This is a genomic window from Thermostichus sp. OS-CIW-30 (genome assembly GCF_054060215.1).
On the sequence record NZ_JBSSCZ010000009.1, the window covers coordinates 1 to 109,201 of the forward strand.

The 109,201-nt window shown below is 58.6% G+C and carries 96 protein-coding genes, 1 tRNA gene and 1 pseudogene; 36 read left to right on the forward strand and 62 right to left on the reverse strand.

What is annotated here, in order from left to right; genetic code table 11:
- The first annotated feature begins 271 nt into the window (after nucleotides 1-271).
- Complete coding sequence (locus tag ACVWZF_RS05125) at nucleotides 272-1,570, forward strand: efflux RND transporter periplasmic adaptor subunit (RefSeq protein ID WP_457411025.1); 1,299 nt, start codon at nucleotides 272-274, stop codon at nucleotides 1,568-1,570.
- Between the two features lie 63 nt (nucleotides 1,571-1,633).
- On the forward strand, nucleotides 1,634-4,843 hold the full coding sequence (locus ACVWZF_RS05130) for an efflux RND transporter permease subunit (protein WP_457411027.1): 3,210 nt from the start codon (nucleotides 1,634-1,636) through the stop codon (nucleotides 4,841-4,843).
- A 63-nt stretch (nucleotides 4,844-4,906) separates the two neighbouring features.
- On the opposite strand, the gene ACVWZF_RS05135 is transcribed toward ACVWZF_RS05130, so the two are convergent.
- The 4 genes from ACVWZF_RS05135 to ACVWZF_RS05150 form a co-directional block, all read right to left on the reverse strand.
- On the reverse strand, nucleotides 4,907-5,164 hold the full coding sequence (locus ACVWZF_RS05135; protein WP_011432361.1) for a DUF2949 domain-containing protein: 258 nt from the start codon (nucleotides 5,162-5,164) through the stop codon (nucleotides 4,907-4,909).
- 193 nt (nucleotides 5,165-5,357) lie between these two features.
- Nucleotides 5,358-6,152, reverse strand: coding sequence for a hypothetical protein (locus ACVWZF_RS05140; RefSeq protein WP_011432362.1), 795 nt, complete (start codon nucleotides 6,150-6,152; stop codon nucleotides 5,358-5,360).
- A gap of 128 nt (nucleotides 6,153-6,280) precedes the next feature.
- Nucleotides 6,281-7,024 carry a low-complexity tail membrane protein gene (locus ACVWZF_RS05145; RefSeq protein ID WP_011432363.1) on the reverse strand — a complete coding sequence of 248 codons (744 nt, stop codon included), beginning with the start codon at nucleotides 7,022-7,024 and terminating at the stop codon, nucleotides 6,281-6,283.
- A gap of 34 nt (nucleotides 7,025-7,058) precedes the next feature.
- Nucleotides 7,059-7,283, reverse strand: a complete 225-nt coding sequence (locus ACVWZF_RS05150; RefSeq protein WP_011432364.1) for an NAD(P)H dehydrogenase subunit NdhS — start codon at nucleotides 7,281-7,283, stop codon at nucleotides 7,059-7,061.
- A 214-nt stretch (nucleotides 7,284-7,497) separates the two neighbouring features.
- On the opposite strand from ACVWZF_RS05150, the gene ACVWZF_RS05155 reads away from it, so the two are divergent.
- Nucleotides 7,498-8,085, forward strand: a complete 588-nt coding sequence (locus ACVWZF_RS05155) for an FHA domain-containing protein (RefSeq protein WP_011432365.1) — start codon at nucleotides 7,498-7,500, stop codon at nucleotides 8,083-8,085.
- 1 nt (nucleotide 8,086) lies between these two features.
- Here the strand turns inward: ACVWZF_RS05155 and ACVWZF_RS05160 are convergent, their stop codons facing one another.
- Both ACVWZF_RS05160 and pth read right to left on the reverse strand, forming a co-directional pair.
- Nucleotides 8,087-9,574 (reverse strand): cation:proton antiporter, encoded by a 1,488-nt coding sequence (locus ACVWZF_RS05160; protein ID WP_011432366.1) that lies wholly within the window; start codon nucleotides 9,572-9,574, stop codon nucleotides 8,087-8,089.
- Nucleotides 9,575-9,864: 290 nt separating this feature from the next.
- Nucleotides 9,865-10,539: an aminoacyl-tRNA hydrolase gene (pth, locus tag ACVWZF_RS05165; protein WP_011432367.1), complete on the reverse strand. Its 675-nt coding sequence runs from the start codon at nucleotides 10,537-10,539 to the stop codon at nucleotides 9,865-9,867.
- A 187-nt stretch (nucleotides 10,540-10,726) separates the two neighbouring features.
- Between pth and ACVWZF_RS05170 the strand changes: the two genes are divergently transcribed.
- Together ACVWZF_RS05170 and ACVWZF_RS05175 are read left to right on the forward strand one after the other, a co-directional pair.
- Nucleotides 10,727-11,944 (forward strand): HD domain-containing phosphohydrolase, encoded by a 1,218-nt coding sequence (locus tag ACVWZF_RS05170; RefSeq protein WP_457411030.1) that lies wholly within the window; start codon nucleotides 10,727-10,729, stop codon nucleotides 11,942-11,944.
- A 282-nt stretch (nucleotides 11,945-12,226) separates the two neighbouring features.
- Nucleotides 12,227-13,348, forward strand: a complete 1,122-nt coding sequence (locus ACVWZF_RS05175) for a methyl-accepting chemotaxis protein (protein WP_457411031.1) — start codon at nucleotides 12,227-12,229, stop codon at nucleotides 13,346-13,348.
- Between the two features lie 60 nt (nucleotides 13,349-13,408).
- Here ACVWZF_RS05175 and ACVWZF_RS05180 read toward each other — a convergent pair whose 3' ends face one another.
- Nucleotides 13,409-13,810: a DUF4359 domain-containing protein gene (locus tag ACVWZF_RS05180; RefSeq protein ID WP_414406723.1), complete on the reverse strand. Its 402-nt coding sequence runs from the start codon at nucleotides 13,808-13,810 to the stop codon at nucleotides 13,409-13,411.
- A gap of 245 nt (nucleotides 13,811-14,055) precedes the next feature.
- Here ACVWZF_RS05180 and prfB point away from each other — a divergent pair.
- A protein-coding gene (gene prfB / locus ACVWZF_RS05185; protein WP_414413379.1) for a peptide chain release factor 2 occupies nucleotides 14,056-15,187 on the forward strand; the annotation gives its coding sequence in 2 pieces (ribosomal slippage) (nucleotides 14,056-14,127 and nucleotides 14,129-15,187; 1,131 coding nt in all).
- Here the strand turns inward: prfB and ACVWZF_RS05190 are convergent.
- Nucleotides 15,184-16,248, reverse strand: a complete 1,065-nt coding sequence (locus ACVWZF_RS05190; RefSeq protein WP_457411032.1) for an o-succinylbenzoate synthase — start codon at nucleotides 16,246-16,248, stop codon at nucleotides 15,184-15,186. The genes prfB and ACVWZF_RS05190 overlap by 4 nt on opposite strands.
- Before the next feature lie 196 nt (nucleotides 16,249-16,444).
- Here ACVWZF_RS05190 and ACVWZF_RS05195 point away from each other — a divergent pair, with 196 nt between their 5' ends.
- Complete coding sequence (locus ACVWZF_RS05195; protein WP_457411059.1) at nucleotides 16,445-17,638, forward strand: RNA-guided endonuclease InsQ/TnpB family protein; 1,194 nt, start codon at nucleotides 16,445-16,447, stop codon at nucleotides 17,636-17,638.
- 270 nt (nucleotides 17,639-17,908) lie between these two features.
- On the opposite strand, the gene ACVWZF_RS05200 is transcribed toward ACVWZF_RS05195, so the two are convergent.
- The 3 genes from ACVWZF_RS05200 to ACVWZF_RS05210 form a co-directional block, all read right to left on the reverse strand.
- On the reverse strand, nucleotides 17,909-19,198 hold the full coding sequence (locus tag ACVWZF_RS05200; protein ID WP_457411033.1) for a M16 family metallopeptidase: 1,290 nt from the start codon (nucleotides 19,196-19,198) through the stop codon (nucleotides 17,909-17,911).
- Between the two features lie 60 nt (nucleotides 19,199-19,258).
- Nucleotides 19,259-20,563, reverse strand: a complete 1,305-nt coding sequence (locus ACVWZF_RS05205; RefSeq protein WP_457411035.1) for a M16 family metallopeptidase — start codon at nucleotides 20,561-20,563, stop codon at nucleotides 19,259-19,261.
- A gap of 170 nt (nucleotides 20,564-20,733) precedes the next feature.
- On the reverse strand, nucleotides 20,734-21,948 hold the full coding sequence (locus ACVWZF_RS05210; RefSeq protein ID WP_457411037.1) for a site-2 protease family protein: 1,215 nt from the start codon (nucleotides 21,946-21,948) through the stop codon (nucleotides 20,734-20,736).
- A 322-nt stretch (nucleotides 21,949-22,270) separates the two neighbouring features.
- Here ACVWZF_RS05210 and nrdJ point away from each other — a divergent pair, with 322 nt between their 5' ends.
- Both nrdJ and pheS read left to right on the forward strand, forming a co-directional pair.
- On the forward strand, nucleotides 22,271-25,726 hold the full coding sequence (gene nrdJ, locus ACVWZF_RS05215; protein WP_457411039.1) for a ribonucleoside-triphosphate reductase, adenosylcobalamin-dependent: 3,456 nt from the start codon (nucleotides 22,271-22,273) through the stop codon (nucleotides 25,724-25,726).
- 133 nt (nucleotides 25,727-25,859) lie between these two features.
- Entirely contained in the window at nucleotides 25,860-26,861 is a 1,002-nt protein-coding gene (pheS, locus tag ACVWZF_RS05220; RefSeq protein WP_011432376.1) for a phenylalanine--tRNA ligase subunit alpha, read from the forward strand.
- 67 nt (nucleotides 26,862-26,928) lie between these two features.
- Here pheS and ACVWZF_RS05225 read toward each other — a convergent pair whose 3' ends face one another.
- From ACVWZF_RS05225 to ACVWZF_RS05285, 13 genes are all read right to left on the reverse strand, one after another.
- The gene (locus tag ACVWZF_RS05225; protein ID WP_011432377.1) at nucleotides 26,929-27,225 is read right to left on the reverse strand and encodes a PipX family protein; all 297 of its coding nucleotides are present in this window, start codon (nucleotides 27,223-27,225) and stop codon (nucleotides 26,929-26,931) included.
- Nucleotides 27,226-27,416: 191 nt separating this feature from the next.
- Nucleotides 27,417-27,992: a TIGR04376 family protein gene (locus ACVWZF_RS05230; protein WP_457411041.1), complete on the reverse strand. Its 576-nt coding sequence runs from the start codon at nucleotides 27,990-27,992 to the stop codon at nucleotides 27,417-27,419.
- 191 nt (nucleotides 27,993-28,183) lie between these two features.
- The gene (locus ACVWZF_RS05235; protein ID WP_011432379.1) at nucleotides 28,184-28,939 is read right to left on the reverse strand and encodes an ABC transporter ATP-binding protein; all 756 of its coding nucleotides are present in this window, start codon (nucleotides 28,937-28,939) and stop codon (nucleotides 28,184-28,186) included.
- 54 nt (nucleotides 28,940-28,993) lie between these two features.
- On the reverse strand, nucleotides 28,994-30,781 hold the full coding sequence (locus ACVWZF_RS05240) for an MBL fold metallo-hydrolase (RefSeq protein ID WP_457411042.1): 1,788 nt from the start codon (nucleotides 30,779-30,781) through the stop codon (nucleotides 28,994-28,996).
- A gap of 256 nt (nucleotides 30,782-31,037) precedes the next feature.
- On the reverse strand, nucleotides 31,038-32,510 hold the full coding sequence (locus ACVWZF_RS05245) for a cellulose synthase (RefSeq protein ID WP_457411044.1): 1,473 nt from the start codon (nucleotides 32,508-32,510) through the stop codon (nucleotides 31,038-31,040).
- A gap of 244 nt (nucleotides 32,511-32,754) precedes the next feature.
- Entirely contained in the window at nucleotides 32,755-33,024 is a 270-nt protein-coding gene (rpmA, locus tag ACVWZF_RS05250; RefSeq protein ID WP_011432382.1) for a 50S ribosomal protein L27, read from the reverse strand.
- A gap of 76 nt (nucleotides 33,025-33,100) precedes the next feature.
- A complete protein-coding gene (gene rplU / locus ACVWZF_RS05255) occupies nucleotides 33,101-33,526 on the reverse strand; it encodes a 50S ribosomal protein L21 (RefSeq protein ID WP_011432383.1) in 426 nt (141 codons plus the stop codon).
- A 285-nt stretch (nucleotides 33,527-33,811) separates the two neighbouring features.
- The gene (locus ACVWZF_RS05260) at nucleotides 33,812-34,561 is read right to left on the reverse strand and encodes a PRC-barrel domain-containing protein (protein WP_457394746.1); all 750 of its coding nucleotides are present in this window, start codon (nucleotides 34,559-34,561) and stop codon (nucleotides 33,812-33,814) included.
- Nucleotides 34,562-34,606: 45 nt separating this feature from the next.
- Nucleotides 34,607-34,888 (reverse strand): chaperone modulator CbpM, encoded by a 282-nt coding sequence (locus ACVWZF_RS05265; protein ID WP_011432385.1) that lies wholly within the window; start codon nucleotides 34,886-34,888, stop codon nucleotides 34,607-34,609.
- Nucleotides 34,885-35,820: a DnaJ C-terminal domain-containing protein gene (locus ACVWZF_RS05270; RefSeq protein ID WP_011432386.1), complete on the reverse strand. Its 936-nt coding sequence runs from the start codon at nucleotides 35,818-35,820 to the stop codon at nucleotides 34,885-34,887. Before ACVWZF_RS05270 ends, ACVWZF_RS05265 begins: the two co-directional genes overlap by 4 nt.
- A 153-nt stretch (nucleotides 35,821-35,973) precedes the next feature.
- Nucleotides 35,974-36,735, reverse strand: a complete 762-nt coding sequence (locus ACVWZF_RS05275; RefSeq protein ID WP_457411046.1) for a ChaB family protein — start codon at nucleotides 36,733-36,735, stop codon at nucleotides 35,974-35,976.
- A 258-nt stretch (nucleotides 36,736-36,993) separates the two neighbouring features.
- On the reverse strand, nucleotides 36,994-37,848 hold the full coding sequence (locus ACVWZF_RS05280; protein ID WP_457394695.1) for a M28 family peptidase: 855 nt from the start codon (nucleotides 37,846-37,848) through the stop codon (nucleotides 36,994-36,996).
- Nucleotides 37,848-38,627, reverse strand: coding sequence for an HAD family hydrolase (locus ACVWZF_RS05285; protein ID WP_457394692.1), 780 nt, complete (start codon nucleotides 38,625-38,627; stop codon nucleotides 37,848-37,850). The genes ACVWZF_RS05280 and ACVWZF_RS05285 overlap by 1 nt, the downstream gene beginning before the upstream one ends.
- Nucleotides 38,628-38,752: 125 nt before the next feature.
- On the opposite strand from ACVWZF_RS05285, the gene lpdA reads away from it, so the two are divergent.
- The 5 genes from lpdA (at nucleotide 38,753) to ACVWZF_RS05310 (ending at nucleotide 43,418) form a co-directional block, all read left to right on the forward strand.
- Nucleotides 38,753-40,135, forward strand: a complete 1,383-nt coding sequence (gene lpdA / locus ACVWZF_RS05290; protein WP_011432390.1) for a dihydrolipoyl dehydrogenase — start codon at nucleotides 38,753-38,755, stop codon at nucleotides 40,133-40,135.
- Between the two features lie 81 nt (nucleotides 40,136-40,216).
- Nucleotides 40,217-41,512 carry a class I SAM-dependent methyltransferase gene (locus ACVWZF_RS05295; protein WP_457411048.1) on the forward strand — a complete coding sequence of 432 codons (1,296 nt, stop codon included), beginning with the start codon at nucleotides 40,217-40,219 and terminating at the stop codon, nucleotides 41,510-41,512.
- 233 nt (nucleotides 41,513-41,745) lie between these two features.
- Nucleotides 41,746-41,883, forward strand: a complete 138-nt coding sequence (locus ACVWZF_RS05300) for a hypothetical protein (protein WP_011432392.1) — start codon at nucleotides 41,746-41,748, stop codon at nucleotides 41,881-41,883.
- Nucleotides 41,884-41,968: 85 nt separating this feature from the next.
- The gene (gene mutY, locus ACVWZF_RS05305) at nucleotides 41,969-43,042 is read left to right on the forward strand and encodes an A/G-specific adenine glycosylase (protein WP_457411061.1); all 1,074 of its coding nucleotides are present in this window, start codon (nucleotides 41,969-41,971) and stop codon (nucleotides 43,040-43,042) included.
- A 100-nt stretch (nucleotides 43,043-43,142) separates the two neighbouring features.
- Nucleotides 43,143-43,418, forward strand: a complete 276-nt coding sequence (locus ACVWZF_RS05310; RefSeq protein ID WP_011432394.1) for a hypothetical protein — start codon at nucleotides 43,143-43,145, stop codon at nucleotides 43,416-43,418.
- Nucleotides 43,419-43,481: 63 nt separating this feature from the next.
- Here ACVWZF_RS05310 and ACVWZF_RS05315 read toward each other — a convergent pair whose 3' ends face one another.
- The gene (locus ACVWZF_RS05315; RefSeq protein WP_011432395.1) at nucleotides 43,482-43,814 is read right to left on the reverse strand and encodes a ribbon-helix-helix domain-containing protein; all 333 of its coding nucleotides are present in this window, start codon (nucleotides 43,812-43,814) and stop codon (nucleotides 43,482-43,484) included.
- A gap of 153 nt (nucleotides 43,815-43,967) precedes the next feature.
- On the opposite strand from ACVWZF_RS05315, the gene rnc reads away from it, so the two are divergent.
- The gene (gene rnc, locus ACVWZF_RS05320; RefSeq protein ID WP_011432396.1) at nucleotides 43,968-44,690 is read left to right on the forward strand and encodes a ribonuclease III; all 723 of its coding nucleotides are present in this window, start codon (nucleotides 43,968-43,970) and stop codon (nucleotides 44,688-44,690) included.
- Nucleotides 44,687-44,914 (forward strand): hypothetical protein, encoded by a 228-nt coding sequence (locus ACVWZF_RS05325; protein ID WP_457394684.1) that lies wholly within the window; start codon nucleotides 44,687-44,689, stop codon nucleotides 44,912-44,914. Before rnc ends, ACVWZF_RS05325 begins: the two co-directional genes overlap by 4 nt.
- A 72-nt stretch (nucleotides 44,915-44,986) precedes the next feature.
- On the opposite strand, the gene ACVWZF_RS05330 is transcribed toward ACVWZF_RS05325, so the two are convergent.
- The 3 genes from ACVWZF_RS05330 to ACVWZF_RS05340 all read right to left on the reverse strand — a co-directional run bounded on the left by ACVWZF_RS05330 (nucleotide 44,987) and on the right by ACVWZF_RS05340 (nucleotide 48,704).
- Nucleotides 44,987-46,240, reverse strand: coding sequence for an AI-2E family transporter (locus ACVWZF_RS05330; RefSeq protein ID WP_457411049.1), 1,254 nt, complete (start codon nucleotides 46,238-46,240; stop codon nucleotides 44,987-44,989).
- Nucleotides 46,241-46,398: 158 nt separating this feature from the next.
- Nucleotides 46,399-47,511 (reverse strand): hypothetical protein, encoded by a 1,113-nt coding sequence (locus tag ACVWZF_RS05335; protein ID WP_457411051.1) that lies wholly within the window; start codon nucleotides 47,509-47,511, stop codon nucleotides 46,399-46,401.
- Between the two features lie 119 nt (nucleotides 47,512-47,630).
- Nucleotides 47,631-48,704: an OmpA family protein gene (locus ACVWZF_RS05340; RefSeq protein ID WP_011432400.1), complete on the reverse strand. Its 1,074-nt coding sequence runs from the start codon at nucleotides 48,702-48,704 to the stop codon at nucleotides 47,631-47,633.
- A 349-nt stretch (nucleotides 48,705-49,053) separates the two neighbouring features.
- Here ACVWZF_RS05340 and ACVWZF_RS05345 point away from each other — a divergent pair, with 349 nt between their 5' ends.
- Entirely contained in the window at nucleotides 49,054-49,584 is a 531-nt protein-coding gene (locus tag ACVWZF_RS05345; RefSeq protein ID WP_011432401.1) for a hypothetical protein, read from the forward strand.
- 103 nt (nucleotides 49,585-49,687) lie between these two features.
- On the opposite strand, the gene ACVWZF_RS05350 is transcribed toward ACVWZF_RS05345, so the two are convergent.
- From ACVWZF_RS05350 to ACVWZF_RS05375, 6 genes are all read right to left on the reverse strand, one after another.
- Nucleotides 49,688-49,891 (reverse strand): hypothetical protein, encoded by a 204-nt coding sequence (locus ACVWZF_RS05350; RefSeq protein WP_041436260.1) that lies wholly within the window; start codon nucleotides 49,889-49,891, stop codon nucleotides 49,688-49,690.
- Nucleotides 49,892-50,069: 178 nt separating this feature from the next.
- Complete coding sequence (locus ACVWZF_RS05355; protein WP_011432403.1) at nucleotides 50,070-51,473, reverse strand: 1-acyl-sn-glycerol-3-phosphate acyltransferase; 1,404 nt, start codon at nucleotides 51,471-51,473, stop codon at nucleotides 50,070-50,072.
- 139 nt (nucleotides 51,474-51,612) lie between these two features.
- Entirely contained in the window at nucleotides 51,613-52,065 is a 453-nt protein-coding gene (locus tag ACVWZF_RS05360) for an AbrB family transcriptional regulator (RefSeq protein ID WP_011432404.1), read from the reverse strand.
- 565 nt (nucleotides 52,066-52,630) lie between these two features.
- A complete protein-coding gene (locus ACVWZF_RS05365) occupies nucleotides 52,631-55,396 on the reverse strand; it encodes a cation-transporting P-type ATPase (protein WP_011432406.1) in 2,766 nt (921 codons plus the stop codon).
- A gap of 349 nt (nucleotides 55,397-55,745) precedes the next feature.
- Nucleotides 55,746-56,240: a GNAT family N-acetyltransferase gene (locus ACVWZF_RS05370; protein WP_041436262.1), complete on the reverse strand. Its 495-nt coding sequence runs from the start codon at nucleotides 56,238-56,240 to the stop codon at nucleotides 55,746-55,748.
- A gap of 68 nt (nucleotides 56,241-56,308) precedes the next feature.
- Nucleotides 56,309-56,593 carry a DUF6464 family protein gene (locus tag ACVWZF_RS05375; protein WP_457406829.1) on the reverse strand — a complete coding sequence of 95 codons (285 nt, stop codon included), beginning with the start codon at nucleotides 56,591-56,593 and terminating at the stop codon, nucleotides 56,309-56,311.
- Nucleotides 56,594-56,775: 182 nt separating this feature from the next.
- Here ACVWZF_RS05375 and ACVWZF_RS05380 point away from each other — a divergent pair, with 182 nt between their 5' ends.
- Nucleotides 56,776-57,858: an Mrp/NBP35 family ATP-binding protein gene (locus ACVWZF_RS05380; protein ID WP_011432409.1), complete on the forward strand. Its 1,083-nt coding sequence runs from the start codon at nucleotides 56,776-56,778 to the stop codon at nucleotides 57,856-57,858.
- Here ACVWZF_RS05380 and ACVWZF_RS05385 read toward each other — a convergent pair.
- From ACVWZF_RS05385 to ACVWZF_RS05400, 4 genes are all read right to left on the reverse strand, one after another.
- Nucleotides 57,855-58,223 carry a hypothetical protein gene (locus ACVWZF_RS05385; RefSeq protein ID WP_011432410.1) on the reverse strand — a complete coding sequence of 123 codons (369 nt, stop codon included), beginning with the start codon at nucleotides 58,221-58,223 and terminating at the stop codon, nucleotides 57,855-57,857. The two genes, ACVWZF_RS05380 and ACVWZF_RS05385, sit on opposite strands and share 4 nt — an antisense overlap.
- A gap of 85 nt (nucleotides 58,224-58,308) precedes the next feature.
- Nucleotides 58,309-60,240 (reverse strand): BamA/TamA family outer membrane protein, encoded by a 1,932-nt coding sequence (locus ACVWZF_RS05390; RefSeq protein ID WP_148202693.1) that lies wholly within the window; start codon nucleotides 60,238-60,240, stop codon nucleotides 58,309-58,311.
- Between the two features lie 187 nt (nucleotides 60,241-60,427).
- Entirely contained in the window at nucleotides 60,428-60,772 is a 345-nt protein-coding gene (locus ACVWZF_RS05395; RefSeq protein WP_011432412.1) for a hypothetical protein, read from the reverse strand.
- Nucleotides 60,773-61,282: 510 nt separating this feature from the next.
- Nucleotides 61,283-62,536 (reverse strand): ABC transporter substrate-binding protein, encoded by a 1,254-nt coding sequence (locus ACVWZF_RS05400; RefSeq protein ID WP_011432413.1) that lies wholly within the window; start codon nucleotides 62,534-62,536, stop codon nucleotides 61,283-61,285.
- Between the two features lie 319 nt (nucleotides 62,537-62,855).
- On the opposite strand from ACVWZF_RS05400, the gene ACVWZF_RS05405 reads away from it, so the two are divergent.
- Together ACVWZF_RS05405 and ACVWZF_RS05410 are read left to right on the forward strand one after the other, a co-directional pair.
- Nucleotides 62,856-63,674 carry an ABC transporter ATP-binding protein gene (locus tag ACVWZF_RS05405; protein WP_011432415.1) on the forward strand — a complete coding sequence of 273 codons (819 nt, stop codon included), beginning with the start codon at nucleotides 62,856-62,858 and terminating at the stop codon, nucleotides 63,672-63,674.
- On the forward strand, nucleotides 63,671-64,378 hold the full coding sequence (locus ACVWZF_RS05410) for an ABC transporter ATP-binding protein (RefSeq protein WP_011432416.1): 708 nt from the start codon (nucleotides 63,671-63,673) through the stop codon (nucleotides 64,376-64,378). The genes ACVWZF_RS05405 and ACVWZF_RS05410 overlap by 4 nt, the downstream gene beginning before the upstream one ends.
- A 45-nt stretch (nucleotides 64,379-64,423) precedes the next feature.
- Here the strand turns inward: ACVWZF_RS05410 and recN are convergent, their stop codons facing one another.
- The 4 genes from recN to ACVWZF_RS05430 all read right to left on the reverse strand — a co-directional run bounded on the left by recN (nucleotide 64,424) and on the right by ACVWZF_RS05430 (nucleotide 70,461).
- Nucleotides 64,424-66,130 (reverse strand): DNA repair protein RecN, encoded by a 1,707-nt coding sequence (gene recN, locus ACVWZF_RS05415; protein ID WP_011432417.1) that lies wholly within the window; start codon nucleotides 66,128-66,130, stop codon nucleotides 64,424-64,426.
- A 195-nt stretch (nucleotides 66,131-66,325) separates the two neighbouring features.
- The gene (locus ACVWZF_RS05420) at nucleotides 66,326-67,360 is read right to left on the reverse strand and encodes a M14 family metallopeptidase (RefSeq protein ID WP_457394662.1); all 1,035 of its coding nucleotides are present in this window, start codon (nucleotides 67,358-67,360) and stop codon (nucleotides 66,326-66,328) included.
- Nucleotides 67,361-67,567: 207 nt separating this feature from the next.
- Nucleotides 67,568-69,037 carry a glutamate-cysteine ligase family protein gene (locus ACVWZF_RS05425; RefSeq protein ID WP_457394659.1) on the reverse strand — a complete coding sequence of 490 codons (1,470 nt, stop codon included), beginning with the start codon at nucleotides 69,035-69,037 and terminating at the stop codon, nucleotides 67,568-67,570.
- Nucleotides 69,038-69,108: 71 nt separating this feature from the next.
- A complete protein-coding gene (locus ACVWZF_RS05430; protein ID WP_011432420.1) occupies nucleotides 69,109-70,461 on the reverse strand; it encodes a TldD/PmbA family protein in 1,353 nt (450 codons plus the stop codon).
- A gap of 221 nt (nucleotides 70,462-70,682) precedes the next feature.
- Between ACVWZF_RS05430 and ACVWZF_RS05435 the strand changes: the two are divergent.
- Both ACVWZF_RS05435 and ACVWZF_RS05440 read left to right on the forward strand, forming a co-directional pair.
- Nucleotides 70,683-70,866 (forward strand): annotated as a pseudogene (locus tag ACVWZF_RS05435) (hypothetical protein); the annotation flags it as partial.
- A gap of 199 nt (nucleotides 70,867-71,065) precedes the next feature.
- Nucleotides 71,066-72,376: a UbiH/UbiF/VisC/COQ6 family ubiquinone biosynthesis hydroxylase gene (locus ACVWZF_RS05440; RefSeq protein ID WP_041436266.1), complete on the forward strand. Its 1,311-nt coding sequence runs from the start codon at nucleotides 71,066-71,068 to the stop codon at nucleotides 72,374-72,376.
- Nucleotides 72,377-72,456: 80 nt separating this feature from the next.
- On the opposite strand, the gene ACVWZF_RS05445 is transcribed toward ACVWZF_RS05440, so the two are convergent.
- On the reverse strand, nucleotides 72,457-72,891 hold the full coding sequence (locus ACVWZF_RS05445) for a hypothetical protein (protein WP_148202694.1): 435 nt from the start codon (nucleotides 72,889-72,891) through the stop codon (nucleotides 72,457-72,459).
- A 110-nt stretch (nucleotides 72,892-73,001) separates the two neighbouring features.
- Here ACVWZF_RS05445 and ACVWZF_RS05450 point away from each other — a divergent pair, with 110 nt between their 5' ends.
- From ACVWZF_RS05450 to ACVWZF_RS05460, 3 genes are all read left to right on the forward strand, one after another.
- Entirely contained in the window at nucleotides 73,002-73,295 is a 294-nt protein-coding gene (locus ACVWZF_RS05450) for a TIGR02450 family Trp-rich protein (RefSeq protein WP_011432423.1), read from the forward strand.
- Between the two features lie 351 nt (nucleotides 73,296-73,646).
- A complete protein-coding gene (gene ispF, locus ACVWZF_RS05455) occupies nucleotides 73,647-74,120 on the forward strand; it encodes a 2-C-methyl-D-erythritol 2,4-cyclodiphosphate synthase (RefSeq protein WP_011429179.1) in 474 nt (157 codons plus the stop codon).
- Nucleotides 74,121-74,302: 182 nt separating this feature from the next.
- The gene (locus ACVWZF_RS05460; RefSeq protein WP_011432424.1) at nucleotides 74,303-76,069 is read left to right on the forward strand and encodes an ABC transporter substrate-binding protein; all 1,767 of its coding nucleotides are present in this window, start codon (nucleotides 74,303-74,305) and stop codon (nucleotides 76,067-76,069) included.
- Nucleotides 76,070-76,213: 144 nt separating this feature from the next.
- Here ACVWZF_RS05460 and ACVWZF_RS05465 read toward each other — a convergent pair whose 3' ends face one another.
- A complete protein-coding gene (locus ACVWZF_RS05465) occupies nucleotides 76,214-78,379 on the reverse strand; it encodes an amylo-alpha-1,6-glucosidase (RefSeq protein WP_011432425.1) in 2,166 nt (721 codons plus the stop codon).
- A 131-nt stretch (nucleotides 78,380-78,510) separates the two neighbouring features.
- Nucleotides 78,511-79,581: a glycosyltransferase family 4 protein gene (locus ACVWZF_RS05470; RefSeq protein WP_011432426.1), complete on the reverse strand. Its 1,071-nt coding sequence runs from the start codon at nucleotides 79,579-79,581 to the stop codon at nucleotides 78,511-78,513.
- 256 nt (nucleotides 79,582-79,837) lie between these two features.
- On the opposite strand from ACVWZF_RS05470, the gene ACVWZF_RS05475 reads away from it, so the two are divergent.
- Nucleotides 79,838-80,533, forward strand: coding sequence for a hypothetical protein (locus tag ACVWZF_RS05475; protein WP_041436270.1), 696 nt, complete (start codon nucleotides 79,838-79,840; stop codon nucleotides 80,531-80,533).
- A 141-nt stretch (nucleotides 80,534-80,674) separates the two neighbouring features.
- Here ACVWZF_RS05475 and ACVWZF_RS05480 read toward each other — a convergent pair whose 3' ends face one another.
- The 7 genes from ACVWZF_RS05480 to ACVWZF_RS05510 form a co-directional block, all read right to left on the reverse strand.
- Complete coding sequence (locus ACVWZF_RS05480) at nucleotides 80,675-81,976, reverse strand: class I SAM-dependent methyltransferase (protein WP_011432428.1); 1,302 nt, start codon at nucleotides 81,974-81,976, stop codon at nucleotides 80,675-80,677.
- A 30-nt stretch (nucleotides 81,977-82,006) separates the two neighbouring features.
- Nucleotides 82,007-83,119, reverse strand: a complete 1,113-nt coding sequence (locus ACVWZF_RS05485) for a glycosyl transferase (RefSeq protein ID WP_457411052.1) — start codon at nucleotides 83,117-83,119, stop codon at nucleotides 82,007-82,009.
- A gap of 82 nt (nucleotides 83,120-83,201) precedes the next feature.
- Nucleotides 83,202-84,101, reverse strand: coding sequence for a DMT family transporter (locus ACVWZF_RS05490; RefSeq protein WP_011432430.1), 900 nt, complete (start codon nucleotides 84,099-84,101; stop codon nucleotides 83,202-83,204).
- Nucleotides 84,101-84,466 carry a hypothetical protein gene (locus ACVWZF_RS05495; protein ID WP_011432431.1) on the reverse strand — a complete coding sequence of 122 codons (366 nt, stop codon included), beginning with the start codon at nucleotides 84,464-84,466 and terminating at the stop codon, nucleotides 84,101-84,103. Before ACVWZF_RS05495 ends, ACVWZF_RS05490 begins: the two co-directional genes overlap by 1 nt.
- A gap of 59 nt (nucleotides 84,467-84,525) precedes the next feature.
- Nucleotides 84,526-84,807 carry a hypothetical protein gene (locus ACVWZF_RS05500; protein ID WP_011432432.1) on the reverse strand — a complete coding sequence of 94 codons (282 nt, stop codon included), beginning with the start codon at nucleotides 84,805-84,807 and terminating at the stop codon, nucleotides 84,526-84,528.
- Nucleotides 84,808-84,921: 114 nt separating this feature from the next.
- Nucleotides 84,922-85,998, reverse strand: a complete 1,077-nt coding sequence (locus ACVWZF_RS05505) for a leishmanolysin-related zinc metalloendopeptidase (protein WP_457411053.1) — start codon at nucleotides 85,996-85,998, stop codon at nucleotides 84,922-84,924.
- A 151-nt stretch (nucleotides 85,999-86,149) separates the two neighbouring features.
- Nucleotides 86,150-86,620, reverse strand: coding sequence for a hypothetical protein (locus ACVWZF_RS05510; RefSeq protein WP_011432434.1), 471 nt, complete (start codon nucleotides 86,618-86,620; stop codon nucleotides 86,150-86,152).
- Nucleotides 86,621-87,203: 583 nt separating this feature from the next.
- Between ACVWZF_RS05510 and ACVWZF_RS05515 the strand changes: the two genes are divergently transcribed.
- The 6 genes from ACVWZF_RS05515 (at nucleotide 87,204) to ACVWZF_RS05540 (ending at nucleotide 94,088) form a co-directional block, all read left to right on the forward strand.
- Nucleotides 87,204-88,172 carry an isopenicillin N synthase family dioxygenase gene (locus tag ACVWZF_RS05515; RefSeq protein WP_011432435.1) on the forward strand — a complete coding sequence of 323 codons (969 nt, stop codon included), beginning with the start codon at nucleotides 87,204-87,206 and terminating at the stop codon, nucleotides 88,170-88,172.
- A gap of 18 nt (nucleotides 88,173-88,190) precedes the next feature.
- Entirely contained in the window at nucleotides 88,191-88,865 is a 675-nt protein-coding gene (locus ACVWZF_RS05520; protein ID WP_011432436.1) for a cysteine hydrolase family protein, read from the forward strand.
- Between the two features lie 34 nt (nucleotides 88,866-88,899).
- Complete coding sequence (locus ACVWZF_RS05525; RefSeq protein ID WP_011432437.1) at nucleotides 88,900-91,107, forward strand: phosphoketolase family protein; 2,208 nt, start codon at nucleotides 88,900-88,902, stop codon at nucleotides 91,105-91,107.
- 56 nt (nucleotides 91,108-91,163) lie between these two features.
- Nucleotides 91,164-92,513 carry an AAA family ATPase gene (locus ACVWZF_RS05530; protein ID WP_011432438.1) on the forward strand — a complete coding sequence of 450 codons (1,350 nt, stop codon included), beginning with the start codon at nucleotides 91,164-91,166 and terminating at the stop codon, nucleotides 92,511-92,513.
- Complete coding sequence (locus ACVWZF_RS05535) at nucleotides 92,506-93,156, forward strand: ParB N-terminal domain-containing protein (RefSeq protein WP_041436276.1); 651 nt, start codon at nucleotides 92,506-92,508, stop codon at nucleotides 93,154-93,156. The genes ACVWZF_RS05530 and ACVWZF_RS05535 overlap by 8 nt, the downstream gene beginning before the upstream one ends.
- A gap of 488 nt (nucleotides 93,157-93,644) precedes the next feature.
- Nucleotides 93,645-94,088: a DUF29 domain-containing protein gene (locus ACVWZF_RS05540; RefSeq protein ID WP_011432439.1), complete on the forward strand. Its 444-nt coding sequence runs from the start codon at nucleotides 93,645-93,647 to the stop codon at nucleotides 94,086-94,088.
- 120 nt (nucleotides 94,089-94,208) lie between these two features.
- Here the strand turns inward: ACVWZF_RS05540 and ACVWZF_RS05545 are convergent, their stop codons facing one another.
- From ACVWZF_RS05545 to petP, 5 genes are all read right to left on the reverse strand, one after another.
- A complete protein-coding gene (locus tag ACVWZF_RS05545) occupies nucleotides 94,209-95,138 on the reverse strand; it encodes a restriction endonuclease (RefSeq protein ID WP_011432440.1) in 930 nt (309 codons plus the stop codon).
- Between the two features lie 137 nt (nucleotides 95,139-95,275).
- Nucleotides 95,276-95,347: transfer RNA gene (locus tag ACVWZF_RS05550), tRNA-Met, on the reverse strand.
- A 99-nt stretch (nucleotides 95,348-95,446) separates the two neighbouring features.
- Entirely contained in the window at nucleotides 95,447-96,907 is a 1,461-nt protein-coding gene (locus ACVWZF_RS05555; protein ID WP_011432441.1) for a DASH family cryptochrome, read from the reverse strand.
- Between the two features lie 12 nt (nucleotides 96,908-96,919).
- On the reverse strand, nucleotides 96,920-97,249 hold the full coding sequence (locus ACVWZF_RS05560; protein ID WP_238376891.1) for an HU family DNA-binding protein: 330 nt from the start codon (nucleotides 97,247-97,249) through the stop codon (nucleotides 96,920-96,922).
- A gap of 37 nt (nucleotides 97,250-97,286) precedes the next feature.
- The gene (petP, locus tag ACVWZF_RS05565; protein ID WP_041436278.1) at nucleotides 97,287-97,484 is read right to left on the reverse strand and encodes a cytochrome b6f subunit PetP; all 198 of its coding nucleotides are present in this window, start codon (nucleotides 97,482-97,484) and stop codon (nucleotides 97,287-97,289) included.
- A 141-nt stretch (nucleotides 97,485-97,625) separates the two neighbouring features.
- On the opposite strand from petP, the gene ACVWZF_RS05570 reads away from it, so the two are divergent.
- Nucleotides 97,626-98,069: an ATP-binding protein gene (locus ACVWZF_RS05570; RefSeq protein WP_011432443.1), complete on the forward strand. Its 444-nt coding sequence runs from the start codon at nucleotides 97,626-97,628 to the stop codon at nucleotides 98,067-98,069.
- Nucleotides 98,070-98,072: 3 nt separating this feature from the next.
- Here ACVWZF_RS05570 and ACVWZF_RS05575 read toward each other — a convergent pair whose 3' ends face one another.
- Nucleotides 98,073-99,905, reverse strand: a complete 1,833-nt coding sequence (locus ACVWZF_RS05575) for a DUF3352 domain-containing protein (RefSeq protein WP_011432444.1) — start codon at nucleotides 99,903-99,905, stop codon at nucleotides 98,073-98,075.
- Between the two features lie 298 nt (nucleotides 99,906-100,203).
- Here ACVWZF_RS05575 and uvrB point away from each other — a divergent pair, with 298 nt between their 5' ends.
- From uvrB to ACVWZF_RS05590, 3 genes are all read left to right on the forward strand, one after another.
- Nucleotides 100,204-102,291, forward strand: coding sequence for an excinuclease ABC subunit UvrB (uvrB, locus tag ACVWZF_RS05580; protein WP_457411054.1), 2,088 nt, complete (start codon nucleotides 100,204-100,206; stop codon nucleotides 102,289-102,291).
- A gap of 108 nt (nucleotides 102,292-102,399) precedes the next feature.
- Complete coding sequence (locus tag ACVWZF_RS05585; protein ID WP_457411055.1) at nucleotides 102,400-104,235, forward strand: mechanosensitive ion channel family protein; 1,836 nt, start codon at nucleotides 102,400-102,402, stop codon at nucleotides 104,233-104,235.
- Nucleotides 104,236-104,268: 33 nt separating this feature from the next.
- Entirely contained in the window at nucleotides 104,269-104,859 is a 591-nt protein-coding gene (locus tag ACVWZF_RS05590) for a DUF721 domain-containing protein (protein ID WP_457411056.1), read from the forward strand.
- 163 nt (nucleotides 104,860-105,022) lie between these two features.
- Here ACVWZF_RS05590 and pxcA read toward each other — a convergent pair whose 3' ends face one another.
- The 4 genes from pxcA to ACVWZF_RS05610 all read right to left on the reverse strand — a co-directional run bounded on the left by pxcA (nucleotide 105,023) and on the right by ACVWZF_RS05610 (nucleotide 108,823).
- Nucleotides 105,023-106,405: a proton extrusion protein PcxA gene (pxcA, locus tag ACVWZF_RS05595; RefSeq protein WP_457411057.1), complete on the reverse strand. Its 1,383-nt coding sequence runs from the start codon at nucleotides 106,403-106,405 to the stop codon at nucleotides 105,023-105,025.
- 180 nt (nucleotides 106,406-106,585) lie between these two features.
- The gene (locus ACVWZF_RS05600) at nucleotides 106,586-107,989 is read right to left on the reverse strand and encodes a glycosyltransferase (protein ID WP_011432449.1); all 1,404 of its coding nucleotides are present in this window, start codon (nucleotides 107,987-107,989) and stop codon (nucleotides 106,586-106,588) included.
- Nucleotides 107,990-108,245: 256 nt separating this feature from the next.
- Complete coding sequence (locus ACVWZF_RS05605; protein WP_011432450.1) at nucleotides 108,246-108,362, reverse strand: photosystem II reaction center X protein; 117 nt, start codon at nucleotides 108,360-108,362, stop codon at nucleotides 108,246-108,248.
- Nucleotides 108,363-108,466: 104 nt separating this feature from the next.
- Nucleotides 108,467-108,823, reverse strand: coding sequence for a ferredoxin-thioredoxin reductase catalytic domain-containing protein (locus tag ACVWZF_RS05610; protein WP_011432451.1), 357 nt, complete (start codon nucleotides 108,821-108,823; stop codon nucleotides 108,467-108,469).
- Nucleotides 108,824-109,201: the final 378 nt, after the last annotated feature.

Genomic DNA, 109,201 nt, shown 5'->3' on the forward strand with positions numbered 1-109,201 from the left:
GGGGGTTGTAGACCCAGACAAGTGGCGTGGGGCAGGAATGCCCGACCGCGAGGTAAGGACTCCGTCCTGCTGACGGGAAGGGTGGCCCGCGCTCTATCCACAGGACGAGCGCCGGGAGGATGTCACGCATCCACCCTAGCTCTGGATTGGGAAGGATGGCCAGCGCTTTTGCACAGGCGCAGCAGGGCACAGTCTCAGTACCCTGGTTGATTGAGTCAATGCAGAGGTGGGATCCCTCTGTTGGGATAGCCGTTAGGGAGGCAGGTTCACGATGCAACTGCGAACAGCTCTGCCGCTGTTGTGCCTTTCTCTCTTGGTAGCTGCTTGCCGGCCCGGCGGGCCACCTCGCAGCATGGGGGGTGAAGGGGGCGGAGAAGGCCAACCCACACCAGTGGCTGTCGGCAGGGTAGAGGAACAGCAAATCGAAGAGACTTCAGAGTTCATGGCCAGCCTCGGATCCCAGCAGGTGGCCAGTATCCGCCCTCAGGTCAGTGGACAGGTGACCCAGGTGTTCGTGCAGCTGGGATCCCAGGTGGCTGCCGGAGCCCCTCTCTTTGAGATCGACAGCCGGCAGCAACAGGCGGCGGTGGCCGGCCAAACGGCGGGGATTGCCGCAGCCCAAGCCAACCTGGAGAGCGGCCGGGCCGTGCTCAGCCAGTTGCGGGCGGATCGGATGCGGCTGGAGGCAGCAGCGGAGTTTGCCCGGGAGCAGCACGAGCGCAACCTGCGCCTCTTGGCCGAGGGGGCCATCAGCCAGGCGCAAGCGGATCAATCCAGCCGCGACCTGCGCCAGGCGGAGGCGGCTTTGGCGGCGCAACAGGAGCAGATCCGCGCTCAGGAGGCCGCGATCTTGCGGGCAGAGCGGGAGGTGCAGCGAGCCCAGGCCGAGGCGGAGCGGCAACAGGTGCAACTGCAGTTTTTCCAGGTTACAGCTCCCTTTGCCGGCATTGTGGGGGATGTTTTGGTGCGGCAAGGGGACTACGTGACGCCTCAGACGGTTTTGACCACCTTGACCCAAACCCAGGCGCTGGAGCTCAACCTCAACATCCCGTTGCAGCGGGCCCCCCAGCTGCGCATTGGCACGCCGGTGCAGATCCTGGATAGCCGCGGCGAGGTGATCGGCAGCAGCCAAATCTCTTTCATTGCTCCCGAAGCCAACGCCGCCACGCAATCGGTGCTGGCCAAGGCTCTTCTGGAGAACCCTGCCGGCCAGTTGCGCTCGGCCCAGTTTGTGCGGACTCGGGTCATCTGGGAGGAGCGGCCGGCCTTGCTGGTGCCGGTGACGGCGGTGGCCCGCTTGGGGGCGCAAACCTTTGTCTACACGGTGCAGACAACGGAGCCGCCAGCAGAGGGCATGCCCCCGGGGGCGGTGGCGGTGCAAAGGCCGGTGCAGCTGGGATCCATCTACGGAAACAGCTATGAGGTGCTGGAGGGTTTGGAGGCCAATGAGCCAATTGTGCTGAGCGGCCTGCAGAAAATCCGCGATGGCGCCCCGATTGTCGATGAGGTGCTTTTTCAGCAGAGGATGCAGCCACAAGGGAGAGGGAGACCTCCTGGATCCCCGCCCTAGGTCCTCTCTCTCCGGCGGTTTCCCAACTCAGCTATCCCCTTTCACTCCTCACTGCGCTGGACTATGTTTGTTGACTTTTTCATTCGCCGCCCTGTTTTTGCCAGCGTCTGCTCCATCCTGATCGTGCTGGTGGGGGCGGTGAGCATTCCCCTACTGCCGGTGGACTACTACCCACAGGTGGCGCCGCCAGCGGTGAGGGTGACTGCTGTTTATCCTGGGGCCGACGCCGAGACGGTGGAGACGGCGGTAACCAATGTGCTGGAGCAGGAGATCAACGGCGTCGAGGGTATACGGTCTATCGCCTCGGTGAGCAGCAGCAACGGCACCAGCCAGATCACCGTTACCTTCAGCCCGGATCGGGATCTGGACACGGCGGCTGTGGATGTGCAGAACCGGGTGGCGCGGGCCCAGGGCCGGCTGCCGGCGGAGGTGATCCAAAACGGCATCAGCGTGGAAAAGGCCGGCGACAGCGCCTTTGTGCTGGTGTTGGCGCTGCGCTCAGAGGCGGGGGAATACGACGAGCTGTTTTTGAGCAACTACGCGGAGCTGTTTGTGCGGGATGCTTTGCGGCGCATCCGCGGCGTCAGCGATGTCATCATTTTCGGGGAGCGCACCTATGCCATGCGCATCTGGCTGGATCCGACGCGGCTGGCCAGCTATGGTCTGACAGCTCTGGATGTGGTAAACGCAGTGCGCCAGCAGAATATCCAGGTGCCCGCCGGCCAAATTGGCGGCCAGCCCAGCCCCCCGGATCAGGAGTTTCAGATCAGCGTCCAGGCCACGGGGCGGCTGTCGCAGCCGGAGGAGTTCGCCCAGATCGTTCTCAAGGCCAACGCCGATGGCAGCTTGGTGCGCATTGCCGATGTGGGCCGGGTAGAGCTGGGGGCCCAAAGCTACGATACGTTCTTCCGCATCGGGGGGCAGGAGGCGGTGGGGATCGCCATCACCCAACAACCGGATGCCAACGCCCTAGAGGTGTCGCGGCAGGTGCGGCAGACGTTGGCGCAGCTGGCGGAGAGTTTTCCGCCCGGCTTGATCTACGAGATCCCTTTCGACGCCACCCTGTTCATTACCGAGTCGGTGCAGGAGGTGATTTTCACTCTGTTGCAGGCGATTGGCCTGGTGGTGTTGGTACTGTTCATCTTTTTGCAAGATTGGCGCGTCACCCTCATTCCCACCGTTACAATTCCGGTGGCGCTGCTGGGGACCTTCGCCTTTGTGCGCCTGTTTGGCTTTTCCATCAACACTTTGACTCTGTTCGGCCTCACCCTGGCCACTGGCTTGGTGGTGGACGACACCATTGTGGTGGTGGAGAATATCTCCCGCTACATCCGCGACCGCGGCATGCGGCCTCTGCAGGGGGCCTCGGCGGGGATGAACGAGGTGTTGGGGGCGGTGATCGCCACGACGCTGGTGCTGCTGGGGCTATTTGTGCCTGTTGCTTTCTTTCCTGGCACCAGCGGTCGCATCTACCAGCAGTTTGCCGTCACCATTGCCGTGTCGGTTTCGCTGTCCACGTTTAATGCCATTACCTTGGCTCCGGCTTTGTCGGCGCTGCTAATTCGCCCCCGCTCAGAGCAGATGTTTTGGCTGCTGCGCTGGTTTGACCGCGCCGTGGAAGGGATCCGAGCGGCCTACTGCCGCCTGCTGGAGCTGGTGGTGAAGCTGCGGCTGTTGGTGGTGACGGGGTTTATTGCCTGTTTGGGCCTCACCTACTGGCTGTTCCAAATTGTGCCGACGGGGTTTGTGCCGGATGAGGATCAGGGCTTTTTCATCACCATTGTCCAGGGGCCGCCGGGGGTTTCCCTCAACTATACCGACAGGGTGATCCGGCAGGCCGCCGCTATTTTGGAGGGGATCCCTGAGATCGAAAATCGGGTGATCGTGGGGGGGTTCAGCTTTACCGGGCCCTCGCCGGGGAATGGGCTGATCTTTGCCACCCTCAAGCCCTGGGAAGAGCGGCGGCAACCGGAGCAATCGGCGCAAGCGATTGTCAACCGGCTATTTGGGCCTTTTTTGGGCGGGATCAGCCGCGCATTGGTGATCCCGATCCTGCCGCCGGCCATTCCCAATTTGGGGGTTGCGGGCGGGTTTACTTTCCAGCTTCAGGATCGGGGGGTGAACGATTTCAACCTCTTGGAGCAGACGGCCAACACCCTGTTTTTTGTGGGCAACTCGCCGCCCCCGCCGGGCCAACCCCCCTTGGGCTTGCAGATTAACCCGCCCACCTTCAACGCCAATTCGCCGCAGCTAGAAGTACAGGTGGATCGGGAGATGGCCCAGTTGTTGGGGATCCCTCTGTTGGATGTCTTCGGCACGCTGCAGACGCTGCTGGGGGGCACCTACGTCAATGATTTCGACCTGTTCAACCGCAACTACCGGGTCTATGTGCAGGCGGATCAAGCATTCCGAGGTAACCCGGAAAGCATCGGCCAGTTCTACGTGCGGGGTGGGCAGGGGCAGCTCTTGCCGTTGAGCACCCTGGTTCAGGTGGAGGAGACCACCAGCCCGGCCATCATCAACCACTTCAACCTCTTCCGCTCGGTGGAAATTCAGGGCAGCGCCCTGCCGGGCTTTAGCTCAGGGCAAGCGATTCGGGCTATGGAAACTCTAGCCGCCCAGTTGTTGCCGCAGGGGTTTGGCTTCGAGTGGTCGGGCCTGTCGCTGGAAGAAATCGAGTCGGGAGGACAGGCGCCGCTGATCTTTGCTTTGGGCTCGGTGTTCGTCTTCCTGGTGCTGGCGGCGCAATTTGAGAGCTATGTGGATCCCTTGATCATTTTGTTGGCGGTGCCGCTGGCGGTTCTTGGGGCTCTTTTGGCGCAACTGCTGCGGGGCTTGACCAACGACGTCTTCTGCCAAGTCGGGTTGGTGATGTTGATCGGGCTGGCCAGCAAAAACTCCATCTTGATTGTGGAGTTTGCCAACCAGTTGGTTGCCCAAGGGATCCCCCTGGTTAAGGCTGCAGTGCAGGCGGCAGAGACCCGCTTCCGCGCGATTCTCATGACGGCCTTGAGCACCATACTTGGCATTTTCCCGCTGGCAGTGGCCAGCGGGGCCGGGGCCGCCAGCCGTCAGTCTCTGGGCACGGCGGTGATCGGCGGCATGTTCGTCTCGACAATGCTCAGTTTGCTGGTGGTGCCGGTGCTCTATGTCGTGATCAAGGGGATCCAGGTGCGAATTTTGGGGGGATCCCCTTCGCCTGTGGATCTGGCGCATCTGCCCCCACCGGAGGATCCCAAGGATCTGCTGCCTGGTGGCGACAGCGTTGGGTAGCAAGAGGGATCTGCTTGCTTCTTCTCTTCTGGCGGAAAAGCGAGTGGGGGAAGGGGGCACCTTTCATCCACCGCAGGCCCTGTCCTCGAGCAGTTCGGACTCGGCTTCGCTGGGCATTTTTTCCCAGAACTGAGCCAGGTGTTGCAGGCCCACAAAGCCCAACTGCCAGAGGATCAAGGCTAGAGGGCCGTGCTGCTGCCGTTGGATCTTCAGGGCCAGAGCCAGTTGTTTGGGCTTGAGGAGCTGTTGCTGCTCAGCAAACTGGCAGAACTGTCGATCCCATTGGCTAAGGGCTTGTAAATCCGGCAGGGTCGGTTCCATAGGTTTGGCCAGGCAGGAAAGGATTGAATGTCGAGGATCGGGATCCTCGTACTGATTCTGGGGATCTTCTTGCGGATCCCTTGCAACAGGTTTCTTCCAGGGTATGTGACCACCCAGGCCCTCCCAAGGCCGGTTAGGGCAGAGAGGACTGAGCTTTGTCGCAAAGCTGGCTTATAGATCCTGGCAGGACGGTCTATCCCCAGGGGTCGTCGTCGAAGGGACTATCTGACCAATAGCCACTCTGCTGGGATGGGGGGGGCTGTTGGGGAAGGGGCGGCGTGTAAGCAGGAGGCGGTGTTGGGATGGGGGTGGGTTTTTCCAGATCCTCAAGTCGAGGCAGGTCGGCGGGCTTGGGCTCGACACCAAGGCTTCTCAGCTTGGCTTGCGTTTCTTGCACTTGCGCATTGAGCTCTTCCAGGTAGGCGCGGTAGTGGTTGGCAGCTTCCAGGTACTGCTTGGCTTTCTTTTCGTTTTCCTGGACGACCGCCTCCAGTTCTTTGGTGCGAACGGTGTAATCGGCCTCTTGATTGGTGAGGTTTTCGATAGCTTGATTGAGTACAGCCCGCCGGCGCTCCAGTTGGGCTACGATTTCCGACAACTGTCGTTCTCGCTCGCTGAGGCTGCGTTCGCGGTTTTGGGTTTGTTCCAGTTGAAAGCTAGCCTGGCTTAACTGCTCTCGCAAATACATCACCTGGGGCTCTGTCTCGTTGCGTTCCTGCTGCAACTCAAAGACCCGGGCTTCCAAGTGATCTTTTTCCTGCTGCAACACTTCCCGCTCGTTCAAAAGACGGGTGTAGAGCTGGTTGAGAAAGTCCACCTCCATCACCACTTGGCTAAGCTGAGTGGCGTATTCCCCAACCAAAGCCAACTCCCGAGCGAGGTTTTGGGTTTCACTGGTGGCTTGATCGGTGAAAAACTGGGGAAGTTGGGTGGTTTCTCTGAGGCGTTGGGTAAATTGCTTGAAGCGGAAAGAAAAGTTGCTCGCCATTGCCGGTGCGGTAGCCTCGAAGATCAGGGGAATGCCGATGGTTGGATTTCACAGGGCTTGGATTGCTTCCAATCTACTTGGATTGCTTCCAATCTAACATTGAGCTACAGCTTTTGCGGAAGCTTGCCTTAGGTGGGATCGGGGGGAGTTTCAGGGGCCGGCATGGCAACTTCCCCAGAGGGATCCCGCTTCTCGGATTCCGGCTGGGGGTTTTCTGTCGCTCTGTTTTTAACCTTGTCTTTTTGGTCTTTCGAGGTGCCTTCTGAATCTTGGCCGGAGATGCGGCGCAACAGCCGTTGCAGGAGTGGGCTGCGGCGATTGCCGATGACGGAGAAGCGGCTTTCAATCTCCTCGACGGGGACGGGATCCATTTGGGCCAGCTCCGGCTCGCTGAGGAGGAGTACCCGTATCGTTGCAATGGGGATCTGCAAGAATAGGTTGGATCCCCAAAACCCAAAGGCAGCTATGGCTAGGCCTGCCAGACGGGTGCCGTTGCCAGGGGTGAGCGGGGCAAAGAGGGGGGCAAAGTCGTAGAGGCGCTCACCGACTTCCAGCATCAGGATTGCCGCCAACAGCGTCAAAATCTTATGTTCGGGGCTGAGGAAGGCGGCCAAGATGCGGCGCTGCTCGAGGGTGAGTTCTTCTGGGGGGACAGAAGCCACCCACACGCTAAAGATGTCAAACGGTTTGCGCCACTGCATAGCAAAGACCGGCCCAATGCCCACCACGGCCACCCAAGCCTGCTCCGCCCCCACCGGCAGGAGGGGATCCCCTGTGGCCAGCCCGATCAGGGTCAGCCCCACCCACAAGGGGAAGAGGAGGATGCCGGCGGCATGGATCCAGAGGAAAGGTTCCTGCCAATGGCTGCGCATGGGGAGATGCCAAAAGGGACAGGGGAGAGCAGGGCTAGGGGCGGGATTTGTCCACCACTTCCAATTCTGTGAGGCGGAAGGTGACTAATTTGTCCCAGTTGCCGCCTTCAAAGAGGACAGCGGCATGGTTGTCGGTAACCCGCTGTACCTGGCCCTCAAAGCAGTAGTAGGTGTCGTTGGGGTTGATGACCCGCACGGCAACGCCGGGGTAGATCGGGGGAAGGGCTTCGAGGAGGGTTGGGGTTGGAGTCGTGTTCACGTTTCAGCTATCCTCTTTTTTTGCAGAAGCTCTGCCTTACTATTATGGGGGAAAGCCCCTCTCTTGCCGAGTCTCCCCCTCGTTGAGCTTCTTCCCACAGCGGTTCGCCGAGGGTTGGGCAATGGCTGAGGTGTGGCTTCCAGCCCGCTAACACGAAAGGGGCCTGCACTGCAACTTCGACGGTCAACCCAGCTCCCCCTCAAGGCCCCAGACCATGGCTACCGGCGCACAGTCTTCCCCCTCCCAACTCTGGCATGTGTTGGTGATCGATGATGAGCAGGGACGGCGGGCTGTGGCCCTCAGTGCTGCCACCTATTCCATCGGCAGGGATCCCAGCAATGCGATTGTCATCGATTCGGCGGCGGTTTCCCGGCAACACGCGCTGCTGCTGCGGCTACCCCACAAAGATGGCCAATATACCTACCGGCTGCTGGACGGCAATATCGAGGGCAAGCGCAGCACCAACGGCGTCTCGGTGAATGGGCAGAGATGTTTGAGCTGGGATCTCAAGGATGGGGATCAGATCCTGTTGGGGAATCAGGTGCGGATGCAGTACTGCATTCGCCAGTTGTCAGACGAAGATTTTCAGCGGTATCTCCAGTCTGTAAGCTTTCGCAGCGTGAAGGCGGAGGTGGTGGATCGACGCTCCACAACCATGCAGCGGTTTGATCCGCCCTCGATGCAGGCAATTTTGCCCCAAGAGGAGACGACGGAGAGAATTGACGTGAAGCCTCAACGCCGCAATCCGCTGCGGCTGCTGTTCCAGACCCTCTGGGGGCGTTTGAGGGGGAAGCTGAGATAACTTAACCCTCGGGGATGCCCACCCGTTCTGAGTCTGGGAGCGATGACGCGGTCTCGTCGGTGCTGTCTTTGCGGTCTTGCTCTGACGCTTCTGCCTGCAAGTCCAGGAGGGAGGGGGAGTTGGCTTCCCCAATCAACACTCCCCGCAGCCAGAGGGGAGCGACAAAGGTGGTGGCAATCACCATGACGATGATGCTGACATCGAGGGCATCGGAGAGAACCCCACTGGCGGCCCCCACACCGGCAAACACCAGGCCCACCTCACCCCGGGGAATCATGCCCACCCCGATGGCGTAGCGGTTGATGCCCGGCTTGCCAAAGGCCCCCAAGCCCGCTGCTAGCTTGCCCACAATGGCAACTCCGATCAAGAAGACGGCAATGATCAGCCCCTCTCGGTTGACGGGGAGGGTGGGGTTGAGTACGGCAAGGTTGGTTTTGGCCCCGACGCAGACGAAGAAGATGGGCACCAGTAGGTCGGAAATGGGCTTGATCTGTTCTTCCAGCTCTTGCCGTTTCTCGGTTTCGGCCAAGATCAGGCCAGCGGCAAAAGCGCCCAAAATCGCTTCTAGATGAATGATTTGCCCTACATAAGCCAGCAGAAAGGCCAGCACAAGGGCGGGCAGAAGGGGGTTACCTCGGGTCTTCAGGCTGTTGAGAAGGGCAACAAAGTAGGGGCTGAGAAGGCGCCCCAAAACAATGGAGCCGACCAAGAAGACGATGGCACTGAGGATGATGATGCCGATATCGGAAAGGTTGACTTCTCCGTTTTTGGCCAAGCCCGCCACCACGGCCAAGATGATGATGCCCAACACGTCATCCAAGACGGCGGCACCAATGATCACTTGCCCCTCTGGGGAGGTGAGTTTTTGCAGCTCGGCCAAGACGCGGGCGGTGATGCCGATGCTGGTTGCTGTGAGGGCAGCGCCGGCAAATATGGCGGGGATAACGGGCACATGAAACAGGTAGAGCAAGCCCAGGGTTCCGGCCAGGAAAGGCACAGCGACCCCGATGACGGCTACGGCTGCGGCTTGAGGGCCGACCCGCAACAGCTCGGCCAGATCCGACTCGAGGCCGATTTCAAACAAAAGGACGATCACCCCGATCTCGGAGAGGATGTCGATGATCTGGCTTTGGGAGGAGAACACCTGTACCAGGGATCCCTCGTCGAGTCCGGCAGTGGCTTGCAGAAATTGCATCAGTGCTGAGGATTGAGCCAAGGTGTGCAGCTCTTGGCCGGAAACTTGTCCTTCTGGGAAGACAAGCAACCCCAGAGCGGAGGTTCCCACCGTAACGCCCCCCAGCAATTCTCCCAGCACCGGCGGAAAGCCGAGGCGAACGGCGATTTCTCCGGCAATACGGCTGGCCAGATAGATGACCACCAGAGCCATCAGCACCGCCGCCAAGATCAGGGGTAAAAGATTGGCAGCCCCTTCCGGTTCAAGGGGGGCAGCGGCTTCAACAGCAAGCAACACTGAATCTAGGTTGTTCAACAGCAAGATCTCACCCTCAAATGATGAACAGCTTTTTGTCTCGGGCCGGCCCTGGTGGGAACGCTGCCGTTCCCATTCCTTTCGCCCTTCTGCTGGAAGACTGTTACAGAAGCTAACCTCCCTTGGGAACTGTTGGCAACGCCCAGGTAGGCACTCTTATACTCCAGATAATTTGATTTATCTGGAGTATTGTCTCCACAGACGTTCCCATGAGCAGGACGAAGCCCTTATCACCCCGCTCCTGGAAAATCCCTCAGAGCCAACAACCCAGGTGGACGACGAGCTGCTCCTCAGGAGGAAGCCTCGCCATGGCCCGGTGCAGGGTTGGATCCATCCAAATCGGACGATGGCCCAGACAGATCCAGAGGATTAAAGCGGTTCATGGCTGTCCTCAGTCCCTCTTGCCAGCAGCACTCCACGGCCTCTACCGCCACATCCAACACCCGCTCCAGCACCTCTTGTTCTGCAGGGGCGAATCCACCCAACACATGCCCGACTACATCTTGGCTGCCCTTGGGTTTGCCCACCCCCAAACGCAGCCGTGGAAACGCCTCGCTCCCCAAGTGCTGAATGATGGACTTCATGCCGTTGTGCCCACCGGCAGAACCGGATCCCCGCAGGCGCAGACGACCCAGCGGCAGATCCATATCGTCGTACACCACCAGCACAGAGGCGAGATCTAACTTGTACCAATCCAGCACCGCCCGCACCGATTGGCCGGAACGGTTCATGTAGGTTTCCGGCTTGAGCAAGCGTCGCTTTCCTCCCAGGGCAAACCCTTCTCCGTAGCTACCTTGGAATCGCTTCTCCAAAACCAACGGGATCCCCCAGCGCTGCGCCAGCCGATCCACCACCATAAAGCCGCAATTGTGGCGAGTATTGGCGTATTGAGGGCCGGGATTGCCCAAGCCCACAACAAGCTGCAGGGAAATCTCATCTACCTCCTTGGGCTTGACCTGGGTCACAACGTTTCTCGCCTCCTCGAGCTAAAGTAAGGCATCGCTGCTTTGAGTGGTGTTGGCGTGTTTTCGGGCTGCTGATCGCCCCGGAGGTTCGGATACCCAGCCGGCGGCAGGAGAACTCTTGGGGGCGAATGACTCCGCCATTGTTTATTGTGAACGCTTAATGTGAACGCTTCTGACCAACCCTGCTATGAGCCTGCCCACCCCCTTCGGTCTTCACCCCAGCACAACCGAATTCGAGGCCTCGGATGCCCTGCGCCTCAGCCAGCGTCTGATTCAAGTGGGGATCGCCCTCTCCTCAGAAACAGATCTGGGGCGGCTGCTGGAGTTGATCGTTGCTCAAGCCCGAGAACTGACCCACTGTGATGGGGCCAGCCTCTTTGTCCGAGAGGGAGAAGAATTGCGGTTTTTCGTGGTCAACCGCCATGAGGAGCTGCGGGATCTGCGCCTGCCCCTCAGCCCTTCCAGCATTGTGGGCTATGTGGTGCTCACCGGGGAGAGCCTGAATCTGCCAGATGTCTACCACCTGCCCGCCGATCAGCCCTATGCTTTTAACCCACAGGTGGATCGGCAAACCGGCTATCGCACCCGCTCCTTGCTCACTGTGCCCATGCGGGATCCCTCAGGAAAGATCCTCGGCGCCCTACAACTGTTGAACCGCCTAAAGCCGGATCACCCCACCCCCCTAGCTCCTGACCAAGTGGCCGAGTGGAGCCAACCTTTTTCTGAGCTGGAAGTTAGCGTGGCAGAAGCCCTAGCCTCCCAGGCGGCGGTTGCCTATCAAAACGTCCAATTGCGGGAAGAACTCAAATCTGCCCACTTCGAGACCATCTTCTGTCTGTCTGTGGCCGCAGAATACCGAGATCAAGATACCTCTTTTCACCTGAAGCGGATGAGCAACTACTCCCGCATCATCGCCAAACAGTTGGGCCTCTCCAGCCATGAGCAAGAGCTGATCTTCTACGCCAGTCCCATGCACGATGTGGGCAAAATCGGGATCCCGGATGCCATCTTGCAAAAGCCGGGGCGTCTGACCCCAGAAGAGCGGCAGATCATGAACCGCCACCCTGAGATTGGTTATGAGATCCTCAGCAAGTCCGACTCCGAGCTGATGAAAAAGAGCGCCATCATCGCTCTGACCCACCACGAGAAGTTCGACGGCAGTGGGTATCCGCGCGGCCTCAAAGGAGAAGGGATCCCTCTAGAAGGGCGGATTGTGGCCTTAGCCGATGTATTCGATGCCTTGGCCAGCCGTCGCCCCTACAAAGAAGCCTGGGCTTTGAATGAGGTCTTTCAGTTTGTAGAAGACAACAGCGGCAGCCATTTCGACCCGCAAGTGGTGGCCGCCTTTAACCGAGGACGCAGCGAAATTCTGGAAATCTACCACCGCTATCAAGAAACCCGCTAAATCCAGCTCCAAATCAATCAGGGATCCAAGATACCAACCCAGAACATTCAGCTCCAAAGGGATCCGTCCCAGCAAACCGCAAAGAAGGGATCCCAGGCCATCCTTCCCGCACAATTCTGCAAAATCCTATGGGCAGGAGATGGGATCCCAGGGCAAACTGAAGGTGGTCGATTTTCTGCAGGAATCACCCCATCAAAGGCCGATTTAGGGCCGACTTTTTGTGTTAATCTACACATTAGCATCCAACCCATCTGTACCCAACGTGTGCCGACGATCCCTGTGATGGCTACCCTGACAAATCCACCCACTCCTACCCTATCGATCAACACCAAGCTGCGCGATTTGGCCTTGGTGGAGTTTCAGGTGAGCGAGTCCACCCCTTGTGAGAACGTGGTGCGCCGCCTAGAAGATGACAGCAGCCTTTCAGGAGTCATCGTGCTGGACGAGCGGTCACAGGTGCGGGGAATGTTGACCCGCCGCGCCATTCTGGAGTGGATGCTTAGCAAGCCCTACGGCCTGGATGTGTTTTTGAAGCGGCCCATCAGCTCCATGGTAGAGTTCCATAGCCGGGATTTTCTCTTGCTCCCCGGCGACTGCGATGTCATCCAAGCAGCCGACCGAGCCTTCCGACGGCCCGAAGAGACCATCTATGACCCCGTGGTGGTTCAACTGGGATCCCAGGACTACCGCCTTCTCGATGTGCCGGTGTTGTTGGTGGCCCAGGCCCAGGTGCATCTGGCCACCCAGCGCAAGCTACAGGAGCAGCAGGAAGAGATGATAAGGATCTTGGCAGAGCTGGAGCAGGAAAAAAACCGCAGCCTCCAGTATGCCCGGGATCTGGAGCGGCAAAAAGCCGAGATCCTCAACCAAAACCTGGCCTTAGATATGGAACGCCGGCGGGCCCAACAGCGCTCTGAGGAGTTGGCTCGCCTCAACGCCCGCATCATTGAAATCAGTTCTGTGCTCTCTGAGAGAGGCAAATCCACCTTTGCCGCCACCTTTGCTGGGGTAGAAGCGGTGCGCACCCTCTTCCAGGAAATTGCCGACAACAACCAGGAGCTATCCCGCGAACTCAAGGAGATCAACACCATCGTGGATTTGATCGTAGAGGTGGCAGGATACATTCGCCTGCTCTCTTTCAATGCGGCTGTAGAGGCCAACCGCAGCGGTGGTGCCGGTGGCTTTGGAGCCATTGCCCAGGAGATCCGCAAATTGGCCGGGCGAACCACTGAGGCCAGCAACCGTATTCGCAGCTTGGCAGAGCGTATCCAGCGCCAGAGCCAATCCACACTGCAATCGGCCCAAAGCAGTGCTGAGGTGGTGCAATCCCTTTACCAGCAGGCCCAGTCGGCTCAGTTGGCCCTAGAGGAGCTGCAAACCCTGTTGGAACAGGCCCAGATCTAGCCTCCCTTTTGGGTTTGAGATTCTTTTGGATCTGTCTGATCCCTAAGGTTGCCATGGTGGCTAGGGGTCAACTTTCCCCTCTCGAATCTCATAAGTATAAAATTGCCCAGCCACGGCAAGGGTTTCAAAGTGGTAGGTGGGCAAGGAGATCCCCAGTGGGCCAAAGTTGAGCAACGACAAATCGGTGGTGTAGAGGCTGAAAAGGATAAAATTCTGCCGGCGGGTTTGGCGCATGAACAGAGCTTCTAGTTCGGGCTGGAGCTCTCGGACAAGGGCATGACATTCCTCAATCAAAGTGACCAAGAAAGACGGGATCTGAGCGCAGTATTCTCGCGTAGCGTAGGCGGCCAGTTGTTGCCCTGCATGAGTTCTGTACTCTTCTAAGGTGGGATTGGTGATGGCCAAAGCAGCCACTCCTCCCGCCAAAACCAGCCCGGAAAGCAAGGAAAAGACCTTCAGCATCGCAGCCTCCGAAACCGAATTCTTTATTCTGCTATAGGCTTGAGCCACCTCAACAGGGATCTTTCGGCAGAAGCCAAAGGACTCCGTCCTGCCTCTGGCGGGGTTGTTGCTATGGACAAGGGATCGCAATGCTGTTGCAATGGGAACGGCCAGGAACTGCCCCACAGAAGGGCTCCATCCCTTGATTGAGTTGCCGGCCCACAGGTTAGGATGGGATCCGACGCGCAAACAGCTTGCTGCTCTCTATGGAACTTGCCGATCTAAGACGCACCCTAGAATCGCTCACCTTGCGCCTGAGCAACGCTCAGGACTATCTTTGACCTGCCCCACTTGGAGCAACAGATTGCCATCCTAGAGCAAGAAGCCTCGCAGCCGCAGTTTTGGAATGATGTAGAGGCAGCCCGCCGCCACCTGCAAAAGCTCAACAGCCTCAAGGCCTCCTGGGATCAGGTGCACCGCTGGAAGGAGCGCCTGGAAGATGCCGTCAGCGCCCTCGAGCTGCTCCAAGAAGAGCCCGATCCAGAACTCCTAGCCGAGACAGCAGGATCCCTGGCAGTGGTGGAGCGGGAGTTGGGCCAGTGGGAGCTACAGCAACTGCTCTCCGGCCCCTACGACAAAAACGGTGCCATCCTCACCATCACCGCCGGCGCAGGGGGAACCGACGCCCAGGACTGGGCGGAAATGCTCCTGAAAATGTACACCCGCTGGGCCGAAAACCAGGGCTACAAGGTCAGCCTCTCGGAATACTCCGAAGGCGCCGAAGCCGGTATCAAGTCCGCCACCCTGCTGATCGAAGGCCCCTACGCCTATGGGTATCTTTCTGCCGAGAAGGGCAACCACCGCATGGAGCGCATCAGCCCCTTCAACGCCAACGGCAAACGGCAAACCAGCTTTGCTGGCGTAGAGGTGATGCCGATTCTGGAAGAGGAAAGCGAGTATGAGCTGAAGATGGAAGATCTGGAGTTCGAGACCTCCCGCTCAGGTGGGGCAGGTGGCCAAAACGTGAACAAAGTGGAAACAGCGGTGCGGGTGATCCACAAGCCCACCGGCATTGCCGTGCGCTGCACCGAGGAGCGCTCCCAACTGCAAAACAAAGAGCGAGCCATCCAGATCTTGAAGGCCAAGCTGATCGAGATGGAAGAGGAAAAACGCAGACAAAAGCTGGCCGAGATCCGCGGCGAGATGGTGACTCAGGGCTTTGGGGGGCGTATTCGCACCTACACCTTCGATCCTTACAAGTTGATCAAGGATCACCGCACCAACGCCGAAACCTACAATGTCGAGGCCTTTATGAACGGCGAGCCGGAGGAGCTGATGCATTTTATCCAGGCCTATCTGCGGCAGGAATACGCCAAACAACAGGCCGCCGCAGTCTAGGGCCGGCTGTAGCGCTCCCACACCGCCTGCATGAGGGCAGCCCGCTCCTGGGCTGAGAGCTGGGTCAAGGTCAGGGGATCCCCTTCCTGGAAAAACTCCCCTACCCCCCATCCCACAGCTCTGGGGCAAGCCGTCTTCTCCTGCAGGGATCCCGCCCAAGCCAACCCGTGCCAGGCGCCGATGGGAGTCTCCAGCGCCGAAGAAAAGACCAGATCCAGGCCGGGATGGCGGCTGAGATACTCTCGCAGCGCAATGCAGGAGCCCACCAGAGACGGCTTCACCACCAGGATCCCTTTCCATCCTGACCGATGGATCGCTTGCAACTGCTCCAGGCAGGCCACCGATTCATCCAAAGCAACGGGGGTTTGGTACTGGCGGCTGAGCTCCACCAAATGGGCGTGCTGATCCGGCGGCAGAGGCTGCTCCAAAAACTCGATCTTGACCGGCGAGGCCTGGTTGAGCCGATCACAAACCATCAGCCACCGGTGGGCCTCCGCAAGCGTTAACCCCCCATTGGCATCCAAACGCAGATGGGATCCTGGTGGCAACCGCTCCAGCCATTGCTCCAGCTTCTCCAACTCCTGCTGCATGGGATCCCTCCCCACCTTGAGCTTGTACACCGACCGCGTGAGTGGGACGGAGTCCTTGTAGGAGTCCTTGTAAGATTCCGGCGGCAGGGTCTCCCCCAAAAGTTCACAGAAAGAGAGTAGAGAGAGATCCTTGTTCAACCAATCGGGATCCCGACAGGCCAGCCAAGCGCATTCAAACCCAAACCGGCAGGTTGGCAGTGCTTCTGGGATCCCCAAAATATACGCCTCCGACAAAAGAGGGGGCAGCTGCCGACAAAACGCCAGAGCCTGCTCTAAGGTCTCGCTGCCAAACCAAGGGATGGGAGCAATTTCCCCATATCCCTGACAGCCTGTCTCCCGATCTGTAAGTCGGATCAGGATCCCTTCGCGCACGGACCACAGTCCGTGGTGGGTACGCAGGGGCCGCCGAAAGGGACGCCAGTAGGGGCAAAACGCAAAGGAAAACCGCTTTTCCAGCCGCCCAAGCGGCACGGATCCCTCTTTTTGGGTATCCCCTGCAGATGATCTGCTGTGCCTACCAGCCACAAAAAGCTCAAGCAAGATAAAGAAAGGAAAAACGCCAGTTTTCTCAGAGGGCTGCTATTCAGCTTACTAGCGCAGGAGCCCCGCACTGTACCCGTAGGGTCAGTGTCGGGAGGAATGCGCTTTGATGAAGTACAATGAACTTATGAGCCAAATCCTGACCATCTCCTGCAAGCTCAAGGTGTCCCAGTCGCAAGCCGCTAAATTGGACGCGACGATGGATGCCTTTGTGCAGGCACTGAACTGGGTCAACCAGAACACGCCGGAGAAGATCGTCAATGCGGTCAAACTGCAATCCCTTTGCTACTACGAGATTCGCGCCCGATTCGGCTTGTCTAGCAACTTGGCCCAACAGGTCTGCAGACGGGTGGCCGGCGCCCGCAAAGTGGCGAGACAGCGCAACCGTCCAGTTAAAGAGTTCAAGCGTGGGTTCGTTACCTACGACGCACGTATCTTTTCATTCCGCGAGAAAGACTGGACGGTGTCGCTGACCACGGTTGAAGGGAGAGAACGCTTTGAGCTAGCCATTGGTAACTACCAGAGGGGAATGCTGGCCGGCTCTAACCCCAAATCGGCCACCCTAGTCCAGCGGAAGGATGGCTCCTACTACATCCAGATTTGCGTAGAGGAAAAGCCACCCAAGCAACAAGATACCGACAAGGTGATCGGGGTGGACTTGGGGAGGACAGATATTGCCCATACGTCAGAGGGGGATAACTGGAATGGACAGCAGTTGAGCAGAGTCCGAGAGCGCTACTCCCGGTTGAGGGCGGTACTCCAACGCAAAGCCAGTAAGGGCACCCGCAGTTCGCGGCGCAGATGCAGAGAACTGTTGCAACGGCTGTCTGGCAAGGAGAGACGCTTTCAAGTGTGGGTCAATCATCGCATCTCCAAAGTTATTGTCTCCAGGGCAAAAGCTACCAACAGCGCTCTTGCTCTGGAAGACCTGACAGGGATCCGGGAAAGGGTCAATCAACAGCCACGCAGCAAAGCCGAGCGGCGTAGGACCAACAGTTGGGCGTTCTACCAACTACGTCAGTTTCTGGAATACAAGGCGAGGGTTGCAGGGGTTTCTCTGGTTCTTGTGCCGCCTGCTTACACGTCGCAGACCTGTCACCGGTGCTTACACATCCACCCTGAGCAGGGCAAGTCCTACCGCAGTGGCAAGTCGTTCAAGTGTGGGCACTGTGGATGGGAAGGGGATGCGGATTTGAATGGTGCGAATGTGATTGCGCTCTTGGGGGCTGCTGTAAACCAGCCTAGAGGTTCGGGCTTGTTTTGTTCTCTGGTAAAGCAGAACAGGCCCAGGGCTACTGAAAGCCCGCTCCGTACCGCTTAGCGGTCGGAGTCGGGTAGTTTACAAACGATCCCCATCGTTTTCTTGGACATCTCGAGATTGACCCACAATCGTGACCTCAATCCAGAGTTATGGTTACTTCAGGCCAGGGTGAGACACATGGGCTCCTAAAAAAAGCTTTCCGGCACTGCGCATTCAACATTTTCAACATTTTTTATTTAGGTGTTTTATTGAGGTGTGGGCGCAATGTCCCCGTTTGAATCGAAATGGCCATGTTTGCCAGATCTTAGTTTTCCTCATGGTTTGCTCAGCTTAAAACACCAGCTCAACCTCTGCCAAGGCAGCTTCCGGCCCCACCAGAGCAATGGCCGGGGGGGCCAGGTAGGTCTTTGCGGCTTGGTGGAGCTGCTCTGGGGTGAGCTGCCTGACCCCCTGCAAATACTGCCGGTCAAACTCCATGCCCAAGCCCAAAATCTCGTACCAGCCCGCCAGTTGAGCCACCTGGGCATTGGTTTGTTTGCTGAGGGCATACTGGCCCAGAAGTTTGCGCTGCGCCATTTCCACCTCCGCCGGATCGAGGGGATTGGCCTGCAGACGGTGGATTTCTGCTTGTAGGCGTTCCAGAGCCACCTGGGTGTTCTCTGCTGCAGTGCCCATGTAAACCCCAAAAGGGGCGGGATCCCGACGGGTGGCAAAAAAAGCCGAGACCTCATAGGCCAGGCCACAGCGCTCCCGCAGTTCCACGAACAGACGGCTGGACAGACCGCTCCCCAAGTAGGTGGCCAACAGTTTCAGGGCCGGATAATCCGCAGAAGCAGCAGGGGATCCGCGAAACCCGATCAAGATCGTCGTCTGCTGAGTGGGCTGGGGCAACCTCAGCAGTTGGGGATCCCTCAGAGGGGGCAGGGGAACATCCCGATCCTCTGGAGAGGGGCCGGGAACAACCCAGTCTCCCAAAGCCGCTTCCACCTGGGCAGCCATCTGCTCCGGCGGCTCTGGGCCGATCACCACCATCACCATTCCATTGGGACGACAGTAGGCCGCGTGATAGGCCACCAAATCCTCGCGGGTCAGGGATCCCACCGTTTCCAGCCGTCCCAACCCCGGCAGAGCGTAGGGATTATCCCCATAGAGGGCTTGTTGCACCTGCTCGAAAGCCAAGCTGAAGGGCCGTTCCTGTTGGGCGCGGATGGCCTGCAGCATCAACGCCTGCTCTCGCGCCACCTCCTCTTCAGGAAAACTGGGATCCCGCAGCGTCTCCGCAAGCAAATCCAGCAACTCCGGGAAATCGGCAGCCACACAGCGCAGGCTCACCTCGAAATAGTCGGCAGAACTGTCCACCGATAGCGAGGCTCCCAGCGATTCCACCGCAGCAGCAATGGCCTGGGAGTTGCGCCGATGCGTGCCTTTGGTGAGGACAGCCGCCATCAAGTGGCTCACCCCCGCCTGTTGCGGCCGCTCTGCCCGGCTACCACCGCGGAAAAAACAGTGGGCAGCCAAGATCTCCACCGTTGGGTTCTGGCCCAGCAACAGCGTGATGCCATTGGCCAAAAGGACGCGCTGTAAACGGCCACGTTGGGTGGCAAGCAGAGCAGAGTTCATGCAGGCAAGGGATCCCGTCCAAAATCCGAAAGTCAAGAGTCCAGAGCGTCGAGGCAGCGCTCACCGACAGGCCAGTTGCAGCTCCGAGGCCATTGCTGGATCGAGGGCAGTCGGCTTGAGAACGGTGACCACATAGGCCTCCGGAGACAAGTACTGCTGGGCCAATTCCCGGATCTGAGCCGGGGTAAAAGATTGCAACAGCTCCAGGTACTCTTGAATGCGCTGCACCCCGCCCAGTGTCTCGTAGTAGCCATAGATGCCCGCCAATTGACTGGGGGACTCGGCGGAGAACAGGAACTCATGGGTGAGCATACGCCGGGTGCGATCCAACTCCGCTTGGCCAATGCCATCCTGCTGCAGCTTTTCGATCTCGTGCAGGATCGTCGCCTCCACCCGCGCCACATCCTTCGGCTCCAGCTGAGCGCCGATACAAAACAGCCCCCCCTCCTTCAACACCAGCGAAGAACAGCCAATGGCCCTCACCCAGCCCCGCTGTTCCCGCAGCAGATGCACCAGCCGCGAAGTACGGCCATCTCCCAGCAGAGAAGCCAACATCTCCAGGCCACAGGCTTGCTGCCAATCGTCAATGCCAACGGTAGGCCAGGCCAATTTCAGACGGGCTTGCTCCAAGCGGGCATGGTCGCTCTCCCGGCGCAGGATCCCTTGGGGACGAGGCTGGGGCGGAATGGGGGGGCTGACCGGTGCTGGCCCAGCAGCAGAGCTGCCAAACTGCTCCTCCACCAAGGCCAACGCCCGCTCGGGATCGATGCCACCCGTCACCACCACCGTCATGGATTCAGGCCGATACCAAGCGCGGTGGTAAGCGCGCATCACCTCAGGGGTCAGTTGCATCAAGCTTTCCGGTGTGCCCAACACCGGTCGTCCATAGGGATGCTCCCCATAGGCGGTCTGCATCAAAAGCTGATAGGCCGTGTAATCAGGGTTGTCGGCGGCGCGGCGAATTTCCTCCAGAACCACCTGCCGCTCCCGCTCAAACTCCAGATCTGGGATCCCGGCCCGCAAAACCACCTCTGCCAGGTAGGGCAGGGTATCCGCCAGGTCGGCAGCAGCCACCGTAATGTAGTAATGGGTGTAGTCTTGGCCGGTGGCAGCATTGGTAACTCCTCCCCGTCCTTCGACGGCCCAATCCAGCTCACCAGGAGCCAGCCGCTCGCTGCCCTTAAACACCATGTGTTCCAGAAAATGGGATAGGCCCAGCCACTCCGGCGGCTCATGGCGTCCGCCTGTCCGTACCCAGACGTCAACGGTTACAGAATCGGCAATGGGGATGGGATGAAGGATAACGCCTAACCCGTTGCTCAGTCGGTGGGTGTAGGCGGGCAAAAGACGAGGAGAGCGGTTCAAAATTCTTAACTGATGGAGAACAGTCTTAATTGTAGATGGAGAGGGGCTCCGGGAAATAGTATCTGAGACTACTTTTCTCGGCCTTCTCTCCCCACCTTGCAGATCCCAACCCCTTTTGTGGTAGAGGGAGAACCTAGGTACCTTGGGCTGCTCCCTGTCCAGACATCCCCCTAAGGCTCATTGCGCAGATCCGGGGATCCCTGCCAAGCCAGACTGGGGGATCCCTCTCCGGCCAGATTGTCCTCCACCTGAAATCCAGGGGGCCATTCTTCGCTATCGCGCACCCGCTGCACCACCTCTTGGGGCAGCACGACCCCCAACTGCCGGGCAGCCATGGCCACCACATCCCCGCGATCGATCAAGCCGGCAATGGCGCCGGTGGGCGTGAAAACCAAAATGCGGCGCGGTTCCGCCTGGCGCATCATCTGAATCACCTGGGGAATGGGGGTCTCTTCTCGTACCCCCTGCAGTTGCTCCATCGGCTTGAGAATAGCCTTGAGGGTGAGGCGATCCCACTGGCTGCGCTCGATGTCGTTGAGCAGTTCTGGCCTGACCAACCCGCGGTAACGGCCATCTTCCTCGGCAAAATAAACCTCCGCTGGCTGAGTTGGAGCTTCCGGCCTGAGAGAAGAAGGCACCAGATAGCGATCCACAAACTCCCGCAGGCTCATGTTCGCATCCAAAACCCGAAACTGGCGGGTCATCACATCTGCAGCTTTCAGGCGGGCCAGCACCTGCTGCAGTTGCGCGTACTGGCTGTAGCGGCGGGCGGTGTTCAAAATAAACAGGCCGATCAACCCCACCCAGAGGCCGTTGAGGCTCCCCCAAAATACCACCAGCAGACCTAGCCCCACCAAACCCCAGCCCACCCCCTGGCCGGCTCGGGCCGCCCACAGCATACCCTTTTGCCGATCCCCCGTCCAACCCCAGATGGCCGCCTTGAGCATTTGCCCCCCATCCAGAGGCAAGCCCGGCAGCAGGTTAAACAGGGCAATCGTCAGGTTGATGGCAGCCAAGCTGGTGAGGGTTGAGGCCAGCATCGACTCCGGCACAGCCCAAGCCCGGGCCATGCTGAAGAGCACAAACAGACCCAAGCTGAGGAGAGGGCCTGCCACGGCCACGCAAAAAGCGCCAAGGGGGCGGGGAACTTCCCGCTCAATCGCCGCCATACCCCCAAAAATAAACAGGGTGATGGAGTTAACCCGTACTCCATAGGCGCGGGCCACCAAGCTGTGGGCCAACTCATGAGCCAGCAGAGAAAGAAACAACCCCACCGCCGTCAACACCCCGTAGGAGAGCACCAGCAGGAGGGCCGCCGGGAACCAGGTGTAGTCGATGAAAAAGGGGATCCCCCACAAGCTACCGATGCGCAGGCGACTGGTCATGACGATACAACTCCTTACACAGCTCTCACTGGGGAGAAGGCCCAGGAAGGTGCCGTTGAAGACGACAAGCAGCCCCTTAACTTGGGATCCCTCTCCTCCACTGTAGCCCTTCTGCCGGGCCTTCCGTTCCCTTGCGGCTCCCCCGGCAGACAGCGGGCCTGCCCTATCCCTAGAGGCTCTTAAAGATCTTCTCAGAGCACAACACTACCTACAACACCAGACCCCCGAAGATTGTGATAACGTGGTTGGGCATTGGGTCGGCGGGGTTGCCAACCGGCGCTCAAGAGTCGGAACTACCGAGCTTTGCAGAAGAGGTGTGGCTATGGTGTGGACTTCGTCCCGCTCAGGCGAACAGAGCAAAGAAGTACAGGGACTTGATCCCGCTGAAACGACGGGATCCCTGCCTCTGGGCGAGTTTCCGGCCACAGCCCCGGCGGCCAGCCCGGTGTTCTACCGCACCTACAGCCGTCGCCGCCCGGATGGCAACCGCGAGACTTGGGGCGAAGTTTGCGAGCGCACCTTGGCCGACATCGCCCGGCTGGGGCGTTTTACCCCCCAGGAGCGGGAGCTCGTAGAGCGCATGCAGCGGCAGTTGAAGGCGTTGATCTCCGGTCGAGCCTTGTGGGTGATGGGCACCGACTGGATCCAGAAGCCGGAAAACTTCTCCGGTGCCTACAACTGCACCAGTTTGGCGGTGGTGGACTGGCGGGCCTTTGGCCTGATGATGGATCTGGCCATGATGGGCTGCGGCACGGGAGCGGTGCTGGAACCGCAGTTCATCCGCCAGTTGCCCCCCATTGTCAACCGCCTGCGGGTTCACGTGAAGGGATCCATCGGCACCACCCCTCCCGAAGAGCGGCAGGAGCACACCCGCATCCAACGGCAGGGATCCCAGGTGCACATCCAGGTGGGGGACAGCCGCCGCGGCTGGGTGGAGTCCTACCAAGCGCTGCTGGAGCTGGCGTCGGATCCCAGCTTTGGGGGCCAGGTGGAAGTGACAGTGGACTTGAGCGATGTCCGCCCGGCTGGGGAGCGGCTGAAAGGGTTTGGGGGCGTAGCCAACCCCATTAAGCTGCCCGGCTTGTACGAGCGCTGTGCCGCCATCCTCAACAGGGCGGTAGGTCGGCAACTGAACTCGGTGGAGTGCTGTTTGCTCATCGACGAGGCGGCGGTGGTGGTGGTGGCGGGAAACATTCGTCGTAGCGCTGGCATTCGTCAGTTTGCTGCCGACGACCAGCTGGGATCCACCGCCAAAGACAACCTCTGGCAGCAGGACGAAAACGGCAACTGGAGAATTGATCCCGAGCGAGATGCCCTGCGCATGGCCAACCACACGCGGGTGTTTCACCGCAAGCCGACGCGCGAAGAATGTATTGAGGCCGTGCGCAAGCAGTTTTACTCCGGTGAGGGGGCCATCCAGTGGGCCGGGGAAGCTGTAGCGCGGGCCAATTGCGACCTTATCCCACCCGACCTAAAACCCGACTTTCTCAAAGCCTATGAGGCAGGAACGGCCCGAGAATGGCTAAAGGGACGGGATCCCTCCCTAGGGGAAGAGGAGCTTCAGGATCGCCTGTGGCGCTATGGGCTGAATCCCTGCGTGACAGCCGATACCTGGGTGCACACGGGCGATGGGCCGCGCCAGGTGAGAGACCTGATTGGGAAGCAGCACAGCACCTATGTCAATGGAGAACTATTCAGTACCACACCGGAGGGGTTCTTCTACTCCGGTACCAAGCCTGTGCTGAAGCTTTTGACCAAGGAAGGGTTCTCTCTGCGGCTGACAGGCAACCATCGGGTTCTCAAAGTCACCGCTCAAACCCAAAAGGCACAATACACCGAGTGGGTACCGGCAGAAAGCCTACAACCGGGCGACCGCATCCTGCTGCACAACCATCGCGATCTCACCCCGTGGGATGGGGCGGGTACCTGGGAAGAAGGCTGGCTTTTGGGGAATTTGCTGGGTGACGGTAGCCTTACGGCAACCCCGTGGAACGACACGGCTTTATTACGCTATTGGCAAGATACCCAAGCCGAAATGAGCCAGTATGCGATTCAGCTTTTGCAAACGGCAGTGGGTTACGAGCCCCGCCAGCCAGAGGCATATCACTATGCGCAGCTTGGGTTGCGGGTTATCGGCTCCAGGGGGTTGGCAAAACTGGCGGCCCAGTTCGGCATGAGGCCCGGACAAAAGCAGATGACAGAGGCGCTCGAAGCCACCAGCTTCCAGTTTCATCGAGGCTTCTTGTGCGGGCTCTTTGATGCGGATGGCAGCGTGCAAGGTAATCAGGAGAAAGGGGTTAGCGTGCGGCTCTCTCAAAGCCATCTGGGTACCCTCAAAGCGGTTCAGCGCATGCTGGCGCGGCTGGGCATCATTGCAGTTTTGTATGAGAATCGCCGTCCTGCTGGATATCGCCTGCTGCCGAACAGTGCTCGCCAACCTGCACCATACGCTTGCAAAGCCCAGCACGAATTGGTTATTGCCAACGACAACTTGCATCTGTTCCAGGAATGGGTCGGCTTTCGGGAACCGCACAAAGCCCAAAAGCTAGAGGCACTGCTGAATGGCTACAAGCGCCAGCTCAACCGAGAGCGGTTTGCTGTGACGGTTGCTGCCCTTGAGGCAGACGGGGTAGAGCCGGTGTATGACTGTACTGTCCCCGGCCCAGCGTGCTTTGATGCCAATGGGTTTGTTGTCCACAACTGTGGCGAGATTATTGGCCACACATTCCATTGCAACTTGGCCGAGATCCACCTCAACCGTTTGGATCCCCACAACCGGCAAGAGCAAGAGGAAGCCTTCACGGCGGGAGCCCTCACGGTGGCAGCCCTACTCCACCACCGCTTTGTGGAACCCCGCTTTCAGCGCTCGCGGGAATGGGATCCCATCGTCGGCGTCTCGTTCACAGGCCTGTTCGACTTTTGCGTCAAAGCCTTTGGGGTTGAATGGCTGCGCTGGTGGCAGGAAGGGAGACCCGATACCCCCATCGGGAAGGAATTCAAGCAGCAGGAGCGGGAATACCTCAGCCGCTGGAAGGAGATCGTCCACCGCGTGGTCTGGGACTACTGCGACCGCCACAGCCTGCGCCGCCCCAACCGCTGCACCACGGTTCAGCCCGCCGGCACCAAGTCGCTGCTCACCAACGCCTCTCCCGGCTGGCACCCGCCCAAAGCCCAACGCTACATCCGCCGCATCACCTTTGCCAAAAATGACCCGGTGGCGCTGGCCTGTCTGGACTATGGCTACTCGGTGGTACCTGCTCAGGCGGACAAAGATGAAAACGGGAACTTGCTCAACGACCCCTTTGATCCCCGCTGTACCGAATGGCTGGTGGAACTGCCTGTGGAAGTAGAATGGGCCAACCTGCCCGGTGCTGGCCAGATCGAGATCGAGCAATTCTCGGCCCTGGCCCAGTTTGACTTCTATATGCAGGTTCAGAAGTACTACACCACCCACAACACCTCCGCCACCATCGAGCTGCGGGAGGACGAGGTGGAAGCTCTGGGATCCCGTATCTACGAAGCCATCCGCGACGACGAGGGCTACATCAGCGCAGCGCTGCTGGCCCGCTTCGATGCCCCCTTCCCCCGCCTGCCTTTTGAGAAAATCGACAAGCCCACCTATGAGCGGCTGGTGGCCGAGGTCAAGCAGAGACGGCGGACAGATAACTTCTTCGCGGCCCTGGCCCGCTACGACCGCAACTTTACCTTGGCAGCAGAGGGGCCGGCGGGGTGTGATGCTTTGGGGTGTCTGCTGCCAGATTCGGCGCCTCAGAGCTAGTTCCCCAAAAGGGTTCCCCCTGCTGCCGACCAACCCCATCGGATGCAAAGGCGCGACCGAGCTCCCTCCTGTGATACCTTTGTAGGGACTCCTCACAACCCCAGGGATCCCTTCTGCCCTTGGAATCGGCCCCATGCAAGACGAAAAAGACACGCTTCGCCAACAGCTTCTCACCCTGCAAAGCGAGGCCCTCGCCCAAGTGGAACAAGCTGACGGTCTGGAGGCTCTGGAACAGATCCGCATCGACTACCTGGGCAAGAAAGGTAAGCTCTCCAAAATCTTGGGGGGAATGGGGAAGCTGCCCCCAGAAGAACGGCCTGCCATTGGCGCTTTGGCCAACACCTTTAAAGAGGCCCTCCAATCCAGTCTGGAGCAGCGCAAACAGGCCCTTGGTGAAGCTCAACTGCTGGCCCGCCTAGAAGCAGAGCGCCTGGATGTCACTATGCCCGGGCCCCGTCGGCCTCTGGGGCGGATCCATCCGCTGCAGGCCACCATCGACCGCATGCTCGATATCTTTGTGGGAATGGGCTACACCGTGGTGCATGGGCCTGAGCTCGAGACGGAGTACTACAACTTCGAGGCCCTCAACACCCCTGCCGACCATCCGGCGCGGGATATGCAGGATACCCTCTACCTGGCCAATGGCTATCTGATGCGTACCCAAACCTCCTCGGTGCAGGTGCGCTACATGGAGCAACACCAGCCGCCGCTGCGCATTGTGCATGCCGGTCGGGTGATGCGCCGCGATACCGTGGATGCCACCCACTCCGCTGTGTTTCACCAGATGGAAATTTTGGCGGTGGGCGAGAACCTCACCTTTTCCGACCTGAAGGGCACCCTCAACACGTTCATCACCCGCCTATTGGGCAAGCGAGAAACCCGCTTTCGGCCCAGCTATTTTCCCTTTACCGAGCCTTCTGCTGAGATGGACGTGCGCTTTGGCTCGAAATGGCTGGAAATCTTCGGCTGCGGCATGGTGGATCCCAATGTATTTCAAGCGGTGGGCTACGACCCGGAGCGCTACACCGGATTTGCGGCAGGGATCGGCATTGAGCGGATGGCCATGCTCCTCCACGGCATTCAGGATATCCGCCTGTTTTATACCAGCGACCTGCGCTTTCTGTCTCAGTTTTAGGTGGCTATCTTATCTGAGGAACAAGACCCTCGTCCTGAGCCCTGCAAGACCTTCAGAAAACCCTCTTTCAGGAAAAGGTTTGCTTGTAGATCAACTGCAATTGTTCTAGCTCATCTTGGCGGGCAGCACGGCGCAGCAGGCGCATTTGCTCTTCGATGAGCTGGCGAGCCTCATTACGGCTAATCGGATCGAAGACCAACTCCTCCATGGCAGCAGGATCCCCGCTGTTATCCGGCGGCCTGAAGTAAACCCGAAAAAAGAGCCTTTGGGCGTAGAGAGTGGTGAAGAGAGCCTGATTTTCGTCGACCTGACACAGGCTGTAGAGCAGACCAAATGTGGGGTGATTCAGATACAACTCATTCATGCCCAATAGCGTATCACTCTTGGGGGAGAGGAGAGACTTTTCTTCCCGGTCGGTGCCAGAGAAAGTTCTGGAAATGATGTGGCTATGGCTCTTGAGACCAAGGGCTTAAATCACAAGTTCCGCCCAGCTCGATTTTGGCTGTTGCGACTGGATTCAACATTAGCAAACTAACAAGATTTTGGGTCAGGCTGTTACCGCCGCTGCTGTTCCCGCACCTTCCTCTTCGTGTCATTCAATTCGTTTTCCACCTCTAGCTGACGAAATTGCTCTTCCAATTCATCCCAAGCCTCGAAAGGTTTTCCCCAAGGGCTGAAATTCCGGTCCGGGTTGTCGATGCCTTTGGCTTGCGCGGCTCTTACCTCCTGCAGCTTAGCCTTCACTTCTTGGCGGCGCTGGCGAATCTGCGGCAGCAGGGCTTCCATTTGTTGGATTTTCTCCTTTTGGGCTTTCATTTGACCCCATAGCTGGCTGCCCCTCTCCAACAGCTCAGCCTCCCGGCGTCGCGCTCCTTCGGCCAGATCGGGACGATTGGCCCGCTGCGCCTTCTCAATGCGAAAGTGCCAGGTTTTAATCTCCTCGGCTAAGTTGAGAATGCTTTTTTGGAGAGCCTCCTCTTGGACGCGGCTTTCCTGCAACAGCCGCAGGGTATCCGATTCCTGCTGGCGCAACTGCTCATCGAGGGCTTGCAGCTCGATCTCGGGGTGGGCCCTGAGAAATTCCTCCAGGCGGGTTTCCAAAAATCGGATGATATCTTCGATCAGTTTCATGGACGGATCCTCTTCCCAAGCCCTCAGTTGCGTTTAGAGTAGCCCAAGCTGGGCCATCCTAGATAGGGTCGTTTGAGACATTCCCTTTGACCTTCACCCAAAGGGAGAGGGAAGCTGGGGATCCATCTGGCACGCCAGTTCACCGCAACTGGGAACTCTCCTGAACCCAACTGCCCCCAGGCGGATCCCTCTCAATCCAGCAAACGGCCATCTCCAACCCGGATAATGCGCTGGGCGGCCTGGGCTACTTCAAGGTCATGGGTGACCACGACCAGGGTGATGCCCTGCCGGTGGAGCTCCGCAAAAAGGTTCAGCACTTCCTGGCCGGTATGGCTATCCAGAGCCCCAGTCGGCTCATCAGCCAGCAACAGTTGGGGTCGGTTGACAATGGCACGAGCAATCGCCACCCGCTGCTGCTGGCCGCCGGAGAGTTGGGCCGGACGCTGCTGCAGTTTGCTCCCCAAGCCCACTTGTTCTAGGGCTTGCTTGGCCCGCCGGCGTTGCTCCGGCTCCGGGATCCCAGCATAGGCCAAGGGCAGCATGACGTTCTCCAGCGCTGTCAGGACGGGCAGGAGATGGAACTGCTGGAAGACAAAGCCGATTTTTTGGTTGCGAATGTGGGCCAAATCGCGATCGGTCAGGGTGGAAACTTCCACCCCATCCAGCCAGTAGCGCCCTGAGCTGGGCCGATCCAAGCAGCCGATGAGGTTCATCAGGGTGGATTTGCCGGATCCAGAGGGCCCCATAATGGCGCAATACTCTCCCGGCTGGATCGCCAAGTCGATATCGTAGAGGGCCTGAAAACTGCCCTCCGGCAGTGGATAGACTTTGTTCACCCCAACCATCTGCACTACGGGCGGGCTGGCCGCAGCCAAGGCCTCGGCTGGGCGCTCCAGGGATCCGACCGGCCCACGGCGATGATTTGCCCAGGAATCTTGCTCAAGCATGGTTGGCACCGGGACTTGCCCCATTCTAGCCTTTGGGCTGCCGTGGCTTGACGGCTAACCGGAAGAGCGGATCTCCTGCGGCTGATGGTAGGGGCAGCTCCCCTGGGGATCCACCCTGAGGCGGTAGAGGGGAGAGCGTTCCTGATCGCAGCGAAAGGCTTGGGCTTGGGAAGTCAAGATCTGGCGGGCAAAGCGACAATTTTGGCACTTTTTGCCACCGTGATGACTGGATACAGAAGGCTGTTTTGGACGCGGCACGATCCCTGCTGGAGAAGGGGCAGCCTCTGCCGGGCGGATCAGCTCCCGTGGAGAAAGGCCGCGCAGCACCAGTTCGGATCCCTGCCAGCGGGCTTCCACCAGGCCGGTATCGGCCCAGGCCAGCCAACGGGGATCCTGGGTAATCTGGGGCGGCAGACGCACCTGTACCCCCGCCAAAGTCCGCGGCGACCCCTGCTCCTGCCAAACTTCTTCCACCTCCCCCTCATAGCGCAAAGGGGGATCCCTGATCTCGGCGGGGGAACCGGCCTTCAGCTCCGCGAGCCTAACTGGGGTTTGTAGGTGCCCATCGGGCAACTCCAGCCAATGCCCAGGCTGAGGGCAGTGGACATGGTAGCGATTGCACAGCTCCGGCAGATCCGCCAGATCCTGAGCCTGCTTGGGGTCGGCGTGAACCAAGACCAAATGCTGGGGGCGAAAGGTGTGGATGATCTGGGTGAGATGCCCGACATCGTTGTGGCTGTGCCAGGTTATCCATTCAACGGCAATGCGGGAGCGCAGCGGCGCCGGCCAACGCTCAAATGGGGTGGCCAGCTCCACTTCCGGCAGCCGCACCAGCAGACAGGAGCGCTGCGGTTGGGCCAACAACCTCGACCAAATTGGATCCCAAGCCTCAGGCCCGGCATCGGCGTCGCACAGCAGCAAGCCTTGGGGCAGAGGATCCGCTTCGGTAAGGGGCTGAACCCGCGGCTGCAGGCGGTCTTCCCAGAACAAGGGCTGGTAGGTGGCGAAATTGCGCACCGGCTCCGGCAGGTAGGTGAGCAAGCGCTCGTAGAGATTGCAGCCTGCCGCCAGCCCCGGCGCCACCCATATCTTGAGCTCTTGGGGGGCTTGGGTAAAGCGGTGGTGGGCTTTGAGGAGAAAGATCAGCTCCTGCCCCAACCCCAACACTGGCAGGGGAAACAGCACCGTTTGCCCCGCTTCCAAGGCGCTGAGCAACCGCTCCACCAGGCGATTTTCCAGGTGACGACGGGGTGGATGGCGGGTGGATCCCAGCGAAGCCTCGATGAGCAACACGTCCGGCTGCCAGTGGCGCAAAGCAATGAGATCCAAGCCGGGGGCAAAGCGAGTTGAGGCCAGGGAACAGTCGCCCGTGTACACACAGGTTTGGGCCGGAGAGGTTTGGGTATTTTGCAGCAGGGTCGCCGCCGCCCCTGGCAGATGCCCAGCCGCAAAGAAAGTGAGCATCAGATGGGGCAAAATCTCTCGCGCCCGGCCCAAAGGCAGCGCCCGAAAGGGGGGAAAGCGAATGTCCCGGTCGTAGCCTGGCCAAACGCCACACTCCCACAGACCAGCGGCCAAATGAGCAGTCACCGGCGTGGCGTAGAGAGGTACCTGAGGGTAACGACGATGAAAAGCAGGTAGCCCTTGCACATGGTCAAAGTGAGCATGGCTGCAGATTACCGCATCCGGGATCCCTGGCAGAGCCTTAAAGAGGGCAGGAGCGGGCAACCCGCAATCGAGAAGCAAACGGTGGGATCCAATCTCCAGCCAATAGGCACAGCCCTGTTGACGGGGATCCGTACCCAGGGGGAGCAGTCGAAGGGGGGGTCTCTCTGACTCCACAGGTGTGTCGTTCTGAACCTAGAAGACCGCGTTCAATCCTGCAAACAGGAGGGGCGACTTGGCCAGGGATCCCCCCTCTCCACCGGTACACCTCCCCGGAGAGTTGGAGACAACCTGTGCCGATCCACTTATCCTACACTTCTCACAGCATAGCGTTTGCCCACCATCTGCCGCGGCAGCCTGCCATTTCATCCATGCAGCAGCTGAATGGATGTGGGGATTTGGTTTTGCGATGAACTTGTCTTGGCTTGGCAGCCTATGGGTCGGCGCTCTCTTCTGTCGCCGCAGCGGCGCTGCTGCTGGGAAAAGCAAAGCCGGCAAAATCGTGATCGTCGGGGCGCACCGTCAGGATCATCAGGTTGTAGAAGGCCCAGACCAAGCCAAACAGCAGCTCAGGCCAAGAGGGATCCCAACTGCCGGCAGAACGCAGGGATCCCACCCCCATAGCCAGAAAAGTCAGCACAATAGCCAGAGCCTGAGGTCCTAAGGAGAGCTGGGAAGGCTGCTCGGGATAGGGGGGCACTCCCTGCAGACTTTGCACCAGCGCCTGGATGGACTGAAAAAACTGGCTGCCCGTCTGCCGTTCCGACTGCCAAGCTGCCCCCCACAAATGCGGGGGAAAGGCCAAGAGCCAACTGATGCGCCCTAGGAGAGCATAAGGCAAAAACCACGCGAAGAAGACCCGGTCAAAGGCCGGCACCGGCATCCACCCCGTGCAGAGAAAGACCATCGGCACCGCCAAGTAGACCAGCTCCGCCATCCCACCGGCAGCCCAGAGGGCCAGCCACAGGTATTGAAAGCGCTGCTGCTGCGTGGTCGGCTTGCCCCAGAAGGGATTTTCCCTCAAGGCCGAAAACAAAGCCAGCAAAGCAACGCGGCGGTTGCGCAAGGGCAACAAAACACCCGTAACCTGGGTTTGGCGAACCAATTGAGACTGCCAGCCGCGGCAGTGCATCTGACACCCCAACTGCACAGGGCGACGAATGTCGATCCGCGGGATCCCTTCCAAAGCCTTGCGCCGGATGAGACAGCCAGAACCCAACAGGGGTGCCGCCTGGTAGCCCTGGGATCCCACCGCCAAGAGCTGCTGCAGTGGGTGAACGGCTCTGGGCTGGCCTAGGGTGCGCAGCATTGCCTGCACAAAGCCAGTTCGGTTGACAATTGGAGCCCGCTCCGGCGAGTCGTAAAAGTGGGGCAAGGTCTGCCACAGGAAGTCCCGCTCGAGAAAATGGCCCGGCTGTACTAGGAGGAGATACTCCCCTTGGATATGAGGGGATCCCATTGCATAAGCCAGGGGGTCGGTTGTGGGGCTAGGGCAGGCCCAGTATTCGCAGGGAATGGCCCGGGCCGCCTTGGCCATCTCCTCATCTTCTACCCGATCCACAATGTGGACAAACAACCGCTCCCACGGGTAGTCGAGGTGCAGAGCCGAGAGCACCGTCTGCCGGGTTGCCTCTACGGAATCCCACTGGCGCATCACCAGCACATCCACTCGCGGTAACTGGAAAAACGACCGCCGCAGAACCTCCGGGGATGGGAGCGTCTCTCTCGGCACTTGGGGATAGCGGCTGAGGGTAAAGCCCACCGCCGCCAGCCAAACATACAGCTCTGCCCCCCAAAACAAAAGGGATCCCAAATCCATCAACCCGGCTGTCAGTCGCCAGTAGAGGTACATCACCCCGGCAATGAGGTGAAGCAACCCTGCCCAGCGAAACAGATACACTCGCATCAACTTCCTGCCTTCCGTGCTTTTGCCATTTTCGCCCCTAAGTGGTCAGGGATCCCTAGCTCCTCTTCTCTTCCGGCTGGCCCCAATCCTCAAGAACGAAAAAAGTTCAGGAATCAGCAACAGCAAAACCCTGTCTGCTCTGGAGCAGACAGTTTTCAGCCCGGCAAGCAGCTTGGTCGACAGAAGCGAGAATCTTCTCTTGCGGAAGAAACTCTCCCAGGCAGTTTCAAAGCTGGGCCTTTCCCTACTGGGCAGCCACCTCAGCTGGGTAGACACTCACCTTTTGCCGCCACTTGCCATAGCGCTCAAAAGTCACAATGCCGGTGACCACAGAATACAAGGTGTCGTCGCCGCCGATGCGCACGTTCACCCCTGGGTGAAACTTGGTGCCCCGCTGCCTGACCAGAATGTGGCCGGGATGCACCAGCTCGCCCCCATAGCGCTTCACCCCCAGCCGCTTGGCATTGGAATCTCGACCGTTGCGAGTGCTGCCCGTTCCCTTCTTATGAGCCATAACGCCTCCTATGCAACTGCATGATCAACAGAAACGAGATAAAAAAATCGGGATTCAGGACACCTGAGTTCAGAGTTTATTCCTCATCCGCAGGGATCCCTGTCGCCGCTGCCGAAGGGGCTGCCTCTGGGTTAGACTCTGGAGCCGCTTCCGTACGGGATGGTGCCGTGGCTAGGGGCACCCCATTGAGTTCAATAGACTCGATCAGCAGACGGGTTAGCGGTTGCCGATGACCCCTCTTTTTGCGGGTCTTTTTCTTTGGCCTCATCTTGTAGACGATGATTTTATCGCCGCGCCGATGCTGTAAAACCCGTGCCCTGACGACCGCCTCCGAAACGTAGGGATGCCCCAACGTGATTTGTCCCTCGTGGTTGATCAACAGCACACGAGACAAATCGAAGGGGCTGTTCTCCTCCACTTCCGCCAGGCGATCGACCTCGTAAAAACGCCCCGGCTCCACCCAAAGCTGCTTACCGCCGGTTTCCACAATTGCGTAAGTCATCTTTCTCCCTGCCGTACAGGTGCCCTGCGGGGGTCTTGAAACCTGATCCGAGCATTGACAGCGATCTTAGATCGTAGCCGAAAAAGCCGCCGTCCGTCAGCTGGGTTTGGTCGAGGACTGGCTTGCAACAGTTCCGGTCGAGCAGTGGGACGGACTCCCCAAGCACCTCATGCTGTTGCCCCCCAGCCCCTTTCCCAGAGGAAGAGGGGAGTTGGGAAGCAGTTGGGAAGCAAATGTGCAGCATCTGAGGCGACCGCAGGCCAGAGGTTGCAGAGTCATTCTTTGCTATTCGGTCAGCTTCTCCCAAGCAGCCTGAAGGGCAGCCTGCATGCGCTGAGCGGCGCGGCTGAGGCGATGTTGCCAGGTTTCCCACTTGTGTTGCAGAAACTCTGCCGCCTCGTCCAGTAGGGAGAGATCGAACTTGCCCCCTTTGGCCAGCTCGTCCCGCACCTGCTTCACCTTAACGCGCACCACCTCCGGCGGATCCTGTGGGCCAACCAACGCCTTGAGGCGATCCCCCATGCGCTGGATAAGCTGTTTCACCTGCCGAGATTTTTCGCTCCAAAAGTTCTTTAAGCCTTCCGCTTCCGATTTCAGCCGTTGCGGAGCATTCTCCTTGACCACCACCGCGTCCACATCAATGGCTTCCACGTCCTCAGGCAGGAGAACGGCGCGCCCCCCCCAAGGCTCGGCAATGCTGCCACCCAGAATATAAGCGGCAATCGCTCCAGTCTCCCAGTCAAAGAGAAAATCCTCAATCCAGCCGACCTCTCGATTCCCAATGCGCACTGTGCGGCGGTAAAGAGAGCTGATGGGGGTTAGGGGGGTAGCAAAAACGGTAGAGTAGGTCAGCAGCGCGTCTGGCCCGATGAGAGAAATCTGCTCCAGGGGGGTGTACCCCTGCTGGCTGGTGAAGTAGCATACCCGCCCTGTTGGGTCAACCCAGATTTCTTCTACGGTACCCAATGCGGTAGCAGTGCTGCCATCGAGGGCCAGCAGGCCCACCACTTGGCTACGTCGGATGATCTGTTCCATAGAGTTCATCGAAGTTTATCTCCTTGATGGGTTAGCTGGGCAGCCTCAAAATCCGCGGTAGTGGCGCAGTTGCCCCCTGAGCCGGGCAATTTCCTGAGCCATGTCCAAGACCATCGCTGCCCCCGTCCAGTTAAGCCCCAAGTCTCGGTGTAGGCGGCTCATTTGCAACAACCGCCTGAGCTGTTGGGGGGTCAGGTAGCTGCTCTCGGCCTCCACTAAGCCTTGGGCCAGCAGCCATTCCAGCAGGTGGGGAGGGATCCCCAGCAGTTCCGTGGCCTGCTCGAAGGTATAGAGCCGTTCTTCTACCCGCACAATGGCCAAACTCATAGACTCACCTCCTGCAAGTGGGCGCGGGGATCCCAGCTACGGCTTTGCCGCAGCTTTTCGTAGAGATCCCGTTCGGTCTGGGAAAGGGATTTGGGCGCCACCACCTTCAGCCGCACCAGCAGGTCGCTCCGCTGGCCTTGGGGATCCCGCCAGCCTTGGCCCCGCAGCCGCAGGGTTTGGCCGCTGTCTACCCCGGCAGGGATCCTCAGTTGCACGCGACCCGTGGGGGTGGGAACTTCCGCCGTCCCTCCCAAAGCCGCCTCGTCAGGAGTAATGGGCAGCTCGCAGAGCAGGTTGTCTCCGTCAAAGCGGAAGAAGGGATGGGGGGGCAGCTCCAGAGTGAGGTAGAGATCCCCTCTTGGCCCGCCAAAGGGGCTGACCTGGCCTTTGCCCTTGACGCGGATGCGACTGCCCGGCTTGGCACCGGGGGGAATGCGGATGGTTAGCGTTTCTCCATCTAGGTTCAGCCGTTTCTGGGTGCCGTGGAAAGCTTCTGCCCAGCTGAGACCCAGAGTGCCCTCCACATCCTGCCCCGGCAAATCCACCGAAACAAACGGCCCAAAGCCGCCGGCGAAGCCCTGGAACCCGCTGCGGCGGGAGCCCATACGGCCCAGCAGCTCGTTGATAAACTCCTCGAAGCTGGCGTATTGGGCGAAGCCCTCCATGCCCGGCATTCCAGCAGCAGAACCAGTACCCACCCGCTGCCAGTACTGCCCAAACTGGTCGTAGCGCCGCCGCTTCTCTGGATCAGAGAGCACCTCGTAGGCTTCGTTGATCTCCTTGAAGCGCTCCTCTGCCGCCTTATTCCCAGGGTTGACATCGGGGTGATACTGGCGGGCCAACTTGCGATAGACGCGCTTGATTTCCTCGGCAGAGGCATCTCTGCTGACGCCCAGGATCTTGTAGTAATCCTTGAAGTCACTCGCAGCCATAGGCTCACCCCTGCAAGGTTAGGTTAGAGTTTTTCGGGCTATTCTCAGGATATAAGGTTGCAGCTAAAAAATTGGAGCAGACCCAGAACACGTACAGGCAGAGCGGCGAGATGGCGCTTTACTGTACTCTCGCTACTTCGGAAACTTTTTGGGCTAGGGCTTGCGTTTGGAGAAGATCCCTTTCTCATCTCGTGTGAAAATTTGCTTGACCTTTTCCCAAGCTTTGAGGAGTGCATGGGTGGAGTTATTGCTCTCTTGTTTGGCTTGGTTGTAGGCTTCCACAAAGGTTTGCTGCGCTTCTTCCGAGAGGTCAGCGCGGATTTCCGGCGAGATGCTCTCTGGGGTTAAGTCTCCCTCTGGCTCACCGGGCAAGTTCAAGTCGGCAATGGAAACTTCCTCTCCGCCAGCACTCTGCAGCAGCAAGTAAATTTCGCCCGACTTCTCTTCCGGTACTTGCACCACCAACAAGAACTCGCCCGCCTGTACCCGGGTTTGGTAGATGGCGGCTTTCTCCTGCGGCATACCCAAGGCAATCAGGGCGGATCCCAGGCCCGCTCCCAGTGCTCCGTACAAAGCGCCGCCCGTTGCCCCCAACAAAGCGGCTCCCAGAGGCCCAGCGGCCACCACTGCCCCCAAAAAGGGAATGAACAGCACCCCCACGCCAGTGAGCAGCCCCAGCAGGGATCCGAACAGGGATCCATAGATGGCCCCATTGGTCAGACCGTCCAGAACCACCTCTTTGCGGGTGATAAACCCGGTAATTTTGGCTTCGGTTTGAAAGTTGCGGCCAATAATGGAGATGCAATCGTTGGGAATGCCACGGTTCAAAAGCCGCTGGATACACTCTTGCAGCTTGACCTCTTCTTTGAAAGCGGCGGAAACACACTTTTTGGGAGCTTGGGCAAAAGCGCTCATACGCAATCTCCTGCTGAGTTTTACAGTGCCAAGGCAGGTTTTTTAACCTTTTCCCTGCTACTACTCTCGTCTTACTACTCTCATCCATTGTCTCCCCTCATCAACAAAGGATCCAGTCGAAGAATCGCGAACCCCCTGGAGAAATCTCCGTACTGAGGATGCCAACTCTACCCTTACCCCCAGCCTCCTTCCAGAGAGAGGGGAGTTAGGACTTAACGCACGCTACTTGTTGTTGAACGACTGTGGTGTTTGGAAGAGCTACAGCGAGCGGATCCCGGCCATCAAGCCCTGGCAGACCCCCGTCAGGAAGTCTTGATCTAGGGTTTCGAGGGTGTCGCTTGGCTTGTGGTAGTGAGGGTTGCGCAAGAAGGCGGTGTCGGTAACCATAACGGCGGCGTAGCCCGCATCCCAAAAGGGGGAGTGGTCGCTCAGGCGAGTGGCAGGCAGGATCAAGCCTCGCTGCCCGGCCAACAACCAACAGCAAGGGATCCCCACTTTTTGAAAATCACGCTGCAGCTTGAGCAGATCCCCCCAGGTGGGCCAGTTGCCAATAAGGCCAATGTAATCTCCCCGGTTGGGGTAGAGCTTCTCAAGGCCGGCGGGATAGTCCTGGGATCCGGGGGCGGGATCCCGGTAGCCCAGCATCTCCAGAGAGAGCATCAGCCGCAGGGGCTGGCGCTGCTGTTTAAGAAAGCGGGCGTAGGCTGTGCTGCCCACCATTCCCCGCTCCTCCAGGTCAAAGGCCACCAGCCACAGCGGAGAAGAAGCCGGCTCGGCAGCAAAATGGCGGGCCAACTCCAGCAACACCGCCACGCCGCTGGCGTTGTCGTCAGCTCCAGGAGTTGCCGGAGCGGCGTCGAAGTGGGCCCCAATGAGAATGGGCGGGCGACCAGAACGGGATCCCGGCAATTTCAAGATCCAGTTGCGGTGCAGGCGGCCACCGGCCTCAAAGGGGAAGGACTCCAGGGATCCCCACTTAGAAAGCTGCTCTTGGATGTAGCGCTCCACTTGGCTATGGCCCAGGGGCGACCAGTCGGGATCCCGCGGCTGGGCCACCTGGCGCAGATGGGCCTCTAGGCGCTGCTGCAGGTCTGGGAGCTCTGCTGCTGACATCAGTCTCCCACCTCAGAGGGAATGGCTTGGGCATGGACTTGGCAGGCCAACTCCAGGGTGAAGTAGCGGTGGGATCCCACCGTTCCCGCCAACACCCGAAACGGATCCTCAGGCTCCCCCAGGTGATCCAGCACCAGAGCCGCCCCGGAAAAATCCTGATCCCGGGTATAGTCGTTTACCGTCACCACAGTGGGGACCCCCGCTTGTTGGGCAGAGCGCAGCCCATTCTCCGAGTCTTCAAAGGCCAGGCAGGCCTGGGGGGGCAGCCCCATCTGTTCCAGGGTGTAGAAGTAGATGTCGGGGGCGGGCTTTTTGGCGGGGACAATATCGCCGGCAGCAATCACTTCAAACCAGCTTAGGCTCTCCGGCAGCGCGTGCTCCAAAAGGGCCGTCACGTTTTCCGGCGTGGTGGTGGTGGCAATGGCCAAGCGGATCCCAGCGGCCCTGGCCTCCTGCAAGAGGCGCTTGACGCCGGGGCGCAAAGGGATCCCTCCTTGGGCCAATAGAGCCGTGTAGTGGCCGGTTTTAGCCTGGTGCAGCCGAGCTATCAGGGCCGTCAGGTCTTCCCCAGCAGGCAGTGGCAGCTGGCAGGTCTCGATGAAGTGGCGAATGCGCTCTTTGCCGCCTGTGGTAGCCAGGAGCTGGCCGTAGAGCTCCACCGACCAGTGCCAGTCCAACCCTGCCTCGGCAAAGGCCGCGTTAAAGGCCAGGCGGTGCCCATCCCGCTCCGTATCTGCCAGCGTGCCGTCCACATCGAAGATCAAAGCTTGCAGTTCCATGCGTACCCCCGCTCCCCCCCAGCTACAAGCGACCCTATGCTACCCCATGGTTTGGGTGCTCTCAGCCTGGTTTCTGGGAAGGCCGACAAGATGAGAGAATGAAGCACCGGTTATCCAATCTCGCCATGAGCTTCGATTTTGACTTGATCATCATCGGTGCCGGCGTCGGCGGTCACGGCGCTGCTTTGCATGCGGTCGAATCTGGCCTGAAGACCGCCATCGTTGAAGGTGCAGAAATGGGCGGCACCTGCATCAACCGCGGCTGCATCCCCTCCAAGGCTCTCTTGGCCGCCTCCGGACGCCTGCGGGAACTGCAACACAGCTCTGGGCTGGGCATCCAAGTGGGATCCCTTCAGGTGAACCGAGAGGCTATTGCCAATCATGCTGCCCAAGTGGTGGAGAAGATCCGCGCCGACATGACTCGCTCGCTGGAGAAGCTGGGGGTAACAATCCTGAGAGGGCGAGGCAAGTTGGTGGCACCCCAGCAGGTGGAAGTCCAGGAAGAGAAGGGATCCCACACCTACACGGCACAGGATGTCATTCTCGCGACGGGCTCCCGCCCCTTTGTGCCCCCCGGCATCGAGGTGGATGGGCGGACGGTGTTTACCAGCGACGAGGCGGTGCGGCTGGAGTGGATCCCGGAGCGCCTAGCGATTATCGGCAGTGGCTACATTGGCCAGGAGTTTGCCGACATCTACACTGCCTTGGGATCCCAGGTAATCCTCATCGAAGCCCTAGAGACCCTGATGCCGGCTTTCGACCCAGACATTGCCCGACTGGCCCAGCGAGTGCTGATCAAGCCCCGCTCCATTCAAACCTTTGTGGGCGTGCTGGCTCGGCAGGTGATCCCCGGCCAGCCGGTAACCATTCACCTGTCCAACGGCGAGACGCTGCAGGTGGATGGCTGCTTGGTGGCTGCCGGTCGGATCCCGGTCTCAGAGGGGCTGGGCTTGGCCGAGCTGGGCATCGACACCGGCAAACGGGGGTTCATTCCTGTCGATAGCCGCATGGCCACCGATTTGCCTCACCTCTGGGCTATTGGGGATGTGACCGGCAAAATGATGTTGGCTCACGCGGCGGCAGCCCAGGGGAGAGTGGCCGTGGAAAACATCTGTGGCCGTACCGCCTACATGGACTACCTCAGCATCCCGGCAGCGGTGTTCACTCACCCGGAAATGGGTTTTGTAGGGCTGACCGAGCCTCAGGCCAAGGAAGAAGGCTACAGCGTGGGCACAGTGCGAACCTACTTTGGCGGCAACTCCAAGGCCATTGCTTCGGGAGAGACAGAGGGCATGGTCAAGCTGGTCTTTGACAAGAGCACCGGCCTACTGCTGGGATCCCATATCTTCGGGCCCCATGCGGCGGATTTGATCCACGAGGCGGCTCAGGCCATTGCTCGCCGGGCCACGGTGCGAGAACTGGCCGGCTTGGTGCACGTTCACCCCACCTTGGCAGAGACGCTGGAGGAAGCCTACAAGCGGGCAACTCACGCTCTGGCAGGGGCTTAGCAACGGTTGGGAAGATCTCCCCGCTCAAAACCTCAAGAAAACCGTAGGATGGGGGGGAACGCGTGGGAGGAAGTGCTTTTGGTGAGCGAAGCCGAGATTACCCGGGCGGTGCAGGCCCAGTACGAGACGTTCCCCTACCCTCCTATTCCTTACGACCGGCCCTTTGAGGGCTTCTCCAGTCTGGGCAGCTATACCTTGGCGCAGTACGCCCGCACCCGTAGGCTGCAAGAGCCCACAGGATCCAGGTTTTTGGTGGCCGGGTGTGGCACCGGCTGGGAAGTGCATGGCATTGCCGCCAGCAACCCCGGCTATGGTTCGGTGGTCGGGATCGACATCAGCCGCCCGGCCCTAGAGATTGCCCAAAAGCGAATTAAGCACCACGGCCTACGCAACTGCTCCGTGCAGTACGGGGATCTGCTGGATCCCTCTACTTGGCCCGAAGGCAGCTTCGACATGATCAGCTCCTACGGCGTGATTCACCACACTGCAGATCCGGTGAAGGCTTTGAGCAATCTGGCATCGCGGTTGGCTCCCGATGGGGTGATGGCGCTGATGCTCTACAACCGTTCAGGCCGTTGGCATCTGTACCGCATTCGGCGAGCCTTGGAGTTGTTGGGCATCACCCCACCTGCAACCCCAGAAAAGATCGAATTTGTGCGGCAACTGCTGAAGGGAGCCAGCCCCAATTCCCTTTTGGCCAAGCACGCCAAGGCTCACCAAGAATACTATGGACAAGATGAAAACATTGTCGATAATTTCTTCCATGCCAATGATATTCCTTTCGACATCGGCGAGATTCCCGACTTGCTTGCCCAAGCCGGGCTGGAGTTTATCGATGTAGCCCCCTACTTGGACTATTGGAATGCCAGGCCGTTGATTGCCGCCACCCACCCGGAGTTCCATCGCCGCTACGAGGCCCTTGCTCGCATCGACCAACTGCGGGTCATGGAGTATCTGGAGCCTCTGTATCACACGCAAAATCTCTTCTGGTGTTGCCATCAAGGGAAAAAGGTGGACCACTGGGATCCCTTTACAGTCGAATTTTTTAAGAGCTCCCGCTGGCAACTCAACCCCTTGTTCGTCCGCTATGGCAGCGTGCGCTACTGGGATCAAAAAATCCCCTTTTCAGATCTGTTGGGCAAGCTGGATCCGGCCCAGATCCTGACCCAGAAGATGGATATTTTCTGGCCCGTCGCCCGCATCCCGGGCAAGATGATGACCTCTACCCGCTACCAGGTGGTGGAGCTGCTGCTGCCCCTGGCCAATCAAGCCCGTTCTGGCGCTGAGATCCTGGCTGCCCATGAAGAGAGAGCCGACCACCTTCTCAACCTATTTCGACAGTGGGAAGCAGACCGGTTAGTCCTGCGGGTTGCCTAGCTTCTGGTTATTCCAAACAGTCCAAATCACCAGGGTCAAAGTCTGTTCCATGCTAAGGTTGTATCATGCATGACCGAGGACGGTGCTTCTCCCCAGGCATGTTTGCGCCGGCGGTGCGGAGCACCTCTACTGGGACATCTTCGCCACAGCTTTCCCTGTGAATAGAGCTGGCAGATCTGGATCCCGATCAACATCCCTGACAACCCCAACGCCAGAGCTGGTAGGAGGCAAGGATGGCTGACTACAATCGCGGCATTATGAAGTTCAAGGGGGCAGATAGCCCAATTGTCGTTTTGATCTCGGCAGGGATTGTGGCCGGTGTGGTTTCGGCCCTGATCTGGTGGGCTTTGCACTTTGCTTACGCAGCTTGAGTCTCAGCCCATATCAGAAGCCGAGGTCAGTTTTTCCTACATTGCCAGCCTTCCGAGCAAAGGAGGGGAGTGGGACGAGGCTTTCTTGCAACGCTTGCGGCAGTCTCTTCAGCGTTGGTACCGTGAACACGGGCGGGATCTGCCCTGGCGCCGCACCCGGGATCCTTACGCCATTTGGGTTTCGGAAGTGATGTTACAGCAAACCCAGGTGGCAACAGTTATCCCCTACTTTCAGCGCTGGATGCAAACCCTGCCCGGGATCCCAGCATTGGCGGCAGCCCCCCAGCAGCAGGTGCTGAAACTGTGGGAGGGCCTAGGCTACTACCGGCGGGCCCTGAACTTGCACAAAGCTGCCCAAATTTTGATGCGGGAACGGAACGGCGAGTTCCCCAGGGATTTGGAGCAGGTGTTGGCTCTGCCGGGGATCGGGCGCACCACGGCTGGCGGCATTCTCAGCGCTGCCTTCGATCAGCCTTTGCCCATTTTGGATGGCAACGTCAAGCGGGTGCTGGCTCGCTTGGTGGCTTTGCAGCAGCCTCCGTCCCAGTGTCTGCCCCTGTTGTGGCAGCTTTCCCAGCAATTGTTGGATCCTGTGCAGCCGCGGGCTTTTAACCAAGCCCTGATGGATTTGGGGGCTACCGTCTGTCGTCCCAAAAAGCCTCACTGTGGCCGGTGCCCTTGGCAAGCGGATTGCAGCGCCTACAATCGAGGTCAACACCAACAATTGCCTATGTCTGCACCCCGTGCCTCCCGTCCTCACAAGCAAATCGCGGTTGCCATTGTTCTGCGGGGGAAAGAAATCCTTATCGATCGACGACTGGAAAGCTCAATGCTCAGCGGGCTGTGGGAGTTTCCCGGAGGCAAAATCGAGCCGGGAGAAACGGCTGCCGAGTGTGTAGTACGGGAGGTAAAAGAAGAAATCGGCATCGATATCGAGGTGGTCGCGCCGCTAGCCACCGTCGAACATGCCTATACCCATTTCACCGTTACTCTTATCGCTTTTATCTGTCGCTACCTGGGCGGAGAAGCCCAAGCCCTGCAATGTAGCGAGGTGCGCTGGGTCAGCCCGGCGGAACTGTCGGAATTTCCCTTCCCGGGAGCCAATCAAAAGTTGTTTCCCCACTTGTATGCTTGGCTGGCAGAGCATGGCAACCCATGATGAACCCACCCAATCCGCCAAATGGCTTAGACCCTTCTGGAACGTTTGCCCCAAGACATTCGATAGGATAGTAGATGTCCTGCTGCCGTGAGCTACGGATATGCTTGTCACTCTGGAAAAAGCTGGGGAGATTCTGGCTAAGGGATCCCATACAGCCATCACAACCACAGATGGCAAGATCGCGCTGGTGCCCAAGGGAAAAGAAACCCTCAAACTGACGGCCAACGAAGCCATTAACCTAATGTTTTACGTCGTCCGCTCCGCTGAACCGGCAGAGACGGTGATGGCCCAACTGGAGGAGGCAGTTGCCAAAGCTCAAGCCCCCGATCCAGCCGAGGAACGGGCCAGAAAATATCGAGAACTTCGTGGCATCTAAACGGATGGGCACTCGTGCCGGTTGGATCCCTTCGCAAACTGGAGAGAGACCCCAAAACAAAGATTAAAAGCAGGAGGAGCTAAGGGCGACGAACTTTCCATCGGTGGTCCACCCCAGCAACATTGGCTCCTGCGGTTGAATGGCCCGTCCGGTGAGAGCACAGCATTGGGCTTGGTGGGCCGTGGCCGGGAAGCTGGCCCGAATATCCTCAGGACTGAGGGTGGCAGCCCCTTGAGAGTGACGCAGGACATAACTCCAAAGAATTTCCCGTATGAGGGCCTGGTAACCCTGATTTCCGGCCAACGCCTTCAGTCGCTGCTTCAGCTCACGTTCCAGCCGAATGCTGGTCACTTCCATCTGGGTCGTGGGAATGGGGGAATTGGCGCGAATGGGCATGCAGGGATCCTCCCTCGAAAAGCCTATACTACTCCTGTAGCATAGCTGGCTTACCGCCTGAGCGGGGATCCCGGCCTGGGTGAGATGGCTCAGGTCAAAATGGTTGCAAGCTGTGCAGTTCTGACCGCTAAGGCAACGTCAGCACCTGAGTGTATGGTTGAGTTGATCCCGCCCCGTCGCCGTGCCTTGGAGCATTTGCTGGCCCGCCTTGGATTCAGGGATCCGGCTTTGCTGGAACAACTGCGTTGGGATCTGCTGGATCAGGCTCTGATTCACCCTTCTCTGGATGGCCGACGGAACAACGATCGGCTGGAGTTGTTGGGGGATTCTGTCCTGCGAATTTTGGTTACGGAATTCTTGTTTCAGTCCTATCCCCATCTGTCGGTGGGAGAGCTGACCGCGATTCGCTCCGACCTGACCAGCGATGCTTACCTGGCAGAACTGGCGGATCTGCACGGCTTGGATCGCTACCTCGAGGTGGGATCCAGCTCTCAAAACGACTTGGCCGGACGGGGTCGGCGGCTGGCGGATGCTTTCGAGGCTCTGCTTGGGGCTTTTTATCTCAGTTGGGGTATTTACACGCTGCCCAGGCTGCATCCCTGGCTGGATCCCTATCTACACCGGCGAGTGGAGCAGTGGTTTCAAGACCCCACTCGGCGCAACCCCAAAGCAGCCCTGCAAGAACTCACCCAACGCCTTTGGGGCAGCCTGCCGGAATACCGCCTGGTGGCCGCCCAGGAGCATCCCCCCCATTTCACCATGGAAGTCTGGGGGCAAGGGCGGTGCTGGGGTCGCGGTGAAGGTCGCTCAAAAAAGGCTGCGGAAATGGCCGCCGCTGCTCAAGCCTACGAACACTTGCAGTCGGAGAAGACATGAGAGGCAGCCACCGCTACGAGTTGGCCAGTTGGTTGTTTTTGCTGGGGAGCAGCCTGTTTGCGGCGAGCGAGGTGATGACCTTGGGTAGCGACCCCCCTCCGTGGGATCCAGCAGCTCCAGCCTTTCTCAATCTCAAGGTTGTCCAAACCCTGCTGGGGATAGGAGCCAGCCTCCTGTTCGTCGTAGGTAGTGCTCTGTTCATCCTCGATGCCCGTCACCGCTGAGATGTGCACCCTACCCAAAACCACAGCAGCCCTTCTCCGAGAGCAACAGAGGCGAATCAGATGAGAAGCTTGCTAATAAGGACTTCTTCCGGCTACGGGATCCGCAGGCGAGAGACTTTCTTTCTGTGGCAACCCTTCCGGCTCGTTTGACGAGTCATTCGGACGAGAGGAAAAAGATGGCTCCGGGCTGCTCGCGTCGGCAGGATCCATCCCCGGCAAAGCCAAAGAACCAGCAGCCTCGGTGGCCCGAGCATACAGCCTGGCTCGAACCTCTGCCTCCTGCTTGGGCTTCAGATAGAGGTTCTCCAGCAGCACCGCCATACCCGCCACCCACGGGGGGGCGATCACCGCCCCAACAATACCCAACAACTGGGTGCCCCCCAGCACCGCCAGCAACTGATACAAGGGCTTCACCCGCACCGAGGATCCCACCAACAGAGGATCCAACACATAGGTTTCCAGGTTTTGAACGGCAACGTATAGGATCAGCACCCACAAAAAAGTCCAGCCCCCCTGAACGATTGCCACCACCAAGGCGGGCAGGGATCCCAGTACCGGCCCAATGAAGGGGATAAGGTTGGTAAACCCAGCGATCACCCCCAGCGCCAGAGCAAACTCCGACAGGCCCAGAAAGCGAAGCGAGACGGTGATCATCACACCCAAAATGGCAGAGACCAGCACCCGCCCCTGGATGTAGCCCCCCATGCGCTGAGCCATCGGGTGTACCTGCTGAGCCAGCCGGTCATTCCAGGGATAAGGAAACAACTCCACCAAGCCCCGCACCAAGTCAGAGCCGCTCACCAGCATGTAGCCGGAAATGAAGAGGGTCAGCACCATGGTCAGCAGACCGCCCAGCAAACCACGGGTGAAGTCGAAAGACTGCACCAGCACCCGTTGTCCCGAGCGAACCGCCCAGCTCATCAACGACTGAGGGTCGAGCAACTGGTTTAGGTAGTCCAGCGCCGCCGGATCCACCCCCGCCAGATCGGCAATCCAGGTATCCACCAACAGTTGCAACTGCTCCAGATAGAAAGGCAGCCTCGTCAGCAACCGCTGGGTCTGAGTCGCCACCGTCGGGCCAATAAGCAGAGCCAAGCCGGCAATCCCGGCAATTAAACTCAGATACACCCCTACCACCCCCAACCAGCGGGGGATGCGTAGTCGCTCGGCCAGATCCACCAAAGGAGCCAGCGCCGCCGCCACCACCACCGCGATCATCACGGTCAGCACCAAGCTGCGCAGTTGCCACAGCAGCAACAACAGCATCCCTGTGGCCACCACCAGGGCTACAGAGGATACGGAGATGGTCAGTTGTCTTCGGCTCATCACTTGGCTGGGTTCTCTTCAGGGGGTGTTCAAGCCCCCCTAGGTAACAGATGGCTCTACCATCCTGGCCTGGCTTGGACGAACTTGCCAAATGCTCTTGGGCAAAGACCCCAAACCCAGCGCTTCAGATCCTCAGCAAAAACCCCGCCAGAGCTGAGCTACCGTAGCAGTTCCATCCGTACCGCTTCTGCATATTCCAGCAGCTCCGGGGATCCCGTGCCGGAAGCCCGCCACAACATCAAAGCGCTACCCAAATCGGAAGCGGCACCAGCCCTATCCTCTCCCTGGTAAGCGCGCGCCATACCGCGGTGGTAGTAACCTTCAGCCCGCTGGGGCTGCACCTCGATAGCCCGGCTGAAATCCTGAACGGCCAAATTGAAGTCGCAGATGCTGGCCCACATCAGGCCGCGATGGACATAGGCCTCGAAAAGATCGGCAGCACTTTGATTTTGCTTGGCCAGCTCAATCGCCAGATGCGACACATCAAACGCCGATTCCAGATGGCCTTGTTCGGCCCAGATGCGAGAGCGGATCAAGTGCAGTTGCGGGTTGTGATAGGCAATCCGATCCAGAGGAGACAAGGTTGCCAGAGCCTGCTCAGGTTCTTGCAAACGCTCGTGTTGGATTTTGGCCTTGAGCAAATAGGCTTCAGCCAGATAGGGATCCAAAGCAATAGCAATATCCAGATCCCGCAGAGCGGAGCGCATCAGGTAAGCAATGGCAGAAGCATGCTCCGGCTGCGGTAAAGCAGCAGGATCCTCCTGAGACTGACGCCAGAAGTATTGCGCCCGTTGCAGATAAAGCTGCGCATTTCCCGGCTCCTGTTGGATGGACTGGGTTAGCAGCGCCAGCTCATTGGGAAGATCCGCCGGAGCAGAGGATTGAGAGAGAGTGGAATCCTGACGCCGAGGCCGTGCCGGCACGGCAAGGCTTGGGTTGGAACGGCCAACAACCCCCGCGGGCTGGGGATCTGCCTGTTGCGCAAGCCATTGATAGACCTGCTGCTGGTGAGCGAGAGATCGCTGCTCAAGCTGTTGTACCCGTTCTTGCAGTTGGGCTTGCCGCCTGAGCCAAGATTCAGAACCTGGTTCATCTTCAAACAAGGTCTGGGATGACGGCAGAGAGTGCTCCCAAGCTTGCAGAGAAACCTCAGTGGCCGCACTCCGCCCTTTCCGAGACGAGGCCAACCAGCCACATTCGCCGATCAAAAACGGCAAGGACAGCAAACCCAACAAAGCCGAGCCGGAGAACAGAAGACTGGGCCTAAGCATGGATCCCACCCCTTGAAATAGCTTAGAAGTAAAGAGTTGCCTCTAAACTAGTTCGCCGCAGCCGCAGTGTCCAGAGTTTCGGCGATGCTTGCCCTGAGCCAAAACTCAGAAACTCTCCCCTAGGGGATTCTGCCACCCGCCAGATCCACCAACTCCACGCGGCGATTCTTCGCCCGGCCTTCCTCAGTGGTGTTGCTGGCCACAGGAGCAGAGAACCCCACACCAACCGGATAGAGTCGACGTTGCTCGATACCCAGCTGAACCAACCGGTTGACAACCGCCTCGGCCCGGCGCCGCGAGAGACCTAGGTTGTAGTCGAAGCTACCGGTTGCATCGGTATGACCGACCACGAGGATGCTGAGGTCGGTGCGCTCGCGCATCAGCTTGGCGATCTCGGCAAGGGTGGGCTCGGCAGCCGCTTCAATCTGATCCGAGTCATAGGCAAAGAGAATGCCGTAGAGGGCGATCCGGCCATCGCGGCTGATGGCTTGATTGATCTCGCCGCTTGTGATGCTTTCAACCAGCTCCAGGCGTTGCTGGCGGGGCTTGACATCGACGACATCCACTCGCCCCAGAGTAATCCCGGTCGGGATCTGCCCACTGCCGCGGGTGATCTCCCAGTCATCGGTATTGACCACAAAGTAGGCGCTCACGAATCGCTCATCGCCTTCGGGGGACTTGCCACGTGCGGCTAAATAGGCAGCAGTGTTTTCTCTGGCGTTCTGAAACGGCCACTGGGCCCGTTCTTCCGGCGTGCTGTAGGTGCCCTTCATATTGAGGATCTCGTGAGCAATCTGGTTGTTGTAGCCAAGGGTCTCAATCTCCTCCCCCAAGCCGGAGAAGAGGATCTCAAAGCCGGACTCTTTCAGTTCGGTTTCGTAGTTGAGCAGCGCCTCAAGAGGGGCAACCCGCTCCGGCAGTCGGTAATAGGTCGTGATGCGACGCCCTTCGACAGTTTGAGACCGGTACGGCTGCACAGCTCCCATCGCGCCACTGAAGACGATTTTTTCAAGGGCTAACTTAAAGCGGTCGTAGTCGGCCTGCGATTGAAACACAATGCTGGATCCTGCAAAGCGCTTGAGCCCCGGAGGATCCGCCGTTCCGGGCAGATCGGCCCGAGCCGGCCCCGCCTGGACAAGCAGCGCTGTTAGCACAGCGAAGGCAAAACGCTGTAAATCTGCGCGAAAAGACATAGCCACTCCCTAGTTTTTCCAAAATCTTTACGGGGCCAATGCCTAGAAGCTTAGCTCAGAAATGCAAAGGGATTAAGGGCAAACCTTTCTTTTAGTGTGTTAGTTTACGAACCATTGTTAGTACTTAGGATATGAAGCACTTAAAAATTAAGAGAAAATGCTAACCCGTAGTCGAGCTGAATATTCGAGACAATGCTCTGGCGCTCCCAGCTACCAAGGCGAACTCAAAAAGCGTTCATAAGCATTCATACCCTTTGTAACAGATTGCAAGCAAACCTTCACAAACAGATCACTGCACCCCAGAGTTAGATTTTCTACAGGAGCAGAACCGGGAAGTGCCACCCTTACCTTGGTTCAGTTCGACTCCCAGGATCCCTATGAAGTCATTCACCGCTTCAAGCCAATTGCCGAGGTCCCTGAGCTGACCCGCGAGACCTACGTGCCGCGAGCTTCTACTCCCTTGCTGGATGCCATGGGGCGCGGCATCATCGACCTAGAAAAGAGCCTCAGCGAACTCAGCGAGGCAGATCGCCCGGCCAAGGTTGTGATGGTTGTGGTAACCGATGGGCAAGAGAATGCCAGTCGCGAGTTCCGCAAAGAGCAAATTGAGAAGATGATCAAGGAAAAAACCGAGAAGGAGAGCTGGCAGTTTGTCTTCTTAAGCGCCGATCTGGCTGCCATTGGGGATGCCCAAACCGTTGGCTTCGCTCCCAGCGCGTCCTTGCTATATCAGAAGTCTAAATTGGGCAGCGCAGGAGCGTGGACTTCTCTCTCTCGGCGCACCTCCGAGTACCGATTGGCTGTTCGCCAGAGGCTTATGTTCCTTGATGAAGACCGACAGCATCCCGACGATCCGAACAAGGGCAAGGAAGAAAGCTAATCCCTCTGCGGATAGGGCTTTGTGGGCAGGTTGACACGGGAAGCCCCTCGGATCCAGGGAAAGGGGAAGTATTGCAATGACCTCTGGGCCAGGGAGGATCCCTTCAGCGCCGTCGTCTGGAGCAGCGACGCAGTAACCAACTGGCGGCGGCCCGGTCGCCTTCATCCCATGCCAACCGCTCCACGGCCACCATCACCATCGAGGTGATCACAGCTTCACTTAAATGGCGAGAACGCAAATGCTGCACGGCTGAAGTGGCGGCCTCCAGGTCGCGTCTGCGAATGGCGCGGAGCAGCTCATCAGACATAGACCAAGTCAACGAGCCTCACTTCCTTTCTGCCCCCTTTCTACCCCAAGAGCCAGAAACTTCCCCTTTCCTTCACCTGCTTGTCAGATAATGCAAAAGTTCGTCTTACTTTCACGAAATATCTCACAAGATGTCTCAGGAATTGTTACACTTTTTGCCCCTGAGCCGACCAGGCATGTTAGGCAGCAGGAAGAGCCACAGGAGAGCACGGGATCCCTTGGATAAGCCGCTCCATTTCCGCTTGCAAATCTTGGGTGAGGGCTTGTACGGCTTGTCGGCGGTTGGCCTGGTAGGCGGGCCAGCGTTCGGAAACCGAGAGGGGATCCCCAATGCTGAAACGGGCCAGGCGGGGTCCCAAGCGGGGGGGAGCAGTTCCGACGGGATTTTCTCCTTTGATCCAAGCCAGCAGACTCCAGAGGCGCAGGGCGGTTTCCGCCAACTCATCCAGACTCAAACTGGGCTGCTCAGGTACAGGGCGCACCGCAAACACCATTAAGGTTTCCGCCAAGCGCATGTGCCAGAGGTGAAAACTGGCCTCAGCAGCCACTCGATTGGCCAGCCCCCTTTCCAAAGCCGAGAGAGCAGCAATATCGGCAATATCTTCGCGGTAGATCCAGGCCCAGCCCGCCTGTTCGATGCGGTGCCGCCGCTCGATTAAGTCTCCCTGGGGCTCCAGACCAAAATGCTGCTCGGCCACGCGCAGGACCAGATCCGATAAGCTTTGAAGACGCGCCAACAGATCCCCCTCTTTAACTTGGGCTCTATCTGCAGCAGGAAGGGCAGGGGCATAAAAGCGCTCATAGAAGGTCTGCACGACTTGCAGCAGGTGTTCTCCCAAGCGAAGAATACGGGCCAGCAAAAAGGCCTGACTGGCATGGGTTGAGCGCGGGGGTGGCAGCTTGCAATCGGCCTCCATGCGGCTGAGCAATCTATTCAGAGCGGCACTGGGATCCCGCAGGTAGGAATAGCGAAGGCCTACCGGCAAGATCAGCACCTGCTCTGGCCGTCCCGCCTTGTGCAGATCCTCCACCGCCCAAAAGCTCATCTGGGCTACCCCCGGCTCCAACGGGTTGAGAAGACTGCTCATACCGTTGATCGTTCCTTCTGGAGCTACCGCCAGCGGATATCGGCCCGATACAAACTGCTCACGAGAACTCTTTAGCCCTGCCCGATCCAGACGGCCTCGCAAAATCGGGATCCCGCCCAAGCGCGGCAAGCCCCAACGGGCAACGGATCCCAGCCACAGAGGTAGGCCGCGGTCGTAGACAAACAAAACGTGGGGTCGGCCCCGAAAGCCGATCCCCTGGCGTTGGGCCACCTGCGGCAGAAGATGGGCAAACAAGTACATCAAGCAGGGGGGATCATCGAGGGTCGGGTGTCGAAACGCCACCAACAGGCGAATCTTGCCCGCCTCAAACTGCTGATAAAGCTGAGCCAAACGCTCTCCCCCCTCCACTTCAACGCGAGGGATCCCTTTGGTCCATCGCAACCAAAAGGGCAAGCCTGCTTGAGCAAAACGAACGACCCAAGGCGTCAATCGCGGTGGCAAAAACTTGAGGGGTGGCTGAACCTTCTGTTGCATAGGGATCCTTATCTAGGGTCAGAAAGAGGGTGAACCTAGGCTTTGGATCCCATCTTAAAGAGGGCAAAGCGGGAAGAAAGCCACACAGTGACAGTTCGTCAACTGGATCCCTTCTCCTCACTCCCGGCCCGGCAGCGGCTCAAGCCCCAGCAGTTTTTTTCCGGCGACCGCGAGTCGCTTTGGGGGAAGCTTCTTTACTTGGGGTTGACTCCTCCACCACCTGGCCGTTTAGCACTTGCTTGAGGTGAATGTGCTTGTAACCCAGCTGAATCTCGAACTCATCCCCGGGTTTGAGATTCATTTTTTCGGTGTAGGCCGACCCAATGATCAACTGCCCATTTTTGTGAACGCTGACCCGAAAGGTTGGCTCACGACCGCGCTTGTCTCGGCTGGAACTTGGGCTGAGACTCAGACCTTTTGCCGCCAGCACCGCGTCATAGAACTCATTCAAGTTGACGCGAGGCTTGTTGGTCTTGGTCATGGTTACATAGCCACATCGCTTTGCCGTTTCTCGGCGCGGAAGATGCCCCAAAGCTTCGACCTTCTGCAGCAGAGCCTTCCCGGTTAAAGGTTGTGGTGGTATATCTGACATTTTTTAATGTCCTACATCCTTCTCTTAAGATCATACCCTTGTGATGTACTCCTGCAACCGAAAGTCTGAGACTTTTTTGAAGACAGGTTTTTCTCTTGTTCCTTGAGCCAGCAGCTCCGAAGGAAAAACCTCGTCTCCCTCAAGAGGTGTTCCTGCCCTTGCCAAAAGGTGATGGGGGCAAAAAGAACTCAAGCCCTGAAGAGTGCTGGGGCTTTTGTGGATGGAGCTGACAAAAGATCGCCTTGGGGGTAGTACCGCGGTGTAGATCCGACTCACCGCTTTCTACAGCCTCATCCCCACTCGTCGGCTGCCCCAAACTCTGATCACAGCCAGAAAACAGGCTCGACTTTCCAAAAAACCGCCGCTGAGATGGTGATTGCCTTGCGCAAATCGGTCGAAAAGACAGCCAGAGCGGTGTGAAGCTGGATGCCATCAGACCTAGGCCAGCAGGCATTTTTATCTCTTGGCAGAGGCCGGCTACATCTGAGTAATAGCTGAGGGATCCCCTCTTCGGCACTTCTTCAGATGGGAGCGCAGTGAGCGCGAGTTGCCCAAAGCAAGTTATTCATTCAGGATCCACTCGATTGGCTGCCGCTGAGACAACGATGAGTGGCAAGCTCACCAGCAAACAAAAGCCCCATTGCTCCCAAGACAGGGGTGCTGTGTCGAAGATAATGTTGAACAGGCTCCACTGGCTGAAGAGGATCTGCAGCAGGATGGCCGCCCCAATGCCGATGGCAATGGCTGCTGTATCCATGAGGCGCTCATGGCGCTCCAATTGGCTGGCACGTCCACGGCCCAACAGGGTAGGAATGGCCTGGCTGAGGCTGAGCAAGTAGAAGATGCGCCCGATCACCAACGCTTGGATGGCCATGGTGCGGGCCAGGTCAATGCTGCCGGTGGTTTGTTCGATGTATTCAAAAACCCCGAAGATCAAGATCCAGTTGAACACAGACACCAGCAGGATGCGCTGCAACAGCCTAGGAGAGAGCAAGTTGGCGTTCGGATCCCGCGGCGGGCGGGTCATCTCTCGGCCTGTGCTCGGCTCAAAGGCAAGAGGCACCGTCATGGTGATGGAGTTGATCATGTTTAGCCACAGCACTTGAATGGCCAGAATGGGGAGCTCGCGGTTGAGCAGCACGCTGAGGAGAATCGTCATCGATTCCCCCCCGTTCACCGGCAGGATGAAGGCAATGGCTTTGAGCAGGTTGTTGTAAACCGTGCGCCCCTCCTCAACGGCTGCCTCAATGGAGGCGAAGTTGTCATCGGTCAGGATCATGTCGGCAGCAGCTTTGGCCACTTCGGTGCCGCCTCGCCCCATGGCAATCCCCACATCTGCTTGCTTTAGGGCCGGAGCGTCGTTGACGCCATCGCCGGTCATGGCCACGATCTGCCCCCGCGCTTGCAGAGCTTCCACCAGGCGCAGTTTTTGCTCTGGCACCACCCGCGCGAAGACGGATCCCCGATTGGCAGCTTCCACAAATTCCTCCGGGCTGAGCTGCTCCAGATCTCGACCGCTGTAGGCTTGCACAGGTTTTCCACCCCCCAGGCCCATCTGCTCGGCAATGGCTTGAGCCGTGAGCACGTGGTCGCCGGTGATCATCTTCACCTGCATCCCAGCCGTTTGACAGGAACGCACGGCGGCAATGGCCTCTGGCCGCGGCGGGTCAATCATTCCCTGCAAACCGAGGAAGATTAAACCCTCCTGCAGATCTGGGTGATCCACCCGAGTTTGGCTGCTGGGGACGGTTTTTTGGGCAAAGGCCAGAACTCGCAGCCCCTGCCGTGCCAAGGCCTCCACCTGCTGGCGAATCCGCTCCTCTTCCAGAGGCTGGATCTCCCCCTGGGATCCCATCTGGCTGCGGCAGCGGGGCAGCAGGGCTTCCACCGATCCCTTGACATAGATGCAGTGCTCTTCTGGCCCCAGGCGGTGCAAGGTGGCCATGTACTGAAATTCAGATTCAAAGGGAATGCTGTCCAGGCGAGGGCGGCGGCGCTGCAGATCGTCCATATCCAAACCCGCCTTTTGGCCCGCCACAATGAGGGCAGCTTCGGTGGGATCCCCTACCACCTCCCACTGGCCGTTGTCTTTGGGTTGCAGACGGGTGTCGTTGCAGAGGCAACCGGCCAAGAGACAAGCCTGTAACACCGGCAGCCGATCCACTTCCACCGGAGCATCCCCCTCCTGGGCCAGGATTTGTCCCTGAGGACTGTAGCCACTGCCTGTGACTCGGTAGAGCTGGGATCCGGCGTAGATGGCCTGCACCGTCATCTGGTTTTCCGTGAGGGTGCCGGTTTTGTCAGAGCAAATTACCGTAGCGCTGCCCAGGGTCTCCACCGCCGGCAGCTTGCGGATAATGGCGTGGCGTTTTGCCATGCGGGAAACCCCAATCGCCAAGGTTACAGTGACTACCGTCGGCAAGCCTTCGGGGATAGCACTCACCGCCAGCGCCACTGCCGCCTCAAAGACACTGGCCGCCCCCTGTCCCTGAGCCAATCCCACCAAAAAGGTGAGCCCGGCCAAGCTGAGGATGATCCTGAGCAGCATGAGGCTGAATTCCTCGAACTTGCGTGTTAGGGGAGTTTGCAGGGATCCCCCCTTTTCGACCAACTCCGAGATACGGCCTGTTTGAGTCTGGTTGCCAATGGCCACCACCACCCCTGCTCCTTGGCCGAAGGTAACAAAGCTGCCGGCATAGGCCATGTTCTGGCGGTCGGCTAGGGGTGTGTCTTCCGCCAGGGATCCCAGCCGTTTTTCCACCGGCACCGACTCTCCGGTCAGGGCCGATTCATCCACCTGCAAGTTGCGCACGCTCAGCAAGCGCAGGTCGGCGGGCACCTTATCTCCCGAGCTCAAGAGCACCACATCCCCCGGCACCAGCTCCCGCGAGGGCACCCGCAGTTTTTGCCCCTCCCGGATGACAGTAACCTCCGTCACCACCGACTGGGCCAGGGCGGCGATCGCTTCCTCCGCTTTGGACTCTTGGATGTAGCCGATGAGAGCGTTGATCACCACCACCGCCCAGATCACGATGGCATTGCGCCAGGATCCCAAAAACGCCTTGACCGCCCCGGCAACCATCAAGATGTAGAGCAAGGATTGGTTGAACTGCTGCAGAAACTTCACCCAGGCCGGGGTAGCCGCCTTGGCCTTTAGCTCGTTGGGGCCATATTGCTTCTGCCGCTGGATCACCTCAGCTTGAGACAGACCCCGTTCCAGAAGCGCCGCCAGAGGCAGATCCACTGCAACGATTTGGCGGGCAACATCCTCTTCGGGCAGAGCGTGCCAGGGAGCTGCCGGCAATGAGTCAGGGGAGACGGATTTTGCCATCGCAGGTCTCTAGTTGAATCGCAACAGAACTTGAAAGCCAGCCGTGAATTCAACGGCAAATCCCTCGTACAGTCCACAGCCTAGCCGACGCCGCCTACCCCCCAGAAGTGCCGCTGTTCCCCCCAGCGTCAACAAAGCCTAGTACCCAGGAATGCTGGGGAAGGGAAACCACCTGTCCAGTTGTTCTGTCGGGGGTCGTAGACCTAGACAAGTGGCGTGGGGTAGGAATACCCAACCGCGAGGTAAAGACTCCATCCCGCTGACGCCAAGGGAAGCCCGCGCTCTGTCCGTAGGACGAGCGCCGGGAGGATGTCACGAATGCTAGGGTCTGTAACAGAGGGGAGCTTGCTCAAGATCGACAGGGATCCTTGGCCAGCCGAGCCAGAGCCTCCAAATCAGCACCCACCACGCGGTTGAGAATCCATTCGGGATGTTGCTGGGCACCCATGCGTCGATAGAACTCTATCGCCGGCTGATTCCAATCCAAAACCATCCACTCCAGCCGCCCATATCCTTTGGCCACCGCCTCCTGAGCCACCCGCGCCAAGAGCGCTTTGCCAATGCCTCTGCCGCGAAACTCCGGCAACACGAACAGATCCTCAAGGTAAATCCCTGGTCGGGTCAGGAACGTGGAAAAATTGCGGAAGTAGAGGGCAAATCCCACCGCTTGCCCCTCCACTTCTGCCAACAACGCCGAGGCCAAAGCCTCTGGGCCAAACAAATAGTGGCGCAACAGATCAGCGGATCCCGTTACCAGGTGGCTCAGCTTCTCGTACTCGGCCAAGGCGCAGATGAGGTCAAACAAAACGGGCACATCTAAGGCGGTGGCAGGACGGATTTCCATACTTTTGCCTGGCTTCACAACCAATTCCTTGAATTTCCTGAGATACCGGCACGAGAACAGACCACAGTTTATTCTTGTTGTGGACAGAACGCCCAGGCAGCATCTTTTGGACGCGCAGCGTGGTGGGGGCAGCGGCAGGGGCCCAGAGGACTCACCGCACAAGGCAGGTAGGGTGACCGAGAAAAGTAACGGCAGAAGGGATCCCAGGCCGAGTCAGAAAAGAGAGTTGGCATGGCCCGGCGCTCGTCCCCGATTGAGAGGCGACGGGATCCACTCTTTTCCAGCAGAGGGATCAACTGCGCCCAGAACGTTAGCCCCAACCACAAGCCAACTCCCATGACCAGTGCTTGCACGATCGTTCTCCTTCACTCACCCGTTCAAGAGTGTCGCCTTCCGACCCCGATAGCCTAAGTCAGCTTGTTTCGGCAGAGCTAGAGCGGCAGCCCGTTTTGGAGCTGTCCTTCGCTGCCGGCAAGAACCCGAGAAAAACCGATTAGAGTGAAATATGGACTGACCCGCTGAGCCTTCCGATTCCATGACCACCTCCACCCTTGATGCTGCCGCCATCCTTGAGGCGTTGCGCCCTGTTCAAGATCCGGAGCTGCGCCGCAGCCTGGTGGAACTGAACATGATCCGGGATATTCGCGTCGAGCCTGGGCGAGTGGCCTTTACCCTGGTACTGACCACGCCGGCCTGCCCTTTGCGGGAATTCATTGTGGAGGAGTGCAAAGCTGCCATCCGCCAGCTGGCCCCCATCGAAGCCATTGATGTCACGGTAACGGCGGAAACCCCCCGTTCCCCTTCCCTGCCGAATCGCCAGTCCATCCCCGGTGTGCGCAACATCATCGCCATTTCCAGCGGCAAGGGGGGAGTGGGCAAAACTTCGGTGTCGGTAAATGTGGCCGTGGCGCTGGCCCAAAGTGGAGCGCGGGTGGGGCTGCTGGATGCCGATATTTACGGTCCCAATGTGCCGCTGATGCTGGGCCTGCAGGATCGGTCTCTGGTTGTGCAAAAACGGGAAGATGGCGGCGAAGACATCTTCCCCTTGGAAAATTACGGCGTCAAGATGGTGTCGATGGGCCTCTTGGTGGGACGGGATCAGCCGGTGATCTGGCGGGGGCCAATGTTAAACGGGGTGATCCGGCAATTTCTCTATCAGGTGCAGTGGGGAGAGTTGGACTACTTGATTGTAGATATGCCCCCCGGCACCGGCGATGCCCAATTGACCCTAGTGCAGGCAGTGCCGCTGGCAGGAGCTGTGATCGTCACCACGCCACAATCGGTGGCCCTGCTGGACAGTCGCAAGGGCTTGAACATGTTTCGGCAGTTGGGGGTGCCCATCCTGGGTATTGTGGAAAACATGAGCTACTTCATCCCGCCCGACCTGCCGGATCGCCAGTACGATATTTTCGGCTCAGAAGGGGGAGAGACCACGGCCCGCGAGCTTGGTGTCCCGCTGCTGGGGCGGATCCCGTTGGAGATTGCCCTGCGCCAAGGGGGGGATGCGGGCCAGCCCATCGTCATCAGCCAGCCTGAGTCAGCCTCGGCCCAGGCGCTTCGGCAAATTGCCAAAACCTTGGCAGGCCGTGTTTCGATGCTGGCTTTGGGGGCAGGCTAGAAGCGCTCGGCTTCCACCAACGAGACCCCGAAGCTGCGTCCCCCCACCACAATCCCCTCTTGGGCCTTGCCGCGCACGGTTACAGTGCTGTTCATGGCCGGTAGGCCCTTGTCGGTGATGACCCAGAGGGAGCCGCTGTTGTCTTGGATCTCATACACGCCCTGGCCGAACACTCCTATCTGGTTCACCACGCGACCGCGGATATACACATTGGTGTAGCGGGAGGGATTTTGTTCGATCTGGGCGATGGGGGTTGTGCCGATGCCCAGACGCGCCAGTGGCCCACACCCGGCTAGGGCCAGGCTCAAACACAGCAAGAACACCAGGGATCCCTTGGGGAAAGGTAGGCCGAGTCGCTGTTTCATGGGTTGCTTCCATTACGAGCACCTGCTCCCACCATAGCAAGCCGGCAGGGAAATCCACGGCCAAGTTAGAACTTCTCGGGCCAAGTTAGAACTTCTCGCCAATGCCGAAATGCAGTTGGCCTTGGCCGGCTCCGCCTTGCCCAACCGCGTAGTCGATGCGCAGCGGCCCCAAGGGAGATTGGATGCGAATGCCGACCCCCAGCCCCAAACCACTGCCCGGCTTGTTGCGCACCGCTGCAGGATTGCCGGCCACCGCAGCTCCACTGCCCAAATCGGTGCCGTAGTCGGCAAAGACCACTGCCCCCACCGGGTCGAAAATGGGAAAGCGCAATTCGGCGGTTGCGGTGGCAAAGCTGCGACCGGAACCGATACCCCCCTCGAAAAAGCCCCGCACCGAGTTGCCGCCACCAATGGCAAAAGCATCGTAGGGAGCCAAGTCGCCGATGGTCGTGCCTGCTCGCACATCAAAGGCCAATACCTGCGGTCGCTCGCTGCGGGTTTCAAACAGGTTGACGGGAATGAACTGGCTGTAGCCGGCCTCGAGGCGGTTGGCATTCAAGCCATTTTGAAACAGACGTACCGACTGTTCTGTGGAGATGCGAAAGACCGAGCCCTGGCTGGGGCTGTTGGGGTTGTCGCGGGCGTCGTTGACGAGGCCAAACCGCAAGGTGGTGTAGCTGTCTTGGCCGCTCTCGCTGAAGGTAATCGGGTTGCCCAGCACATCGAAGCGCTGCTGCTCCCCGTTGCTGTTGCGAGCTTCTACAAATTGGATGCGGGTGCCCAAGCTGGCCCGCCAATTGCCCCCAATCGGGCGAGAGAAAGTCACCCCGCCGCCAAGACGGTTGATGCGCACGGGATCCCCATTGGGCAGGGTGAATCCCTCATTAAAGACAAAGCTGGAGCTCTGCTGGTTGGAGATGTTGACGTTGTAGGAGGTGGGAATGTCCAGCGTGGCAATCCGCGGGTCGGTGAAGTTTAAGTCGAAGAGGGTTTCGTTGGTGCCCACCTGCACGTTGAAGCTGGCACTCTGGTTGTTGCCGCCCAAGTTTTGTTCGGAGACGTTGAGGCCGGCGAAGACCCCTGTGGCGGAGCTAACGCCGATGGTGCCGCCCAAGGTACCGGTGCGACGTTCTTCCACGTTCACCACCACCACCACCTTGTCGGGATCCTGGCCGGGGTTGAGCCCCACATTCACATCTTGAAACAGGTTGAGATTAAAAACCGCCTGCAGGTCTTCCTGGATTTGGTTGCGGTTAAACACATCCCCCGGCTTGGACTTCAACTCGCGGGTGATGATGAAGTCACGGGTTTTGGTGTTGCCCTGAACGCGAATATCCTCGATCACCCCTTCGGCGATCTCCAGGGTGATGGTGCCGTCTTCAGAGGAGCGCACATCCGTCACTTTGGCCAGCACGTAACCCTTATCGGCGTACCACTGTTCAATCTCGGCCACAGCCAGTTGCAGCTCGCCGAAGTTGAGCACCCGCCCTTCCTGGTCGGCAAAGGCGGCCCGCAGCACTTCCGGATCCAGAACTTTCGCCCCTTCCGTGCGCACGGCTTTCAGGATTGGGTTGGGCTTGACCTCAAAGGTGACCCGCACTCCCAAAGGCGTATCGGAAGGCACTGCCCGCACATCGGCAAACAATCCGGTGGCAAACACGGCATTGATGTCTTCCCGCAACTGGGATCGGGTGGAAACCTCGCCGGCGCGGGTGCGGATGACGCTGTAAACCCGGTTGATCAGCTCCGGATCTTCAGTGCCCTCAACCACTACCTCCGCTACCAACACTTCTGGCTCGCCGGCAGTGGGGGGTGGGGTGGGGGAGGGCTGGGCGGGGGTGTCGCCACCGGTGCGCAGGTCGAGGGTGCCGGGCTGAGGAACCGATTGCGCCCAAGCCGGGGATCCCATCAGCAGAGCGCTACGGGACGCTTCAGCAAACGCAAAAGCGGTGCAGAGCACCATCCCGCGGGTGAGCGCTGAAGTTAGCCAAGGGCGAAGTTGCCTGGAACGATTCATGGGGATCCCTCGCACACCAAAAAGCAAGATTGCAGAGCCGGGCCAAGCTTGCGTTAAAACCCTCTGCCGCCCAGCAGCGGACAATTGCCCTGGATTATATCAATCCCCATCCACCCAGATCCGAGCGTGGCCGCGAACCGGATTGCGGACTTGGGCAGTCTGGAGTGCAAAAAGCAGCCTCCCCCGCTCAAGGCAGGCGCAGGGATCCCCTACAGCGCTGGCCGCAAGACCTCGGCTCGACTTCCTCGGCAGCTAGGTTGACTTGGGAGTTGAGGATGACGACGGTGATGGGAGCAGGAGTGGGAGGCAAAGAGCGGCTGCTCCTCCAGCCCCAACTGTCGGCGTACTGTTGTGGGGGAACGTTGGGCAGGATCAGGACGGTGTTTTGCAGGACGTTGCTTTGCAGGGTGGTGGCGTTGCCGTTCAGGATCGCCATCTGCTGGGTGTGGGAAGTCTGAGCCAGGACGGCTGGAGCAAACCCGAAGCCGAGCAGAGCTGCCACTCCGGGGAGGAGGAGTTGGGTGGACAACATCGAGGATTCTCCACAAGACGCCAGGATGCCGACACTTTAGCCTGCTTTGCCCTCCGCTGAGTTGCCGCAAAAAAAGCTACGTGATGGGGAGGGATCCCTGCTGGGGATGTACAGCCGCGCGGCCCAAACCCACAAAAAGGCCTGCAGAGGGTACTCTGTGCAGGCCCGTCTTGCTCGTCTGGATTGTCTTGATGGAGCTGATACATTCACGCTGAACTCTCCTGAACATGGTTCAGGAAAGAAGCGATCGCATCCTGCCTATCTCTGAGCAGGAAGGCGGTATCCCGCAAAGCCCTGAGGAATACCCCCCGAGCGCTTTCCCCCTTCACTTCCCGGCAACCGTTGCGGTGGACTCAAGGATCAGGGGGAAACTTGGTCTACTATATCCCTCTCAATGACTTTTGCCAAACCGCCTAAAGCTCAGTAAATTCAGCAAAGTTCAGGGTTTTGGGGGTTAGAGGCATGCTCGGAAGGAGAAACCGGCCCCCGCTCAGGAGCCGTAGGGGAAAATTAGCTCTCCGGCTCAAACACCTTCAGATCCACCACCTTCCCCCCTTGGAAAGTCCAGTGGGCAAAGGTTCCGGCAACTTCCCCATTCTCATCGAAGTTGATGGATCCAGAGGCGCCGGTGTAGAAGATGTCTTCCCCTTTGCCGATCAGCTCCACCGCCTTGGCCCACTCTCCGGGCAGGATCTCGGTGCCGGGGGGATTGGCCACTTCCCGCAAAGCATCCCGAACAGCAGTGCCATCGGTGCTGCCGGCTTTCTGAATGGCCAGAGCCAGGACAAAAGCGGCATCGTAGGCGGTGTCGATGTAGGGGGTGGGGGGCAGCTCCCCGTAGGCGGCTTTGTAGGCTTCGGCAAAGATTTGGTAAGCCTTGCTATCGGTGAGGGCCTGAGGCGAAACGCCGATGGATCCCTCTAGCTTTTCGGCTCCCACCTGGGCTGCCACGTCGGGAGAGCGCATGCCATCGGTGAAGACAAAGCGGTCAAACAGTCCTTCTTCCAAAGCTTGCCGCAAAATGACCACACCGTTTTCGGGGTAGCCAATCAGCACCAACGCCTGGGGATCCCCTTCCTTCAGTTGGGTCAGCTCACTGCGGTAGGAAGCCTTGCCGGGCTCGTAGGGAACCGACTTGGTGATGGTGCCGCCCCGCTTTTCAAAAGCCGTCTTAAAGCTGTCGGCCAGGCCCTGGCCGTAGTCGTTGTTAATGTAAATAATCGCCAGGCGCTCCAGCTTCTCTTCACGGGTGATCTGGGCCAAGGCCACCCCTTGGTAGGCGTCGGAAGGAACTGTGCGAAACAGAAAATCGTTGTCCTCCAGGGTGGTGATGGTGGGGGCGGTGGAAGCGGGGGAAATTTGCGGGATCCGATTGGGAACAGAAACCGTCGTGGCCACCGGAATGGTGATGCCACTGCCCAAGGCGCCGATGATGCCGGCCACCTTCTCCACGGTGACCAACCGTTGAGCTGCGTCGATAGCTGGCTGAGCCGACGTCTGGTCATCCGCTTCGACCACTTGGGCAGGGGATCCCAAAATGCCGCCAGCCGCGTTGATTTGGTCAATCGCCAGCTTGATCCCCTTGAGGCAGTTTTCCCCGAAGGCCTGCAGATCCCCGGTGAGAGACATTAAAGCCCCGATTTTGACCGGCCCTTGAGTTGCCTGCTGAGCCGTGCTGGGCAGCAGAGTGGTGGCAAGAGCAGCAGCCGTCAGGGCAGCCGCCGCCGCAAAGGCCCGTCGGGTGAGTTTGTTCATGGGAGACATAACCAACAACCTCCTGTGAGGGAAGGGAAAGTAGAACTCAGATCCCAAAAGTCAAGCAAGTGTTGAACCGTAGCAGTCAGACGTTGACTCACCTCAAAGCGTTCCCCACTTCCTCAAGAAAAGATGGCTCCGGAAAACAGGCGGGCCAGACTCAGGATCTCGCCCGTTCCTTGGCTGCTGTAGGGCTGGCTGCGGCCTCCAAAGGCAGTTGCCCCTGTAGGAATCCGGGAAGGATAATGGGCAAACTCGGCCATTGGGCTCATTATATTTTGAGAAATACTGAACTCATCGGTCGGCGGGGTTTTCCCAAGGCAGCGGCGTGATTGTTATCGACGACATCTCCAAGCGGTTTGGCGGCATTAGCGCGGTGGATCACTGTTCCTTCCGCATCGAAACCGGTCGGATTACGGGCTTGATCGGCCCGAATGGGGCAGGGAAGACCACGCTCTTTAACATCATTGCCGGGTTTATTCGGCCCAGCAGCGGGCGCATCTGGCTGGATGGGGAAGACATCACCGGCTTGCCCCCCCATCATCTGTTCCGTCGAGGGCTGGTGCGCACCTTTCAGATCCCGCGGGAGTTTGGCCGCATGACCGTCTTGGAGAACTTAATGGTGGTTCCCCCCAACCAGATAGGGGAAAACCTATTCGCCACTTGGTTCGGTTGGCGGCAGGTGCAACGACAAGAACGCAACCTGCAAGCTCGGGCGGAAGAGGTTCTGGAACGGCTGAACCTGATCCATCTGCGGGATCAACTGGCCGTCACCCTTTCCGGCGGGCAAAAAAAACTCCTGGAACTGGGACGTACCTTGATGACCGATGCACGGGTGATCCTGCTGGATGAGCCGGGGGCTGGCGTCAACCGCACCCTGCTGGCGGATTTGATGCGCTTTATCGAGTATCTCAACCGCGAGCGCGGCTGCACCTTTTGCATCATCGAGCATGACCTGGATCTGGTGACCCGTCTCTGCGACCATGTGGTGGTCATGGCTGCCGGCAAGGTTCTCACCCAGGGATCCATGGAGGAGATCAAACAAAACCCAGCCGTGCGGGAGGCCTATTTGGGATCTGTGGCACTGGCCGACTCCCTAAACCCACCCCAACCCTCCCCTCTGCCTTCGGAGGGATCCCTCTCATGACCCCTTTGCTGGACATCCAGGATCTCTACAGCGGCTACCGGGGGGTGGACATCCTCAAAGGGATCCACCTGAAGGTGAACCCCGGGCAAATTGTGGTGATCATCGGCCCCAATGGAGCCGGCAAATCGACGGTGCTGAAATCCTTATTTGGCTTGGCCACCATCCGCTCAGGCCGAGTGCTGTTTCAGGGATCCGACATCACCCACTTGCCTGCCGAGCAACTGGTGCAGCGGGGAATCGGCTTTGTGCCCCAGACCAACAATGTCTTTCCTTCCCTCACCGTGCAAGAGAACCTGGAGATGGGGGCCTTCATCCGACGCGACAACCCTGCCGCCCAACTGGAGCGGGTTTATGAGCTGTTTCCACCCCTGAAAGAGAAACGACGCCAAGCGGCGGGATCCCTATCGGGTGGACAACGGCAGATGCTGGCCATAGGGCGAGCGTTGATGGTGGAGCCGCAGTTGTTGTTGCTGGATGAGCCGACCGCCGGCCTGTCACCGCTGTACATAGAACAGACCTTCGCCCTCCTGCAAGAGATCAACCGTCTTGGCATCAGCATCCTCATGGTGGAGCAAAATGCCAAGCAGGCCCTGAAGATGGCGGACTGGGGCTATGTCTTGTCCACGGGAGAAAACCGCTTTGAGGATACTGGCCCCAACTTGTTGAACAATCCTGAGGTGCTGGAGCTGTTCTTGGGCGGGTGAGGCCCTCACCCCCCTCCCCTCACTCAAAACAAAAGGAGAGGAGAGTCAAGCGGGACTGGCCAGTTGCTGCTTGCGCAGTTGAGCTGCTTGGTTGAGAAGAGCCTCCACAAACGTCATCGCTTCTTGGGCAGAGTGACCGGCAGTGAGTTGGGCCAGTTCTTCGCGGCGTTCCCGTTCTCCCAAAAGCTCCACCCGCACAGAAGTTCGCTTTTGGTGCACCACCTTGTGAACCCGCAGGTGGTGATCCGCCAGGGCAGCGATCAGGGGTTGGTGGGTGACGCAGAGGATCTGGTGATCTCGGGCAATGCTGTGCAGCTTGGTGGCGATGGCTTGCGCCACTTTGCCGGACACGCCGGTATCGATCTCGTCGAAAACCATGGTGGCCACCGGATCAATGCGGCTGAATACGGCTTTCAAGGCCAGCAGAAAACGGCTCATCTCGCCGCCGGAGGCGATGCTGGCCAAGGGCTGAAGAGGCTCACCCGGGTTGGGGCTAATCCAAAAACTCACCTGATCCACCCCCTCTGCCGTCGGGGGGCCGGGTTGGATCTGCACCTGGAATTGCACTGCGCTCATCCCCAGCGGCCTGAGCTCTTCTATGAGGGCCTTTTCCAGTTGACAGGCCGCTTGTTGCCGCAGTTGAGAGAGCACCTGGCAATGGCGCTCCAGGTCTTGGGCAGCTTTGTCCAGCCGCACCTGCAATTCCTCTAGGTCGGTGTTGTCTCCTCGCAGTTGGGCCAACTCCGTCTGCACCCGCTCCGCATGGGCCATCACCTCGGCCAAGGTCGGGCCGTATTTGCGGCAGGCTTGTCTGAGTTGCGCCAAGCGCCGTTCAATTTTGTTCAACCGACCGGGATCCGCCTCCAGCGTCTCGCCGTAGCGAACCAGCTCCCGCCCCACCTCCTCCACCTGAATGAGAGCGCTGCTGACCATTTCCGCCAGAGGGGCTAGGTCGGGATCCCGCTGGGTCATGGTCTGGAGCAGCCGCTCTACCTGGCCCAACAGGTCGGCGATGGCCGGTGAGCCACTATCGTTTTGGTAGAGCAGTTGGTGAGCTGCGTAGCTTTGCTGTTGCAGTTCCACCCGGTGAGCCAGGCGCTCTCGTTCCCGCTCCAGCTTGGCCATTTCGTCGGGATCCTCCAGGCGCAGGGCGGCCAGCTCTTGCGCTTGAAACTCCAGTAGGTCTAGCCGTTGCAGGCGCAGTTGTTGGTTTTGCCGGCGGGATTCCACCTCTGTTTTCAGTTGGTTCCAGGTTTGGTAAAGGGCAGCCACCTCCGCCCGTGTTCGCAACAACTCTTCGCCGCCAAAGTCGTCCAGCCAACGGCGCTGGGTTTGGGGAGATTGGATTTGAACGGTTTGCCCCTGGGCAGTGATCTCTACCAATTTGGCCCGCAGGTTGAGCATCTGGGCTTTGTTCACCAGCACCCCATTCACCCGCAGGCGGCTGGTGAGCTTGCCGTTGCGCAACACCAGCTCGCGACTACAAACCAGGCCCTCCTCTAGGGGGTCGATGTGCTCTTGTTCTAGCCAGGCTTGCAGTTCAGGATTAGGACTGAAGATCGCTTCCACCAGACCTCGTTCGCTGCCAGTTCGCAGAGCCCGAGCTGTACCTCCTAGAGCTGCATCCAGCGCATCGAGGATGATGGATTTGCCGGCCCCGGTTTCTCCGGTGAGCACGTTCAGCCCCGCTCGAAAAGGGATCTCCAATTGCTCGATCAGGGCAAAGTTCTCGATCCGCAGCAGGCGCAACATAGGGATCCCGTGGGCTCAGCGTGCCGTTGGCAGTTTTCAGGATAGGGCTTGCAGGGGTCGCTCTGTCCCACGTTAGCGTACCCACCATCCCTCGGCGGACGGGTACAGCGGCCAGCGGGGAGTCTGTTATTGCAGGGGTGGGGAGCACCACCTGTTCTGGTTTGGGGATCCCCTCGGGGAAATTGGCAGCCCGGCTCAGCCCACCAGGGGGTAGCGCTCCATCAGGTAGCAGAGGCAGTCTTGGCGGATGATGCGGCTATTGAGGGTGAGCATGCCCGGCATGATGGGCACGCTGGTGCGAATTTCTCCATTGCAGGCATAGAAAAAGCGATCCGCCACATTTTGGCCCTGCTCGTCTTGCACCTCCAGGTGGAAGCCGTTGTTCGTCCAGCCAATGGGGGTGTGAGGGGGAAGCTCCCGAAAATTGAGGAGATCCAAATCCGGCGGGAAGCGGATGTGGGAGGGGGATCCCTCTTGGTTGCCATCCTCTTCCCCAAAGCTGAAGCTCACCTGATCCGGGATTTTGACAATGGCGACGCTGTGGAAGAGGTCGATATCTTGGCGGAAGACAGGGCGCTGCGGGATCGCCGACAGGTGCAGGCAGGCTTCCAGAAATTCGTAGGCATGCTGGGTGCCGTGGGGCTGATCCGGCTTGCCACACTCCAGGGTCACCGCCGGGCAGAAGCGCCCGAAGGCCATGCTCTGCACCCCTTCTGGCTTGGTGAAATAGAGGACGGTGCGCCCAAACAAGGTGGCCAGGTGCAGGGTAGGGGCATCCAGGTGATTGACACAGGCGTAGTGGGGGTTGGTGCCCGTGTTGTTGTGGATATCGACGCTGGCAAAAACGCCCCGCTGCTGCATTTGCTGAAGGACGGCCTGGGCCATGGCGTGCTCGGGGGTGGAGCCGGAGCCCCAAATGCGGTTGTAGTCGGGTTGGCCGTCCAGCCGCCGTTGTCCTTGACGGGCTGCCTGAACATTGCCGATGAAGAGGGAAAGGGAGCGGGGCAATTCCCGTTCGCGGCAGCGGTGCAGAGGACTGTAGCGGCGGAGAAGCTGTCGCACCGCCTGCCAGCCGGTGGTTTCGTTGCCGTGCAGCAGGACGGACACAAACAGGGCGGGATCCCGTCGTCCCGGCAGATGGATGAGGGTTGGCCCACCCAATCGGTCGTAAAGCTGATGGGCCTCTAGATCCAGCAGTTGATCCGGTAGATGATCGAGAACGGTGAGCATGCTGTTTGGGCTAAGAGGCTCGATTCAAACTTCTGGCTTCCGGCCCTAGAGTGGGAGGGAGCGGGAGTCCAAATGAACCGTTTCGCTGCGGTAGCTCGGGTCGCGAAAGACCCTCTGAGCAAGAATCTGCCCGCTCGAAATTTGAGCAAGGGTCCACCCTGCCGCTGCGGTGGCCCACCGCTGGTGCAACTGGCTGTGGGGAGAGCCCTAGTTGAGATCCCAGGTGTGTACCGGTTGGCCTTGCCGCTGCCGTTCCCAGTAGGCACAGGTCAATTGTTGCATATCTTTACCATGCCGAGCCACGTAGCGGCGCTGCCAGGTGGCCCCATTCTGCCCCGACTCCACCCGGGCGCGGAGAATGTCCAGGTACTCCTGAATATCGGAGGGGGCCAGATCCAGTTGAACCAAACCCGCCTCTGCTTGGGGGATCAGCTCTTCCAGCAGCAATTGGCGCAGGGATCCCTGCCAACCCTTGAGCCAAGTGATGGGGGCCTCCAGGCCGAAGCGGGCCGCCGTGTAGAAATTGGCGCGGCACTGGGCAAAGCTTAGCTCCTGCTCGGGGGAAACGGGCTGGGATCCCAAGGCTTGTACCAGGCCAAAGTAGAAGGCCGCGTTGGCGATCATGTCGGGTAGGGTTGGGCCTGCCGCTGCCACCCGCTGTTCGATGCGCAAGTGGGGAACGGGATCCAAGCCGATGAGGGGTCGGTTCCAGCGCCAGATGGTGCCGTTGTGGAGGCGCAAATGGGCCAGCTCTGATGGGGAAGTGGCTAACTTTTGTGGCAATACCACCGGGTAGCGATGCAGGTTTTCCCAGAACAGCTCCATTAGGGATCCCTGTACATAGCCTTGCCCGAAGGTGACGCGGGGGCAGTGGGTGGGGGAGGGCGGGGGTGGCCCATCCAAAGCTTGCTCAAACAAAGGGATGCGGGTTTCTGCCCACAGATCGTGCCCGAACAGGTAGGGGGAATTGGCCGCCAGCGCCACCAAGGGGGCTGACACGAGCAGGGAAGCGTTGAAGTAACGGGCCGCCTGTTGGGGGGATACCTGCAGATGGATTTGAAAGGAGGTGGTCGCCGCCTCCAGCATGATGTCCGGGTGGGTAACCCGCAACCGCCCAGCCGGTCCTTCGATATCTAGCCCCAGGGAAGGGATCGCTTGGGATTGCTCGCGCCGGTGCAAGTTCAGGATTTGCTCATTGAGGGCCAGGTAACGCTTGCGGGGGGAGATCATCTCCAAGGTCAGTTGCTTTTGCTGCACCGTGGGCAAAATCCCGATCATCATCAACCCCGCCTGCAAGTGTTCGGCCACCCGGCAACAGCGATCCCACGTTTGGCCCAGCTCTTGCTGAAACTGCCGCAGAGCCAAGCCGGTCAAAACTTGGGGCCGGCTGTTGATCTCCACGTTAAACTGGGCCAGTTCCGGCACCACCAGCGGATCGTTCACCGCTTCCAGGTAGGCTGAGTTGATCGGGGCCGGATCCCCCTGAGGGGTCACCAGCCATGCCTCCAGCTCAAACCCGCCCACCGGGGATCCCTGGGCAAAGGGCCGGCAGGCGGGATCCAGCCCCGGCGCACCGGCCAACCAGCGCTCGAGCAACTTCGTCTCTTGCTGGAGCCGAGCTGCAAACTGAGCAAAGTCTGCAGTACCAAAACGGAGGCAGGTGATCTCCTGGCCCATGGGAACAACTCCGCAGCTTTTGGGAATGAGGTTAATCGCTGTTGCCGGGATCTCGACACCCCTAGCTTTACTTAGCCCGCAGTGATGGATACATCTTCAATGCGCAGGGCGGGAAAGGCAGCCGTGCCGTTGAAAACCGTTACTTCCTGGGAAATGGCGGAGATATTGCGCAAACAATCGTAGAGATTGCCGGCAATGGTGGTCTCCAGGATGGGGCGTTTCTCGCCGCCTTTGACCAAGAAGCCCCCTTTCACCACCCCAGAAAAGTCACCGGTAATGGGGTTGCTGCTGCCGGAGAGGCGGGTGACGATAACTCCTCGATCCATCGCGTAGAGCTCGGACAGGGGGGTTGTCCCCGGCGCCACTCTCAAACAAGCTGGCCCCACCCCCGGCAGGCTGCCCGCCCCCCCTGTGGCATGGCCGTTGGACGGGATCCCGGCAGCGCGAGCTTCGTAGCTGTTGTACATGAAGTTGCAGAGGATCCCTTCGTGAACCAAGGGGGTGATTTGGCGAGGGATCCCTTCGCGGTCGAAGGGCTCAATGGGGTAGCCGGGCAGGCCCAGGCCTTCAGAAACCACGGTGAGCAACGGGCTGGCGATCCGGGATCCCATTTTTTGCGCCAGAGGGCTTTTGCCTTTGCGCACCGCATCCGCCCCCAAGACAAAGAGGAGATCCCCTAGAAACTCCTCCACCACATCTGGCGGCAGGACAATGGGGCCGCGGAAGCTCTCCCCCTCGCCAGCCCCCAGCGCCCCCACACATTTTTGGACAAAGCGATCAAAAGCCCGCTCCAGCGCCGGCACCAGATCGGCCCGCTTCTGCACACTGTCGCCGTCGTAGGCAAAGCTGCCCACCTCGTCCCCGTCGATGGCCATGCCAAACAGGGATCCCCCCGCCTCGACACTGTGGTAGTTGGCGCGGATGCCGGTGGAAGAGGCGATAGCCAGGGTCTCTTCCTCAACGCTGAGGGAGCCGCTGTCGATGGTGATGCGAGGGTCTTTGGATCGCACCCACTCCAGCAATTGGGATCCCAACTGGGTCAGCTCGGCGGCATCCAGTTCCAGCAGGCCTGGGTCGAGGGCAAAGGGCACCTGGGGCAAAGGTTGGGGCTCCGGCAGCCCGTTGAGGGGATCCGCCGGCGAAGCCTTGGCCATGGCTACAGCCTCAGCCGCCGTCTCGGCCAGCTCTTCCGGGCGGTTGGAGGTGGCAAAGCCCAGCCTGCCGTCGCAGAAAACCCGGATGCCGAACAGGGTCTCGCTGCTGCTGCGGGCCAGGTTGAGGTCATTTTTCTCAAAAGTGACTTCCGTTTCCCGGCCTGAGTTGGCAAACACTTCTGCCTGGTCGGCTCCAGCAGCCAATGCCTTGTGTACACCCTGTTCACAAAGATCCAGCAGGTTTTCCGGGGAAATGATGGAGCTGGGCATAAAAGTGAGATGGCAAGAGGACAGTCCTATTATCGGCTATGGCTCAGAGCTGCTTTTCCCTGACCCCCTGCCGTCTATGGAGTCCCAGCACCAACCCCTTCGTCCAACAACGTCACTCTGGTGCGCACCGTTCCAGCCCGCTCCCCCTGGGCAACAATCAGCAGAGAGCATGACTCTAGTCAATAATAAGCTCAACTATACTGAAAATAATGTATAATATGTTCAGTACGGATTACTACCAGTTGATCTTTCTGTTTACTTTCGAGTCTGCCAACATGGTAGCCAAAGCAAAGCAGAAAATTGGTAGTAAGACGACACGGAAACTGCGCTTTGGGTATTCTACTCAAAGCTTTGCGGGATACCGCCATTCTGGTTGGAAACAAACAGAATGCTATCGCTGCATAGTTGAACAGTGATGTTCAGCAGTGTTCAGCGTAAATGTATCAGCTACCCACAGGGATTCCACCCTGCAGCAGCAAACAAAGGGGCTGAGATCAAAAGGGATCCTTTGTGGCGCTTTGACCCCACTTGCCGCTTGTCCTTAGCGGCCTGCCGGGTGCAGGAACCCTAGAATGGAAGTTAAGCCCACTTGCCGTGAGTGCCCATGAGCCTTTTGCCCACTTCCGCTGCTCCCCTAGCCATTGCTCCGACAGCAGCCAAGCCAAGGCGACTGGACTTCGAGGTGGTGATTGCCGGAGCTGGGATGGTGGGATCCACCTTAGCAGCCGCTTTGGGCCAGGCCGGGATCCGCGTCGGGCTGATCGAGGGGCGGGATCTCTCGCAGGGGGTGGGGCCCGATGGCCGAGCCAGCGCTTTGGCTCTGGGGACAGCCCGCATTCTGCAGCGGATTGGGGTATGGCCCCTTATGGAGGCCTGGGGAGTTTCTCCCATTCACCGCATTCAGGTCTCTGATGGGGAAAGCCCCTGGGTGGCTCAGCTGCGCCGTGAGATGCTCCAAGCGCCGGCGCTGGGCTACGTCGTGGAAAATCAAATCACCCAAAAGGCCCTGTTGCAGCGCATTCGCGAGTGCCCTTCGGTAACCCTTTTCAGCCCCGCCCAGGTGCAAAGTTTCTCCCCTGCAGCAGATCACATTCGGGTAGAGCTGGCCCAGGAGGGATCCCGGCAAACTCTGCGAGCTGCTCTGCTAGTGGTTGCAGATGGGGCCCGTTCGCGGCTGCGGGAACAGGCTGGGATCCCGTTATCCCGCTGGGGCTATGGACAGGTGTGCATCGTTTCCACCCTCACCCATGAGCATCCTCACCGGCAGGTGGCCTACGAGCGCTTTCAGGTCAGCGGTCCCTTCGCCATTTTGCCCACCTCCGATCCCCATCGCAGTTGCGTCGTCTGGACAGTGCGCCAAGGGGATCGAGATCGGCTGATGGGCTTGTCTGAGGCTGAGTTTTTGCAGGCCATCCGGCCCTGCTTTGGATCCCAGTTGGGAGCCTTGCTGGCGGCCTCTCCCAGAGCCTGTTATGAGCCACAGCGGGCCCATGCCCAAACCTACATCGGATCCCGGCTAGCTTTGGTGGGGGATGCTGCTCACACCACCCATCCGCTGGGGGGGCAGGGAGCGAATCTGGGCATGCGGGATGTGGCGGCCTTGGCTGCCCTGTTGATCGAAGCCAAAATGGCGGGCCGGGATCCCGGCGATCCGGCTTTGTTAAAAGCCTACGAGCGCTGTCGCCGCCCAGAAAACGCGCTGGTTCTTTTTGCAACCGATGCTGCCAATCGCCTCTTTTCCAACCGAAGCTGGCCGTTGCTGGTCTTGCGTCGCCTGGGCCTGTGGGGACTGGAGGTTTTGCCGCTGCTCAAGCCTGCTTTGATGCGCCAAGCAATGGGGATCCGCCCCCACCAACCCCAACTGCAGCAGCTCCCTTTCCCTGCACCCCCGGAACCTCTGGCTACGCCTGTCTAGATCCGGCCAAACTGTTGAGAGCTGGGCCCAGATCCTCGCCCGCCGCCTTTGTCCCCAGCAGACCAAGCGCTCCACAGGGATCAAGGCTGCTCCAGGGGTAAGTCTGAAAACAGCAATGGGGCAATATTGGCCGCCTGGTTGATGGGGATCTCGTCGTTGACGGCATACTGATAAAACTGATCCAAGCGCCGACACAAACCTTCTGGGGTCAAAGCCTGCACATTGGAGCTGATGATATAGCTTTGGGAAGGAGAGGCGCGAAACGCTTGAAAGGCTTTGCGACAAAAGTCCTGCTTGGCCTCCGGGTCTGCTTGTCGCCACTCTGGCCCCGTCAGCTTTCCGGAGAGAGTAGGACTACTTGCCGCGACCAGAGGCAGTCCCGTTCCCAAAACCAGACCGCCCAGGATGAGCAGCAGGAGGATCCCTTTCAGGAACACCTGACGCCAAAAGAACCCGAGCTTTTGCCCGTTTTGCACCATTGTTGGATAGGCTAAGTGGGTAGGTTGGGATGCCATAGCACCCCTAGCCATCATATCGATCTTCCCGATCCAACTTCATCCCGTTCTCAGAAGCCGACAGCAGACCTGCTCGCCCACAGGCAAGGGTGGCAACAAGTTCTCAACCCATGGCCCGCAGCAAGCCCCGCCAAAAACAGCGCTTTCCCCATCTGCTTGGCTCCAAGTGGACTTCCGCTCAGCCCGTCATGGGTTGGCGACATTTTCAGGTCACTGCCCGCCAACAGGGGGAAGGGGGAGTGGTGTTTGCCGAGCTCAGAGCCGTCTGCGATCCCCAGGTGCGCCTCTGGGTCAACGCGGCCACCCTGAAGAACCGGGATCTTTGGCAGCCGGGCTGGACGCCTCTCGAAGACGGGATCCCCTGTGGGCGGCAGGATCCCCTTCTGGACAGGGCTGGGGGATAGTTTCTCTCAAGCTGGGGCTCAGGGATCGATTAGGATCATCTCTCTAGTGTGGTGTTTTAATTCGGAAGCTTGAGGAGAAGAAAGCGAGATGGCCAGATGTGACGTTTGCGGAAAAGATCTTAGCTACAGCGATTATCAGTGGGCCAAGCGCTGCGCCAATCCCTACGGGAAATCCCACCTCATCTGCTTTGACTGCTACAGTGGCTCTTCTTGTCCCATCTGCTACTCCCCTCTCGAGTCGGCAGAATAGAGAGAGGTCGTTCTCAAAAGCCGCTTGTCCTCTCCCCGTGAGCCAAGCTCTTGGGAGGAAGTGGCAGAGGTCTCGATGGTTTTCCCAAGGGAGCCGGAACAGTGCGCATTGGCCAGGGCTATGACATCCACCGCCTCGTCGAGGGGCGCCCCCTGATCCTAGGTGGGATCCGGATCCCTTACGAAAAAGGGCTGTTGGGCCACAGCGACGCCGACGTGCTCACCCACGCCATCATGGACGCTCTCCTGGGGGCCGCCGCCCTGCGGGACATCGGCTACTACTTTCCCCCCGAAGACGAGCGCTGGAAGGGGGCAGACAGCATTCTCCTCTTGCAGCAGGTGGTGCAACTGGTAGGCCAAGAGGGCTGGCGCATTGCCAATGTCGATAGCGTCGTGGTAGCGGAGCAGCCTAAGCTCAAGCCCCACATCCCCGCCATACAGGCCCGCCTGGCCGAGGCCATGCAACTATCGCCCAAACAAGTAGGCGTGAAGGCCACCACCAACGAAAAACTGGGCCCCGTCGGCCAGGGAGAAGCCATGGCCGCCTTTGCCGTCGTCCTGTTGCTGGAACGCTGAGCCGCCGCTTTCTGGGAAGCACCTGGTCATCGCGCTGCCCAAGCTGCCAAACTGGCAAGCAACCGCTTCAAAAGTTTGCCCCAATTGCCGTGCAACCCCCTGCTGCCTCGATTGGGAGAGGGGCTGGGGGTGAGGGGCGCTGGCGGGCCCTTTCAAACTTGCTCGGATACTCAGCCAAGGAAATGGCAGGCCAAAACACCACCTCAACAGAGCAGCTCAAGAGAAGCCTTTTTGTTCCCCTATTCCTAGGGATCCTCCTCCTCTGGCTTGGCGCCTGTGCTGCTCCCGCCCGCCCGCCCCATCTCATTGCCACCGTTACCTCGGATCCCAAAACCTTCAACACCTATCTGGCCACCGAGAGCTCCAGCCGCGACGCCATCGCCTACCTAGAGGCGGGCCTGGTCACCCTCGATGAAGATACCCTCCTGCCCAAGCCGGAGCTGGCGGAAGGCTGGGAAGTGTCTGAGGACGGCTTGCGCTATGTCTTTACCTTGCGGGAAGGGCTGCGCTGGTCGGATGGAGAGCCTCTGACAGCAGCAGATGTGGACTTTACCTTTAACCGCATCATCTTCAACGAGCGGATCCCGACTTCTGCGCGGGATGTGCAGCGAATTGGAGAAGCTGGAGCACTGCCTCAGGTGCGGGCCCTGGACGAGCGGCGGATTGAGTTTATTTTACCGGAGCCCTTCGCTCCCTTTCTGCTGCAGGCGGGATCCCCCATTTTGCCCAAGCACATCCTCGAGCCCACCGTCGAGCAGGTGGACAGCCAGGGCAACCCCCTTTTCTTGCAAACCTGGGGTATCGACACGCCGGTGCAGGAGTTGGTGGGGGCCGGCCCCTATATCTTGCAGGAATACACCCCCGGCCAGCGGCTGGTGTACCGGCCCAACCCCTATTACTGGAAAGGGGAAGGGATCCCGCGCATTGAACGGGTAATCCTGCGCATTGTGGACTCAGAGGACACCGCGCTGCTGCAGTTTCGCTCCGGCGAGACCGACGTGTTTTCGGTGCGGGGGAGAGATTTTCAGCTCTTGAAGCGGGAAGAAGAACGGGATCAGTTCACCATCTACAATCTCGGCCAGACATTGAACAACTATTTCTTTGCCTTCAACCTCAGCCGCGCCCGTAACCCCCAGACCGGGCGGCCTTTTGTGGATCCCGTCAAAAGCCGCTGGTTTAACGATTTGAACTTCCGCCGGGCGGTGGCCCACGCCATGAACCGGCAGTTTTACGTCGATAGCGTCCTGCAAGGGTTGGGCGAGATCCAGCACTCGGTCTTCTCCCCCGCCAGCCCTTTCTACCTCAGCCCCGAAGAGGGCTTGCCCACCTACGACTACAACCCTGAAAAAGCGCGGCAACTGCTCCTCGATGCCGGATACACCTATGATGCTGAGGGCCACCTGCGGGATTCCGAGGGCAACCGTGTCCGTTTCACCTTGCTCACCAACGCCGGCAACAATCAGCGGGAGGCCACCGGCGCGTTGATCAAAGCTGATCTGGAGCGGATCGGCATCACCGTTGATTTTACCCCCATCGCCTTCAACACCCTGGTGCAGCGCACCGATAGCCGCGACTGGGAAACCCTGCTGCTGGGCTTTGGTGGCGGCGGCACCGAGCCCAACAACGGCTCCAACATCTGGCGCAGCGATGGCCGTTTGCACCTCTTCAATCTGGGAGATTTGCCCGGCAACCCGGCAGAAGGGGTTGAGGTCAGCGATTGGGAACGGGAGATCGACCGCATCTTTATTGAAGGGGTGCGGGAACTGGAGTTTGAGAAGCGCAAAGCCCTCTACGACCGGTTTCAAATCATCATTCAGGAACAACTGCCCCAAATCGGCACTTTTAACCCCCTGGTTCTCTCGGCCCTGCGCAACCGCATTCAAGGGGTGGATCCCCGACCTATTCTGGGGCCCTTGTGGAATTTGGATCAGCTCTACATTCAAGAGTAGAACTTCTGATGACGTGTCTGATGATGCATCTGATGATGTGGGATAGGGAGAGGCTGTCTGAACTGTTGAGTTGTGTCCCTATCGCCACATTTGGCAGGTGAAACTTAGTTGTAGGTTGGGTTGCGGATGTCTTGAATTTTGCAACTATTTCACCGTCAACTCCACGTCCCCCGCACTCCTGAGAATGTTGATCCCCACTCCCCCCGCTTGTAAATAGAGGCCGATGTCCAGGGATCCCTGGCCCACCTGCACATTCTCAAGAATGACATGGGGCAGCCACAGGGGCAGAGTGGGCTTGGTTAAATGTACCCGTTGAGCCAGCCCGTCGATCTCCAGCCCCAGACAAGCCTGCAGCAGCAAAAACACACTGGCCGCCGCCCAAGACTGGGGCAGACAGGCCACCGGATAAAGGGTGGGGCCCTCCCGCTGTCGCCGCCGAAAGCCACAAAACAGCTCAGGCAGCCGCTTCAGCTCCAGAAACTGGCTGGCATCGAACAGCGCTGTCAAGACCCGCACCGCTTCGCCCTTGAAGCCATAGCGAGATAAGCCTGCGGCAATCAAGGCATTGTCGTGGGGCCAGATGGAGCCATTGTGGTAGGACATGGGGTTGTAGCGCCCCTCTCCCTCCGGCACTGTGCGGATCCCCCAGCCGCTGAAGAAAGCTGGCTCCAGCAGTTGCCGGGCAATGCAGGCAGCATGCTCGGGATGGGCAATCCCCGAAAACAGACAGTGGCCCATGTTGGAGCTGCGCACCCGGCAGGGTTGCTTCTGGCCATCCAAAGCCAGGGCATAGCCCCCCAACTCTTCGCACCAGAAGTGATCCCAAAACTGCTGCTGCAGCTTTTCCGCTTGTTGTCGCAACTGGGCTGCTTGCTCTTGCCGCCCCAGCAGCTCGGCCATCTCTGCTGCCAACTGCTTAGCTTCGTAGGCATAGCCCTGCACCTCGCACAGGGCCAAGGGGGGTTCTGCCAGGGATCCGTCCGGGTAGAAGATGGCATCTTCAGAATCTTTCCAGCCCTGGTTGCGCAGGCCCCGCCGCGCCTTGCCGGCATACTCCAAAAAGCCGTCCCCGTCCGCATCCCCGTAAGTGTCCATCCAGTGCAGGGCTGCTTCGATGTTTGGCCAGAGCTGCCGCAACAGCTCTAGATCGCCGCTGCGGCGCACGTAGCGCCCTGCTAGCACCACAAACAAAGGGGTGGAGTCAATGCTGCCGAAATAATTGCCAAAGGGGATCTCGCGCGTCTTGGCCATCTCGCTGGAGCGCTGCTCATGCAGGATCTTGCCAGGCTCGGCATCGCGGCTGGGATCCACCTCCTGGGCCTGGTGGGCCGCCAGATACAGCAGCACCCCCCGCGCCAAGTCTGGAAACCACCAGAGAGTGGCCAGGGCGGTGATCAGGGCATCGCGCCCGAAGACCGTGGTAAACCAAGGCACCCCCGCATAGGGATAAAGCCCGTAGGGAGTGCGGGTGAGCATCATCAGCAGATCATCCCGTGAGGCGTTGAGCCAATCGTTAAACTGAGCATTGCCGGTGTCGATCCGGTGGGCTTGCGCCCGCAAGGAAGCCCTTTGCTCCCGCTCCGCCTGCAGAGCCTCCTGGTAGGTCAAAGGGGCGATCTCCTCCCCGCCGTAGCTGCAGATCACCCTCAGCTCCAAATCCCGTTCCTCCTGCGGGGCCAAAGGCACCCACCACTGCGCCAGCTTCTCCGACACTAGCTCCGGCGCCGGCAAAAATTGCAACTGGGTTTGCCGCTCCACTCCATCCAAGCCGCGGTAGCGGAGAACCACTCCCTCAGGGTTCACCTGGGCCGGCAGCACTTGACCCCGCTGGGCCCGTCGGATGCCCCGGATCTCAAAAATATCGGCAAAGTCCGCCTCAAAGCGCAGGGTAATCGGCACGCGAAACGGCTCCGAGCCGTAGTTGTGAATGCGAATGCGCTCGTAGGCTACGTTGTTCCACAGAAAAGTAGTCCGTAGAACATGCAGGGTATCTTGACCGATAAACTGCCCCTCTGAGGTGGTGAACTCCGGGTTGGTCAGATCCACCGCCAAAATATCTTTGTCTTCCCGCACCTCTGAGCTGAGCAGCAGGAACTGCTTTCCCTGCAAGTCCAACACCCAGCGGGACAAAAAGCGGGTGTCGTCCCGGAAGAGGCCATGATCCCGGATGCCGAGGGGGCGCATGTTCCCTCGCCGGTCAAAGATGGCAAAGCAGTTGTCATGCTTGAGAACATGAGAGCGTGCCTCCACCCAAGAGGCGCTGGCCCGGATGTAGTACTGATCTTGAATTTGGATGATGTCTTCTGCCATCTCGGTCTTCTCGATCCCTATCCAGCCGGTCTCCTACGCGAACAGCTTACTGCTATCGGTCCACTCAAAGAAGGCGAAGAAGCAGGGGCCCCCCGATGCAGCCCAGCAGCCCTAGCTGCTACTTGGCCCATCTAAGCCTTATTAAGCTGCCTTCTTCGCGACATCTCCTGCCGCTCGTTCACCAGTTGGCGGTAGAGAGCCTCGTAGTCCGACACCATTCTTTCCACGCTGAACCGCTCCTCAAACACCTGCCGCACCCCGGCTCGGCTCAGGGATCCCACCTTCTCCACAGCCTCCACTGCTTCCTCCACCGAGTCGACAATAAAGCCGGAGCGCCTGTCGGCCATTACCTCGGGTACTGAGCCAAAACGGGTGGCAATTACCGGCGTGCCACAGGCCATCGCTTCAATCATCACCAGCCCAAAGGGCTCCGGCCAGCGGATGGGAAACAGCACCGCATAGGCCTTGCCCAAAAACTCGCTTTTCTCTTGGTCGGTGATTTCCCCTATGATCTCCACATTGGGGTGGCGACTGGCCAAAGGCTTAATTTCTAACTCGTAGTACTGGCGATCCACCGCATCGATCTTGATAGCAGCCTTCAGCGGCATCCCTGCCCGCGCCGCAATTTCAATAGCCGTGTCCAGCCCTTTTTCCGGGGAGACCCGGCCCAAAAAGGCCAGGTAGTCCCCCTTTTCTGGATAGAAACGGTGGAGATCCAGGGGCAAGCCGTGGTAGACCGTCCCCACCCAGCGGGCCTGGGGCAGCGGCAGCCGCTGGGCGTTGGAGATGGAGACCACCGGAATGTCCTGAAACTCGGTGTAGAGGGGCTGCAGCTCCGGAATGTCCAGTCGCCCGTGTAGGGTGGCCAAAAAAGAAACCTGCGGGTGGCGACGGGCCAGGGCATAGGGATAGTAGTCGATGTGGCCGTGGATAATGTCAAACTCGTCGGCCATCTGAAAGGCTTTCTCCACCATCAAAATATGAGGAGCCACTGTGTCGATGGCCGTGGGATCCAAACGCAAAGCCCGCTCCCGAAAGGGGATGAGGCGAGCTTGGGTTTGGGAGTCGCCGCTGGCAAACAACGTCACCTCATGCCCCCGCCGCACCAGCTCTTCGGTGAGCCAAGACACAACTCGCTCGGTGCCGCCGTAGAGCTTGGGGGGCACACTCTCATGCAAAGGGGCAATCTGAGCAATGCGCATAGCCATCCTCCACACCGAATCATCACTGCTTAACGAAAACTTCTGCTGGCGCTCCGCCGCCGACCCTTGGGATCCCCTGTTGAGGGCACGCCATTCCTGGCTAGACTGTTCCAGAGTGAGCAGGAAAGGAGTTCAGGCTGCCGCCACCTGCCGGAGAGTTGAAGAGGCTTGAATGAGAACCCCAGCCATCACTTGCTCTTGCCCGCCGCAGCTTAATTTTCCTCCTCAGCGCTGGCTGTGGAGTTGCTTGGGAGCCATGGCCATAACGGCTCTCACGGCTGTTGCCGCTTGGGCGCGGCCAGTGCTGGAAGTACGCATGACCCTGGGTTTGCCCATCAGCCCCAACTACTGGTACATGGTAGCTCTCAGCCGGGCCGGCAGCCCTGGCCCTACCGCCAACTTGGTGGATCCCAACGTCCGTGTGGGGCTCAACGAGTACACCTTTGTGCGGGACTGGGATTACCTCATTCGGGTTACCCCCCTCAACGAAGAGTCGGTCTTGCAAGCCACCATCCAGCGGTTTGGAGAGCCGGAACGAGAGTTTGCCGTTGGCTTTAACCAGGTACGGGTTAATCGCCTTACCCGTGACCGCGATACCCTCAATTTCCAGATCGATATCTCCGAGCTGCAGGGTCTCGATGGGCGGGATCAAGATATTCAGGTGGCTCTGCTCACCGCTCGCGCCCCCTTCCGTGTGGCCCCCGAAGAGACCAATCTGGCCATTGATGCCACCCGGGGAGATTTGCCCAATTTCTATCGCCTCAGCCTGTCCAATCAGCGGCAGGTGGTTGTGGATGATCCCCAGCGACAAGAGACGGTGCGCCGCAGCCGCGAATTGATCCAACAAAGTGGCTCCGGAGCTGCCCTCACTCGCGACCTTATCGAGGGCGGGGCTTTGGAGATTTTGGCCGCCAACATCCTCACCTTCGAGCTGCGCCTGGTGGATCGCTAGAGAGGGATCTCTTCCCATCTGACATCTGCCCAAGACCGTTCTTGCAGCCCGGCAGAGCCTCAATCCCTCAATAGTCGTTCCAAGTTGCCGTGAACCGGCCCATTGGCTTCCCTCTACCCTTGGGAGAAAGGCTCGGGGATCTCAAGCGATTGGAAAAACTCCTTCTCCTGGAACGGGTGCAGGATCCAACATCACAAACAAAAACGACTCCAGCCCTGCCAGGTAGGTGAGCACCTCCTCCTGGGCCGCTTCCGGCTCTAACGTGTTGACCTGAGCTGCCTGCTCAATCATGGCCTTCACCGGCGTTGGCCCCTGCAACAGGGATCCCAACCAAGCCATCTGAGGGGCTGAGATGGTCAGGCGCCCATAGCTGGATCCCGGCCAATTCATGGCAAACTCCAGCTTCTTCTCGTAGGCTTTGGCGAAGCTTTGGCGAAATTCGACGTTGTCGGCCAGGATGGGGTTGAGCTGCACTCTGCCCCCCAGCCAATCGGCGTCGCTCCAGGGCAAGACCAAGGAAGAGCCGGGGTGTTCCGCCCAAAAGTCAATGAGGCGATGGTTGGGGTAGATCAGCTCATAAAAGTGATTCTGGTCGGCAGGCGAGAGTTTGTCCAGCTCAGCTTGCAACCAGGGGGGCATGGCCCTCTCCTTGAACAAAAGCGCCGGATCCCAGTCGGCATAGTCCACCAAGCAGACAAGGCCCAGATCGGCGTCTGCGAGCATGCGCATCAGGTCGGGGATCAGGAAGCCCTTGTCTCCTGGCAAGAGGTAGTTGGCCCGGATGTTGGTGTCGTCTTTGTAGATCTCAGGGTTCCAGCGCAGGGCTGCCCGCATTTCGTCCGAGGCCAAACTGGCCATGAATTCCCGCACCCGCTGACAGGCTTCAGGGGTGGGCAGATCAAATAGCCCCAGCAGCCGAAACGCCTCTTGCATGCGGAAGATGACCTCCCGCTGGTAGGCGTGATGTAGGTTGGCCCGCAGGATCCCGTCAGGTTTGAGAACCCGCTTGAGGGCTTTTAGCCCCGCCACCGGATCGTCCAGCAGATAGAGCACATCGTTGAGGCTGATGAAGTCAAATTCCAACCCCAACTGTTCGATATCCAACAGGTCGAGAACATACAACTCCACCTCTCCAAAACCGTGGTAGCGCAAGCGTCGCTCCGTCACCCGTACCGACTCTGCTGACAGGTCGCACACCACCAGCCGCGCCCCTGGATTGGCCTCCGCCAGGATCAACGTTTCCCAGCCAGAGCCGCAGCCAGCATTCAAAATGAGAGCGCCTTCGCTGGGCACAATGGCGCGGGTGCGGGCGTATTGGGCGGTGGTCAAACTTAGGCGGTACAACCCGTCAATGGCGTTGCGGCCCGAGGCCTCAATGGAAACATTGGGGTAGGGCAGTTCTTCGTACAGTTGCCGCAGAGATTCTGTCGAGCTGCTGGCCATGGGATCCGCTGCAGGAAGCTGCCCTTTATGCTACCCGGCATCCCTTCCCCGCAGGAATGCCTCTAAGGCAGCAGCCAGGGTTTCATTCCCCTGCAGATCCAATCCATCCGGCCTCTGGGGTGGGTGGGCGGGATCCCGCAAAAAGTCCCAGGATCCTTGAAAAAACTCCTCTGGCGAGAGAATGCGATGCCAGCCGTAGCGCTGCAGACCCTCAACCAGCAACGGCGACTCGGCAAACCCAGAGCGGGTAACACAGGCCATAGGTGTGCGGCTGCGCAGGGCCTCTGCCAAAGTGCCATAGCCCGGCTTGGACACCACCCAGCGGCAGAGGGGCATCACATCCACCGGTCGCCACACCCGCCCATCCAAAACCCGCAAGTTGGGCAAGGGGGGAGCTTCCGGATCAAAGGTGAGAAACTGCCAGTCGGGAAAATCTTGGAGCCGCTCGTAAGGAAACCCCTGCACCCCCAGCCCGCCAAAGGTGAACAAAGCCCTGGGTTGATCCGGGTGTAACCCCAACTGGGCGGCGACCTCTTCTGGTGGGTAGCGGGGATCCGATCCCGTCAGCCCCACCTCCTGCTGACGCGGAAAAGCGCTAGTGCTCCGCACCGCTGACGCGACCATGCTCTCGCTAAAGGGCAGGCGAAACAGAAGGTCACATTGCCCATAGAGCTCCTGGATCCAGGCCACAAACGGTTGAAACTCCGGGCCGTATTCTTGGTAGATGAAATCCCAGCCAAAATTACTGGCCATCCAGCAAGGGATCCCAGCAGCCTGGGCAATCGCCGCAGCAATGGGCGGCACATCCGCCAACACCAAAGGCACCCCCTGGGCTCGAATGAAATCCGCTTCTTCTCGAACAAGCTCCGCAGCGCTGGCTTTAAACGCCTTGAGGGCAGCCAACGTAGCCGGCAGATCCGCTTGCAGCCCATCCGGCTGCACCACCCCCACATCCAACGCCCGCGGCCGATGGAGAAACTTCCCCTCCACGTAACGCTCCAGGAGCCAGCGGGGAGCCGGCGTAACAAAGATGGGCAGAACATGGGGATCCCGCCGCAGCAAAGCATTCACCACTGCCGCCAGACGGGTAACGTGCCCAAACCCGTGCGCTGTTGCCGCCACATAGAGAGGAACGGGATTCATTGTGCTCTGCACCGCTAACGCGATAGGACTCCGTCCCGCTAACGCGATAGGACTCCGTCCCGCTGGCGCGAACGCAACCGCCTCAGGACAGAACAGGATCCGCGGGGGGCTTTTCCCTATGGGATCCCCACAAGTTACTCGCCAAGATCAAGCCCAGGCCCACCACAGATCCCAGCGCAATCGTCTCGCCCAACAGCACCGCAATCAACCCCAACGACAAAAAGGGCGTCACATACACCCAGTTGGCCAGGGATCCCCGGTGGCCCGCCAACTCCAAAGCCCGCAGCCAAAACACAAAAGTTAAGCCCATCTCCGCCAGACCAATGTAAGCTGCCCAACCCAGCCCCGCAACTGTCCAAGAGACCTCCTGAAACGGCAGCAGTAGCAGGCCATAGAGGCTGCCGAAGAGAAACCCCATAAACAGCTTCAGCACCGCATCTCGCCCATCCCGCACATTGAGTAGCCAATAGAGCGCCCAGAGTCCAGAGCTGCCCACCGCCAGCAGCACCCCCCAGGGATCCTCCACCTGCAAGGTGCCCCAGGATCCCCCCGTAGCCACCAGCACCACCCCCAGCAGGCTCACCCCCAAGGCCAACACCAGCCGCCAACGGAAGCGCTCTCCCAGCAGCGGCACCGCCAGAAGAGCCAGCACCAGCGGCCAAGTGTAATTCAGAGCCATCGCCGCCTGAGCCGACAGACGGTCATAAGCCTGGAACAACACCCCATAGTAGCCGAAGGGGTTGAGCAGCCCCTGAAGGGCCGACAGGCGGATTTGGGATCCCCTCTGCTTGCCGAGGAACCCTGCCCGCCCTGTAACCACCAAAACGATCCCCAGGATCAGGCAAGAGCTAAAGGCCGAAAAAATCAGCAGAACCGTCGGCGACAGGTACCGCAACCCAAACTTAAAAGCGCTGGCAGCCGTAGCCCAGCCCAAGATGGCCGCCGCCAGGTAAGCATAGGCTCGCCAGGGATCCCTAGGCATCAAAAGCTGTCGAGATGGTGCTCCGCACCGCTACCGCCGTCCTCTGGCTTCGACTTAGCTCCGGTGGGAAGGCCCAGCCGCGGTGCCACCACCCAGGCGTAGAGCAGGTAGCCCAACCCCGCCACCACCGCCCACCTGAGAACAGTGCCGAAAACCCGGAAGAACAGCCCAACCAGAAGAATACAGCCCAGAATGGCGAAGACCGTCACCAGTGGACGCCCCCAAGTCTCAATCCAAGCTCGAACGGCACTTTTCCCCCGAGACGCAACGGATGTTCCCGACTCCCGAGAGGCTGCAGCCGCCTGCTCCAGTTCACGCTCAAGCTGTTTCAGCCGTTCTTGTTCTGAGAAAGAGAGATCGGACATAGAGAGCAGTCTCCAGCGTTTCACCTCCATCTTACGAGCTGCTCCCGAAGATGGGCAGACTAAGCCCGCGCCGAAGGGATCTCCTGAACCATAGCCCGGAACACATCCAAAGCCGGGCCAGGGCGACGGTTAGGACGCGGAGCCGAGATCTCATTGGGCACAAAAGGCTTCTCCACCACCACCTTGGGCTTGTTGGCAGGAGCAGTTGCTGTAGCCGCAGGAGCAGAGCTGGGAGAAGCTGGTGCAGAACGAAAAGGCCCGGTAACAAAATCCACCAAGCCGCCGAAGAGAATGCCGAAAAAGGAGAACAGGCCGCCGAAAAGCTTCTTGAGGATACCCATGGCTCATTGCAAAGAAATGAGGTGAGAGATTGTCGAAGTTGTGAAGTTGTACAACTTGACCTTCATTATTGTTAAGAAGCAGCATCTTGGCCATGAGTAAATATGCTCTTTTTCTCAGGGATCCCCCACCCGCCTGCCCTCGGCGTCAAATTGCTGTAGGGGCAGGATCAACTCCAGCTCCTGCAGTTCCAAAGGCTGAGGGATCCCTCTACTGCGCCCCAAAGCAAAGCCATCCGCCGCTGCCGGGTTCACGTCATAGCCGATATCTGCCATTGCTTCGACGGTGAGAATGCTTAAGGGGTTGGCTACCCCCCGGTCGATGCGGCTGGTCATCAGCTCGCGGCCCAAGACGCTCTCCCGCCAATGGGAATCTCGGGATCCCTCCCCAAACTGGTTCTCCAAGGGCACAGAGGGCGCGTTTCCTCCCAGCCTAGTGAAGGCGCTGACTGCCCTAGGGCCGATAAAGCGGGGATCGTAGCCAGGGGGCGTAGGCTGATCCCGTCCCACCAAGCCCACCGTTAGCCCCTTGGGATCCCAGACGATGGGCAAGAAGCCCAAGGCATGGCCCAACTCGTGCAGGGCGGTAATGGGCAGATCCCCTCGTTCTTCCAGGGCAGATAGATTTTGACTGTTGAACAGAACTACGGAGTAAAAAGGCAGACCATTAGAGGCCCGTACAAAACAGGGAGCAGCTCCCCCCAAAATTCGCTCGTCGCCGAGATTTCTGGCCCGCACCTCCACCAACAGATCGTCGATGGGGAAATTGAGTGGCGTGCTGGGAAACCCTCGATCGCATTCGTCGGCCCGAATGGTGGTGGGGGGCAGATCCGGCTGGTCACCAACGATGATCTGTTGCCAGCGCAGAGCGGCATTGCGGATGATCGACTGCTGGGTAGGAGTGAGACTGTTGTCGGGAAAGCGAACGTCAATGGTGAACTGGGAAACAGGGGCAGTCGTTGGCGAGGGCAAAGGGGCAGGAATGACAGTCGGAGTAGGGGTGAGAACGACAGTTGGAGTAGAAGTGGGAATGACGGTTGGAATGGGAGTGGGAATGACACTCACAGAAGAGGAGCCACCACTTCCCCCGCAGGCCTTGAGCACCAGTACCAGAAGCACAGCCACCAGGGATCCAAGCAGACGCAGACCCCATACTTTCCCCAGAAGCTGTCGCTGCCCCGAAAAAACCTTCACACCACCCCCAAACGCAAAGAGCCTCACGGCCCAGTTGGATCATACCGGCTGCAACCATCCTCCCGAGCATGATTTGCGTCACACCGCACCGGTCAACTTCAAGGCCAGGAAGAGATGGGTTTGGAGGTCTATATTTTCAGGTCAGGATCTCTCAATCTGAGGAGTCGGAAGAGTTTTCCTCTTCTATGCCCCAGCCCGCAGCCAAAACATCCACCGCTGCCCGCAACGCCTGGTTATCCCCCAAGAGCTCCTCGGGATCCGAACGCGGCTCCACCAGGGGAACCAAGCGCAGAATACGTCCGTCCTGAACCAAGTCGATAACCACGCCCGGCTGCTCCTTGCCCAGGTTGGCCATCTCTTCTTCGGAAGCGGGATCCCGCAGACAGGCATAGTCAAAGCTGTTCACATTTAAGTAGAGGCTACGGTTTACCACCAGTGTGGCAGCAGTGGGATCCTGAAAAACATCCACCACGCAGCCTTCCCCTTGCTTCCGCACTGAGCCATCGACGATATCGAAGTAGCGAACACGGGCCAAATCGGATAGGAGTCGGTAAATATCCCGCTTGTTCACCAAAGTTCCCGTATTCACAATACAGGGGGCACAGGGATGAGTGTCTGTCATAGAGCAGTCGGTCTCGAAAGGTCAACAGATTGAGAGTAGGCAAAAGGAAAGCAACATCAACAGTGTCTGCAAACTATCTCCGAAAACATCAGTCCTCGGCAATTCTAGGCGCGGTTATGGTTGACAAGCAACAGGTATCCGTAACTTTACAAAAACTTTAATCAGCTAAAAAAGAGAGAAGTAGCCTGCCCTGCTTTATCCAGTTAACCCAGTGCAACAACAGAACAACTCGCTCCATTCCGCCTACCCAGGGCTCAGACTGCTCTCAAGGCAAAATCAATCCATAGCTTTGCTTCTATCGACTTTATCACAGCCTTCCAAAAAGGGCACAGGCCACTACAAGGTGCAATCTCCAGACAAAAGGGACAGAGGCTGTCCGGCAGGATTCTACCTGCATCTTGTGGGAAGGCAAGTAGCTGAGCAGCTTTAGACTCTAGATATTGTAGATAGATATTGTAGATGAACCCCGAACAGACCGTCTTCGATTCAGAACTCTCCCCTTGGCTTCTTAGGAAGGATAGCATAGGGTACCAAGCCCGCTGCCTGAGAAAGTGTTGACTTTCCACCAGAGACGACTTCTGCCATGGCAACCACTCCCCAACGCCAGACTCTGCCGGTTGTCGATTTTGCCGCCTTTCAGAAAGGAACGGCAGGTGAGCGGGAGCAGTTTGTCCGCCAGGTGGGGGAAGCCCTGCAACAGATTGGCTTTTTTGCCTTGGTTAACCATGGCCTATCGCCGGAATTGATCCGGGAAGCCTATGAAGCCGCAGAAGCCGTTTTTCTTTTGCCAGAGCCAACCAAGAGAGCCTATGAGGATCCGGCGCTGCTGGGGCAACGAGGGTACACCCCCTTTGGCAAAGAACACGCTAAAGATCATCCCTATCCTGACATGAAAGAGTTTTGGCACATCGGGCGCGAAGGGGATCCCCACCTTCCTGCCAACATCTGGCCTCGGGAGGTGCCCCAATTTCGCAGGGTGATGGTAGAGCTGTTCGCCCAACTGGAAACCTGTGCCCAGGGCCTGTTGCAGGCGGTCTCTCTGTATCTGGGGGAGCTTGCCGAATACTTGCCCAAAGCGGTGGAAGGAGGAGCCAATCTCTTGCGGGTGATTCATTATCCGCCGATCCCTGCTGAAGCCCCTCCCCAGAGTTTACGAGCTGCAGCCCATGAAGACATCAACTTGATTACGCTCTTGTGTGAAGCCACCGCACCAGGTCTAGAGCTTCTGCAACGAGATGGATCTTGGCTGCCCATTTCGGCCCTCCCTGGTCAGATCATTGTCGATGCTGGGGATATGCTGCAAAACCTCACCAATGGCCTGTTGCGCAGCACCACCCATCGGGTGACCAACCCCGACAACCCTCAAGAATGCCGCTTTTCCATTCCCTTCTTTGTGCATCCGCGGCCAGAGGTGGATCTCACGCCCTTGCCGACTTGTGTGGCCCGCACCGGCGGGATCCCTCGGTTCCCTTCCCTGACTGGCGGAGAATACTTGGCCCAGCGGTTGAGGGAAATTGGCCTGGCCGAGGCAGGATCCCCGCCCCAGCATTGATCCCAACTGGGGGTCTCTATGTTTCGGATCCCGGCCTTGCCCTACGAGTATGAAGTTCCCAGCCTGTCTCAGTTGGCCCTGGTGATCATCGATATGCAGCGAGATTTCCTGGAACCAGGCGGCTTTGGGGAGATGCTGGGCAACGATGTCACCCAACTGGGATCCATTGTGCCCACCCTGAAGGGGCTGCTGGACTTTTTTCGTCAAAAGGGCTTAACCGTCATTCATACCCTGGAGGGTCACCAGCCAGATCTCTCCGATTGCCCGCCCAGCAAGCGCAAACGCGGCAAGGGATCCCTGACCATTGGGGACGAAGGCCCTATGGGGCGGATTTTGATTCGGGGAGAGCCGGGCAACACCATCATCCCTGAGCTTGCTCCGCTTGCGGGAGAGATCGTCATTCCCAAACCCGGCAAGGGGGCTTTCTACGCCACCGAGCTGCAAGCAATCTTGCAAAAGCGCGGCATCACCCACCTGCTGTTCACCGGGGTAACCACAGAAGTCTGCGTGCAAACCACAATGCGCGAGGCCAATGACCGCGGCTATGAGTGCCTGCTGGTGGAAGATTGCACCGCCAGCTACTTCCCAGAGTTCAAGCAAGCCACCCTGGAGATGATCCGGGCGCAAGGGGGCATCGTCGGCTGGACGAGTTCTGCTCAGAACATCCAAAAAGCGTTATCGGGTTTACAGTGAGTGTGAATAACCCAACAAGCGTGAGGCTGAACCGATGACACTGGCTCAGGAGGCAACTGCCCAAGTCCCCGCCTTTTGCGAAGGGATCCAGTACTTCGGGGATCCCTGGCCGGAATTTGACCGCCTGGGCCAGGCCCCTGCAGTGGATGCCGGCACCGGGAAACTGAGGGATCCCGGCAGTCGTATGGCCGCCTACCAAACCTTGCTCTATGCCGATGCCTTGCGCTACCTCACCCTGCAAATGACCGCCAGCAAAGCCTCAGGCCACCCAGGGGGATTTGCCAGCCAAGCAGAAGCCTATGCCGCTCTGGTGTACCTGGGCCAGAAGAACATCCCCACCGAAGTCGGGCACCACGCGCCGGGCTTTTACGCGGCCATGTTTTTGGATGGATCCCTGGCCGAGATGGGCATCCACACCGTCTCCGACCTACGGGCCCGTTTTCGAGAGCGGGAAGGGCTGTTGGGTCACCTATCCGGCTACATTCCCGGGCTGCTGGCACCGGCTGGGCCGCTGGGGCAAGGACAACACTTTGCCATGGCAGGAGCCCTGCTCTATCCAGATCGCCTCTTCCCGGTCACGATTGGGGATGGCGGCCTGGGGGAGCCCTATGTGATGAGCTCCATGATTCACTTCCACACGGCTTTCCCGCAGCGCACCAACTTCCTGCCGGTGCTGGTCTGGAACGGCTACAGCCAAGAGCACCACAGCATGATCTCCACCGCCAGCAACGCCCAGATGGCCGAGTATTGGCGGGGCAACGGCTTTGAGGAAGTGGTGTTGGTGGATGCCAAGGACTTCGACGATGCCCAGCAGCCCGGCCCCTATGTCGATAGCACTCAGTTTTCCCTAGAAGCCCGCCTTGCCTTTGCCCAAAGGGTGCTGATCGAAATGGAGCGAGCCATCCAATCAGCCCTGAGCGGACAACTGACCGTTTTCATCCTCAAACAACTGAAGGGGGCTGGGGTACATGCCAAGGGATCCAAGTCCCACAACCTCTACGGCCACCACACTCTGGATCACCCGGACATTGTGGCGGCTCTGCGGGCGCGGGCCTTACATCCGGCAGCTTGGGCCCTGGTGCGACAAAACTGCCAACGGGCAGCCGGGGGGCCAGCCGCCAAGGTGGCGGTTACAGAGTTCGTTCGGCCTTTGCCGCCTTTGGGATCCCTGAACCTGACGGAGTTTCCCCTAGGGGACAAGCAGGTTTCCACCACGGCCATCGGATCCCTCGTGGTGCAGGTGGGGCAGAAAGATCCCGACTTTTTGGTGGCCAATGCCGACGGCAACGAAGCTTCCGGCATTGCCAATGTGAACCAAGGTCTCAAGGTGATTCACCCCACGGTGGATCCCCTCTACAACCAACAGCCCCAAGGCCAGGTCTACGAACCCCTGAGCGAAGATGCCTGCGCGGGGCTAACGGCGGGCCTAGCCCTCTTCGGCGGACGCTCCCTGTGGTGCTCCTACGAGTCCTTTGCCGTCAACGGCCTACCCATCTGGCAGACGGTAACCCAAGCCATGGCGGAGCTGCGCCGGCCCACCCCCTCGGCCATTGCCCTCTTCACTGCCGGCGCTTTGGAACAGGGGCGCAACGGCTGGACCCACCAACGCCCGGAAATTGAAGCCTACCTGGCAGCTATGATGCGCAACGGCAACATCTTTCCCCTCTTCCCGCCGGATGCCAACTGTGCCCAAGCTGCCTACGAATGGGCCCTATCCACCTGCAACAAAGGGATCCCTATCATCGCCAGCAAAACTCCCCTACCCATCCGCACCACCCTAGAACAAGCTCGCCAAGCAGTAGAGCAAGGCTGCACCGTCCTTCAGGAACTTCCTGGATCCCGCACCGTCGTCTTTGCCGTGGTGGGGGATATGATTCTCCTGCCCGTGTTCGAGGCGGCTGAGCAGCTCCAAGCCCAAGGGATCGGCTGCAAGATCGTCTCGGTAATTAACCCCCGCCGTCTGTATCGCCCCGGCGACGTGGCTTGGTCCACCTGTGCTCAGCCAGATGGGGAATTCATGTCCGACCAAGAATTTGCCGCTTGGTTTGCCGGCGAGGCCCTCATCGGCGTAACAGGCGGATCTAGCCTGATGCTCGAACCCTTGATGTTGCGCTATGCCGGCCCGCGGGATTTCTTCGCTTGGAAACGCGGCGAAACCACCGCCACCCCCGCCGAATTGATGGACTACAACGGCCTGACAGCCCAAGCACTAGCAGAACGAGCCAAGCAACTGCTATGCTGAGGGCGAGCTTTTAGCTTGGTTAGCATTGTCCACCTTATTTTTTCCTATTTTTTCCTATGACTGCGGCTAGCTCTCTCCGAGAGAAGCTTGAGAGGATATCTCCCACCGAGAGGGTAGAGCGAGTTGTTGTCCAACACTTTGCTTCTCCTCTCCTGCAGGCGCTTGGCTTTGACGACTTGGAAATTAGATATGAATTCGAGACAGGTTGTGGCCAGGTCGACCTCGCCGCAAGAAAGAACGAAGATCCTGAAGATACTTTCTTTAACTCCCAAAGGAACCCCTACTTGCTTTTGGAGGCAAAATCCAGAGTAGTCAACCTCAAAGAAGGATCTTACTATAGGGATGCAGTTTGTCAAATAGAAAGCTACCTGCTCGGCGAGAACTGCAAATCTGCAAAATGGGGAATTATCACCAATGCAAACAACATCCAGATCTGGAGGAAGCATGGAAAAGTCGTCCACCCTGCTACAGCAAACTTCTCCATTAATCCAGATAACATTGAGAGCATAGTGCGTAACTTGCGAGACAAGATAGAAAACTATGAACGCGCTCTGACTGTATGCGTGTATAACAATAAAGGGGGCGTAGGCAAAACAACGACGGTCATTAACCTTGCAGCAGCACTAAAAACCAAGGGAAAAAAGGTCTTAGTTGTTGACTTTGATTCTCAGGGTGATCTGACAAGAAGTTTGGGAGCCACTCCTGGAAAAATTACACTGACGCAATGTTTAAAGGATCCCAAAATAGACATCCATGCCATTGTCCAAACATATAGACTCAAATATAGACTCAAAGGCAAGCAGACTACCCTTCCCATCTTCGACATTATCCCAAGAGACCCTGAGCTGGAGACGTTGACCGACAGCCAGTCGCTAGCATATATCCAAAAGGGAACCCGACGCCTTCGAGATCTGATTGCCCCTCTTCGCAATGAGTATGATTACATCCTAATCGACTGCCCAACTCAATGGCTTTACTTCAGCCAAAGTGGTGTTTTTGCTGCCGATGTTATTTTGATACCTACCCGCCCCGACGATCTGTCTTCCCTGAATAATGCTGCTAGAGTAATCACCAGCTTTGTTCCAGAAACTGCTAAGTCACGACAGGATGGCGGCCCCAGGACTTTGCCTATCTTTTTCAACGGCGTTTCTTCGGGAAGTGAATACACTATTCAACTAGCTAACGAAGAGATAGGTAAGCTTATCGACCAGGAGAAAAGTGTAGATCTACGTCCATATTTCTGGCCGCATTTTAAGAAAGGTAATGAAAACAAAAGCATTTTTAGGATACCTGACTATGCAGTGATATCCTCTGCAAGCTTTGATCGAACTCCTGCCGTCTTTAGGGACAGGAGAGTTTTAGAATACTACCAGAGTCTTGCCCGTGAGTACTTTATCGATGAGTGAGTTTTCAGATCTAGGTAGGTTGGTTAACTTACCCCTTGAGAGCATTACGCCCGCCGATGGGTTTTCTGCTCCCTCCTTCCTTGTTGCCGCAGCCGCAGATCAGCTAAGGGCGACAGGAGGACACAACTGGGTTCCTCTGCTGGTGGTCGAGGCTGGCGACTATCAGTACAAAGCCATTGGTAACCATTTTGTCTATGCAGTTGCTCGAGAGGCGGGGCTGGAGAGGCTATGGTGTATCGTTGTCGATCCTGATCCAGAGCAGGTTAAGCAGGCCCAGATTCTCGCCAAAGAAATTGTTCCGAAGGTAAATTTGACCAATACATCGAGAGAGACTATCTTGGCTGCGCTAAGATACCTAGCCGAGCGACCCAGCAGTCCCCTCAAGGGAGTCGATGTAACCATTGCAGCTGCCCGGATTGCAGAGGCGGATAGAAGTTGGTGGCAGGACTTAACCCCCATAACCAAGCTTGGGTGCAAAATTACGCGAGGCAAAAAACTGGATGCCCTATCGGAAGTATTTTTCGTAACTCCTACAGCGTTGCCCCCTACTCTGAAGAAATCATCCAAGAGATCTGCGGCATCCGCTGGCGCGAAGAAAGCGACCTCAACTCGCTCGCGGAAAACAACAGAGGGAGAGAGCTGAAAGGGATCCCTTCAAAAACATATTCTCCTCTCCACATCACCGAGGCCCGACTCCGCTTGCTGTGGGATGCCTGCCTCAAGCCTCCCTTTGAATGGCTACTGCCACCCAAACAGCCTTGGCCGCTCTCAACAACAGCCTCCATGGCAGGTATGCTCTGCTTACCTAGGACGACCGGATCCATCTGGAGCTCATGCACAGGACGATCACCAGCATCTTGGAGATCGACCTGACCCAAACCGTCCGGTATTATCTTGACCACAGGGATCCCCCCCTTATTGCCTGGATCCTGGGCCGTGATCAAGCGCTCCAGACCTGTTGAAACCTCATATTGTTCAGGGTCAGGCCCCATTGGGATCCAACGCTGCCACAGATCCGAGGCTTTGTAGCTACAGAGTTTGAGGACTCGATAAACTTATGAGGTCGAAGCTCAACGGCTGGAACCGGTAGGATTGACTTATCTTTGGCCAGTGTCCTGCTAGGAATGGATTATGGCGCTTTACAACTGCGACTTTTATGCCTGGACACAAGAACAAGCCGCGCTGCTGAGATCGGGGCAATGGGATCGATTGGATATTCCCAACTTGGTGGAGGAGATTGAGGCTTTGGGCAGGCAAGAACGCCGCGAATTGGTGAATCGGCTAGGGATCCTGGTGGGCCATCTGCTAAAGTGGCAGTTTCAGCCTCAACAACGAAGCAAAAGTTGGACAGCCACAATCATCGAACAGCGGCAAGAAATCCAGGAGTTAATTGCGGATAATCCCAGCCTTAAGTCTTATCTGGTTGAAGCAATAGAAAAAGCTTATCAAAAGGGCATACTGCTGGTGGCTAAAGAAACGCCTCTATCTCTGGACGATCTGCCTGCCCAGTGCCCCTACACATTGGATCAGGTGATGGATCCCGACTTTTACCCCGAACAGGAGAATTCCCAGTGACGCTAGACCTCGATACTTATGCCCATACTTAAGAAGGCGATGGCACTACATGAACTTTGCTAGCTTTGCTCCTTGTGTTAACTCTGCTGGCCCTAGCAGCTCAATTTTCTCACTCCGATGTTAGATGCTCTCTTCAAAATAATCACTATCAATCTTCTTTACCGGATACAATGAAACTGTAGATACGCCAACGTCGTGCTCAATCATTAGATTTGTTAGTTGTTCGCCGTCAATCAAAACAATCTTACTGCCGATCTGCGAAACGTAGCTGCTAGCGTCTTCAGTAAACCTGGAGGTAGTGATAAAAATACCCTTGTTTGCTCTTTGAGCCTGTAAAGCACCCACAAACTGCATGACATCAGGACGACCTACCGGATTGCTATCCCAACGCTTTGCCTGAATATACACAACATCAAGACCGAGTTTGTCCTCTTTGATGATCCCATCAATTCCACCATCGCCACTCTTGCCAATTGCTTTGCCTGCATCTGCCCGTGAGCCTCCGTAGCCCATTTTAACCAGCAGCTCCACAACAACCTTTTCGAAGAAGGCGGGCGATACTTTCTTTAGCTTGGCAAGCAGTTCATCAGCCAGTTTGTCACGGAGACTTTCATATGCAGCTTCTAACTGTTCTAATGGTGTCGCTGCCGAAGTCTCTGATAAAGCTTTTTGTTTGCTTGCCTTGTTGCTGCTTCTTGTGTCTTTGGGCCCCTCAAATTCTCGGAATTCAGGATATTGCCTGAGTAACTCTACATTGATGGTTTTGGGCTGTTTTTCAAGAAGATCTCTTCCGCGGTCAGTAATTTGGTAGAATCCTCTGCGCGTTGTTTCCAGCAGCCCTGCCTTTTTCATATAAGTTGCAGCCCAGCCGACGCGATTGACAAAGGTTGGCTGTACACCGCTCGGCAGCATCTCCCTGAGATCGTCCTCTGTGAGGCCCAGTTCCTTTGCCAGAACTTCAACAGCTTCGCTGGTTGATATTTCGGTTTCTTTACGTGCTGCAAACTGGAGAAGTGGCAACATCAAGCTCTGATAATCGGGAACGGCCATTTGTAGAACCGATGTGAAGACAGGGATCCCAAACCGAAGTAGGTTCCACCCATAACTTTACGCCAACCCTCTGCTGCAAGCCAGTTAGGGTATCCGCCAGGCCGGGAAGCCTCTGAAAAAAGAAAGTTTGACGTGGATGGCTCAGGCGTGATTTGAACACGCGACCAAGGGCTTATGAGTCCCCTGCTCTACCGCTGAGCTACTGAGCCAGGATAGTGCTTAACTAGAATAGCACTCTTGGTCCGGAACTGCGCCTCAGAAAATCCCCTCAGCCCCCTCTCGGGAAGAAGCCCCAGACAAGGCAATGCCTATCGGCAGGCCAGGGCAGCTTCGTAAACCCGTCGGTTGGCCGCGAGAGACTTCTCCAAATCCACCAGTGGGCGAGGGTAGTCCACCCCCAATCGGACTCCAAATTGCTTCTGCTCGGCAGCAGTGAGGCGATAGGGCTCGTGGATTTTATCCCCCGGGATCCCGGCCAATTCCGGCAACCAGTGGCGCAGATAGTCTCCTTTGGGATCGTACTCGCGAGATTGTTTGGGGATGTGGAAGTAGCGGAAGCCACGGGCATCATTCCCTACGCCGGCGGTGTAGTTCCAATTGCCGTAGTTGCTGGCCACGTCGTAGTCGATGAGCAACGACTCAAACCACTCAGCGCCCATGCGCCAGTCGATGCCCAGGTTCTTGGTCAAAAAGCTGGCCACATTCTGCCGTCCCCGGTTGGACATAAATCCGGTAGCCGCCAGCTCCCGCATGTTGGCATCCACCAAGGGGTAGCCCGTCTCACCCCGACACCAAGCCTGAAAGCGCGGCCAATCCTGCTGCCAAGGGATGGGGATCCCTTGGATCCCAGAAGGACGGAACAGTTTGGCGCCGTGCTTGGCCAAGATAAAGCGAAAATAATCCCGCCACAGCAGCTCAAACACCAGCCAGTAGGTGGACTCATTGCGCACCCGCTCCTGCTCGTAACGCTTGACCTCGGCATAGACGGTGCGAGGGGAGATGCAGCCCAGGGCCAACCAAGCAGAAAGCCGGGAGCTATCGTCGGGATCCAACATGCCGTTGCGGGTTTCTTTGTAGATGCGCAGCCGATCCAGATCCCAAAAGTAGGTTTGCAGGCGGGCATGGGCAGCAGTGCTGCCGCCGGTGTAGGTGAAGCGGGCCCGTGGATCCCTAGCAGGTGAAGATAGCCCCAGCGAGGCCAGGGTGGGCAGAGGGCCGGGATCCAAACCCGATGGCAGGGGGGGGATCGAGGGAATGGGCAAGGGATCCCGGATGGGGGTGCTTCCCTCGACTTGCTTTCGAAAGCGGGTGAACAGCTCCGGCAGTTGCGAGAGACAAAAGGGGAGATCCTCAGGGTGATAGAGGGTATGGCCCCAATCGACCTGCAGCCGGATCCCCAGAGACCGCAAAGCCCGCTCAACAGCAGCCGCCACCTCCTTCTCCTCGGTGCCCACCTCTTCATGGGCATAGACCGCCTCGACCCCCCACTCCTGTGCCAAGGTGGGGATCACCTGTTCTGGCTGTCCCTGGCGGATCACCAAATCCGAGCCGCGCGACCGCAACTGCTGCCGCAGATCTGCCAAACTCTCCAGCAAAAACTGACCGCGGAAAGGGCTGGTTCTGGGGCGGAGCCCAAGGGAAGTCTCGCCGAACTGGCGGGGATCCAAGCAATACAAGGGGATCAAAGGGGATCCCTGTTGGCAGGCCCGCGTCAGCGGCTGGTGATCCAGCAGGCGCAAGTCGGTGCGAAACCACAGCAGTACAGTCATTCTGCAGCTACCCTACACGGATCCCGCGGACTCAGACTTGGACACCCGAACCCCAGCTGGACGCCCCAGCTCAGGGCTGGGAACAAAATGAGGCACATCGGCAGCCGGGATGTGAACAGGGGCCTTGGTGCGCGGATGATAGGTTTGCCGGGCGGGACGATGGCGCAGCGAGAACGTGCCAAAGCGAGCCAGCCGCACGGATCCCCCCTGGGCCAGGCATTGGCTAATGCTGTCCAGCATAGCCTCCAGAGCAGCAGCAGCCATTTCCACGGTCAGGCCATCCACCTGCGCGGCCATCTGGCGGGCCAGCAAACGGCGAGTCAAATGAGGAGGAGAAGCCACCAACCGACCCTCTAGACAACAGAACACAGACAGGGGCTTAGAGCACCTCCAGTTCACTCTCGAAAAACCAATGTCGAGAGCGATCGGGAAACTCCAGAATGTAGCCGACACCGCTGCCATCGACCACACGCCGTGCCAGCACCACAGCCTCTTTGCCCACCAGAGCGCTGAGGTTTTCTTGTCCGCGATCCTGGACAGAGCGAACTTTGACCTTATTTCCAACCTTGATCGCCATAAAACCGCGAAGAGACTTACCACTCAAGATGGTACGGCAAAAGTCCCCTTGCCGAGCTCCTGCCGCACCTCTGCTGGGGTTGACCCCGATGGGATTGCTAGAATGGGGTCAGAGTGCCGTGCCCCAGGGAAGACTGCCTCCGTGATTGCCCTTTCCCTCAAACCCGCCCACTGCTCCTGGAGCGTTATCAGCTTTCCCTCCACCCTCTACACGCAGCCTGTCCTCGATCTCTTGATCTCAAAAGTCCCTCCTGCCTGGAGAGCGGAAATACGTTTGGGCCTACAGGAAGCAATCATCAATGCCGTCCGCCACGGCAACGGCCTCGACCCCAACAAGAAGGTGATCATCGAGTACGCCAGCTCGGAGCCCTTTTACCAATGGCTGGTGCGAGATCAAGGGCCCGGCTTTTGTCCCCAAGAGAAGCTCCACCGATGCCAACATAACATCTTGGAAACCGAAGAGTCGGGCCGAGGAATGCTGCTGCTCACCCAAATCTTCGACTTTGTGGAGTGGAATGAAACAGGCAACCAGGTCTACCTGGCCAAATACATCCACGCCAACTGCCGGGATCCCTGGATAGTCTGACCCTCAATACCACTCCCAAAACAGCTTGCCCATTTGGGTAATCTGGCAGCCCCGATCGGGGTAGGGAGCTTCAGAAACCGCTAGGGCTGTGGTGGCGAAGGCAAAGCGCGTGGATGACCAGCGGGATCCCTTAGCGCTCCGCGCCGCTGACGCGACCGGGTCGGGCAGCTCGCTTTCCAAGAGCAACCCCAGGGATCCATAGCCATAGCCCAAATTGCGGTGGGGCAGGGAAGCCACCAACTTGCGCCAGGCGCGATTTGCACTCAAGGGGGGATCCGCGAGGGCCGTCTCCAGAGCCCCCAAAGAAGAGGCCAGGTAGGAATAGCCTTTGCGATCGGCATGATACACCTGTGCCGGCAGCGGGATCCCTGGCAGCGTTAGCGCTCCGCGCCGCTGACGCGACTGGGGGAGAGCCTCTGCCGCCTGCAATGACGCGGATCCTCCTTTCCCACTGACTTCCAGCGGCTCGCCTGCCAACACAGGGATCTCCGGTCGATGGATAGAGCGGTAAGGACTCCGTCCCGCTGTCGCCACCGGCGGGGGTTCTGACGGCAAGGACTCCGTCTCCCCCGCAGGAGTGGTCGGTTGGGCCCAGGCAGTGGCGGTGCCGCGCTTCGTTGCCAGAGAGATTACCTGCCAGCCTTGGGCGCGTGCCCGCTCATCCAAGTCGAAATAAGGACTCCGTCCCGCTGTCGCGACCGACTCATCCGGCAGCTTACCGACCCACAGCCAGGCTGGATCCCCGTCGCCGGGCAAAAGGGCAAAGGCAAACTCTCCCCGTTCCGGCAACAGACGCTGCCAGTCCAGCGCCACCTGAGATTGCAAGCGCTGCAGCCACTGGCCGGGATCCACCCGCAATCCCAGGGGATTTAGGGGCTGGATCTGCCCCAGGCTCTGCCAAACTGAGGCCAGATTCTCTCCGGAAATCAGCGCCAAGGTCTCATCCGGCAGATGTTGAAGGATCTGCGGGCGAAAGGCTTCTGCCGCCGGCAAGGAGAAGCCAGCGGGCGCATGCCAGAGGGCAGCACTTTCGGCCACCAAGCCCTGGAAGTTCACCCCCAACCCCAGCCCTACCGCCTGCAACGTCAGCCCGTCTGGAGAAACCGCCTCTGGATTCTGCCAGAAGGCCCAACCCACATGTGCCTCCCGCAGCGGCTGGATCACCCGCCGAAACAAGGGCTGAGCCACCAGAGACAACTGCGGCAACTGCCAAGCATCGATTGCAGCCCGAATGGCAGCAGGCTGCTCCGCCAGCAACACGTATTGCTCGCCGAAAACGGCTGCCGAGAAACCCTGCAGGCCCGGAATCGGGCTAGACACCACCTGAATGCCCTTGTAAGTGTCCACCTGCACCGGCCTCCCGGCCAAGCTCTGCCGTTCCCACAACAGGTTCAGCTCAAACTGAGAGAGCGCCGCATCCCGCGTTTCCAGGGCAACCAAAGTGCCCCACTCCGGCAAACTGGCCAAGAGGGTACTCCTCCCCAGCCAGGGCCGCACCTCCCGCTCAAAATCAAGGGATCCCCCGGCCAGCAAGGATCCCAGCCAGCCTGGGCCTTCAGGGGAGAAAAACTTTTGCCACTGCTGACGGGCAGCGCGTCGCTGGGGGGCAGGAGTTGCCGCTTGCCAAAACGCTTGCACCTCGTCCAGGGGAACAGCCAACACCAGCAGCGCTTGTGCGGAGCGAGGGGCCAAACCCACAATTGGCGGCAGTTCCGGGTGGGCCAGCAACAAAGCCACCGGACTGCGGGTGAGCAGCCATACGACAACCCACACCACCATGGCGGCCAGAAGACCCAACCCGATTAGGATCCCGCGCAAGAGTTGCCGTCGTCCCATATCTCAATCTCTGCACCGAGGGAGACATGGCTCGGACACCCAGGCCCTACTGCTCTGCACTGCTGGCATGAACAGGCCTAGTGAAGAAGCGCTGCCCTCAGTCCTGCATGATAAAACCTTACCATGGAACAGAGGCTAACCCTGGTGTGCCAGCTGGAGCCCACCGCTGAGCAGGCGGCCAAGTTTAGAGGCACCCCACAAGCCTTTGTGATCCGCACTACCATTCCAAACCAACGTGCAGATCAGCCCTGCCTTGACCAGCCCGGCAGCTATCTAGGCCCATCCGAAAGTCAAACCCATGTCAGAGTTTCAACTGGTTTCTCCCTATCAACCCACCGGAGATCAACCTAAGGCAATTGCCGGCTTGGTGAAGTCGATTTCAGAAGGCCATCGTTTTCAAACCTTGCTGGGAGCAACCGGAACCGGCAAAACGTTTACCATCGCCCATACCATTCAGCAGGTAGGCAGGCCCACCTTAGTGATGGCCCACAATAAGACTTTGGCAGCACAACTGTGCAATGAGCTGCGGGAGCTTTTTCCTCACAATGCCGTTGAATACTTCATCAGCTATTACGACTACTATCAACCGGAAGCCTATGTTCCCAGCACCGATACATACATTGCCAAATCTTCTTCCATCAACGATGAAATCGATATGTTGCGGCACTCGGCTACCCGCTCTTTGTTTGAACGGCGAGATGTGATTGTGGTGGCCTCGGTGAGCTGCATCTATGGTCTGGGCATGCCAGAGGAGTACCTGAAGGCTTCCATCCCCTTCAAAGTCGGCCAGGAGATTAACCAACGGGATGTCCTGCGGGATCTGGCCAGCATCCAGTACGAGCGCAATGACCTGGAGCTGGTGCGGGGGCGATTTCGCCTCAAAGGGGATGTGCTGGAAATTGTGCCGGCCTATGAGGATCGGGTCATTCGCATCGAATTTTTTGGCGATGAGATCGAGGCCATTCGCTTAATTGATCCGGTTACAGGTGAGATTTTGAACAGCCTCAGCGCCCTCAGAGTTTATCCTGCTCGGCACTTTGTAACGCCGGAAGCACAATTGGAGCGGGCGATCCTCAATATCGAGCAAGAACTGGAAGAGCAACTGGCCCTCTTTCGCAAAGAAGGCAAGCTCCTGGAAGCCCAACGCCTAGAGCAGCGCACCCGCTACGACCTAGAAATGCTGCGGGAGGTGGGCTATTGCAATGGGATCGAAAACTACTCTAGACATTTAACGGGACGCAAAGCAGGAGAGCCCCCCGCCTGCTTGGTGGATTATTTCAAGGCCGACGATTGGCTGTTGGTGGTGGATGAGTCCCACGTCACTGTGCCCCAAATTCGCGGCATGTACAATGGCGACCGTGCCCGCAAGCAGGTGCTGGTAGATCATGGTTTTCGCCTGCCCAGCGCCCTCGACAATCGCCCCCTCAAAGCCGAAGAGTTTTGGGCCAAAGTTCATCAGTGCATCTTTGTTTCGGCTACTCCCGGCAACTGGGAACTAGAGCAGAGCGAGGCCCAATTTGAAACCCTGGTGGAAGATGGCAAGACCTTGAAGTTTTATGTGCAGGGCAGCGGTCGGGTTATCGAACAGGTGATTCGGCCCACTGGGGTGGTGGATCCTGAGGTGCATGTGCGCCCCACGGCTGGGCAAGTGGACGATTTGCTGGGAGAAATTTACTTGCGATTGGAACGCTCTCGGCAGGGATCTGCCGAACGGGTGATCGTGACCACCCTCACCAAACGGATGGCAGAGGACCTCACGGAATATCTCCAGGAGCGAGGGATCCGAGTTCGCTATTTGCATTCCGAGATCACCTCGATTGAGCGAATTGAAATCTTACAAGATTTTCGAGAAGGGGCCTTTGACGTGTTGGTGGGGGTCAACTTGCTCCGGGAAGGGTTGGACTTGCCAGAAGTTTCTTTGGTGGCCATTTTGGATGCCGACAAAGAAGGGTTTTTGCGAGCAGAGCGCTCCCTGATTCAGATGATTGGGAGGGCAGCACGAAATGTCCGCGGTATGGTGGTGATGTACGCCGACACCATGACCAGCAGCATGGCCCGGGCCATTGCCGAAACCCAGCGTCGCCGCGAAATTCAATTGCAATACAACCGCCAACACAACATCACGCCCAAGCCCATCGTCAAGAAAAACAGCAATGCCATCTTGTCTTTTTTGGCCATCTCCCGCAAACTCAGCAACCCAGATCTGGAAAAAGCCTTTCAAGCTGCGCAAGAGATCCCTCTCTCCGAGATTCCGGAGCTGATCGGCCAACTGGAACTCAAGATGAAAGAGGCCGCCAAAAACCTAGAATTTGAGGAAGCCGCCCAGCTACGAGATAAAATCAAAAAGCTACGTCAACGCCTTCTAGGCCACCCTCAGGGCACCTAAAATCCTTGCTCAGATCGGCCAAAATTGAGGTCGGCTTGTGCCACCATGAGCTTGCGGGGCAGCACCAGGGATCCCCAATTATCGATGGGCGTTCGTATCAAACCGGCCATGCAGGACTCTGTCCCATTTCGGCGAGCAGTTCTCTTGATTGGGCTGGCGGTGGGGATAGGTCTCTGGCTTACCCCTGCCGTTGCCTCTGCCCCTTCATTGGCCCAAGCCCTTGAATTTCGGGATCCCAACTTTTTCCTGACGGATCCCCGACCCACACCGGCTGAAGCGCCAACTCCTGAGGGATCCCCTGCTCCGGCTCCCAGCCCAGTCGGGATCCCTTTGACCGGCCAAGAGGGCACAGAAGTGCTGGTCGGGAACATACCGGTGTTCCGCCTGCAGACGGCAGACTACCCCAGCGATGTGCGGGCCGACAACGTTCGGGCGATCATCGAGCGCTTTCTCGAAGAAGGGCAGTTGCCACAGCCAGAGGTACGGGTAGCCCAGGATGCCAATGGGCAATACATCTTACGCCTGGGGGAAAGAGGCCGCTTTGAGGCCACCCAACGGTATTTGTTTACCGTCACCTATGCCGATGCTGCCGCGGAGCGCAGGGTGGCACCGGGTCAGGTGAACCTGAATGACGTGCGTCTGGTGGCTAACAGTTGGGCGCGGCGGTTGGAGCAAGCGATTGCCGATTACCGCGAAGACCTGCTGGCTCTGCAACGGGCCCAGGATCCGCGCGTGCTGGTTCTGACCCTCCTGGCAGGGATCGCCACCCTGGTGGTGGGGTTCTTTCTCTGGCGGCTGTTCGACCGCAGCTTAACCCGTCTGCAACGCTGGTTGGAGCTTAAGGCCGGAGAGACCTGGGGCACCTGGATCGATGTGGGTGGGATGCTGCTGCGGGGCGTGGGGGCAATCCTCATCGCCGGCATCTCGCTGGATCGCGGCATCAGCTTCATCCCTGCCCTACGACCGTTTCAGCGCTCCTTTTACCTGGGCCTGGGTCGTGTGGTCGCCACGGCTCTGGGCGTTCTCACCCAGCCTCTGCCCAACTCCAGCGTTTCGATTGCCAGCTTGCTGGTCTTCCTCGTCCTCTCCATCTTGGTTTTCACCGGCGCCCACTACGTCAGTGTTGGCTTCAAGCAGCGCTTTTTGGCACGCCTGGGGCTGGATCTGGGCACCCAAGAGTCTTCGGCAGCCATCTTCAAGTACATCCTGACCCTGTTCGGCATCCTTCTGGTCTTGCCCTTCAGCGGTCTTAATTTGGGCTCCTTGGCGGTCATTGCCGGGGCGGTGGGTTTGGGGATCGGCTTTGGTTTGCAAAACCTCTCCAACAACTACATCAGCTACATTGCCATTTTGCTGGAGCGCCCCATCCAAATCGGGGATCTGGTGGAAGTGGACAACTTGCTCGGCACGGTGGAGCGCATTGGGCCACGGGCTACCGTCTTGCGCACCCTGGATCGCATCTTTGTGATCGTGCCCAACTCCCGCTTTACCGAATCAAAGGTGGTGAACTGGAGCTACCGGGATCCCCGCTGTCGCATCCACATTCCGGTCGGCGTGGCCTACGGCTCCGATACCGCCTTGGTTACCGAAGCTCTGCTCAGCGCAGCCAAAGAAAATGCTCGGGTGTTGAGCAGCCCTGCCCCCCAAGTCTGGCTCAAGTCCTTTGGCCCTTCTGCACTTAACTTTGAGCTGCTGGTGTGGATCAACCGTCCTCAAGATCAGTTTGTCTTGATCAGCGAGCTAAACTTCCTAATCGAGGCTGAGTTTCGGCGACGTGGGATCCGCATCCCCTTCCCGCAACAAGATATTCATATCCGCAGCCTAGAGGGATTTGCCCCCCTCAGTCAAAATGGTGGATCCCCTCCTTTGCCCGATGCCGACTCCATTCACTCTGCCCTCAAAGAAGCAGCACAATCGCCGGAAGACCAAAATGGTGTTTCCTAAGCTATTGCCTGCCATTGACACCCTATCGACACCATGTTGCAGCGGTTAGATGAGGTACTGGGAAGCTTTGGCAGCCATCCCCGTTGGGCTGAACTGAAGCAAATGCAAACCCTGCGGCAGCTCTGGCCCGAACTCGTCGGAGAGGCCGTAGCCGCCCAAACCTATCCTCTCAGCCTGCGCCGACAGGTGCTGCAGGTGGCCACCTCTACCCCGGCCTGGGCACAAAACTTAACCTTGCAACGTCAGCTCATTCTCAAGAAACTCAACAGCCGCATCCAACCTCCCCTCAGCGATATCCGCTTCAGCCCTGGTGCCTGGCACGAGGGATCCAGCCAAGCCACCCCCCACCCTGATGCGGAGCTGACCAGCAAGTTTTATGGCGCTCCCCGCCTAGCAGACCAAGATGGACAACGCCCTGGATCCTGTCGCAGCCCCAATCCAAAACAGCCCACCTCCGACCCGAAAGTGGCTTTCGAGCGCTGGGCCAGAGTGGTGAAGCAACAACAAACCCAGGAGAACCTGTTCCCTTGCCCCGCCTGCCGCTGTCCTACCCCTGCCGCCGAATTGGAGCGTTGGTTTGTCTGTGGGTTCTGCCATCGACAATCCTTGCGCCCGCCCAGCTAACTCAGGAAACTCGAATTACGGTTGCTTCAAATGGCAATCAAACGATTCGTCAGGTCGATCCCCAACTTCTTTCTTCCTCTGAGAGAGGTTGTGGATGGTTACGGCAGCGGCAAGGAGCGCTTGGGAAGCGTCTCAACCCAGTTTGAAATGCAACTGCGAACCCTTAATCGTTCATAGCCCGATAGGTGGCCACCGAAGACGGCGATACACGGTTTAGATAGCGAAAGATCCAATACTTAAAAAGCGTATCTAGGAAAACCGGAAAAGTAGCAATAAAGCCGTAGATAAAATCGCGGTTCTCCGGTAACCCCAAATGGGCAGCCAAATTACCCAGCAGCACCTCCCAACCGTGGGGAGAGTGATAACCGACAAACACATCGGTAAAGAGAATAATAATGAAAGCCTTGGCACTATCGCTGAGACCGTAGATCAGACGATCCAAAAAAGACTTGAGGACTTCGATTTCCTCACGCCCAATAAAGATAAGCCAGCCAAACACCAGCAGCGAAAGCAAATCAGCAAGGATATTCTTCAATCCTTCCGAGTTCCTACGGCTATATTTTTTCAGCAGTTCCTCTGCCTTCATGGACAGTTGCTCTTCTGATTCCAGATCCCACTCTGGGGGTTGATGGTGCAAAGCTCGCTCAAATTCTATTCTTTCCTTGAAAAACTCGAACTCTGACAGGGCTTTTTCTTGGAATTCGTGGCTTAGAGCCACAATGGCAGGCTCCCGTTGTTGGAAGTGATCCACCAATGGCCCAAACAGAAAGTTTTTCGAGAGGATCTGGGTGAGCAGAGGCAAAACGGCCAACAACAACAGAAAACGAATCGATACCAGTGTGCGAGTGCGAGCCTCCCGATACTCTTGGATCAGTTCCTCCTCGGCCTGGGAACTCAGCTCACGGCGGATTTGGCTGGCCGTGCGCAGAATGGAGCGGGGCAGAATCGCAGCTTTGGAAGCGACCGGGGCAGCGCCATTGCCGGAGCCTGCCTTGACAGAGACATTAGAAGAACTGGGTTCAGTTGAGGTAGGTTGTTCTGGCGGTTCGAGAGGCTCAGGTGAAGTGGAAATTGAAGCAGAGACAGGTTGGGATTTTCTGGTCGGGCGTTTGTATCGAGAAGTCACCTGATCGATAAACTGCAGTTTCTCCAAGATGGAAAGATCTCGTCTTTGGCGACCATTCTCGGAGTTTTCGCTGCTGCTTTCAGAAACATTGGCCTCAGCGGCATGGAGTTGTTGAGCTTTATCTTGGGCAGAAGTAGGGCCGCTGCCATTTTGCTCGGGATCCGGCAGGCGAGAAAAGGCGCTGCTGGCTCTGAACTCTGCCAAACGCAGATCGATCTGGCGCAGCTGCCGGCGCAGTTGAATCTGAAAGTAGCGGCTGACATTCTGGCCGTGTTGCCCATTGCTGCCAATGGACCCTCCCTGGAAGTATTGATCCTCAATGGCTTTAATGCGCAGGGCAGCCTCATAAGCTTGGTCGAGGGAGCGCAGGGGGGTATTCGAGATCCATTGGCCCAGCCTGCTCAATACGGATTCTCCCATTGCTCGTTCCCGTGGCACTCCCCATGGGGGCCGATCCACACATTACAGTGATCCGATTGACTAATTATTGTAACGAGTCCTGGGTGCCTAGGCGGGAATCCCAACGGTGGAGAAGTACTTGCAGAGACTGGCCCTGCCTCGACAGAAGTACAGACCGGCACCTTTGGGTCAGAGCAAACTTCAGTATCCCTTAAAGCGCTTGAGGGCAAAGCCACAGATCTGCAGCAGCCGCAGCCCCTCTCGCACATGGTGAATGTTGGAGCGACCATAGGTTCTGGGGAAATAGCGCACGGGGATATCCAGGATCTTCAGGGTGCGCTTGGCGGATCCCAGCAACAGGTCAAAATCTCCAAACGGGTCGAAATCCCCCCACTCTTGGCACAGCTTGGCAATCTGCTGGTAATCCTCCCGCCACAGGGCCTTGGTGCCACAGAGGGAATCTTTGATGCGGATGCCGAGAATGTAGGAGAGGAGAGCGGCAAAAAAACGATTGGCCCATTGGTTTAGCCGAGGCATTGCCTCTGGTTTCAGGGGATAGATAAGGCGACAACCATTGGCAAAATCACATCGCCCGGAAGCCACAGCCCGGAAAAACTTGGGCATGTCCTCTGCCTGTACGGTCAAATCGGCATCGAGGATGATCAACACATCCCCTGTAGCGGCGGCTAGCCCCTTGCGCACCGCATCCCCCTTGCCCTTGCCCTCCTGCCGTAGAGCCCGGATATTGCGGATCCCTTGGTATTCCGCCTGTACCCGCTGGATCTCGGCCCAAGTCCCGTCGCTGGAATGCCCCTCCACAAAAATGATCTCGGTGCGGGATCCCATCTCGGGCAAATGTTCCACGCAGCGGCGGATGTTGCCCGCTTCATTCCGAGCCGGAATCACCACGGTGCAGGAAGGCTGCTGCTCAGGGGGGGGATCCCAGGCAGGGTCGGGCTGCAGGCGAGCGATCGTGTACTCTGTCAGGCAGAGGGCGTTGATCCCGGGCAATGGGGCAATCACCCGGTTGATCACAGTCGAAAGGAACGGGATCCGCCGCGGCAACAACAGCCGCTTGCCCTGCTGAATGACCTCGTATCCTGCCAAGTGCAGCAGGTTGGCCACATCGGCTGCCGATAACCAGTTGGCTGCCGGCAGAGGCATCCGTTGCTTCAGAGCGGTTGCCAAGCCCAGAATCGGCTCCCAGAGCGGGTTGTGGTGGGAGAGGATCAGGCGGGTGCGTGGGGTACAGAAGCGGCGCAACTGCTGGAGAACCTGCTGGATGTCGGCCAGGTAGCCCAGGGTATTGACGAGCAAGATCACATCAAAAGGCTCCGCCAAGACGGGATCCCCTTTGTCCAGCGTGTGGGCATCTTGCACCCGGAAATGGAGATGGGGAAACTCTGCCTGAGCTTGGGCAACAATGTCCGCATCCCGGTCGATCCCCACCCCGAAGCTGGGCTGCAAGGCATTGAGCAGGGATCCCGTGCCGGAACCAATCTCCAAGATGCGCAAACCGGCAGGGACAAAAAAGCGATGCAGCCGCTCCAGATCCTCGTGGTAGTAGCGGTTTTTTTGCCGCCAGTAATACAAGGGGTGGGTCAACGCTGGCAAGGGATCCCTGGGGTATCGCTGGATAGTCTTCGATCATAAGGTGTGATCGTTTGCAATAACGGCTTCAAGCACCTTAGATCTCAATCTGTTGGTCACCCAACCCAGCTGGATCCCCGACAACAGGGGCGAAGCCCTCCAGCGATTGCGTACCGCAGCCACATCTTGCCACCCCAGTCTCTCCCCACCCAGCGATAGCAGTACAGGGAAAAGGGAAGCATTGGCGGGCAAGTGCCAACGAGCGGGGATCTCAGCGACGACGCACTTTATCCCTTTGGCTGACAAAGATGATGGCGCCAAAGAGAGCCCCCAGCACAACTGCACCAGCCACCAAGCTCCAGAGGAAGTTAGCAAGTGAGGGAGTCATAAAAGCGTTTCCTCCTCGTGCAAATAACCGTTGCCCAACAGCTTTCCGATTATACCGAGCCCTGTCACCCTTCCAAAGCCTGCCTTTGTCCCTGCCGGGCGCTGTCATTTGGTAGTTTGGTATTCCAGGGGCACCTCCTCTAGGGTTTGGCTCTTGCCGGCAAAGGGGTTATCCGGCGTTAAGAACAGCATACAGTGACATTCCTTTCGCTCCCGCATGGGTACACAGGGGCAATTCCAATAGCCTGCTTTTGCTTCTGCCTCTTTGTCTTCATAAAAACGACAGGGACACAGCGGGGCGCCCAATTGCTCTTTGTGCAGAGCCAAGCCTTCGATCACCGCCGTCGTAATTGATGGATCCGAGCAGAAAAAGGTCTCGGAGCGTTTGGCGTAGGTTTCTGCGAAATGCCGCATCAACTCAAAGCTCTTCTGTGAGGACTTTTTGTAACCACGACTTTCCATGACGATTCCCAAAAGTGGAACTAACCGGCTGTTGCTAGCAATGGGGTTCACAGCTTTTTCCGACGACGCCTCCCGAAGCCAGTACAGACGTGTAGGGGGCCGGGATTCTATTAACTCCACAGATAACTCCACAGACCTCCCACAACGTCGAGAAAAGCTGTATCTCGCTCTTCGTTGTACAGCAGACCTCTAGGCAGGACAAAAGATTATGCCCTTGCTGTTACACAAGGCAACATCTAGGGGCCGTAGCAAGAGCCAGCCTTGGCGTACTCTACAGAATACCTTGACATCCTCCCCGGCCTGAAGGCTGGAGATTCCTACCACGCTGCGCATGGATGGCTCCTTGCGCAGTCGTCTCGGCGGGTTCCTGCTTCCGAC

Coding starts and splice junctions, on each gene's coding strand:
- ACVWZF_RS05125 (WP_457411025.1), top strand. CDS start 272: ATGCAACTGCGAACAGCTCTGCCGCTGTTGTGCCTTTCTCTCTTGGTA.
- ACVWZF_RS05130 (WP_457411027.1), top strand. CDS start 1,634: ATGTTTGTTGACTTTTTCATTCGCCGCCCTGTTTTTGCCAGCGTCTGC.
- ACVWZF_RS05135 (WP_011432361.1), bottom strand. CDS start 5,164: ATGGAACCGACCCTGCCGGATTTACAAGCCCTTAGCCAATGGGATCGA.
- ACVWZF_RS05140 (WP_011432362.1), bottom strand. CDS start 6,152: ATGGCGAGCAACTTTTCTTTCCGCTTCAAGCAATTTACCCAACGCCTC.
- ACVWZF_RS05145 (WP_011432363.1), bottom strand. CDS start 7,024: ATGCGCAGCCATTGGCAGGAACCTTTCCTCTGGATCCATGCCGCCGGC.
- ACVWZF_RS05155 (WP_011432365.1), top strand. CDS start 7,498: ATGGCTACCGGCGCACAGTCTTCCCCCTCCCAACTCTGGCATGTGTTG.
- ACVWZF_RS05170 (WP_457411030.1), top strand. CDS start 10,727: ATGAGCCTGCCCACCCCCTTCGGTCTTCACCCCAGCACAACCGAATTC.
- ACVWZF_RS05175 (WP_457411031.1), top strand. CDS start 12,227: ATGGCTACCCTGACAAATCCACCCACTCCTACCCTATCGATCAACACC.
- ACVWZF_RS05180 (WP_414406723.1), bottom strand. CDS start 13,810: ATGCTGAAGGTCTTTTCCTTGCTTTCCGGGCTGGTTTTGGCGGGAGGA.
- ACVWZF_RS05195 (WP_457411059.1), top strand. CDS start 16,445: ATGAGCCAAATCCTGACCATCTCCTGCAAGCTCAAGGTGTCCCAGTCG.
- ACVWZF_RS05200 (WP_457411033.1), bottom strand. CDS start 19,198: ATGAACTCTGCTCTGCTTGCCACCCAACGTGGCCGTTTACAGCGCGTC.
- ACVWZF_RS05210 (WP_457411037.1), bottom strand. CDS start 21,948: ATGACCAGTCGCCTGCGCATCGGTAGCTTGTGGGGGATCCCCTTTTTC.
- nrdJ (WP_457411039.1), top strand. CDS start 22,271: ATGGTGTGGACTTCGTCCCGCTCAGGCGAACAGAGCAAAGAAGTACAG.
- pheS (WP_011432376.1), top strand. CDS start 25,860: ATGCAAGACGAAAAAGACACGCTTCGCCAACAGCTTCTCACCCTGCAA.
- ACVWZF_RS05225 (WP_011432377.1), bottom strand. CDS start 27,225: ATGAATGAGTTGTATCTGAATCACCCCACATTTGGTCTGCTCTACAGC.
- ACVWZF_RS05230 (WP_457411041.1), bottom strand. CDS start 27,992: ATGAAACTGATCGAAGATATCATCCGATTTTTGGAAACCCGCCTGGAG.
- ACVWZF_RS05235 (WP_011432379.1), bottom strand. CDS start 28,939: ATGCTTGAGCAAGATTCCTGGGCAAATCATCGCCGTGGGCCGGTCGGA.
- ACVWZF_RS05245 (WP_457411044.1), bottom strand. CDS start 32,510: ATGCGAGTGTATCTGTTTCGCTGGGCAGGGTTGCTTCACCTCATTGCC.
- rpmA (WP_011432382.1), bottom strand. CDS start 33,024: ATGGCTCATAAGAAGGGAACGGGCAGCACTCGCAACGGTCGAGATTCC.
- rplU (WP_011432383.1), bottom strand. CDS start 33,526: ATGACTTACGCAATTGTGGAAACCGGCGGTAAGCAGCTTTGGGTGGAG.
- ACVWZF_RS05260 (WP_457394746.1), bottom strand. CDS start 34,561: ATGGAACAGATCATCCGACGTAGCCAAGTGGTGGGCCTGCTGGCCCTC.
- ACVWZF_RS05265 (WP_011432385.1), bottom strand. CDS start 34,888: ATGAGTTTGGCCATTGTGCGGGTAGAAGAACGGCTCTATACCTTCGAG.
- ACVWZF_RS05270 (WP_011432386.1), bottom strand. CDS start 35,820: ATGGCTGCGAGTGACTTCAAGGATTACTACAAGATCCTGGGCGTCAGC.
- ACVWZF_RS05275 (WP_457411046.1), bottom strand. CDS start 36,735: ATGAGCGCTTTTGCCCAAGCTCCCAAAAAGTGTGTTTCCGCCGCTTTC.
- ACVWZF_RS05280 (WP_457394695.1), bottom strand. CDS start 37,848: ATGTCAGCAGCAGAGCTCCCAGACCTGCAGCAGCGCCTAGAGGCCCAT.
- ACVWZF_RS05285 (WP_457394692.1), bottom strand. CDS start 38,627: ATGGAACTGCAAGCTTTGATCTTCGATGTGGACGGCACGCTGGCAGAT.
- lpdA (WP_011432390.1), top strand. CDS start 38,753: ATGAGCTTCGATTTTGACTTGATCATCATCGGTGCCGGCGTCGGCGGT.
- ACVWZF_RS05300 (WP_011432392.1), top strand. CDS start 41,746: ATGGCTGACTACAATCGCGGCATTATGAAGTTCAAGGGGGCAGATAGC.
- ACVWZF_RS05310 (WP_011432394.1), top strand. CDS start 43,143: ATGCTTGTCACTCTGGAAAAAGCTGGGGAGATTCTGGCTAAGGGATCC.
- ACVWZF_RS05315 (WP_011432395.1), bottom strand. CDS start 43,814: ATGCCCATTCGCGCCAATTCCCCCATTCCCACGACCCAGATGGAAGTG.
- rnc (WP_011432396.1), top strand. CDS start 43,968: ATGGTTGAGTTGATCCCGCCCCGTCGCCGTGCCTTGGAGCATTTGCTG.
- ACVWZF_RS05325 (WP_457394684.1), top strand. CDS start 44,687: ATGAGAGGCAGCCACCGCTACGAGTTGGCCAGTTGGTTGTTTTTGCTG.
- ACVWZF_RS05330 (WP_457411049.1), bottom strand. CDS start 46,240: ATGAGCCGAAGACAACTGACCATCTCCGTATCCTCTGTAGCCCTGGTG.
- ACVWZF_RS05335 (WP_457411051.1), bottom strand. CDS start 47,511: ATGCTTAGGCCCAGTCTTCTGTTCTCCGGCTCGGCTTTGTTGGGTTTG.
- ACVWZF_RS05340 (WP_011432400.1), bottom strand. CDS start 48,704: ATGTCTTTTCGCGCAGATTTACAGCGTTTTGCCTTCGCTGTGCTAACA.
- ACVWZF_RS05350 (WP_041436260.1), bottom strand. CDS start 49,891: ATGTCTGATGAGCTGCTCCGCGCCATTCGCAGACGCGACCTGGAGGCC.
- ACVWZF_RS05355 (WP_011432403.1), bottom strand. CDS start 51,473: ATGCAACAGAAGGTTCAGCCACCCCTCAAGTTTTTGCCACCGCGATTG.
- ACVWZF_RS05360 (WP_011432404.1), bottom strand. CDS start 52,065: ATGTCAGATATACCACCACAACCTTTAACCGGGAAGGCTCTGCTGCAG.
- ACVWZF_RS05365 (WP_011432406.1), bottom strand. CDS start 55,396: ATGGCAAAATCCGTCTCCCCTGACTCATTGCCGGCAGCTCCCTGGCAC.
- ACVWZF_RS05370 (WP_041436262.1), bottom strand. CDS start 56,240: ATGGAAATCCGTCCTGCCACCGCCTTAGATGTGCCCGTTTTGTTTGAC.
- ACVWZF_RS05380 (WP_011432409.1), top strand. CDS start 56,776: ATGACCACCTCCACCCTTGATGCTGCCGCCATCCTTGAGGCGTTGCGC.
- ACVWZF_RS05385 (WP_011432410.1), bottom strand. CDS start 58,223: ATGAAACAGCGACTCGGCCTACCTTTCCCCAAGGGATCCCTGGTGTTC.
- ACVWZF_RS05390 (WP_148202693.1), bottom strand. CDS start 60,240: ATGAATCGTTCCAGGCAACTTCGCCCTTGGCTAACTTCAGCGCTCACC.
- ACVWZF_RS05395 (WP_011432412.1), bottom strand. CDS start 60,772: ATGTTGTCCACCCAACTCCTCCTCCCCGGAGTGGCAGCTCTGCTCGGC.
- ACVWZF_RS05400 (WP_011432413.1), bottom strand. CDS start 62,536: ATGTCTCCCATGAACAAACTCACCCGACGGGCCTTTGCGGCGGCGGCT.
- ACVWZF_RS05410 (WP_011432416.1), top strand. CDS start 63,671: ATGACCCCTTTGCTGGACATCCAGGATCTCTACAGCGGCTACCGGGGG.
- recN (WP_011432417.1), bottom strand. CDS start 66,130: ATGTTGCGCCTGCTGCGGATCGAGAACTTTGCCCTGATCGAGCAATTG.
- ACVWZF_RS05420 (WP_457394662.1), bottom strand. CDS start 67,360: ATGCTCACCGTTCTCGATCATCTACCGGATCAACTGCTGGATCTAGAG.
- ACVWZF_RS05425 (WP_457394659.1), bottom strand. CDS start 69,037: ATGGGCCAGGAGATCACCTGCCTCCGTTTTGGTACTGCAGACTTTGCT.
- ACVWZF_RS05430 (WP_011432420.1), bottom strand. CDS start 70,461: ATGCCCAGCTCCATCATTTCCCCGGAAAACCTGCTGGATCTTTGTGAA.
- ACVWZF_RS05440 (WP_041436266.1), top strand. CDS start 71,066: ATGAGCCTTTTGCCCACTTCCGCTGCTCCCCTAGCCATTGCTCCGACA.
- ACVWZF_RS05445 (WP_148202694.1), bottom strand. CDS start 72,891: ATGGCATCCCAACCTACCCACTTAGCCTATCCAACAATGGTGCAAAAC.
- ACVWZF_RS05450 (WP_011432423.1), top strand. CDS start 73,002: ATGGCCCGCAGCAAGCCCCGCCAAAAACAGCGCTTTCCCCATCTGCTT.
- ACVWZF_RS05460 (WP_011432424.1), top strand. CDS start 74,303: ATGGCAGGCCAAAACACCACCTCAACAGAGCAGCTCAAGAGAAGCCTT.
- ACVWZF_RS05465 (WP_011432425.1), bottom strand. CDS start 78,379: ATGGCAGAAGACATCATCCAAATTCAAGATCAGTACTACATCCGGGCC.
- ACVWZF_RS05470 (WP_011432426.1), bottom strand. CDS start 79,581: ATGCGCATTGCTCAGATTGCCCCTTTGCATGAGAGTGTGCCCCCCAAG.
- ACVWZF_RS05475 (WP_041436270.1), top strand. CDS start 79,838: ATGGCCATAACGGCTCTCACGGCTGTTGCCGCTTGGGCGCGGCCAGTG.
- ACVWZF_RS05480 (WP_011432428.1), bottom strand. CDS start 81,976: ATGGCCAGCAGCTCGACAGAATCTCTGCGGCAACTGTACGAAGAACTG.
- ACVWZF_RS05485 (WP_457411052.1), bottom strand. CDS start 83,119: ATGAATCCCGTTCCTCTCTATGTGGCGGCAACAGCGCACGGGTTTGGG.
- ACVWZF_RS05490 (WP_011432430.1), bottom strand. CDS start 84,101: ATGCCTAGGGATCCCTGGCGAGCCTATGCTTACCTGGCGGCGGCCATC.
- ACVWZF_RS05495 (WP_011432431.1), bottom strand. CDS start 84,466: ATGTCCGATCTCTCTTTCTCAGAACAAGAACGGCTGAAACAGCTTGAG.
- ACVWZF_RS05500 (WP_011432432.1), bottom strand. CDS start 84,807: ATGGGTATCCTCAAGAAGCTTTTCGGCGGCCTGTTCTCCTTTTTCGGC.
- ACVWZF_RS05510 (WP_011432434.1), bottom strand. CDS start 86,620: ATGACAGACACTCATCCCTGTGCCCCCTGTATTGTGAATACGGGAACT.
- ACVWZF_RS05515 (WP_011432435.1), top strand. CDS start 87,204: ATGGCAACCACTCCCCAACGCCAGACTCTGCCGGTTGTCGATTTTGCC.
- ACVWZF_RS05520 (WP_011432436.1), top strand. CDS start 88,191: ATGTTTCGGATCCCGGCCTTGCCCTACGAGTATGAAGTTCCCAGCCTG.
- ACVWZF_RS05525 (WP_011432437.1), top strand. CDS start 88,900: ATGACACTGGCTCAGGAGGCAACTGCCCAAGTCCCCGCCTTTTGCGAA.
- ACVWZF_RS05530 (WP_011432438.1), top strand. CDS start 91,164: ATGACTGCGGCTAGCTCTCTCCGAGAGAAGCTTGAGAGGATATCTCCC.
- ACVWZF_RS05535 (WP_041436276.1), top strand. CDS start 92,506: ATGAGTGAGTTTTCAGATCTAGGTAGGTTGGTTAACTTACCCCTTGAG.
- ACVWZF_RS05540 (WP_011432439.1), top strand. CDS start 93,645: ATGGCGCTTTACAACTGCGACTTTTATGCCTGGACACAAGAACAAGCC.
- ACVWZF_RS05545 (WP_011432440.1), bottom strand. CDS start 95,138: ATGGCCGTTCCCGATTATCAGAGCTTGATGTTGCCACTTCTCCAGTTT.
- ACVWZF_RS05555 (WP_011432441.1), bottom strand. CDS start 96,907: ATGACTGTACTGCTGTGGTTTCGCACCGACTTGCGCCTGCTGGATCAC.
- petP (WP_041436278.1), bottom strand. CDS start 97,484: ATGGCGATCAAGGTTGGAAATAAGGTCAAAGTTCGCTCTGTCCAGGAT.
- ACVWZF_RS05575 (WP_011432444.1), bottom strand. CDS start 99,905: ATGGGACGACGGCAACTCTTGCGCGGGATCCTAATCGGGTTGGGTCTT.
- uvrB (WP_457411054.1), top strand. CDS start 100,204: ATGTCAGAGTTTCAACTGGTTTCTCCCTATCAACCCACCGGAGATCAA.
- ACVWZF_RS05585 (WP_457411055.1), top strand. CDS start 102,400: ATGCAGGACTCTGTCCCATTTCGGCGAGCAGTTCTCTTGATTGGGCTG.
- ACVWZF_RS05590 (WP_457411056.1), top strand. CDS start 104,269: ATGTTGCAGCGGTTAGATGAGGTACTGGGAAGCTTTGGCAGCCATCCC.
- pxcA (WP_457411057.1), bottom strand. CDS start 106,405: ATGGGAGAATCCGTATTGAGCAGGCTGGGCCAATGGATCTCGAATACC.
- ACVWZF_RS05605 (WP_011432450.1), bottom strand. CDS start 108,362: ATGACTCCCTCACTTGCTAACTTCCTCTGGAGCTTGGTGGCTGGTGCA.
- ACVWZF_RS05610 (WP_011432451.1), bottom strand. CDS start 108,823: ATGGAAAGTCGTGGTTACAAAAAGTCCTCACAGAAGAGCTTTGAGTTG.